Origin of the sequence: Echinicola arenosa (assembly GCF_014841125.1) — a bacterium.
In the GTDB taxonomy this organism is placed as follows: domain Bacteria; phylum Bacteroidota; class Bacteroidia; order Cytophagales; family Cyclobacteriaceae; genus Echinicola; species Echinicola arenosa.
On the sequence record NZ_JACYTQ010000009.1, the window covers coordinates 1 to 115,343 of the forward strand.

At 39.9% G+C, this 115,343-nt stretch carries 79 protein-coding genes (1 of these 79 running past the window's edge); 22 read left to right on the forward strand and 57 right to left on the reverse strand.

All coding sequences use genetic code 11. The annotated features are described in order from the left end of the window. Positions 1-688 precede the first annotated feature (688 nt). On the reverse strand, positions 689-2,071 hold the full coding sequence (locus tag IFO69_RS19130) for a sensor histidine kinase (RefSeq protein WP_192011753.1): 1,383 nt from the start codon (positions 2,069-2,071) through the stop codon (positions 689-691). Continuing rightward, complete coding sequence (locus IFO69_RS19135) at positions 2,068-2,769, reverse strand: response regulator transcription factor (protein WP_192011754.1); 702 nt, start codon at positions 2,767-2,769, stop codon at positions 2,068-2,070. The genes IFO69_RS19130 and IFO69_RS19135 overlap by 4 nt, the downstream gene beginning before the upstream one ends. Before the next feature lie 367 nt (positions 2,770-3,136). On the opposite strand from IFO69_RS19135, the gene IFO69_RS19140 reads away from it, so the two are divergent. Continuing rightward, the gene (locus IFO69_RS19140; RefSeq protein WP_317173489.1) at positions 3,137-3,787 is read left to right on the forward strand and encodes an HPP family protein; all 651 of its coding nucleotides are present in this window, start codon (positions 3,137-3,139) and stop codon (positions 3,785-3,787) included. Between the two features lie 214 nt (positions 3,788-4,001). Here the strand turns inward: IFO69_RS19140 and IFO69_RS19145 are convergent, their stop codons facing one another. From IFO69_RS19145 to IFO69_RS19290, 30 genes are all read right to left on the reverse strand, one after another. After that, positions 4,002-5,639 carry an arylsulfatase gene (locus IFO69_RS19145; protein WP_225444221.1) on the reverse strand — a complete coding sequence of 546 codons (1,638 nt, stop codon included), beginning with the start codon at positions 5,637-5,639 and terminating at the stop codon, positions 4,002-4,004. A gap of 415 nt (positions 5,640-6,054) precedes the next feature. Continuing rightward, positions 6,055-7,575, reverse strand: a complete 1,521-nt coding sequence (locus IFO69_RS19150) for a sulfatase (protein WP_225444222.1) — start codon at positions 7,573-7,575, stop codon at positions 6,055-6,057. Between the two features lie 26 nt (positions 7,576-7,601). Further along, positions 7,602-8,768 carry a family 43 glycosylhydrolase gene (locus tag IFO69_RS19155; RefSeq protein ID WP_225444223.1) on the reverse strand — a complete coding sequence of 389 codons (1,167 nt, stop codon included), beginning with the start codon at positions 8,766-8,768 and terminating at the stop codon, positions 7,602-7,604. Next, on the reverse strand, positions 8,731-10,161 hold the full coding sequence (locus IFO69_RS19160; RefSeq protein WP_192011755.1) for a sulfatase family protein: 1,431 nt from the start codon (positions 10,159-10,161) through the stop codon (positions 8,731-8,733). Before IFO69_RS19160 ends, IFO69_RS19155 begins: the two co-directional genes overlap by 38 nt. Before the next feature lie 283 nt (positions 10,162-10,444). Further along, on the reverse strand, positions 10,445-11,899 hold the full coding sequence (locus tag IFO69_RS19165; RefSeq protein ID WP_225444224.1) for a RagB/SusD family nutrient uptake outer membrane protein: 1,455 nt from the start codon (positions 11,897-11,899) through the stop codon (positions 10,445-10,447). Positions 11,900-11,923: 24 nt separating this feature from the next. Next, complete coding sequence (locus tag IFO69_RS19170) at positions 11,924-13,327, reverse strand: sulfatase (RefSeq protein WP_192011757.1); 1,404 nt, start codon at positions 13,325-13,327, stop codon at positions 11,924-11,926. A gap of 49 nt (positions 13,328-13,376) precedes the next feature. Beyond that, the gene (locus IFO69_RS19175; protein ID WP_192011758.1) at positions 13,377-14,834 is read right to left on the reverse strand and encodes a RagB/SusD family nutrient uptake outer membrane protein; all 1,458 of its coding nucleotides are present in this window, start codon (positions 14,832-14,834) and stop codon (positions 13,377-13,379) included. A gap of 12 nt (positions 14,835-14,846) precedes the next feature. Continuing rightward, positions 14,847-18,233, reverse strand: coding sequence for a SusC/RagA family TonB-linked outer membrane protein (locus IFO69_RS19180; protein WP_192011759.1), 3,387 nt, complete (start codon positions 18,231-18,233; stop codon positions 14,847-14,849). Positions 18,234-18,388: 155 nt separating this feature from the next. Then, a complete protein-coding gene (locus tag IFO69_RS19185) occupies positions 18,389-19,450 on the reverse strand; it encodes a FecR family protein (protein WP_192011760.1) in 1,062 nt (353 codons plus the stop codon). 9 nt (positions 19,451-19,459) lie between these two features. Beyond that, a complete protein-coding gene (locus IFO69_RS19190; protein ID WP_192011761.1) occupies positions 19,460-20,080 on the reverse strand; it encodes an RNA polymerase sigma factor in 621 nt (206 codons plus the stop codon). Between the two features lie 359 nt (positions 20,081-20,439). After that, the gene (locus tag IFO69_RS19195; protein ID WP_192011762.1) at positions 20,440-22,134 is read right to left on the reverse strand and encodes a capsule assembly Wzi family protein; all 1,695 of its coding nucleotides are present in this window, start codon (positions 22,132-22,134) and stop codon (positions 20,440-20,442) included. A gap of 29 nt (positions 22,135-22,163) precedes the next feature. After that, positions 22,164-22,826, reverse strand: coding sequence for a hypothetical protein (locus IFO69_RS19200; protein WP_192011763.1), 663 nt, complete (start codon positions 22,824-22,826; stop codon positions 22,164-22,166). A gap of 195 nt (positions 22,827-23,021) precedes the next feature. After that, positions 23,022-24,527 carry a DUF4301 family protein gene (locus IFO69_RS19205; protein WP_192011764.1) on the reverse strand — a complete coding sequence of 502 codons (1,506 nt, stop codon included), beginning with the start codon at positions 24,525-24,527 and terminating at the stop codon, positions 23,022-23,024. A gap of 160 nt (positions 24,528-24,687) precedes the next feature. Continuing rightward, positions 24,688-26,085: a nucleotide sugar dehydrogenase gene (locus tag IFO69_RS19210; RefSeq protein ID WP_192011765.1), complete on the reverse strand. Its 1,398-nt coding sequence runs from the start codon at positions 26,083-26,085 to the stop codon at positions 24,688-24,690. A 139-nt stretch (positions 26,086-26,224) separates the two neighbouring features. Beyond that, positions 26,225-27,883 (reverse strand): heparinase II/III domain-containing protein, encoded by a 1,659-nt coding sequence (locus IFO69_RS19215; protein WP_192011766.1) that lies wholly within the window; start codon positions 27,881-27,883, stop codon positions 26,225-26,227. Between the two features lie 243 nt (positions 27,884-28,126). After that, positions 28,127-29,014 carry a hypothetical protein gene (locus tag IFO69_RS19220; RefSeq protein WP_192011767.1) on the reverse strand — a complete coding sequence of 296 codons (888 nt, stop codon included), beginning with the start codon at positions 29,012-29,014 and terminating at the stop codon, positions 28,127-28,129. Between the two features lie 6 nt (positions 29,015-29,020). Continuing rightward, positions 29,021-30,463, reverse strand: coding sequence for an MBOAT family O-acyltransferase (locus IFO69_RS19225; protein ID WP_192011768.1), 1,443 nt, complete (start codon positions 30,461-30,463; stop codon positions 29,021-29,023). A gap of 104 nt (positions 30,464-30,567) precedes the next feature. After that, on the reverse strand, positions 30,568-31,329 hold the full coding sequence (locus IFO69_RS19230; RefSeq protein WP_192011769.1) for a WecB/TagA/CpsF family glycosyltransferase: 762 nt from the start codon (positions 31,327-31,329) through the stop codon (positions 30,568-30,570). 1 nt (position 31,330) lies between these two features. Further along, positions 31,331-32,497, reverse strand: coding sequence for a glycosyltransferase (locus tag IFO69_RS19235; RefSeq protein ID WP_192011770.1), 1,167 nt, complete (start codon positions 32,495-32,497; stop codon positions 31,331-31,333). Positions 32,498-32,570: 73 nt separating this feature from the next. Then, positions 32,571-33,698 (reverse strand): polysaccharide pyruvyl transferase family protein, encoded by a 1,128-nt coding sequence (locus IFO69_RS19240; protein ID WP_192011771.1) that lies wholly within the window; start codon positions 33,696-33,698, stop codon positions 32,571-32,573. 20 nt (positions 33,699-33,718) lie between these two features. Continuing rightward, positions 33,719-35,125, reverse strand: coding sequence for an O-antigen ligase family protein (locus IFO69_RS19245; protein ID WP_192011772.1), 1,407 nt, complete (start codon positions 35,123-35,125; stop codon positions 33,719-33,721). Continuing rightward, the gene (locus IFO69_RS19250; protein WP_192011773.1) at positions 35,122-36,384 is read right to left on the reverse strand and encodes a glycosyltransferase; all 1,263 of its coding nucleotides are present in this window, start codon (positions 36,382-36,384) and stop codon (positions 35,122-35,124) included. Before IFO69_RS19250 ends, IFO69_RS19245 begins: the two co-directional genes overlap by 4 nt. Before the next feature lie 4 nt (positions 36,385-36,388). Further along, positions 36,389-37,537, reverse strand: coding sequence for a glycosyltransferase family 4 protein (locus IFO69_RS19255; protein WP_192011774.1), 1,149 nt, complete (start codon positions 37,535-37,537; stop codon positions 36,389-36,391). Next, entirely contained in the window at positions 37,534-38,448 is a 915-nt protein-coding gene (locus IFO69_RS19260) for a polysaccharide pyruvyl transferase family protein (RefSeq protein WP_192011775.1), read from the reverse strand. Before IFO69_RS19260 ends, IFO69_RS19255 begins: the two co-directional genes overlap by 4 nt. A gap of 14 nt (positions 38,449-38,462) precedes the next feature. Beyond that, the gene (locus IFO69_RS19265) at positions 38,463-39,992 is read right to left on the reverse strand and encodes an MATE family efflux transporter (protein ID WP_192011776.1); all 1,530 of its coding nucleotides are present in this window, start codon (positions 39,990-39,992) and stop codon (positions 38,463-38,465) included. A gap of 68 nt (positions 39,993-40,060) precedes the next feature. After that, on the reverse strand, positions 40,061-41,062 hold the full coding sequence (locus tag IFO69_RS19270; RefSeq protein WP_192011777.1) for a mannose-1-phosphate guanylyltransferase: 1,002 nt from the start codon (positions 41,060-41,062) through the stop codon (positions 40,061-40,063). Further along, the gene (locus IFO69_RS19275; RefSeq protein WP_192011778.1) at positions 41,059-42,006 is read right to left on the reverse strand and encodes a UDP-glucuronic acid decarboxylase family protein; all 948 of its coding nucleotides are present in this window, start codon (positions 42,004-42,006) and stop codon (positions 41,059-41,061) included. Before IFO69_RS19275 ends, IFO69_RS19270 begins: the two co-directional genes overlap by 4 nt. Before the next feature lie 508 nt (positions 42,007-42,514). Beyond that, entirely contained in the window at positions 42,515-44,947 is a 2,433-nt protein-coding gene (locus IFO69_RS19280; RefSeq protein ID WP_192011779.1) for a GumC family protein, read from the reverse strand. A 9-nt stretch (positions 44,948-44,956) separates the two neighbouring features. Beyond that, positions 44,957-45,778 carry a polysaccharide biosynthesis/export family protein gene (locus tag IFO69_RS19285; RefSeq protein WP_192011780.1) on the reverse strand — a complete coding sequence of 274 codons (822 nt, stop codon included), beginning with the start codon at positions 45,776-45,778 and terminating at the stop codon, positions 44,957-44,959. 510 nt (positions 45,779-46,288) lie between these two features. Next, positions 46,289-48,859: an ATP-binding protein gene (locus tag IFO69_RS19290; protein WP_192011781.1), complete on the reverse strand. Its 2,571-nt coding sequence runs from the start codon at positions 48,857-48,859 to the stop codon at positions 46,289-46,291. Positions 48,860-49,846: 987 nt separating this feature from the next. Between IFO69_RS19290 and IFO69_RS19295 the strand changes: the two genes are divergently transcribed. After that, positions 49,847-50,563 (forward strand): LytR/AlgR family response regulator transcription factor, encoded by a 717-nt coding sequence (locus IFO69_RS19295; protein ID WP_192011782.1) that lies wholly within the window; start codon positions 49,847-49,849, stop codon positions 50,561-50,563. Positions 50,564-50,621: 58 nt separating this feature from the next. Here the strand turns inward: IFO69_RS19295 and IFO69_RS19300 are convergent, their stop codons facing one another. The 3 genes from IFO69_RS19300 to IFO69_RS19310 form a co-directional block, all read right to left on the reverse strand. Beyond that, entirely contained in the window at positions 50,622-51,695 is a 1,074-nt protein-coding gene (locus IFO69_RS19300; protein ID WP_192011783.1) for an NAD-dependent epimerase, read from the reverse strand. A gap of 169 nt (positions 51,696-51,864) precedes the next feature. Continuing rightward, entirely contained in the window at positions 51,865-52,581 is a 717-nt protein-coding gene (locus tag IFO69_RS19305; RefSeq protein WP_192011784.1) for a sugar transferase, read from the reverse strand. A 328-nt stretch (positions 52,582-52,909) separates the two neighbouring features. After that, entirely contained in the window at positions 52,910-54,634 is a 1,725-nt protein-coding gene (locus tag IFO69_RS19310; protein WP_192011785.1) for a capsule assembly Wzi family protein, read from the reverse strand. Positions 54,635-54,944: 310 nt separating this feature from the next. Between IFO69_RS19310 and IFO69_RS19315 the strand changes: the two genes are divergently transcribed. Beyond that, a complete protein-coding gene (locus IFO69_RS19315) occupies positions 54,945-55,856 on the forward strand; it encodes an NAD(P)/FAD-dependent oxidoreductase (protein WP_192011786.1) in 912 nt (303 codons plus the stop codon). A 110-nt stretch (positions 55,857-55,966) separates the two neighbouring features. Here IFO69_RS19315 and IFO69_RS19320 read toward each other — a convergent pair whose 3' ends face one another. After that, positions 55,967-57,046: a helix-turn-helix domain-containing protein gene (locus IFO69_RS19320; protein ID WP_192011787.1), complete on the reverse strand. Its 1,080-nt coding sequence runs from the start codon at positions 57,044-57,046 to the stop codon at positions 55,967-55,969. A gap of 207 nt (positions 57,047-57,253) precedes the next feature. Between IFO69_RS19320 and IFO69_RS19325 the strand changes: the two genes are divergently transcribed. The 5 genes from IFO69_RS19325 (at position 57,254) to IFO69_RS19345 (ending at position 63,889) form a co-directional block, all read left to right on the forward strand. Further along, positions 57,254-57,733 carry a YchJ family protein gene (locus tag IFO69_RS19325; RefSeq protein WP_192011788.1) on the forward strand — a complete coding sequence of 160 codons (480 nt, stop codon included), beginning with the start codon at positions 57,254-57,256 and terminating at the stop codon, positions 57,731-57,733. Positions 57,734-57,806: 73 nt separating this feature from the next. Next, positions 57,807-60,137, forward strand: a complete 2,331-nt coding sequence (locus IFO69_RS19330) for a type IA DNA topoisomerase (RefSeq protein WP_192011789.1) — start codon at positions 57,807-57,809, stop codon at positions 60,135-60,137. Positions 60,138-60,237: 100 nt separating this feature from the next. Then, positions 60,238-61,335, forward strand: coding sequence for a magnesium/cobalt transporter CorA (corA, locus tag IFO69_RS19335; protein WP_192011790.1), 1,098 nt, complete (start codon positions 60,238-60,240; stop codon positions 61,333-61,335). A 282-nt stretch (positions 61,336-61,617) separates the two neighbouring features. Further along, a complete protein-coding gene (locus IFO69_RS19340; RefSeq protein ID WP_192011791.1) occupies positions 61,618-63,531 on the forward strand; it encodes a PAS domain-containing sensor histidine kinase in 1,914 nt (637 codons plus the stop codon). Continuing rightward, a complete protein-coding gene (locus tag IFO69_RS19345; protein WP_192011792.1) occupies positions 63,497-63,889 on the forward strand; it encodes a response regulator in 393 nt (130 codons plus the stop codon). Before IFO69_RS19340 ends, IFO69_RS19345 begins: the two co-directional genes overlap by 35 nt. A 16-nt stretch (positions 63,890-63,905) precedes the next feature. Here IFO69_RS19345 and IFO69_RS19350 read toward each other — a convergent pair whose 3' ends face one another. Then, positions 63,906-65,519 carry a fibronectin type III domain-containing protein gene (locus tag IFO69_RS19350; protein ID WP_192011793.1) on the reverse strand — a complete coding sequence of 538 codons (1,614 nt, stop codon included), beginning with the start codon at positions 65,517-65,519 and terminating at the stop codon, positions 63,906-63,908. 339 nt (positions 65,520-65,858) lie between these two features. Here IFO69_RS19350 and IFO69_RS19355 point away from each other — a divergent pair, with 339 nt between their 5' ends. Beyond that, positions 65,859-67,010, forward strand: coding sequence for a porin (locus IFO69_RS19355; RefSeq protein WP_192011794.1), 1,152 nt, complete (start codon positions 65,859-65,861; stop codon positions 67,008-67,010). A 20-nt stretch (positions 67,011-67,030) separates the two neighbouring features. Here the strand turns inward: IFO69_RS19355 and IFO69_RS19360 are convergent, their stop codons facing one another. The 12 genes from IFO69_RS19360 to IFO69_RS19415 all read right to left on the reverse strand — a co-directional run bounded on the left by IFO69_RS19360 (position 67,031) and on the right by IFO69_RS19415 (position 85,066). After that, the gene (locus tag IFO69_RS19360; protein WP_192011795.1) at positions 67,031-67,522 is read right to left on the reverse strand and encodes a VOC family protein; all 492 of its coding nucleotides are present in this window, start codon (positions 67,520-67,522) and stop codon (positions 67,031-67,033) included. A gap of 46 nt (positions 67,523-67,568) precedes the next feature. After that, complete coding sequence (locus IFO69_RS19365; protein ID WP_192011796.1) at positions 67,569-67,982, reverse strand: SRPBCC family protein; 414 nt, start codon at positions 67,980-67,982, stop codon at positions 67,569-67,571. A gap of 152 nt (positions 67,983-68,134) precedes the next feature. Continuing rightward, positions 68,135-69,487, reverse strand: a complete 1,353-nt coding sequence (locus IFO69_RS19370) for a TolC family protein (protein WP_192011797.1) — start codon at positions 69,485-69,487, stop codon at positions 68,135-68,137. After that, positions 69,484-70,164, reverse strand: coding sequence for an ABC transporter ATP-binding protein (locus tag IFO69_RS19375; RefSeq protein ID WP_192011798.1), 681 nt, complete (start codon positions 70,162-70,164; stop codon positions 69,484-69,486). The genes IFO69_RS19370 and IFO69_RS19375 overlap by 4 nt, the downstream gene beginning before the upstream one ends. A 47-nt stretch (positions 70,165-70,211) precedes the next feature. Beyond that, on the reverse strand, positions 70,212-70,367 hold the full coding sequence (locus tag IFO69_RS19380; RefSeq protein WP_192011799.1) for a hypothetical protein: 156 nt from the start codon (positions 70,365-70,367) through the stop codon (positions 70,212-70,214). Continuing rightward, positions 70,360-72,765, reverse strand: a complete 2,406-nt coding sequence (locus tag IFO69_RS19385) for an ABC transporter permease (protein ID WP_192011800.1) — start codon at positions 72,763-72,765, stop codon at positions 70,360-70,362. The genes IFO69_RS19380 and IFO69_RS19385 overlap by 8 nt, the downstream gene beginning before the upstream one ends. An 83-nt stretch (positions 72,766-72,848) precedes the next feature. Continuing rightward, entirely contained in the window at positions 72,849-75,332 is a 2,484-nt protein-coding gene (locus IFO69_RS19390; protein WP_192011801.1) for an ABC transporter permease, read from the reverse strand. 125 nt (positions 75,333-75,457) lie between these two features. Next, the gene (locus IFO69_RS19395; RefSeq protein WP_192011802.1) at positions 75,458-77,821 is read right to left on the reverse strand and encodes an ABC transporter permease; all 2,364 of its coding nucleotides are present in this window, start codon (positions 77,819-77,821) and stop codon (positions 75,458-75,460) included. Positions 77,822-77,921: 100 nt separating this feature from the next. Beyond that, positions 77,922-80,360 (reverse strand): ABC transporter permease, encoded by a 2,439-nt coding sequence (locus IFO69_RS19400; protein WP_192011803.1) that lies wholly within the window; start codon positions 80,358-80,360, stop codon positions 77,922-77,924. Positions 80,361-80,438: 78 nt separating this feature from the next. Beyond that, the gene (locus IFO69_RS19405) at positions 80,439-82,802 is read right to left on the reverse strand and encodes an ABC transporter permease (protein WP_192011804.1); all 2,364 of its coding nucleotides are present in this window, start codon (positions 82,800-82,802) and stop codon (positions 80,439-80,441) included. 114 nt (positions 82,803-82,916) lie between these two features. Continuing rightward, positions 82,917-83,615 (reverse strand): ABC transporter ATP-binding protein, encoded by a 699-nt coding sequence (locus IFO69_RS19410; RefSeq protein ID WP_192011805.1) that lies wholly within the window; start codon positions 83,613-83,615, stop codon positions 82,917-82,919. A gap of 200 nt (positions 83,616-83,815) precedes the next feature. After that, positions 83,816-85,066 (reverse strand): efflux RND transporter periplasmic adaptor subunit, encoded by a 1,251-nt coding sequence (locus tag IFO69_RS19415; RefSeq protein ID WP_192011806.1) that lies wholly within the window; start codon positions 85,064-85,066, stop codon positions 83,816-83,818. Positions 85,067-85,398: 332 nt separating this feature from the next. On the opposite strand from IFO69_RS19415, the gene IFO69_RS19420 reads away from it, so the two are divergent. The 3 genes from IFO69_RS19420 (at position 85,399) to IFO69_RS19430 (ending at position 89,490) form a co-directional block, all read left to right on the forward strand. Beyond that, entirely contained in the window at positions 85,399-86,787 is a 1,389-nt protein-coding gene (locus tag IFO69_RS19420) for a sigma-54-dependent transcriptional regulator (RefSeq protein ID WP_192011807.1), read from the forward strand. After that, positions 86,777-88,132 (forward strand): sensor histidine kinase, encoded by a 1,356-nt coding sequence (locus IFO69_RS19425; protein WP_192011808.1) that lies wholly within the window; start codon positions 86,777-86,779, stop codon positions 88,130-88,132. Before IFO69_RS19420 ends, IFO69_RS19425 begins: the two co-directional genes overlap by 11 nt. Positions 88,133-88,410: 278 nt before the next feature. Continuing rightward, entirely contained in the window at positions 88,411-89,490 is a 1,080-nt protein-coding gene (locus IFO69_RS19430; RefSeq protein ID WP_225444225.1) for a phosphatidylinositol-specific phospholipase C1-like protein, read from the forward strand. A 104-nt stretch (positions 89,491-89,594) separates the two neighbouring features. Here the strand turns inward: IFO69_RS19430 and IFO69_RS19435 are convergent, their stop codons facing one another. Both IFO69_RS19435 and IFO69_RS19440 read right to left on the reverse strand, forming a co-directional pair. Then, on the reverse strand, positions 89,595-91,157 hold the full coding sequence (locus tag IFO69_RS19435; RefSeq protein WP_192011809.1) for a sulfatase family protein: 1,563 nt from the start codon (positions 91,155-91,157) through the stop codon (positions 89,595-89,597). Between the two features lie 44 nt (positions 91,158-91,201). Further along, the gene (locus IFO69_RS19440) at positions 91,202-93,265 is read right to left on the reverse strand and encodes a sulfatase-like hydrolase/transferase (protein ID WP_192011810.1); all 2,064 of its coding nucleotides are present in this window, start codon (positions 93,263-93,265) and stop codon (positions 91,202-91,204) included. Between the two features lie 415 nt (positions 93,266-93,680). Here IFO69_RS19440 and IFO69_RS19445 point away from each other — a divergent pair, with 415 nt between their 5' ends. After that, positions 93,681-94,487, forward strand: a complete 807-nt coding sequence (locus IFO69_RS19445) for a 3'-5' exonuclease (protein WP_192011811.1) — start codon at positions 93,681-93,683, stop codon at positions 94,485-94,487. Between the two features lie 37 nt (positions 94,488-94,524). Here the strand turns inward: IFO69_RS19445 and IFO69_RS19450 are convergent, their stop codons facing one another. Both IFO69_RS19450 and IFO69_RS19455 read right to left on the reverse strand, forming a co-directional pair. Beyond that, on the reverse strand, positions 94,525-95,259 hold the full coding sequence (locus tag IFO69_RS19450; protein WP_192011812.1) for an EcsC family protein: 735 nt from the start codon (positions 95,257-95,259) through the stop codon (positions 94,525-94,527). A gap of 60 nt (positions 95,260-95,319) precedes the next feature. Further along, positions 95,320-95,832, reverse strand: a complete 513-nt coding sequence (locus IFO69_RS19455; RefSeq protein WP_192011813.1) for a metallophosphoesterase family protein — start codon at positions 95,830-95,832, stop codon at positions 95,320-95,322. A gap of 156 nt (positions 95,833-95,988) precedes the next feature. On the opposite strand from IFO69_RS19455, the gene IFO69_RS19460 reads away from it, so the two are divergent. From IFO69_RS19460 to IFO69_RS19480, 5 genes are all read left to right on the forward strand, one after another. Then, positions 95,989-96,855 carry a DUF808 domain-containing protein gene (locus IFO69_RS19460; RefSeq protein ID WP_192011814.1) on the forward strand — a complete coding sequence of 289 codons (867 nt, stop codon included), beginning with the start codon at positions 95,989-95,991 and terminating at the stop codon, positions 96,853-96,855. Between the two features lie 107 nt (positions 96,856-96,962). Beyond that, positions 96,963-98,324 carry an NAD-dependent succinate-semialdehyde dehydrogenase gene (locus IFO69_RS19465; RefSeq protein ID WP_192011815.1) on the forward strand — a complete coding sequence of 454 codons (1,362 nt, stop codon included), beginning with the start codon at positions 96,963-96,965 and terminating at the stop codon, positions 98,322-98,324. A gap of 95 nt (positions 98,325-98,419) precedes the next feature. Further along, positions 98,420-99,400: a pyruvate dehydrogenase complex E1 component subunit beta gene (locus tag IFO69_RS19470; protein WP_192011816.1), complete on the forward strand. Its 981-nt coding sequence runs from the start codon at positions 98,420-98,422 to the stop codon at positions 99,398-99,400. Positions 99,401-99,858: 458 nt separating this feature from the next. Then, positions 99,859-102,918, forward strand: a complete 3,060-nt coding sequence (locus IFO69_RS19475; protein WP_192011817.1) for a SusC/RagA family TonB-linked outer membrane protein — start codon at positions 99,859-99,861, stop codon at positions 102,916-102,918. An 18-nt stretch (positions 102,919-102,936) separates the two neighbouring features. Continuing rightward, positions 102,937-104,373: a RagB/SusD family nutrient uptake outer membrane protein gene (locus IFO69_RS19480; RefSeq protein ID WP_192011818.1), complete on the forward strand. Its 1,437-nt coding sequence runs from the start codon at positions 102,937-102,939 to the stop codon at positions 104,371-104,373. A gap of 78 nt (positions 104,374-104,451) precedes the next feature. Here IFO69_RS19480 and IFO69_RS19485 read toward each other — a convergent pair whose 3' ends face one another. Next, positions 104,452-106,938, reverse strand: coding sequence for a TonB-dependent receptor (locus IFO69_RS19485; protein WP_225444226.1), 2,487 nt, complete (start codon positions 106,936-106,938; stop codon positions 104,452-104,454). A 320-nt stretch (positions 106,939-107,258) separates the two neighbouring features. On the opposite strand from IFO69_RS19485, the gene IFO69_RS19490 reads away from it, so the two are divergent. The 3 genes from IFO69_RS19490 (at position 107,259) to IFO69_RS19500 (ending at position 109,646) form a co-directional block, all read left to right on the forward strand. Next, entirely contained in the window at positions 107,259-108,335 is a 1,077-nt protein-coding gene (locus IFO69_RS19490; RefSeq protein ID WP_192011820.1) for a sensor histidine kinase, read from the forward strand. Then, positions 108,332-109,069 (forward strand): LytR/AlgR family response regulator transcription factor, encoded by a 738-nt coding sequence (locus IFO69_RS19495; RefSeq protein ID WP_192011821.1) that lies wholly within the window; start codon positions 108,332-108,334, stop codon positions 109,067-109,069. Before IFO69_RS19490 ends, IFO69_RS19495 begins: the two co-directional genes overlap by 4 nt. A gap of 100 nt (positions 109,070-109,169) precedes the next feature. Continuing rightward, positions 109,170-109,646, forward strand: a complete 477-nt coding sequence (locus IFO69_RS19500; protein WP_192011822.1) for a nucleoside deaminase — start codon at positions 109,170-109,172, stop codon at positions 109,644-109,646. Positions 109,647-109,671: 25 nt separating this feature from the next. Here the strand turns inward: IFO69_RS19500 and IFO69_RS19505 are convergent, their stop codons facing one another. Further along, on the reverse strand, positions 109,672-111,231 hold the full coding sequence (locus tag IFO69_RS19505; protein WP_192011823.1) for a hypothetical protein: 1,560 nt from the start codon (positions 111,229-111,231) through the stop codon (positions 109,672-109,674). Between the two features lie 140 nt (positions 111,232-111,371). On the opposite strand from IFO69_RS19505, the gene IFO69_RS19510 reads away from it, so the two are divergent. Continuing rightward, positions 111,372-112,544: a 2-isopropylmalate synthase gene (locus IFO69_RS19510; protein ID WP_192011824.1), complete on the forward strand. Its 1,173-nt coding sequence runs from the start codon at positions 111,372-111,374 to the stop codon at positions 112,542-112,544. Between the two features lie 85 nt (positions 112,545-112,629). Here the strand turns inward: IFO69_RS19510 and ffh are convergent, their stop codons facing one another. Both ffh and IFO69_RS19520 read right to left on the reverse strand, forming a co-directional pair. Further along, the gene (gene ffh, locus IFO69_RS19515; RefSeq protein WP_192011825.1) at positions 112,630-113,970 is read right to left on the reverse strand and encodes a signal recognition particle protein; all 1,341 of its coding nucleotides are present in this window, start codon (positions 113,968-113,970) and stop codon (positions 112,630-112,632) included. 361 nt (positions 113,971-114,331) lie between these two features. Then, positions 114,332-115,343, reverse strand: the 3' portion of a protein-coding gene (locus tag IFO69_RS19520) for a glycoside hydrolase family 140 protein (RefSeq protein WP_225444227.1). 356 nt of this gene lie beyond the right edge of the window; 1,012 of the gene's 1,368 nt are visible here — the last part of the coding sequence; its start codon lies beyond the right edge, outside the window — the gene reads right to left on this strand; it ends in the stop codon at positions 114,332-114,334.

Genomic DNA, 115,343 nt, shown 5'->3' on the forward strand with positions numbered 1-115,343 from the left:
ATTAATGATAAAACATGGAATGAATTTAGTGTAAGCAACTGATATTAAACCTATTAAAGCTTTAAAAATCAAACAACTACCGACGTAGGAGGTTTTGTTCAACGAGTGGCTAAACGCATTGCGCATACACTATTTATATTTTACTTTCCTTAAAAGGCCTTCTATTTTGGGTTAAGGCCATTTATCCCATTCTTAAATATTTGTAAGCATTTGCAATCGGATATATCTATTAAAATTAAGGAATTCGTTAAAAAATAAAATACCATGATTAAGGTATTTTTTACCTGTTGAAATTTATTTACTTTAATAGGTTTGATTTTAGATTTTGGCTATTCTCTTTTCTGCACCTGACCCCATAACCATAGGCTTTGGCTTATCATATAGCTTTCCTGCTTTTTATTCAGGAACATTTGTCTCTGATGGTCTTTATCTATGCTTCGCATTTCTCCCGCTATCGGGACAGGCTATTGTGAAAAAGTGAGCTTTCCGAGTCAGCGGGAATAGCTCGGTAGATGCGCACCTGTGTGCCGCGGCGTAGCGGCGGGGTTTCCTGCCGACGGCCAGCAGGTTTGATTACTCTTTCTTGTAGAAAAAAGTAAGCCAGTAGGGACTGATTATAAGGGTAAAGTTATTCCAATAAAACCCATTTTGGAGTCCACTATAAATCAAATAGAAACAAGATTAAACCTTACTCTGCTTTGCTGCCGAACACATCCAGGGTGATCTGTACGGTGGTGCCTTCATTTTCGGCGGAGGAAACCAGGAGTTCTCCCTTATGGATTTTAATGATATTCCTCGCCAAGGGCAGGCCGATGCCGTAGCCTTCGTAGTTTTTGGTATTGGAGGCCCGGAAGTAGGGATCATAGATAAACTTCAGCTCGTTTTCCGGAATGCCGATGCCCCGGTCCTTTACGATCATAATGATCTTTTTATTAGCCACGCCAAGTGCCACATTGACGGCTTGGTTATCGGAATACTTGCAGCCATTAAGAACAATATTGGTCAGGGCCAGGTGCATTAGGGCTTCATTGGCATTGATTTTTAGCAATTCTGGGTTTTCCGGCAACAAACTGAAGTCCAGACAAATCTTGCTGCCCGGGTTGATCTTTTCGGCAGTGTCCTTGACATCCAGGATCAGCTGATCGATCCGCAGTTTATTGAATTTCTGCCCCTTGCCATCAAAGCCCGTTTGGGCCAGCAGCAAGAGGGCCTTGGTTTTTTTGTTCAGTTTTTCGGCTTCCTCCAAAATGGTCTGCAGGGAGTTGATGTATTCTTCAGGTTTACGAATCTTGCTTAAGGTCACATCGGCCTCCCCAATAATGGAGGTCAGCGGGGTATTCAGCTCATGGGAGGCATTGCTGATAAAGTTCTTTTGTGTCTCAAAGGAAGTTTCCAGCCTGTTCAGCATATCATTGAAGGTCTGGGTCAGCATGCTTACGGTATCGTCATTTTCCCGGTTGACCGGTAACCTCAGGTGCAGGTTGTCGGAGCTGATCTCTTTTACCTTCTCGATAATATCATTGATAGGCTGGATGATCTTTCTGGAAAACAAAAAGGATACAATAAAGATGATGATCGAAGCAATGGCCAGGGAAGTAAAGAGCAGGTTCCTCAGGTAAAGCACATGGTGGGTGATAAAGTAGTTCTCTGCCGAAATCACTACCAAGTAGGAATCTCCCGTGACGGCCGTATAGACCGTTCCATAGTAAAAGGTCTTTTTGTCATTATAGTTGGCCTTTCCCTCTTCCAGTACCTTCTCCACAAAGCTGGCCTTGTACCTGTACAGCTCACTGTCGGACGGAATCTCCTGGTTGTCCTCCAAAGGAAAAATCCTGATTTCCTCATCCTGCAATTTCTCCAAGTATTCCTGCCTCAGCTCCTGGAGAATATTCCCGTCACTCTCATGGTCGAGCTGGGACTTGGCCGTGGTAATCGCCCTGATCTCCAGCCGCTTGTAAAAGTCCGTAAAGGCATAATTGGAAATGGAATAATAAATAAAAGCGCTGAACAGCAAGGTATAACTGACAAAGATGATGATCAGTACATAGATGATCTTGTTCTGTATTTTCATTCTCCTTCTTTTAAAACGTAGCCCATACCGATCACCGTTTGGATCAAACGGCTGCCCCCATATTTTTCAAGTTTTTTCCGGAGGTAATTGATATAAACATCCACCACATTGGTGCCCATATCAAAGTCTATCCCCCACACTTCTTCCAAAATATCCACCCGGGAAAGCACCTTTCTTTGGTTTTTGACCAGCATCAGGAGCAAGCGGTATTCGGTGGACGTCAGGGAAATGTCAAAGCCAGCCCGGGTCACGGTCTTGGTATCGTCATTGATCAACAAATCAGAAAATTTAAAAATCTCTTCTCCTTCCGTGTCTTCTCCTGCGTCATTTTTCAGGCCGGACCTTCTCAGCAAAGTCCTTACCCTGGCCTGCAACTCCATAAATTTAAAAGGCTTGGCCAGGTAATCATCAGCTCCCGAGTCCAGGCCCAGCACGACATTTTCGGTGCTGCCCAGCGCAGTCAAAAATAAGATGGGCGTATCAATCACATTGGTCCTGATTTCCTTGCAGACATCCAGCCCATTCTTAGAAGGCAGCATGATGTCCAAGATGATCAGGTTAAAGCTCTTGGAAAGCGCCAAGTCCAGGCCCACACTGCCATCCATGGCCACGGTCACATCATAACCGGACTCTGTCAAGCCCTTATTGATAAAGGCACTGACATTGGTATCATCTTCTACTAATAGTATTTTTTTCAAAGTCTAAATGGGTTAGGCTATTTATTCCAAAAATCGTCATTATGATTTATAAGTAAAAATAGACGGTAAAGGTTTCTAAATGGTTATTTTTTTGATGAATTGTCCGGTGGTTAGTTGGAATTTGGGAGTATGTAGTATTGAGTTTTGGAGATAGGTTCTTCTGGGCGCTACGCCTTACGGGACAAAACAGGAGTTTAAGCATTATTATTTTGATCGAGCCACAGGGTCGGTATTAGTTTTCCCGCAGTGCAACTGTCGGGACAACTTAAACCTGTCTCAATACTCCCCACTCTATACTAGCTCCTATGGTATATATTAATTATTCCCTACAAAACCAGTAGACTTTTCAAAAGGCTTTCTTACTTTTGTGGCTCAAACCAAAAGACCAAAATTGGAAAAGCTGAGCAGAGGATACCGGAAAGCCAAATATGTGGTTTACAAACAAACCATACTAGACCCCATTGATCACCTTTGGACTTTTATTGGAGGCTTTCTGGGCATTGGGATGATTGCCTTTGTCCAATCGGAACTGCATCATCTTTCCCAGTTGGAAAATGTTTTTCTGATCGGCTCTTTTGGCGCCTCTGCCGTGTTGGTCTATGGTGCCACCAACAGCCCTTTGGCTCAGCCCAGAAACCTGATCCTGGGCCATACTGTTAGCGCCTTTGTGGGAGTCAGTGTTTTAAAAACCATAGGCCATTTGGATATTTTTTGGCTTACCTGTGCTTTGGCCGTTTCCCTGTCCATCATCGTGATGCAAATCTTAAAGGCCCTCCATCCTCCGGGAGGAGCCACCGCCCTGATTGCCGTGATTGGCACTTCAAAAATCAAAGCATTGGGCTATCTCTATGTTTTTAGCCCAGTCTTCACAGGAGCACTGATCCTGCTCTTGATCGCCCTGCTGATCAACAATATCCCCCAAGAACGTCACTATCCCTACAACCCAAAAGTTACCCCCTATATGAGCCGCCGGAAAAAGTATTGGCTGAATCTTCAAAGGACATTGGGAGTGAAGTAGTTTGAAGTCTTGAGTCGTGGGTCAGGAGTAATGAGTTTTAGATAGAGGCTCCCTACCGAGGGCTGTTCCCCCGTTGGATTAAAACTACGCCTTTGGCTCAATGAAGGACAATTGAGCCAAAGGCGTAGTTTTAGAAGCCTCGTAGTACAACTGCTGGGACAATACGAGATAACGATTTCCTCCCGACTCAATACTTGCTACTGTTTTCCTCTTACTAATTTTTATGCTTCAATACAGCCTGCACCTTATCCCAAGGTTCTACCTGATGACTCTTCGCCCAGTTTTCCCATAAAGTAGTCATTTCCAAAACCTTTTCTGGCATCTCGACAGCCAAATCATGGAGCTCTGTCCGGTCCTTTTCCATATCGTAGAGTTCCCACTTTTGGGGGGCATTATTGTTCCATTTCATGACCAACTTGTACTTTCCATCCCGAACGGCCTTATTGCCTTCATGCTCCCAAAACAGTGGCTTCTGGCGGCTCATCTCTTGGTTTCCACTGATCAGGGGCAACAGGCTTTCCCCGACAAGCTCAGGCAATGCCTGTCCGTTTTTCTCAGAAGGATAATTGGCTCCAGTCAAGTCCACCAAAGTGCTCATGATATCCGGCAAGTAACCATACTGGTTCACCAAACTTCCTTTATGGCCTTCTTCCATCCCGTCCGGCCAATGGACAATCAAAGGGGAGGAAATTCCTCCCTCATGGATCCAGTGCTTGTATTCTTTAAAAGGCGTATTGGAGGCATTCGCCCAGGATTGGCCATAGGTTAGAAAATAACCTTCCTTGGTTTCCAGTTGCTCCGCAGGACCTCCTCCCATAGGACCTCCTTCCGCACAGGCGCCATTGTCATCCATAAAAAGGATCAAAGTATTGTCCAGTTCTCCCTTGGATTCCAGATAATCCACCAATTTGCCGATGTTCTGATCCATACGATCCACTTGGGCTGCATAAATCGCCATTCTGAGGGCCATCTCCTCTTTTTTCTCTTCACTTAGACTCTCCCAATCTTTAGAGTCCTGAGGGGACAAGGGCCACTCCTCATTGATCAAACCCAGCGCTTTCATATTGGCATAGCGCTCTGCCCGCAAGGCTCCCCAACCATTTTTGTAGCGATCTCTGTATTTGTCAATATCCTCCTTCGGAGCCTGAATGGGCCAATGGGGTGAATTATAGGCCAAATACAGAAAAAATGGGGCTTCTTCATCTCCTTCTGTATCGCCAATAAATTGTATCGCTTGATCAGTAAAGGCATCTGTCGTGTAATAGTCTGGGTCGGTAATCGAAATAGTATCGTTTTGGGCCGTAATTCCGCGGGGGTATTCCGGTTTAAAATAATTGCTTGCTCCTGCCAGGATCCCATAATATTGGTCAAAGCCTCTTTGTAAAGGCCACATGTTTTCCTCACTCATCCCCAAATGCCACTTCCCTGCCATTAAGGTGCGGTAGCCTGCCGACTTAAGCAGTTCTGCAAGTGTCATGGTATTTTGACTTAAAAATCCCCTATAGCCTGGCATGTCATAATCATGGTGGTCACTCAAAGGTGGATTGGTCATATGGCCAATGCCTGTCTGATGCGGATGAAGCCCGGTCATCAGGGAGGCACGGGTCGGACAACACCTGGCTGTATTATAAAACTGGGTAAACCGAAGGCCGTTCTTGGCCAATTTATCGAGATTGGGCGTTTGGATCTCTCCGCCATAACAGCCCAAATCAGAATAGCCCATATCATCCGACATGATCAGGACGATATTGGGCTTTTTCTCTTGAATAGTTTCTTCGGTTTTACTTTCCCCACAACTAAAGTGTAGTACCATCAAGCCTAATAGGCAATAACTTATCCTGTTTTTTTTCATGGTGGTTATCATAGACTATTAATATGACCTCTTTTGCTATTTGTAAATTTTGACAGAGTCTATTGTTTTGAAACAGTATTTTAAATATTGGCTATTGGAAATGGTTTTTCTAGTAGTTAAACTTATTTCCAAGGCTTTACTCTTCATTTCTTTTCCTTAGATGAAAAGAAACGAAGCAAAGAAAAATCAAGACACAGCTAAAGCTTCTTCCCACAAGGCCACCGCCGCCCCGCAGCTGTGTCGACCTCCCTGCAATAATACCCTTTAAAGTTGAATGACTTTAACTTACCAGCACAAAGCGGTAATAACGGTCTATTCTCATATTGTTCTCAAAGATTTTCGCTGATGGAATTGGTAGCAAAACGACTTCTGCAATCATCAGAGCTATCTGCGGAAAATTTCATGAATTCATCATTTAAGGTAGTCCAATCGCTTTTGGATATTGATCGAGTTTGGCTTCCAATTCTTTGACAATGGCTGCTTGATCTGCTGCAATATTCCTGGTTTCCTGAGGGTCATCCAGATAATCATACAACTCATATTCCACCGCTTTATTTTTATCCCTCATATGGGTCCATCTCACCATCCTATACCGATCGGTTCGGATGGCTTCCCCTAAATACCCTCCTCTGTTAAAGGCGTGGTATGCATGGTCCTTGATGATTTTCCCTCCATCTTTTAAACTCGGTACCAGGTTGGTTCCATCTATGGGTTGTGGTACATCTGGTCTATCCAAACCTGCCAGTGCTGCCAAAGTCGGGAAGATATCCACCGTTTCAGCAAACTGTTTGGTGCTGCCATTAGGGGAAGTTACTCCTGGAGCCCTGAAAATGATAGGAATTCTATTGGCCTGTTCGTAGTTGGTATGCTTGGTCCAGATGCCATGATCTCCTAAATGCCAACCATGATCTCCCCAAAGCACTACAATCGTATTTTCATCCAATTCTAACCTTTCCAATTCCCTGAGCACCTTTCCTACCTGTGCATCCATATAACTTAGACTGGCATAATAGCCATGAACCAACTTCCGCTGCAAATCCTTTTCAAACAATTGCTGCTGGGTGGGAATGGGAAAAAACTGGTTGATCTCCCCACCATGTTTCATGGCAAACTCTGGCGCATTTTCAGGACTTTTTTCGTAGTCCGCCAATGGCAAGGTTTCAGGATCATACAGGTCCCAGTATTTTTTGGGCACACTGAAAGGAAGGTGTGGACGGGCAAAACCAACGGCCATAAAGAATGGTTGGTCATCATGGCTCTTGTGGTAACGCAAACGGTCTATGGCGTGGCGCGCTACCCGGCCATCTGCATAGGCCTCATCAGTGACATCAGGACTTTCCCAAGCAGCTCCTCTTGGCAATTCATGATTAGGGGGAGTATCTTTGATATACATCGGGGTATTTTCAAAATATGCCTCTTCCCTGGTCAACTGGCCTTGAGTACTTTCTGGATCCACATATTCGATCACTTTTTCCTTCCAATGTGGAATGCTCCAAGAAGCTTCATCATTGGTGTTGCCATGACCTATATGGAATACCTTCCCCATGGATTCTGCCGTATAACCTGCAGATCTAAAGTACTGGGGCATGGTCACGGCATCAGGTATCACATCCCTAAATTCCTTTCCAAAATTATACAGCCCAGTGCTGGTAGACCTCGATCCCAAAATCAAATTGTACCTAGAAGACACGCAAACCGCTTGGTTACAATAAGCTTGGTCAAAACGCATTCCGCTATTCGCCAATTCATCGATATTGGGACTGATAGCATGTTCATCACCATAAACACCCAAATTGGGTTTAAGGTCATCCACCAGGATTAAAAGGATATTCGGTTTTTCCTGTTGGGCTTGTACTGGACTAGCTACAAAGCACAGCAAGGCCAGCATTGTCCAACAAGCCAAGAAAGTTACATTCCTGTTTTTAGTACTTTTCATTCTATTTACTCAATATGGTTTTTAAATTATTTCTTCTCAAAAGACTGTGCTTCATCAGGCCCCGGCATGGCATAGTCTGGGTCAAGGGCACGGATATAAATCTCTCCATTACCCATCACTTTCACCTCCAAAGGCACAATGGTTGTCCCCTGCTCATTGATGGTCTGGGCGGTTTCTCCCAAATCATGCTGCTGAATTCCTTCATGGTCTACTGGAGGGACATTTCCATTATAAAAAGCCGTGCACCACCATCTCCCTTCTTTGTCCTGAAAAGGAGTACCATGTCCTAAAAACCGACCAACAAACTTTCTTGGCCCATAAGGCCCAGTGATATCGTCTGAAGTACAGTAGTAGAGATTATAGGAACCTTTCCGCATTCTATCAGTAGACCAGGCCGTGCCAAAATGCACATATTTGTCACCTATTTTCCTTAGGGTAGCACCTTCATGGCCAATCACCCTGTTGGCAGGATCAATGCGTTTGGGTTCGGCCGCCAATCCTTTAAAACCAGGTTTGATCGGTGCAATAAACGTATTTCCCCATAGCAAATACCATGTACCGTCATCATCTCTGAACAAACTTGGATCATGTTTATTCCGCATATCATCTCCCATAGGAAAGGTAAAAGGCCCGGACATCTCATCCCCTTTGGAAATGGCCAAATTGGCTCCACCTTGAACGGGATCTGGAGAGGTGTGAACATAGATCCATTTGCCGTCAACATGGTACAGTTCCGGAGCCCACAAACGCCAATCGCTAGCAGGCTTTTCATTCAATTTATCCGGCATTTTTTTCGCCCAATACCCTTCGGCCAAATCAAATGGCTCTCCTAGGTATTCCCAGTCAAAAAGATCCTTGCTTCTCCAAACCCTGACTTTATGCCCCACAATACTGGGCGTGCCAAAGAGTTCCATATTTTGGGCATCCAAACCCGTATTATAAGGCTCTGTGGTTTCTCTGGGATCATTGGGTAAAGGAGTGGTTCCAGTCAAATAATAATAACCATCTTTATCCAGTAGGATATAAGGGTCCCGAATCCAACCATCTTTGAGGTAAATCGCCTGATCATGTGCTTTAAAGGCAGCCTTTTTATCCTGCTGTCCAAAAACAGGCACTGTCATCAAATAGCTTATCAAGGCCAAAAGTATATTTTTCTTACTGACCATTTTTTCTTTTGTCAATTGTGCTGGCATTAGGTTTAGGCCCATTAGCCGGGTAAGGTTTAAGGTAGACTTTTTCCTGGTCCCCTTGCTCCTCCATCCAGCTTTTCAATTGGCTTTCCATCTTACCAATTATAGCTTGGTACTTGGCATCATCAGCAAGATTGTACTGTTCATTGGGGTCATTGGCCAGGTCATAAAACTCCATTTCCGGCCGGACAAAATACCTTTGAACAATGGCCGCTGCCAGTGGATTGTGGGCAGCCTCTTCATCCCAACTGTCCCAATAAGCGCCAGCTCCGTCTTTCCTCAAAATATCGGAATGATTGGTATGCAGGGCATCCGGAACCAGGTTAATGATCAACTTATAGCGCTTGTCCCGAATGCTTCTGATGGGATAAACATTGAAGTTACCATCTCCGCTGTGCGTGGTATAAATAAAATCCCTGAATTGGTGAGTATTGCCCTTCAGCACTTCTGTAAATGGTTTTCCGTCCAAGTCATTTGGGATGTCAGAACCTGAAATATCCAGCATGGTCGGCAGGATATCTACCCAACTGACCATGGCATCTGTTTCGCTTCCCGGCTCAACCACTCCCGGCCATTTCACGATCAAAGGCGTTCGGATTCCGGCATCATAGAGGTTCCACTTTGCAAATGGCCACTGGGCCCCGTGATCACTGGTAAAAAGGGTGAAGATATTCTCCCCAAGCATCTTATCCAGGTATTCCAAGACCTGTCCCATTTCATTATCCATTCCACTTACATCGGTATAGTACCTAGCCCGATGTTCCCGGGTTGCTTTGGTATCAATAAAATAAGGAGGTAAATCCACTTCATTTGGGGAATAATCCATTTCCTCTGTCCACCAAACATGCGGTCGCCTGTCTCCCACAAAAACACAAACCGGCCCCTCCACTTGGGTAGAGTCAAAATACTGACTGATGTTTTGGTAAAGGTTAACCTGCTCGTCATGGTGAAAATCAAAACCACATTTTTCATTTCCCCCGTAATGGGCCACTTTTCCAAAAGCAAATATCGAATACCCATTGGATTTCAATTGTCCGATCAAATAAGGGATATCCGGGTTGGGAAAAGCATGGTTCACTTCAGCGCCATTTCTTGCAGGCATCAAACCTGTGAGCAAAGCTGCCCGACTGGGAGCGCAGGAAGGTGATGCCACAAAAGCGTTGTTAAAGGTCATTCCTTCTTTACTCAGCTTCTCCAATACAGGTGTCTTGACCACTTCGGCACCATAGACTGATACATCAAGGTAGCCCAGGTCATCCGATAAGTACACAATCATATTGGGTTTTTCTTGAGCCTTGAGTTCTAAAGTAAAGGTCAATCTGAAAAAAAGTAAGAGCATTGCCATCATCTGGGCACGGAAATAAACAAGCCTGCTTTGGTTGGTTTTTATGGTCATTTAGGGTTACGGTTTTATAAATTCAAGATGGGGAACTCTGTAAAAACTTCCTGTTTTCTATCTTTTCGAAGTTCGAAAAACTATGGTTTACCTAGTACTATTTTAAAAGCACATTTTATAACTTTTCCGTCAAATATGTTCCGATAGTCAGTTAGTAACCTTTTGAAGAAGTCGAATCCACGGCACCCTTCAATTTCGGCACCATGGATTCAAATCTCCTCACTTAGATTTCAAGCACCTTGATATGCAATTCTTGATACTGTAATCTAGCTACTTTTACTTCCTAATATCCCTCATTTTGAATCAAATTCGGATTGGCATCCAAAGCTGCCTGAGGAATGGGAAAAAGCACATGGGTGGCCTTGGCATTGCTGACGCCCCGCTCTTGAGCGGAGGAAACAAAAGTACCCAGCCTGATCTGGTCTTCCCTCCTTTTGCCTTCTGTATAAAATTCCCATGCCCGCTCATTGAGCAAATGATTTCTTAAGGCCTCCGTTGTACCAAAATCTATCAGGTTCAGAGGGGCCACATCTGCCCTTTCCCTGACCATATTGATCAAGTCAATAGATTCTTGGTTGGGGCCGTTCAGCTCATTCAGTGCTTCTGCCCTGCTCAGCAGGATATCAGCATAGCGTACCCCCGGCACGTCATTTCCATGCTCATTGCCCAAACCATTAGGATCTGGCCAATACTTAAATGATCGGGTGTTGTTATTGTTCAACAAGGAAACTGTATTTCCCTGACCGTTGACATAACTATCGATGATCAGGTCCATTCTCTTGTCTCCTGCTTCGAAAGAATTGTAAAAACGATCATAGAGCCTGTACTGGGCAGCCCAGTTTCTCCATGAATTCTGAAAGGTCAACCCTGTTTCAGGGTCACTGGCAAAGCCATCAGGGAAAGCGCCATTGATGTAATTATTGCCAGGCACCTGAGGGGTCTGGGGATAGGCTAGAATAAACTCATTATTCCTTTCATTCTGTACCCTAAAAAGCATGGCATAATCAGGATAAAGGCTGTAATTCCCCATATCCATAACTTCCTGTGCCATGTCTGCTGCCTTTTGCCACTGTTTGGTATTCAAATAAAACTTAGTCAAAAGTGCTCTGGCACCACCATTGGTCACCCGGCCATAGGCCTGTTCTTCCCCTGGATCAGGCAAATTTGGAATTACCGCCAGCAATTCTGATTCGACAAACTGCCGAATTTCTTCTTCTGAAGGTCTCGCCAAGTATAATTCATCCTCAGAACTTTGCCTTATGGGTACTGGACCAAACCAAGAATGTAAGTAATAATAACTCAAAGCCCGAATGAACCTGGCCTCCGACGCATATGTACGCTTTAAATCTTCACTGATATCCGCAGCATCCACATTCTCCAACACCACATTGGCATTTCGGATGGCCCGATAAGGCTTGAGCCACATATCACCATACATCCATCCTACAGAAGCATCCCATGTAAAGTCAATCATCAACACAGCGGTCCGGTTTTCACCGCCACCAGTTTCCCATTCGATATCTGTGCACCATTCTTCGATGTTACGTACACTATGGTGCGAATAACCATTGAGGTACCCTTCTGCGTAGGCCGCATCCAAGGTAGATTTGATTCCCTCTTGGGTGGTCAGAAAATTTTCCGGGGCCATTTGGGAGAAAAGTTCCTCGTCCAGCATACCCGAACAGGCACTCATCATTCCCAGACCTACTGCTATCAAATTATATTTTAATATTTTCATAGTTTTCATAGTCTTAAATTTCACTTACTTATTAATGAAATAAGGTTCTCTCATTATTCTAAGCTTCCTGTCTTTAAAAAGCCTACCTGGATCAGAATCCTCAGTATATTGATCATTTACCACAGGCTCTTTAGCATTCACCCTTTCCAGATAATCCTCCATCATATCATCCATTTGTGCTATAATCTCCGGATAGATATAGGAAAGATTTTTCTGCTCACTCAAATCACTTTTCAAGTCGTAAAGTTGAAAAGTTCCAGTTTCATAGAACTTGATCATCTTATAATCACCCCAATAAATTGAGGTTGCTGGATGACTTGCTTTCTGTAATTGGTAGTGAGGAAAATGAAAGACCAGAAAATCATTAGGCCTTTCTACGGATTTCGATTTACCGTTCAGCAAATTGGCCAAACTTCCCCCGTCGTACCCTTCAGGGAGTTCATGAATACCCAGCCATTCACAAATCGTAGGGAACAAATCATAACCAACCACTTGCTGCTCCAGTCGTCCAGCTGAAATACCAGGACCATCGATCATAAATGGAACCCGTGTTCCTCCTTCCCATAAGGACGCTTTCCATCCATGAAGTGGCCCATTGATATTACTGGGATTTGAAGTTGGATAAGTACCATTATCGCTGGTATATATGATATAGGTATTCTCTCTAATCCCCAATTCGTTGACTGTATTCAGCAAATCCCCTAAAGCGTTATCAAAATCCAAGGTCATGGCCGCAAACTTCGAGTGATTATGCCTTTCGCCTTTTTCCCAGGTACTGACTGTTTCTTCGGCCTTTGGCGATGCATCCATGGAAAGATGAACAGCATAGTGGGAAATCTGAAGATAAAATGGCTTACCATCCTTTACTTGCTGCTCCATCCATCTTTTAGCCTTATCGGTCGTACTGTATATCCGCTTTGGGTCTGAAGGCGGATTATTGTCACCTTCAGCATTGGAAGTAGGTCCGTCCCCTGTATCAAATCCGTGTTGTGAAGGGCCTCCATTTCCCAAATGCCACTTTCCAAAATGGGCAGCACGGTATTCAGGTTTGAATTTTTTTATCCATTCTGCTATCGTATAGTCCTTACTGGATATTTCGTTCACGTGCTGTGGAGGTATGAGGTAATTCCCTTCATACAATGGTCCAGTATTCCGTTCAATGATATCTGTCATATTCAATCTGGCAGGACTCTTTCCCGTGAGAAGACTTGCCCTTGATGGAGAGCAGTTGGGATGAGCGGAATATCCTTGTGAAAACACCACACTACTTTTGGCCAATCTTTCCAAGTTTGGCGTTTTGAAATAGTCACTTTTGGAGTCTTCTATTTCCGGGTCCATTTGAATAGATGTGGTTCCCCAACCTTGGTCATCTGCCAATATTAAAATAATATTAGGCGAGCCAGACTGCGCCTGGAGGTCATTCATCATAATCATCGATAGAACCACCCAAATTCCTATTCGAAATAAATTCGTTTGATCAGTAACCATCGTTTTGAACTAATTTTGGATTAGAATCCATCGCAGCTTGTGGAATAGGGAATAAGGCATGGGTTGGTTTTGCTACACTAACTCCCCTATTGTTCGCATCTTGGATCAGCAACCCCATGCGTTTTAGATCCTCTCTGCGCTTTCGTTCGGAATAAAATTCCCATGCCCTTTCATCGAGGATCTGTAACCTAAGACTTTCCTGTGAAGGAAAGTCAGCAAGTTCTAGGCCCTCAAGGCCAGCCCGTTCTCTAATTTCATTTATTAGATCCACAGATACTTGATTAGGCCCATTGACTTCATTCAATGCCTCTGCTTTGGATAGTAAAATATCGGCATAACGAACCTCTGGTATATCGTTGCCGTGCGAATTCCCGAGCCCGTTTGGATCTGGCCAGTATTTAAAAGATCGGGTATTATTATTTCCCAAAAGAGAAACCATTTTACCATTGAAATCAATATATTCTGTCAAAATCAAATCCCTCCGCTTATCATCAGGTTCGAACGAATCATAAAATCCATCCAACAAGCGATCTTGGCGCGCCCAATTTCGCCATGAGTTGATAAATTTCAACCCGGACTTGGGATCTTCAGCAAAATTAATCGGGAAAGTCCCATTCATATGTTCATTGCCAGGGCCATTCGGAATAGCTGCGTTCACAAAGATAAATTCACGATTCTTTTCATTACGAACCTTAAATAGCTCCTCAAAGCTTGGATGCAATTCGTAATCTCCCATGTCCATCAACTCATCCGCTACCGTGACACATTCCTGCCACTTCTTGGTATTGAGATAAAATTTGCACAATATCGCCCTTGCGCTTCCCTTGGTGGCCCTGCCATAGCTTTCTTCTTCACCAGGGTCAGGCAGCCCTGCAATACTTGATACTAACTCTGAAATGACAAACTGCTCTACTTCTTCTTGACTAGCTCTAGCAAGTTCCAACTCATCCTCTGTGCCCCTCCGAAGAGGTACAGGTCCAAACCAAGTATAAAGTCTTGCATAGCACATTGCCCGAATGAACATCGCGTCCGCTGTCAATGTTGCTTTCATATCATCTGGAATTTCAGCATTTTCTACATTTTCCAATACGATATTAGCATTCCTAATGGCTACATATTGGGAAGACCACATATTCATAAAAAGATCAACTGATGGATCCCAAGTATAATTAATAAACAAAGAGGCTGTTCGGTTAGCGCCCCCGCCAGTTTCCCACTCTGTATCTGTACACCACTCCTCTGCATGAAGAATAAAATTACCCCTATTGCCAATTATTGATTGATCGGCATAAGCTGAAAACAACACTGATTTTAAGCCTTCCTCAGTCACCAGAAAGTTATCCGGAGCCATTTGCGAGAACATTTCTTCTTCCAATAAACTTGAACATGACACGAGTGTCATGCAGAATGTTACTGCATATGCACTAATGATCTTTGTAGCTTTCATGTCCCTTTCATTTTAAAATCCAAGTTTTACGCCCATTAAAAACGATGTCGCTGTGGGATAGGCGTTGTAATCAATCCTGATGTTTGCATTGCCATTGGGATTGACTGCAGGGTCCACGCCGTCATAATTAGTAATAGTCCATAAATTGGTTCCCGTAACATACACCTGTGCTGAGCGGAAGGTATTGCTCTGCAACATAGGGATTGTGTAGTTTAAGGTCACCGTGTTCAAACGCAGGTAAGAGGCATCCTGAATCGTATAAGAGTTGACCTCTTTTTGTCCCTGGGCAGTAGGATTAACAAAAGATGGATAAACCGTAGAAGGATTTTCAGGGGTCCATCGGTTCAGGTAAGGCTCTGCAAACTTGTTTCTCCTGAAATTGATAGGGAAATAGGTGTCCACCAAGTTGTTGTTCAACATGCTGATTCCATGCACCCCTTCGAAGAAAACATATAAGCTGAAACCTTTGTATTCGAAGGTATTGGCAAAGGAATAGGTGAAGTCCGGGAAGGAATTACCCAGCACCTCCCTGTCATCTGCATTGACGGTTTGGTCTCCATTGATATCACGGAACTTCAGATCTCCGGGCGCCACATTGTCGGTCGTTTGATCAAAGTCATCACCTTCCTGCCAAACACCATCTACTTGGTAGCCATAGAAGGAATACATAGGTAAACCTTCTTTGATGATCCAAATCTGATTGGCAAAACCGGCTCCTCCACCGATGATCTGATCTACTCCTCCCAGGCTGGTCACCTCATTTTTTACAGTGGCTAAATTAAGGGTGGTAGTCCAAGTAAATTCCCCGTCAAAGTTTACGGAGGTAATGGCCGCTTCAATACCTGAATTTTTCACACTTCCAATATTTGTGATCCTATTGGAATATCCTGTAGAAGTAGGAATAGGTAAATATAGGAGCATATCAAAAGTATTTTTCCTAAAATAGTCTAAGCTACCAAAAACCCGATCTCTAAACAGACCAAAGTCCAATCCAATATCCCACTGCTCTGTGGTTTCCCACTTCAGGTCAGCATTGGGAATACGGGCAGGCTGGGTGGTGGAAACTTTTTGATCATTGAAAACGGCGTCCGGACCCGGCACAAACGTACTGATCGATAGGTAGTTACCAATTTCCTGATTACCGGTCTGTCCCCAGCTAGCGCGGAATTTCAAGGTACTCATAGCTTCAAAATCCTGCATAAAAGGCTCTTCGTTCACTTTCCAGGCAAATGCCCCGGAAGGGAAATAACCAAACTTGTTGTTCTCCCCAAATCTGGATGAACCATCTATTCGCAATGTTCCTGTAAACAGGTATTTATCCATCAAGGTATAGTTCACCCTACCTAAATAAGAGAGTAAGCGGTTGGTTGCCCGGAAGCTATTGATATTAAACTGGGTAGGGTCACCCAAGCCAATATTATCAGTTCCTGTAGCATCAGATGGAAAGCTTTTACCATGGCTGGTTGTATTGGCGGTAGAGAATTTCTGCGTAGTCACCCCTGCCACTGCTGAAATGTGATGATCATCAATAGTCTTGTCATAGGTGGTCGTCAGCTCCATCAAGTAATTGGATTGACGCTCCTGCAAAATCGTGGCAATTCCCCCATTGGCAAGACCATCTTTTGTTGAACGGTCAATATAAACATCTCTTCGCTGGTTGGTCACATCTGTACCGAAATTCACTTTTACAGACCACTCCGGAAGTATTTTATAATTGGCATAAGCCACCGCCATATTTCGATAACGTTCGATCATGGCATTTTTCCCATAAGCTATGGCCAAAGGATTATCAATAGAGATATAAGGCGAAATCCTGTAGCGCCCATCATCCCCATAAACACTCAATGTAGGATCAAAGTTGTAAGCAGCATAGAGGGAACCATTGTTTTCATTCACGCCAAAAGACTGTGCCGGTACTTGATCATTTTCACTAAAAGAAGTATTCATATTCATCCCTACTGTCACACGGTCAGAAAATTTGGTCTCCAGGTTCAAACGAGCACTGTACCGTTCAAAGGCCGAACTTTTTACCACTCCTTGCTGATTGAAATAATTGAGGGCTGCGAAATAATTGGTTTTCTCATTACCTCCAGAAAAGGATAGGTTTTGGTTGGTCACCGGTGCACTGGAACGAAATAGTTCATCTTGCCAATCGGTCCCTCCATCCTCGATAACATCCACCATTTGGTCCGCTATTCCTCCACCGTCGGCAATGATGCCATTCATAACCATTTGGTATTGTTCTGCATTGAGGACATCTAATCTTCTAGCCACATTTTGCACCCCTACATAGCCATCATAATTGATTCTCATCTGTCCTGACTTGCCCCTCTTGGTGGTTACCATGATCACTCCATTTGCACCACGGGCACCATAGATTGCAGTAGCAGAAGCATCCTTTAATATTTCAATGGACTCAATATCGTTAGGATTGATCGCCGCCAAAGGGTTCGTAGGCGTACGAACATCCGGATAATTGCTACCTCCACCGGTCGTCATGGCGCTATTGTCAATAGGCAAACCGTCAATAACGTAAAGCGGGCCTGTTCCGGCATTAACAGAGCTGGCCCCTCGAATACTGATGGAAATCCCACCACCTGGCTCAGAACTGTTTTGTACCACATTCACCCCTGCAGCCTTTCCTTTCAGCAACTGGTCCACAGAGGTATTGACCCCTTGGTTTTGCTCATCGGACTTTAGGGAAACCACAGAGCCAGTCAAGTCACTCTTCTTGACGGTACCATAACCGACCACCACTACCTCCTCCAAGGCTTGGGTATCCTCTTGCATTTCAATGTCAATGGTACTTTGATTGCCTACTTCAACCCGCTGGGTCATAAAGCCGATAAAAGAATAGATTAATACATCTCCTTCTTCCACCGTAATTTCATAATGGCCATCCATGTCAGTGACAGTTCCCCTACCCGTACTTTCCACTTTCACGGTCACGCCTGGCATAGGCTGTCCGGTGTCATCCACCACATTTCCGCTGATGGTGACTTCGGCCAGTTCTTTGATTTCTACTTGCTTACTTTTGGTATTTTGGTTGACATGGATATTGTCATTGATCTGGGTAAAGCTCAAACCTGTCTGCTTGGATAAGGTAACCAACAGGTCATAAACGGTCCCACTATGGATGTCAGCCTCCACACGCTGAGAGGTATTGATTCCATTTTCGTTTAGTGTAAACCTAAAATCTGTTTTGCGCTCTACTTCTTTGAACACCGCATCCAAAGTCCTGTTTTGCAAACGGATGTCTAATGTCACATCCTCAATGGTTTTCCTCTGGGCCTTACTCGTATTGGCTAGCAGTACGGTGCAAAAGACCAGTTGAATGAGAAACCCATATAATATTCTCATAGACATCACTATTAGTTGTCTCAGTATTTTTTTTTGCATAGTTTTAAATGTTTAAGTGATAACTGCTTAAGCTTCCTGTCTGCACCGACCAAAGTTCAGGACAGGAACATTTGCGGCAGGTAGCATTCTCCCCAGAATCCTATCTGCCTCTTTGCTAGCTCGAATTGGGATTTTTCATGTTAGTTAGGGTTAGGTTATTTTTGGATTAAATCAACTTTTTTACCGTTGATGTTATAGTCTATATTGAGGGTTCTCTTGATACCTTTGAGGACATTTTCCAAGGATTCATTATGGTATTCGCCACTGTAGGCCCAATTGTCCTTGATCTTTGGGTCACACTGCACCTCCACCCCATACCAGTCACTGATCTTTTGGATAATCTCTGTTTTGTTACTGTTTTTGAACAGCAGAATTTTATCTTTCCACCCGATTATTTCTGTGGTATCAAAACTGGTAAGGGATACTTCTCCTTTTTCATTGATCTTGAGCATCTCCATAGGTTTGAGGATTACTTGATTGCCCAATTCATCTTTGACTTTCACCTTACCTGAAACCAATGCCACCGACAGCTTTCCTTCTTGCCGTTTTTCTACGTTGAAGGTTGTTCCCATGACTTCTACCTGAGTTTTGCCCAAATCCACCAAAAAAGGTCTACCATCCTTTTGCACATCAAAAAAAGCTTCTCCTTCCAACTTGACAAGCCTAAGACTATCTGGGAATTTTTCTAAAAATGTGAGCTTACTGTTGGAATTGAGGTTGACCACCGTGCCATCTCCCATTTTAATCGTTGACTTAATCCCAGCAGGATTCTCCCTTACTTCCCACTTTTGGGGGGCTAATTCTACAGGTTCTTTCACTACATAGGTATCTAAGATAATCCAAGCGCAAAAAATAAGTAAGATGGCCGCTGCTATCTTATGAAAGCCAAAAATTGTCCCCCATATTGAAGTAGGATGAGAGGACTTTTCATTCCCCTTCCCTTCAGAAACTGGTTCTGATTTGAGCACATTTTCAAAAATCTCCACATAGGCCTTGTTGGATAGTTCGGGCTTATTCTTGTAAGTCATGGACCTTATGATAGTGGCCGCCTGCATGACGGTTTCGCTTTTGTCTACATTCTCTGTTATCCACCTTTCCCAAAAATGATTACTGTTGCCATTGGGGTTTTTCACCCAGGAAATGAAGTATCCATCACCCAAAAAGTCTTCCAACTCGTAGTCCTTATACTTCAATATGTATTTTTGTTTGTTATCCATGGGACTGCATTATGATGGATTAATGACCTCTTTTAAACTTGCCAAAGCCCTATACACCAATTTTCTGGCTGACTTGACTTCACTAAAGCCCATTATATCGGCAATTTCACTATAACTCATTTCCTCTTCATAAAGTAAAATAAGTGCCTGTCGCTGTCTGCTTGTAAGTTGGTCTAGTGCCTGATTGATCATCATTCGTTTCTGCTCTTGGGACTCTGACTCAATCATGATGGTTTCGGGAGAAAGCGCGATGCTAAATGCCTTCTTGTACTGGTATTCATTTGTATCCACCAATACGCCTCTTTCTTTGAGTCTCTTGATAATTTCATATTGAATACACTTGAACAAATAAGATTTGATACTTTTTACTTGCCCAAGATTTTCCCTTTTTTTGCGCAGGTAGATAAATACATTCTGCATACAATCTTCTACCAAATGGGAATCACCACAAAACTGAAATCCGTAAGAAAAAAGATCTGAAGCGAAGTTTTTATAGATATAGCTAAAAGTTGCTTCGTTCCCTAAACAAAAAGATTCCCATACCGACTCATCTGGCATGTCTTGATATTCCTTTTCGGAATACCTCCTTTGGGAGGCAGCGGTTATTTTAGGTGACTTTAAGGGCTTCATGTCAATGATAATTCGGCAGTTTTGCCAATTTGTAGTATAAAGAGATAGAATTTAAGCAAAATGACCCCATGAATTTTATAAAAAATAGCTGACACTAAAATTTTTACATTGTTTAAATCTATTTCTTATATAATTTAACGATTTAGCAATAATAAAAACCTATCATTAGCAGAAATGCAACAAATTATTCACTTGAATTTTTTGACATAAAAAAAGGAAGCACAATAGGCTTCCTTTAATCATTATTCCATCTTTCGTCTATCTAAATTGAATTCACAGTAAAGTTTTAAACTTTACAAATGAATGGAATAATTATTTTTATAAAATATTGGAAAAGCTGTAGTATTTTTTGACGATAGTTATTTCAATAAATAAACTAAACTGAAACTCCCTACAAAGGTGTTCTTGTCCAAGCCCGGTACCCAATATTGATCTGGATCATTTTCCAAATACCATTTATAATTATAGGTCTTGACATATTGGGCTTTCGTGGAAATAAGAAATCTATACCATTTAAAATCGGCGGCCAAAGCCGGGGCATAGTCCACATATTTTCTCCTCCAATCTTTGATCTCTTCAAATCGCTTGTAATAAAAATCATTATTATAAACGATTCGCTCAATTTGCAAACCGAATTTTGTAAAATTCTTAACCCAACTTAACTCCGCAAAAATCACATTGCTGCCTGGTCCATTCCCAGCTCCCAAAACTTGCCCCATATGGGTATATCCATGTCTCACATACGGATGTGTATACCAGCTGTTTTTTGACAAGATGGTTTCGTGTACTGTCTGGCCTGTTTGGGTAATTTCAAAGTTTACACCCAAAAAAGTATCTTCTTGTTTTAATGGAATGTAATTGCTAAATCCTAAAGTATAAGCACGATTTTCATCAGGATAAACCAAAAAGTCCATCAGTTTTTTACTATTTCCGTTTGAGCCGTATTCTCCATAAAATTCAAACAATCCACCATGGCTCATCCATCTAAAATACCCTGAATTGAGCTGGTTTCTTTGGTTGGCTTCTGGATCCACGACTCCTTTATCTCTTTTTTTTCCATTGAAAATAGGAAGATAGTCATCAAAGCTGTCCATGTCATTGTGATACATCTGAGATACACTACTATAACCTACCGATAGACCTGGCAACCATTTGGGTTGATAGCTGATGGTGATTCCGGCCAAATATCGCCAATCCATGTCTCTTTTAGGGATATAAAGGGGTGTTTGTCTGTAAACATAATCTGCGCCTGGTGGTGGATAGCCAGAGTTTTTTAATTTTCCTACAATAATTTGCCCTTCAAAATACCCCAAGTTAGTTTTTACAGCTTTTCTGGTTTCAAAACTGGCATGAAGAAAACCGGGTGCATTATTGCTCATTAAAAGGGAGTTCCTTCTTCCTGGCCCCCACCAAATATTTTCGGTGGAAAGTCCTAATGAAAATGAACGGTAATTGTATTTCAGGTGGGACTGGCCCAATAAAAATTCCACATAGGCATAGTCTCCATACCTTTCCACAATATCAGAGAAGTTGAGCCATTCATAATATTCATCCCAAGTACTTCCCCAATGCTCCATGGGAAATCCCTGAAAAGGTAGATTTTGGGCGGTGACCATTTCAGGCTGGAACTGCAAGCTCCATCTGCCATATTTCACATAGATTCCCGCACTTAGTAGAACCTGTAACCCCGTATTAGGAATCAATGCACCATTATTGGCACCAAAGGCATAATCAGAATTGTACTGGCTCTTGAACATCTCAGGAAGCATCTTAAAACTCCCCTTACTTTTGGCAAAATACTGGTTTCCTTCTTCTCCGTAAAGCTCCTTATAGAGACTGGAACTTTCACCTTCTTCATCCTTCAAATCTTCCATACTAGGTGTCAAAGGTCTAATATTAAAAGAATAATTGGGATTAAATTTACCGATCAGTTGCTGCCGTCTTAAATAGTCATGCAAAAAGGGAGCGTTCAAATTGGTGGTCTGTGCAAATACATCAACTTTGACAAAGATGCAAAAAAGAGATAATACCAAGATTTTTTTAAAAACAAACATAATGGTTGGTTTGGTCTTGATCAATTGCTTTACTCTACTATGCTGATGGATATCCTTGATATGGACCAACTTTCATCACATCGCTGACTGGTTTCCAGATAGTTTTGTACAGTTTGATCTCCACAAACTAAAATCGCACTACCCCCTTTGTGTCTGATGATTTTTGAAATGCTATATCGGGAAGTCCATCCCAGAGAATCTGCATACTTGCACAGTCCCGGTAATTCGACCTCATCTGCTCCTGTCCTGGGGTCAGTATGTCTGCCATAAGCCTCAGGGTAGGATTGGCTCAAGCAATAGGTGGAAACACAGGGTTGGTTGGAAAAAGTAGCATGAAGTGCTGTTTGATTATCCAAATTAAAATACCAAATATCAGGTCCACTTATTATATCAGCATTGCCGTCCCAGGAGTCATGCAAAAGAAGTTCTATATCAACCTTAAGGCTTTTATGAGCCGGAAGATCGTTCAGGGTCAACATTATTTCCTCATTATTATAATTTCCAAGTACCATTTTATCATTAAATTCCCTCAGCCTTCCATTTCTAATATTTTTTAGGTTCTCCTGAGAAAAATCATTTTCATAAATCAATACTTCTCCAAGACCTTCATCTTGCTGGCAGGCATGTAATATAGCCCCCACCAGTGTCAAGGCAATAAATTTCAATAAAGACTTTGCGTCCAAAATAAACATATGATTTTGTTACTTAAATAATGTTGTATAAGTCTTAGTAGGCTTGTACGTGGAAGTAAGGCAACCTCACCTGACCAACTACAAACAGGTGAGGGTAGCATTTTACAGACTCCACCACATATTGATAAAATGCCATAATTACGCCTTATCCATGAACTTTTTAGGATTAACTCTTGAGTGGACATGTGTCTTTCCCTAAAGGTTTTGGTGTTGTTCCCTCAAAAGATCATTGATAATCTTCACTGGATTAAAGGTTTCCAGTGGAACTTCTACAAAAAGCGTATTCCAATCTGACATGGCCCCATTCCATAGCCCTGGGAGCTCCAAAGCCTTCAGTGATTTTCCACTTTTTGACTTCTCACTGATGAGACCTGTTTCTGGGTCAGAAAAATCAGCCAATTGATAGTTCTTTCCATTTGGTTTTTTAATGGAACAGACCAAGTCCACAGGGTTAAAGTGCGTGCTTTCGGTCAGCAATGCCTTTTGATGCAATGGATTGATCTGTGCTTTTTCCACAATCTGAAGCGAAACAGATCCATCCTTATCTTTTGCCCAAAATGGTCCGCCACCTGGTTCGCCCGTGTTCCTCACCATGCCACATACCCTAATAGGTCTCTCCAACTTTAGTGTCAAGAATCTTTCTTTTTCTAATTCAGAAAGGTGGTCATAAGTCTCAGGAAAACTGATCCCCAGTTTATTTTTAAGAAATAACTCCACCTCTTTCTTGATTCCTTCTTGACCTGCCTTGAGACGATATATCAGATCAAAAATTTCTGACTGCGTCTGAAGCAAGAGCCCGCCCATGGCCATTTTGTATTTTTTGGTCATTTCTACAGACTTTGCCCCTCCTACATTATCTATGTTTTTGATAAAAATCAGGTCAGCATCCATTTCTTCAAGATTATCTAACAGAGCTCCATGCCCACCCGGACGAAACAATACACTTCCATCATTATCCAAAAAAGGCTGATTGTCCATGTCAACCGCCAAGGTATCTGTCGAAGATTTCTGTTGGGAAAAAGTAACTTCAAACTTTACCTTAAACTTACTTTCCAGAACTTCACTTACTTTTCCAGTTTCCAAGATAAAGCCCTCTAAATGTTCTTCTGAAACCGTAAAATGAAGTCGCACTATACCTTCCTTTCCTATGCCATATTTAATACCCTCTATAAAGTGTTCATGGACTGGTGTACGCTCATGGTCTTCATATCTGTGAAACTTTAAAAGCCCTTTCGGCAATTGCCCATAGTCCAGTCCTTCTGGATGAAGCACATGCGATATGATCAACTTAAAATCCTTTTCCTGTAAGGCCAGGTCAACAAAACTTCCTACTTTTCTTAGGCTGATATCCAAATCACTATAAAACGGAAACTTCTTGATGTTTTGGATAAATTCCTCCGCTATCGGATAAGAAAACAGGTAGCCATTGCTTTCCAAAAACTCATATAGCTTTTTAAACATTCGGGAGGCAGCCCCACTGGCAGGCACAAACTTCGCCACCTTCAGTGCCTCTTTGGAGTGGCAGTACAGTCTTGAAAATTCATCAAGTTCCTTTTCATTAAGCTTCAGTATTCCATCATTGACTTGCGCAGGGCGCACGATCGGTAAAAAAGGAAAACCTTTCTCGAATCGGCTTAATTGTTCATTTACTTCACCCATGGATTTCCCTTGAAAAGAAATCTTTTCCTCTAATTTCTCCATAGTCAAATTTTATGTGTCGTTAGTTTATTTATGCGTTTCTCTGGACTTAAAAAATACATTCTGTGTTTGGTCCATCAAAAAACAAGCTTATCGAGGAGAATCAGTATTTTCCCTTTTGATTCTCCTCTGATATTGCAGTCTAGAGAGTTTATCAAAACAATCATGCAGTTCCAATGGTATAAACTCTAAAACCAATATCTTTTAGTTTCTCTTTATCTAAAATACTTCTCCCATCAAATACTTGAGCTGGTTTAAGCATATTATCATAGATTTTCTGCCAATCATAATCCACAAACTCATCCCACTCTGTCAAAACAGCGATAGCATGTGCTCCCTTACACGCTTCATAGGGACAGGGTTCCGATTTCATTAGTTTTCTGTTGTCCACCTTATTTCTGGTGTTCAAATAGTCAATATCCGCATACATCTGTTCCTCTCTAACCTTAGGGTCAAAAACAGTAATTTTGGCATCCTCACTCAATAAATGGTCCGCCACATAAATGGCAGCAGATTCACGGGTATCATTGGTATCCTTCTTAAAGGCCCAACCCAAAAAGGCTATTTTCTTCCCACTTACCGTGTTGTAAAGTGATTTGATAATGTTTTTTGCAAAACGCCCTTTCTGGTGGTCATTCATTTTGATAACCTGCTCCCAATAATCAGCCACATCTTTCAATCCATAAGTTCTGCAGATATATACCAGGTTAAGGATATCCTTTTGGAAACAAGAACCACCAAAGCCCACCGATGCCTTCAGGAATTTGTTACCGATTCGACTGTCCGTACCGATGGCCCTGGAGACTTCATTGATATTGGCTTCTGTATTTTCACAGAGCTCAGACAAGGCATTAATGGAGGAAACCCTTTGGGCCAAAAAGGCATTTGCCGTAAGTTTGGAAAGTTCTGATGACCAAACATTGGTCGTCAGGATTTTCTCCCGAGGCACCCATGAATTATAGATCTCCACCAATGCTTCCATGGCCTCCAAGCCTTCCTCCGTGGACGTATCACCTCCAATCAATACGCGGTCAGGAGCCATCAAATCTTCTATGGCTGTTCCCTCAGCCAAGAACTCTGGATTGGACAAAATCTGAAACTTTGTTCCATTCCCGGTATTCTCTAAAATATCTCGGATGGCCTCGGCTGTCCTTACGGGTAAGGTTGACTTTTCCACCACGATCTTATCGGACTCAGCTGCAGCAGCGATTTGTCTAGCACAAAGCTCTATCCACTTTAGATCAGCGGCTTGTCCTTTTCCTTCCCCATAGGTTTTTGTCGGGGTATTGACAGAAATAAAGATCATATCAGCCTCTTGGATAGCTCCCTCTACATTCGTGCAAAAACGCAAGTTTCTCCCCCTTGCTTCCGCAACGACCTTATCCAGCCCTGGCTCATATACCGGAAGATTGTTCAGATCTTCATCATTCCAGGCTTTGATTCTCGTTTCATTAATATCCACCACCGTCACGTAGACATCGGGACATTTTTGGGCAATAACTGCCATGGTGGGGCCACCTACGTATCCCGCACCAATACAACAGATTTTCTTGATTTTCATGTGATTACATTAAATTGTTGGTTTAAAACTTTTCTTAAACAATAGCGCTATAAAAACTGCAGGAAATTTCCAGAGGTATCTGGGTTAAAGTATATAAAGGTTAATCGATTTCAATTTTGGATGGAGAAAGCAATGTAGTTTATTGGTCAGGAAGGGTATTTTTGCCCCAGTTTTCCAAAGAAATTGGAATGGCTTGCAAACAATGATGCTCTTTTAACGGCTGCAAATTTACTTGAATAGATGCTGCCTTATTGGCAGGAACTTCCATTTCAATTTCGATCATGCTAATCCCCTTATTTGGAGCATCGTATTTGTTTTTTGATAGAGCCGGTCTGACTTTAATTGTATTTTTCTCTGAAGCCATCAAGACCAATTCTAGGCGTTTCCCCTTGTGGAAAAGCGTGATTCTCTTCCCTTTAATCTGGGCTTTAGCTGGTGTAATCATTCTCCATGTCACATGAACCGGTTTAGAAGATGCAGCTATTTCATCTCGAATCACTGCTTGCTCTTTTTTTATGATGGCCACTCCTCTGTAAATCTGGCGATCCTTTCGCAAATACGCTTCAGTTAAATCCCCGATCGCATATTGGAAACTTTCATGCTCACCGGTGCGTATCAACTTTGCTTGGCCATTTACATCCTGTAGAGAATCGTCCAAAGTCAAAGTACCATGACCATAGTTATTATTCCTAAATACCTGCCAACGTCCTCCCTGCTGACTACTATTCCACAAGTCCACCTTTTGTGAAGAAAGTGAATAATAGGTTTGCATCCCTAAGTCCATTGACCAACGAACCCCCTCGGCTTCCATTACAAAAGCGCCCATGTCCATATGGGCATGATGTTCTCTGGCATTACCCAATTTCAATCCCACAAAAATAGCATTGCTGTCCTCCCAAGAACTTCGCATGGCTACCACAGCATTATTTCCTTTACTTGCCCAAAATTTCTTTTGAGGAGGTGCTGTGTCATTTAAAGAAATGTCCGCGCCCAATAAAATAATAGCGGGAAGAAGCCTGGATTTTTTTAAATTTTTCAATTGTCCCTTTTCAAAAAACTTGATTTGATTCCAAATCAATGTAGGATCCTTCTGCACTTTGGCCAACCAAAATATGGCTGGATTTGGATATTGTAATTCCAACGCATCACTCCAATTATAGGCCTTTCCAGTATTTGAGGTCATGTGCAAAAAGAAATTTCCCGATTGCAAAAAGCTTTTGGAAAAATATGTTGAAATATCATTTTCCATTAGGTTTTTGATGGATTCCAGCATCAGCACATGGAAGGAAGTACCATATGTCCAGTACATAACTCCTTCTGGGAAAACCCCGTTTTGACCATACTTTTCCATGGGTAATTGAGAAGATTCCAGTGCACGGGAAATTATTTTTTCAGCCATCTCAGGGGCTTGCTCATATACCGCCACTGCCCCCCATACCATAGCTGCATTGCAGACCTGATTCCAATTATTATCCAATTTTAGAAAAGTATTGTAGGTGGTGTCAAAAGAAGGTTCCAAGCCCTTTTCCCAAATGGCTTTTGAAATTAACTGTTTCTCTGAATCCGTCATGGCGTCATTGAGCCAATCGTAGCCTATAGCCATTGCCATGGTTAATTCAGCAAGATCCAAAAATACCTGCGGATTCCAATTCTTCAGTGCACTTACACAGCTGAGCTCCTCAATAGCCCTTTTAGCAAACTGCTTTTCTCCAGAAAAATGATAGGCATAACTTAAGAAAAACACTTTCCGAAAAACTTCTCGTGCTGGCTTGAGCATCGTTTTTCCGCGTAGTTTCATTTGAGTAACTGGCTGGTGTATAATTGTTTCCGCTTCCTCTAAAACCATGTCATGCAATTCTTTCCATGGACCTGAATTAAGGTTTGTTAAAACATCCTTTTTTAAGCCAGATAATAAAATTCGTGGATGAGCAGGTATACTATCTTCTGCTTTATAGTTTTGGGCATTCACATGGTATGTAAAAATCAAAAAAAGCCCAAAAACACAATAAGACCTTATCATCAAAACCCAGAAAGTAGCGATCTACTCTTTTGAAGCCCTAAAATTTAACACATCATTTTCGATCATATTGGCAAACAGCTTTCCGCCTTCAAGGTTGAGATGATCTTCGTCTGAGAAGAGATCATTTCTTTCCATAAATATCTTTTGAAAATCGAGTATCCTACAGCCGTAGGCTTTCATCACACTATCCGATCCAAAATTGGATGAATTCATGGCCCGTAAATACGCTGATGTCAATGGGTATTTGATACCAAAAACTTTAACCCCCTTGGCTTCACACATTTCGATCATATCGGATAAATCTTGTGATAGCACTTCAGATTTTCTCAAATTATCAAAATGTAATCTAACCCTTTTTTCCCCTCTTGCTATTTTATCCTCTTTCTCTTCCCAACTTTTCCGAACGAGGTTCTTCTTCAGGAATGATTTTAACCTTGCTAAAAAGATATCCCTATTTTTTGGGCTAATGACCGAACAGTATCTCTTGATATACTTCAAGTATAAATATCCTGTCAGGCTATAATCTGAAAATTCAGGATCTACATAATTGATAGAAGCCTCAACATTATTCAGGTTTTCCCTGTAATTGGATAGCAGATGATTGTCTGCCGAAATGATCACATAATCCAGATCATGATGTTTCAGATAAAATTGCAGTTTATTGTTCATATCTTCATAGGAGTCACTCCCCCATGAAATGTTCACAATACCCTTATCGCTAAGATTCTGCTTTAATGGTAACCCATGAGAATCGGCCATAATAATTCCTTTGATATCTTGCCCCTTCGATTCCCTCATCATTTTGGTGTAGGGTTCATAATAGAGCCCGTCCACGACAAAAGTCACTAAAATATTGATGGCCATTACACCCAGTAAAAAAGAAGAAAGTTTTTGGAAATACTTTTTCATAATGCTTTAAAATTGGAAGTAGATAAATTCAATTTCATCTGAGAAATTACCCGCAAAATAGATCAGCATAAAAACGCCATAATACACACCGTATCGAAAAGGTCTACGCCATTTTATCCCCAAACTTTGGATTGCAAAATCACTTTCTCGTCCAAGCCATTCTATCATGATAAACAAACCCACTAAGGCAATTATCTCTATAGGAAACACTTGTGGTTTTGATAAAATGGATATAGAAAACATAGAGCTGATATAATCAAAAGCCATTGTTACGCTTTCTGCTCTAAAAAACACCCACGCCAAGCAAGTAAGACTGAACGTAATCAGTAGCTGACCTGCCTCCTTAAAGGATGGTAATAACCTCCCCTCCGCAATTTGATTTAAATTGTTTCTATTTTTTCCTGCCAATAACAAGGGGAGAAAGTAGAGTGCATTGAGCGCCCCCCAAATGACGAAAGTCCAATTGGCTCCATGCCAAAATCCACTCACCAAAAAAATTATAAATGTATTTCGGATTTTTATTCCCAACCCTCCTTTGCTTCCTCCCAATGGGATATATAAATAATCCCTAAACCATGTGGAAAGGGAAATATGCCATCTCCTCCAAAACTCTGCTATATCTCTGGAGAAATACGGGAAGGCAAAATTTTTCATCAGGTCAAAGCCAAAAAGCCTGGAAAGTCCAATAGCTATATCCGAATATCCTGAAAAGTCCCCATAGATCTGAAAAGCAAAAAGCACTGCTCCCAGAGCCAAGGTACTGGCAGAATAGTTTTCATAATTCTGAAAAATTATATTCACATACTCTGCGCAATTATCTGCAATGACCACTTTCTTAAAAAAACCCCAAAGCATTTGTTTGCTCCCATCAGCAGCCAAAGCATAATCAAACTTTCTTTTCTTATAAAACTGCGGTAACAAATGTGTGGCCCGCTCAATAGGACCTGCTACGAGTTGTGGAAAAAAACTTACAAAGGTGGCGAAGCTGATAAAATCACGAGCAGGCTCCAATTTCCTTTTGTATACGTCTATAGAATAACTTAATGTCTGGAAGGTATAAAAACTAATCCCCACCGGCAGGACAATACTCAAAGCCCTTGGGTGTATCGGCTGTCCCATAAATGTAAATACTTGAACAAAGCTATCCGCAAAGAAATTATAGTATTTGAAAAAACCCAGAAATCCCAAATTCACAACTACACTTGTTGCCAAAAGCCACTTTCTATCGGATTCATTTTGACTATTTCCCATTCTTTTCCCCAACATATAATCCAAGATGGTACTGAACAGAATCAAGGAAAGAAACCTCCAGTCCCACCAACCATAAAAAACATAGCTGGAAATAAGCAACATTACATTTTGTTGCTTGATATTTTTAGGAAAAACAAACCAATAGATAAGAAACACCAGCGGCAAGAAAACCGCAAAGTCCAAGGAATTAAATAGCATGATGATTAAATTAAGAGGGGAGAAATAAGTCTAATCTATTTGGGAAGAATCAATGTCAGAAAAATATAAATCCAAGGGAATCTATTGGATACTCATAAGAAGTGTTAGGCTCTTGCTCGGGCTTTTCTCAAGTCATCGGCTGCTAACCTAAAAATATACCAGGGTTCTATCAAATACCTGAACCAAAATCTATTTGGATTCTCTTGCAGCCTATACAGCCATTCCAGACCAGTTCTGCCCATCCACCTTGGTGGTGTACTGACCGTCCCGGCCACATATTCTATAGCAGCACCACAGGTCATGATTACATAGGCATTCAAGGAGTCCTTATTATCCACTATCCAATGTTCCTGTCTGGGCATCCCCATACCGACAATCAATAAATCAGGCTTATATGCATTGATCTGAGCGATTACTTCTTTGTTTTCGGCCGCATCTTTTTTCTGATCAAAAAAACCATTTCTATAATTTATCTGTAGACCTTGAAATTTTTCTTTTAGAACATGTACCCCTTTGGATACACTGGCTTCATCTGCCCCTAGATAATATACTTTCAGCCCTTCGTCCCGAACTCTTTTCATCAAGGGATCCATCAGGTCCACCCAAGTCAACCGATTTTCTTTTTCCAACGGATACCCCAAAGCCTTGCCCAACCATACGATAGGCATACCGTCAATTCGCTTTTTGGCAATGGCGTACAAGCTTTTTAGCTCTGCCGAATTTTTCTTGTGATAGGTATAAATACCATGAAGATTCTGGCTGATTATGATATTTCTTTCCTCAGTCCTCACAGATTTCACCACAAAATCAAGTAGGGAATTTAAATTAAAGTCATCTACTTCTGTCCCTAGTAGTTTGTAAGCCATATCAATTCAGGTTTTTAGTTTCTTTTAGAATATATTCTATCCGGGATTTCCAGCTATGTGAATCTTCCACATGCTTTCGAATCTTTTTAGCATCAAATTTCCCTTGCTGAAAAAGCGTATAAGCTGCTCTTATTTTTTCTATCAGGTCATCCACGTCACCAGATTGAAAGCAAAAGCCATTTTCACCATTTTGTATCATCTTGGTGGCATCCTGAAATTTTGCTGCAATTACCGGCTTGCCCATCGATAGGTATTCGTAGATTTTTAAAGGGGAATGATACATTTTACCAGAATGTGTCGCTACCTGACCGGAATAGCATACATCAAACCCTCCAATATATGCGGGTACTTGATCCCACGATTTCCTACCTACAAATTTGATTGTCTCTTCCAAACCTGATTGGATGCAATCTTCCTCCCATTGCTGCTTGGCCAAACCGTCTCCCACCACCGTAACCTTAATCGGTATTTCTTTTTGAAGGATCTTCACCGCCTTGATAAGCACATCCACCCCACACCAAGCAATCACAGAGCCTACAAAACCCACTGTAAATTCATCATGCTCACGAATAGCTGTCACCTTATTTGGATTGAAGCGATTGGTATCGACACCATTGGGAACCACCAAAATCTTGGCAGGATCAATATCAAAGTGATCTATTATCATCCCTTTCAACTCATCCGTAACGCAGATCAAGTAATCACATGATTGGTAAGCCTTCGCTTCCATCTTTCTACAAACATCGGCCAGGATTATACTCTTTCTATCATTTTTTGCCTCTTCGTAAAGCACGCTATTGGTTTCCAAAATCCATGGAACACCTTTTTTTCTGAACTTCAAACCCATCAATTGAAAAGCCCCCAAACGTTCATATACACAATCTATATCCTTATGTTTCTTGAAGGAAAGTTGGTTATTGTACATCCCATAAGTAATGCGGATGATGTCCGCTAAAAAACGTTTAAAATAGCTCTTAGAAAGGCTTTTCTGAAAATCGGTTTTATGTCCGCTTTTCATAATCCTGTCCCCTACAATGTACTCGGATACATCCCAATTAAGGTCTTTAAAACCATTGATCACTCCCATAATATGGGCCCTGGCTCCACCTGCATCAGCTTTCAATTGGGTGGATACCCGGGGAGCTCCGGATAAATAAAGTAATTTCATATGAGTGGATTTGGTGTAGTTTGCATCAATTAGTCTAAAAAGTAAAAGCAATTTTATTGCTTCAGAGGAGTGATCATTTCATCATGATCTTCTTCAGACTTTCTGTGCTGTATGAATGGTATTGCTTTTCAATATCATCCAACTTTTTAATGATTGATTCACGCTTTAAAAGCAACAAATTGATCTTTTCCATCAGCGCTTCATTGCTTAAGCTGGCATCTATAAGTAACTCCTCCAAGCCTGCATCAACATAGATCCCTTTGATTTTCAAATGCTTGTCCACATCCGTCAGCACAATGGGCAAAACATCATATTTGGCAGCCAATAGCGCTCCGTGAAGTCTATTGGTAATGATGGCCACCCCATCTTTATACGCCTCTCCAGCATTTTCCAATGTAATCTGCTCTTCTACAAAACTTACAGGATATCCTCTTTTCGAGAGATTGTCAAACAGTGCTTTACAGAATGCATAATCCTGAAGTACCTGATAAGTAATTTTAATCCTAAAGCGATCTTTTAGATGATCCATTAGGTAAATGAGACTATTTATGAGCTTATCCTGATAAGTGTCTCCAGAGTCATCTTTATAAATGGAATCCCTAAAGCTGAAGATGATTTCATTTTTATTGGCCAGGGAAAGATCCACGCCATTGGCCGAATACATCCAGGCCAAATCTGGAAAATACTGAGCTTTATTGATCCCTATCCGGTGAGCCAATTGAAGAGAAATAGAATCTCTCACCAGATAATGATCCGTAAACCATGACCTGATCCGCTCACTGAGCGCTTGCTGTTGTCCAACGGGGCCCATTGAAAAACCAAGCCTGATGATCTTAACCCCCATGATTTTAAGCAAAAACAGGAAAACACTGTATTCAAGGTTCTTCTTGATTTTCTTTTTAGAGTTTCCAAAAATGTGACCTGGAGGCCCTGCAACCATCATCACTTTATGTCCCTTTCGGAAAATACTATTGAACGCATTGCCAAAAAGCTGTTGATAGAATCCCCCTTTCCCATTGGTGCTGAACTCTTCCTTTTTCAGTTTCAAGGCAGCTTTATAATAATCCGGTAGCTTTTGATCATTGACCACAATATTGCCATATGATCTAAAAATCTCCAAAAGTGATTTATTGATCAAAACATCTCCTGTATTCTCAAACTGGGTATTGCCTTGAAAGTAGATGGTAAGCTTCTTTGTCATAAATTTCAGTAGTAAATTCTTTAGATGGCCTTGAGCTGAGAGGCTTCAAAACGTGGCTCTTGACGAAAATTATATGCTTTAAATACGTGTACTTGTGCCACCAAAAAGGTTAATGTAATCATTTCCCGTTTCAGGGGAGCCCAGCCAAAAAAGCCATAGATGAAAATTGAAATCAATAAACCAATGGTCGCGAGGCTGAAAATATTAACTGCTATGTTTTCGGTTTTTAATGACTTCGTATGGCGGGAAATTTTACTCCCAAAAAAGAATAACCAAATGCACATACCCAATAATCCAGTTTCTGCCAAAATGATCAAATGGATATTATGAATAGGGTTGGTGGTAATAAAATCTACCACGGCCAAATCCTGGGTGATCCTGATGAAATGTCCCATGAAATAGACATGTGAGTTGATACCTACTCCTAACAGCTTTGAACGTTCCCATATTTCATAACCTAAAAACCAGCTCGAAAACCTTACCTCAATCTGATTTTCAAAATCACTAGCCAAAAACAATTCACTTAATGGCGTAAGAAATAGAATACCAATAAACATCGCAAAACCTCCGGCTGCTAAAGCCATATTTTTAAGGGAGAAAAAACTCTTTTTGGATTTATATGAGATCAACACGATGCCAATAATGATGGCGCTAGTGACATAAGTTGTCCTCGAAAAAGTAAGTAGTATAATGAATATATTTGCTAAAAAGCAGCCTAAAGAGATTCTTCTCTTAAAATCATTCAAATATGCGGAGAGAAAGAAAATGGCGGTAATCAAAGAAAACAGCGCCAATGTTCCGGGGTGTCCAAATATTCCAACTGCCGAAGAATAACCTTCACGTTTTAGGGCATAATCGATCATATCTTCTCCTTTGAAAAACGTTAATGCAGCTTCAATCCCTAAAATAGGATACATGATCACGAGCATCGTTTGTAGCACAGTTACTACCATAAGCCCATTATGGATACCTTTCAATACTGCTCCTTGTGTGAAATTGGCCTTGATGTAATTGACTGAAAAGAACACTTGCAAAGCATAACATAAAAATACCAGAATGCTTTTTGGATAGGGATTCATGGGATTAAAAAAGGAAAGCAAACACATCACCAATACTATAAATTCCCATTTGTAGTTTTTTAGGGTAATTCTAGGAAATTGCTGATAACCGAAGAAAATACCAATAGGAATAACTAATGTACTTAGAGAAATCCAGAGCGAGTTGCCAAACACCCCCAATCGATCCACCATGGTGCCTTCATAATTGGTTTTTGTTAAAAAAGAATGAAAAGATGTCCCGAAATCAAATGCAACCATTAGCACAAAAAAACTGATGAACATATGATTGGATCTTTTTCCTTGCCAATTAAGGTAAACAAATCCTCCAATGGAATAGATGAAAATGGCAATAAATACAATTTTATTCATTTGTGAATGGTGCTGTATTGATCAACGGGTGCACTTTCAGCTTCTTTAATTCCTGCTAAGGATTTAGCAAACGCTTGATAGTTTGTGTTGGCATTATAATGACTGTTGAAAAATCGTCTGATTTCCTCAGCCTGTAGTTTTCTCTTTATTACATCTGAAAACGCTTTCACAACTTCTTCCAAAGTGGGATTTGCTGATAACAATTTTCCATTGACTTCACTTACTATTTCTCCTGTTCCACCCACTTTTGTGACCACGATGGGAATGCCAAATGAAATGGCTTCCATAATAGAAACAGGAATACCTTCTGATGAACTCAAGTTTATGAATAGGTCTACGCTATGTTGTTCGTAAAATCCGTAAACTTCATCATTTTTGACATGCCCTTTAAAATCCATCACAAGGTTCTCTGGTATATCAGATGTTTGGTTCAATTCCTCCATGCCTGGACCGTCCCCAAAATGAGTCCACACGATCTTATTATTAGGATGCTCAAAAGCATATTGAAGCACTGCCTGTCTGATAAAATCAACACGTTTCATAGGAGCAATCCGTGAAACAGAAACGATTTGAATTATTCCAAGAGAAGACCTTCTGGCCATTTTTTGACGATCATGCACCCCCAAACGTGCAATTTCTATCTCTTTTTGCACCTTATACCTTTTTTCTAAATAATGCTTGCCATCCTCAGAAATGGAATAAAGTCGGTCTATATTTTCCAAACAAAAACGTCGATAGGGCCAAAATGAACGGGTAGTTGTAAGTTGTTCATAAATATCAAAGCGATGTGCTCTAGAAATAATATTGACAGCTAAACCATATTGTAACTTTAGATTGAGAAGGGCGTAAGTAGCTTCATTGAACCAATAAGTATAAATTAATGCCTCCTTGTTAATCACTTCTAATTGTTGCTCGAAAAAACAATAATAAGCCCTTGCGTTTGACACAAATTTCAACAGCATATTCAGATCTTTTGGGCCCTTCAAATGAGAAAAATGGTCCGCAACTGCTTTTCTGAATTCTCTCGAAACCAAGGTTTGGATGGCCCTGGATTTTTTGCGCTGGTAAACCCTAGAGAAGGTTGTATCTACCACCACATTTTCAGGCACTTGTCTACAATAGTTTCCTATTTCATAGGGGAAAATTCTAATCGTATCAAAATGCTCTGCCAAAATATCTATCTCACTTTCTAAAAAAGCTTCCGTTTTAAAAAATGGAAAGCGCTTGGTTAACAGTATTAGCTCTTTATTTTTGGCCATTGTCCTAATAGGTTTCTTGATAAAATTTGATCAGCTTGTCCACATTGTAGGGAGGAAGTATTTCCGGACTCAAAGTAATTTTCTCACCAGATTTTTTTCTATCCAAAAGCTGTTTTATGGCCTTTAAAAGACCATCTTCTTTATTTCTATCATAGACTATTCCATTACCATTGATGATAGTTTCGGGTAAACCTCCCACATTAGAAACGATTATTTCTTTTCGGAGCCCCAAAGCTGTCATGACGACTCCACTTTGCGTGGCATCTTTATAGGGACAAATCACACCTTTACTTTTTCGTATCAGCCCGGCTACTTCTTCATTTTCCAAGAATCGATCAATAATGATCACTTGGTCACTGATAACATCTTCTTCCACTGAAAAATTGGACTTCCATTTTCCTGCAATAACCAATTTTATTTTTGGGTACTCCTTTGATATTATTTTAAAAGCTTCTAACAAATCACTCACTCCCTTATAAGCTGACACCCTACCTATAAAAAGTAAATATTCCCCTTCAATAAGCTGTTCAGTAGCTAATTCTTTATATCGGTCGTAAAATGTGTAAGGGACTAGGGAAAGGTTATTAACAGGCTTTGAAATGCCATAAATAGACTCGAAGGTTCTTTTCGAATGAGCAGAATAGGTAAGAAACTTTTTTGCCCTTGGGTACATCAATGTCCGGATCATTTTACGTCTCCAATCAGCTTCTCCAGAGTGTGGTTTAGGGTCATGAACATCAATCACCCAATTTTTTACCTTTAAGAAAAATGGCATGGCAAACAATAAAATGGAAATGTCATCAAAGTGCACAACATCAGGCCGTATTCCGTTGATCAATTTTGCAAATTGCCTGTTTTTTTGAAGTCCTTTCATCCCCACTCTCTTTTTAGGGAAAAATACTAAATCAAACCTCTTGCAATCCTTCAAATAGGATTCAAAGTAATTGGCATCTTTGAGCATCCCTTTGATTTCTTCGAATGGATGGCTTACTTTTTCACGCTCAGGAAGCCCATCTATCTTGAAGATAGTTCCAGAAAGTTTATCTTCCGAGGTCAGCACATAAACATGTAGCTCCACTCGCTTACTGAGTTCTTTGATGTACTCAATGGAAAAATCCAAAAAGAAAGGATAAGTAATATAAACTACTTTCATCCTACCAAGGCCTTTTGCAAATCCCTATTGAGTTTTTCCGCTTGCATTGCCATTGAATCAAAAACTTCCTGAATCCGATTTTCAGGGGACAAACTGTAAGCCACTCGCTTATCTGAAAGCGCAGCATAAATATTGTCCTTCACCTTTTTCTTCAAAAAAACATTGGCTTCTATACTTCCTCCACTAACTTGTTTGATAAGTGAATTGAAACGGCCTTTTTTAAATAAAGGCACATAGATGGGATTATGCTGAAAAATATCCACAGAATTCATCCAGTCAGCCCACTTGAATTCCGAAATTCTTTCCCCTTCTGTAAAGGGAGTGGTTAGTATAAATCGTTTCCAAGGAATTCTAAAAACATCAGCTAATATCGCCCCATGCATCGCCTCGGAGATAATACACTTGGAAGCAGCTATTTCCCTCAAAGTAAAATCTACTCCTTTATCAGTATGGGTTGTAATATAGTGTATTCCCAAATCCTTACATATTGCTTTCCAATCATAATAGCTTTCAGATTTAAAATAAGGAATAAAACTCACCTCGTATTTTTTCGGAATATTCATCAATTCCTCGTATTCAGGTAGTATTTTAAGAGCGTAGGCCGCATCTGAAATGTAATCAAACTTACGATCAAATTGATTGGCTGATAAAGGACCTCTAAGAAACCTGATATCCCACGTATTATCCAAAGAAAAAGCTCGATGAACTGGCCTTACACCTGTTCCAAAAACAATCTTACTCTTCTCTGCTATACGCGCTAGATTTCTATTGTCCTCATATAAAATGGTACCTATTCCTAAAAAAGCAAGATCATCAGAGAGGTCTTCTTTGCCAAAAATTCTGGGCCACATCCAACCATTAAGGTCGTCTCCAAAATTACCCTTTTTGTCTTTATAGTAAATATATTCCATGTGTTGCTTATTGATTAACTGTAAGAAATTTTTAGTCTGATTTTCTGAAAGACTCCTGATAAAATCTGCCTTTCATCATCACAAAGTCCCCATTTGAAAATGGCAGCTGAAGTACTTATTGCCGATAAAATAATGGTTACCAAAAACCGGAATTCAAAAGCCATCATGGTGATGGACAGCATACAAGTAATAAGCAAAACCACAAAAGGTAAAAGTTCTTTGTTGATTACCCGATCCAAATATTCTTTGACAGAAAGTCCAGCTATTTTATTTAAGAAATAAACCCTTAGACAAACGGCGGTAAGCTCAATAAAAACATAGCCAACCAAAACTGAATATGCCTCAAAGCCCCATTTTAGCAGAATATAGGCCAAAGGCAGGTTAAGGATCAAAACCCCACCCACAGTAGCTTGGTATGCTTTTATTCTACCAGTGGCCTGGGCGGCGGACTGAAGCCCTATCGTTAGTTGATTGATGATCGCTGCCACCAAAACCATTCTACAAAATGCAACGGAAAAATCAGGCACTTCTTTTAACCATACATGAAGTATATTATCCATCTCAAAAATAAATGGTACTGCTATTATACTAAGCAAAAAGAACCCAAACTTACTGGCAATCATAGAAAGCCTTAGCATTCTTTTCCGGTCGCCATTCCCTTCACTTTTCATGATCTGCGGATTGATGGATTTAAGCATGGTCGTAGAGAGAAACATAAGCTGTCCACCAACCTGATTGGCTATGGCATAAGCCGAATTAATAATCGCCCCAAAAAATAAGTTGAGAATAACGGCCAAGCCTTGAGTTCTCCCCAAACTGCAAACAGATCCAAACAAGTTCCATCCGGCATAAGCCCCCAATTCTCTCATAAGATATTTATCCACACCTCTCCAGTGGTTTAATTTACATTCTGAATACGTCCTGATACAATAAATAGCATAAAACACGAAGCTAATGCTGCTAATTCCTGCCATCAGAATCCCATAGGAAATCAATTTATCTTTAGAAGTAGAATAGAGTGAAAGGGCGATAGCCAACTTGAGTAGTACTTCTATAATATTGACGATGGCCACAAAAAGCATGTTCTCATGGGCCACCAAAGATCCATTAAAGGGCACAGAAATGATCAGAAAAAATACATTTACCCCCATGAAATGATAGACCAGATAAGCTTCATCCAGCCGATCAGAAGGAATATTCAAGAAACCATCAAAAAGGAACAACCCAGCAACTTCCAGCACTCCCATGATGAAAATCCCCAAAATCAAATGAAAGAGCAAACTGTTCCAAAAAACTTTAGATTGCATCTTCTCATCCTTTTTCCCCTGATAAAATGACAAATACCTTTGAGTCGATGTAGCCATGGCATTTTTCAAGAATGCAAGCATCACAATAACTCCTGCAATTAGATTGAAAATCCCATAATCTACAGCACCCAAAGCATCGAGCACAATTCTTGTCGTGAATAAGGATATCCCCACCGTAACGATAATCCTACCGTATAAAATACCGGTATTGAAAATAACTCTATTCGCTGCGCTCATAATCTAAAGAAAAACCTATATGGTGTTTAAGGATGATGATTGGGTTTATGGTTAATCGCTCCATTTCACTACATGACCAATTCTGGCTTATCATTCTCCAGACGTTGAAAAATTTCTTTTACCTCTTGGGAGTTTTCTTTTTTAAGGACCAAAACGGCATCTATGGTGGAGATTAATATGGTTTCTTCCAGTCCTGTAAATTCCGTATGAGCCTCCATGCCAATGGCCATATTCCCACATGCATCTATCTTATGGCCTTTTTCCTTAAAATAGTCATAGATAGATTCAAATGATCCCATGTCAGACCATACAAAATCGGATGGAACAACCTTGATCTTTTCAGAACGCTCCATGACAGCATAATCCACCGAAACTGAAGGGATTTTCATGCTTTCTTTGGACGGAAGAAAAACGCCTTTTCTCAGCATGTAAGCGGCATAGGCTTGCTCAAATATTTCTGGTTCATACTTTCTGAGCTCATTCAAATAGGTACCTGACTTAAAACAGAACATGCCGGAATTCCATAAAAAACTGCCTTTTTCCACAAAATACTTTGCCTTTTTATAATCAGGCTTTTCATGGAAAGCTTTAACTTCTTCTCCATTGGTTTCGATATAACCATATCCAGTTTCTGGCTTGGTAGGCTGAAGACCAAAGGTGACAATATTTCCAAGTGCTGCCAGTTCAATAGCCCTTCCGACGGACGATGAATAAGCTTCGCCCGTTTTTATCAAGTGATCTGAAGGAGTAACAAACAGGATATCTTCTTCCGCTGCATGAAAAGCTGAAAAAGCAATGGCCGCTGCCGTATTTCTCGGACTGGCCTCTACCAACTGGTCATATTGCTTTATTTTCAATCCCTCCATATCCTGATCTGACAATTTATAATTATCCTTATTGCCCACGATCATTATTTCATCACAGAAAGAAGCATTTCGCATGACTGTTTTTTGGAATAAGGTTTCGCCCTCAAAAATGGGAAGATACTGTTTTGGCCTGCTCTTGCGAGAAAGTGGCCATAATCTACTGCCCACTCCTCCAGAAAGGATTACATTGAGGACTTTGCTCATACTGTTGTCATGTTTAGAAGTTTATCAAAATAGTAAATGGTTTCGGACAAGCCATCTCTAAGTCTAACCCTAGGCTCCCAATCCAATTCTTTTTTGGCCATATTAATGATAGGTTGCCGCTGCATTGGATCATCCTGGGGAAGTGGCATAAATTTCAACTTACTTTTGCTTCCCACAAGGTCTAAAATAATTTCCGCTAGTTCGATCATGGTAAACTCGCCTGGGTTGCCAATGTTTACTGGTCCAGTAAATCCATCTCTTGAATTCATCAATCGATACATGCCTTCAATCAAGTCGTCTACATAGCAAAAACTTCTGGTCTGATTACCTTCTCCAAAAATGGTGATGTCTTCACCTTTCAGTGCTTGCACAATGAAGTTGCTGACCACCCGTCCATCATTAGGGTGCATTCGAGGGCCATAAGTATTAAAAATTCTCATTACCTTAATGTCCACACCATGCTGTCGGTGGTAATCAAAAAATAAAGTTTCTGCACATCTTTTTCCCTCATCGTAGCACGCCCTTATCCCAGTCGTATTGACACTTCCCTTATAGCTTTCCGGTTGGGGATGCAATTCAGGATCACCATAAACCTCAGAAGTACTGGCCTGTAGAATTTTTGCCTTCAGACGCTTGGCGAGACCCAACATATTGATGGCTCCAATAACCGAGGTCTTGGCTGTCTGGACTGGGTCAAATTGATAGTGAACCGGGCTCGCAGGACAAGCTAGATTGTAAACCTCATCCACTTCTACATAAAGGGGAAAGGTGATGTCATGACGAAGGAACTCAAAGTTTTTTTCATCCAATAGGTGATGGATATTTGACTTTCTACCAGTAAAGAGGTTGTCTACACAAAGCACTTCATTTCCTTCTTTCAATAGCCTGTCGCAGAGATGGGAGCCCAAAAAGCCCGAACCTCCAGTTACTAAAATTCTTTTCATCTTTTGCTTCAATAATGATTAACTATAAGCTTCAACTGATCTTTTAAAATGATCCTAAAAAGGATAGTTGACTGTTCAGACTTAGAATTTCCAAAAACATTGATTTGACTTTTCTGAATTCATTGTTTTTACTGTCAACTTATAAAAATGGAACTGACCAGAAACCTGCTTGGCTGGATACAGCTTCGCCCGGTCAGTCCCATCTTTTGGATACTTAATCAAACACTTGTAATAAAAATATTTTAATTAATTATAGTATTAATTTAATCAATTAAAATAAGATATTTCATATCAAATCACTGTTTATTAATGAAAAGTATGAAATTGATAATTAAATGATTTTAACCAATAACAAGAAATAAAAACTTAAAAACCCGTACTTTATTCCTGCATAATTCAACGTAAATCATTGGGTTATTTTGAGAAAATTGTATCAATCACTGTAGAAAATGGTTGGTATTTACCCCAAGGAATTTGAACACATCCATTGCCATTAGGCCAAATTCATTTACTTCTTCCCTGCCAGTTTGCCTAGCCAACTGGCTTCCTTTTTGACCTCTTCATGGTAACCATATCCATTGCCGTTATAGCCGTAGCCATAAGAATATCCATAGTCCCCTATATCCAAATGGACATCATTGAACAAAGAATATATCTTCTGCACACCTCCTTTTTCTATCAATCCATTTAGAATTTTGATATTGGCTTTTGGAGAATAATTTTGCCTGAAGACAAAAATGTTGATGTCCGCCAACTGGAATAATTCTTTAGTTTCTGAAACCAACCCTACAGGCGCACAATCAAGAATAATCACATCATAGCTGGACTTGATGTCCTTGATCATTTCCTTAAATTGGGCTTGTGCCAAAAGTTCAGCAGGATTTGGAGGAACAGGACCTGATAATATAATATCCAGGTTCGCAAAGCCCGAAGGCTTTACCACGTCTTCCCATGGTTTTCCAACACTGAGACAGGTGCTGATTCCACGGTCGTTGATCAGTCCAAATTCCTCAGCAATTTTTGGTTTTCGGAGATCAAGCCCAATAAGAACTGTCTTTTTGCCCATCAGGGCATAGACAGATGCCATGTTGATGGAACAAAAAGTCTTTCCTTCTCCTGAAATAGATGAGGTAAATAATATGGTCAGCTTATCCGTTCCAGGACTTAAAAACGTCATGTCTGCTCGCAAACTTCTGAAGCTTTCGGAAATAGTAGACTTAGGTTTATTCATCACCGTCAATGCTCCCGCTTCCTTAATAGGGTTTCTTCCCACCAGACTGATGAGAGGCACATTTAGTTGATCTTCCAGTTCTTTCGGGTCTTCAATCTTGTTGTTTAGGAACCCTCTTACGAAGATGACTCCGATTGGCAAAAACAATCCTAAAAATAAGCCTATGACCAGGTTGATCTTCGTTTTGGGTGCCACAGGTTTCTCTGCAGCCCTGGCCAAATCCAAAATGGAATTCTTTGGCGTATTGGAAGCCAACACAATTTGGGACTCTGCTCTTTTCTGCAACAGATAGAGATAAATATTTTCATTGACAGAGAACTTCCGCTGAATCCCCAGTAGATTTCTTTCTGTTTCAGGAAGAGAGTTGATTTCCCACTCCACTTTATCAATTCTACTTTGAATTTCTTCCAACGAATTCTCCGTATTATGAATGGCAGACTTGGTGTTTTCCAGAACAGATTTTTGAGTGCTCTCTATTTGGTTTTTGATCTGCTGAATAGCGGGAGTATCTTTAGAATAGCTGGCTTCCAATCGAATCCTTTCCGTCTGCAATTCTGAGAGTTTGATCACCAAAGAATTCAATAGCGGGTCGGTGTTCCCAACAATAGAAGGAGCCACTAGTCCTTCAGGATTATCGCCCAATAGGTATTCCCTTAAAGTTTCATAATAATTGAGCTGAAGTTCGATTTCACTGCGCTTCTTCTCATAATCTTGAAGCCGCTCAAAAATCATCACCCCTTCTTCACTTAGATTAAAGACCTGATTTTGGCTCCTATATTCCTGAAGTCTGTTTTCAAAATAGGTCAAAGAATCAGTGATGCCATTCAGCTGATTGTCAATAAATGTAAGGGTGTTTGCGGTGGCCTTATTTTTTTCTTTCAGCTCTCGTTGAAGATACAGTTCCATCAACTTGTTGATATAATCCTCTCCCAACTTTCTTACGGGAGTTTCCATGTTGATCAGTAAAATGCTGGCCATCTTATTGGCCGGCGCCACATCTATGTTTTTTTGGAATTTCAGGACTTGGGAATGCGTGTCAGCAAATTTAAAATACATCTGATCACCTTCCTCTGCGGCTATATTATTGACTTTGAAGTCAAAATACGGCCCACTAATTTCTTCCCCGAACTGATGTACTCCCACTATACCTAAAAGTTCTTCCTCCACCTCTGATTTAAAATATGGGTCTTCAGGATTGAAAATTAAAAACCCATCGTCATCGATACTGAGCTCAAATTCTTTGTTACTGATTACCTCAATTTTGAACATTCCACCAACCAATTGCTGAGTATCCCAATCAGCAGTAATTTCAAAAGGGATCTTTCCATATTTGGGAATTTTACGAATTACACCATCTTCATAATAAGCCGTGTTAAGCTTTAAATCCTCCACAACTTGCTCAGTCAATGCATAGGAAGTCAGAATCCCTATTTCATTTTCAATGTTACTTTTGGGTTGTAAAATTCCTGCGCTTTCGAAAATATCCGTCCCTAATGAATTTGACTCATCAGCCACCAGGACTGAACCCGAAATTTTATACACCGGCAACATCATCTTACTGAATAAATAAGCAATGATCAAAGCGGAAAGCACACAGGCAGCAATCACTTTCCAATGACGAAAATAATTGAAGAGCATTGTTTTCACATCTACTTCTTCTTCCTGTGTAAGTTCTGGCAGTTGGTTTAAGGCCGTATTTTTCGCTTTCATAATCGCTTATTAATTAAAAAGATTAAGTACTAAAGCTAAGGCTGTAATAGAGGTCGTGATCAAGGTCAATGTTTGGGTAGCATTCACTCCAGATCCCAATTCACGTACTTTCATCGGTTCAGCATACAGCTGATCATTTGGCTGAATAAAATAGAATGGTGATTCGATTAAATGTCTATCCGTAAGGTTGATGCGATGCAGTTTGCTACCCTCAGGATATTGCCTGATGAGAAGAATCTCGTCCCTTTTGGCAACAGTACTTAAGTCCCCTGCCTGTGCAACAGCTTCCAGAATGGTCATTCTATCCTGAAGCACCACATATTTCCCTGGATGCCTAAATTCTCCTAGAGCCGAAAAGCGAATCCCTCCTAACTTAACGCGGACATAAAACTCTCCTGATAAATAATCCTGTAATTTGACTTCAAGTTTTTTCCTGACATCCTCTACGGTCAGGTTCATGACATTTATTTCTCCAATAATGGGAATTCTGACATTTCCTGATACATCTACCGAATAGCCAGACATATAGTAAATATCTCCACCTGAAGAGGCAATTTGTCCCATCATCATACTGCTTTGAGAACTCGATGAACTGTTGTTAAATCCTGATTCTATGATATCATCTGAAGTCATTACTTGAATATCTATGATATCATTGTACTGAAGTCTATACTCTGGTTGCTCGTAGCGGATCATTGATTCTTCAGGAATGGCTTCATGGTCCTCCAAATTCTGTAGGTAAATTAATTTCTTGTTAGGCACGCAAGAGAATGCTCCTAAACAAAAAATCAATACTGATAGGACAGTATAAAATCTAAAGGTTTTGTTCATGGTAGTTGGTAGACTATTAGTTTGATAAAGTTTGAGTCATGGCTATTCTCATAATCACTTTGCCGATGGTGAGGAATTGTGGTAAAATCTCACATGGTGAAATCGTCAAAGAAATTGTCAATTGGTGATGATTATGGGCTTATTGAGAAAGGAAATTGGAACTAAAGATTCAAAAAGTGAAATTTTAAAAAGCATATGATTTATTTTGTAAATCAAAGGTATTTGAGCTTACAACTTGTTTTTTTAATAATCCTAGGAATATCTGAAACGCAAAAAAAAGGGCTTAAAACCCCTATTTTAAACTTAATACATTTTAAAAAGCACTTTCTTTTGAAAAACAGGGTTGAAAAATTATACTTTATTTACAAAAACAATCAACAAAAAAATGATCGCACAATAATGAAGTGCAATTTTTAAGTATTCGCCACTAATAGAGGTGGAAAATTATCAAAATAAAAATAAAGGATACCAATTATTGACATCCCATTATTTAGAAGAACAATCTTCCTATTAATTTAATGATCTCAATTTATTTTCTTCGCCTAATTTCAAGGCATTTCCATAAGGAAGATCTACTGTAAACAAAGTCCCGTCCTTTTCACAACTCGTAAAGCTGATCTCCCCCCCTAATCGATCCACAAACTCCTTGACGATGTTCAATCCTAATCCCGCCCCCCTGATATTGGAAGCGTTTTTCGCCCTAAAAAATGAACCAAAAATGTACTTCTGGTCTTCCAAGGGAATGCCGATCCCAAAATCTCGAACCTGAATCTTAAAAGTATCTTCTTCGTAATGCAGACTAAGAACAGGGTCTTCTTCGGTATTTTTGGAATATTTTATGGCATTTTCCAATATATTCCTAACGATATAATCCAACCAAACCGGATCTGAGTAAACTTCCCTATCTTCATTGGGAAACTCAAGAACGATGTGGATTTTATTGTCATCACTCCTGCAGAGATTATCTACGAGTCCCTTTAAATAGCTTTTGATCAATAGGGTTTCTTTATTGATTTGATCTTTTCCAGCAGTATTTTTCTCCAAAATCAAAATATCGTTAATCACCTTGATCAACCTATTGATCTGATTGCTCATTTTCTGGGTATGATTCTGCATACGGTGCTTGATAGGCTGGTCATTCTCGAATCCATCAATCATCACCCCCAAAAGCTCAGCACTGCTCAAAAGCGTAGTCAATGGAGTTCTTAATTCGTGTGAAGTCATTCGAATAAAACGGGATTTAAGTTGACTCAACTCCCTTTCTTTGTTCAGGTTTTTTCGGAGAGACATCAAAGCGGTTTCCCTTTCAGTGACATTTCTAAAGGCCCCTAAAAACCCTACCATGGTACCGGCATATCCCATGTCTTTAAGTGTAAACTCAAGGATCACAGTCCTTCTGCCATCTTTATGTTTAACTTTCAGCACTTTCTCCACCCCTACTTCTTGGAATGTATCTTTTTCAAAATCAAAGAACTCCCAAAGCATAGATCCCACAATATCATCGGGTTGATATCCTATAACCTTCTCTACAGAAGGAGATACATATGTTACCTTCAAATCAGGAGAACAGAGCATCAAAATATCACCAGTATTTTCAGAAAGGATTTCATACATCGTTTCTGATTCTTCCCTAAGCAAATCCGATTTATACTTTTGCCGCGTGTACCTTATCGCTTTAATAAAACTTCCATATCCTTCTATAATGGGTCGGAGGAAATTTACATCCTCCATGTCATAAGGCTCCTTTCGGTTGGCAAAGCCCATCAAACCAACCATCTCCCCATCTTTATATACAGGAATACCCAGAAATCTATTCATATATATATGTCCCATAGGAATTCCGCCACTTCTAGGGTCTTTCTTCACCTCATTGGCCATCACCAATTCACCCGTTTTAAGACATTCTCCAAAAAGTGTGTCCAGATTCCTAAAATCTAAACCCTTGTGGTATTTGTTCCCAAAACGTTTAAGCATTTCATTAGACCATGCGATTTCTGACACGACATGCGTCTTCAAATATGGATCGCCATTTTCATCCTTAAAAACCTCTCCAATAAAGCCGTATTCACTTCCAGTGATCTTAACGATCGCATCAAGTAGTTTTCTTAAAGTGTTGTGAAAATTATCCTTTACAAAAAAACTGATTTGGGTTTCATTGACTGCTTTTAATAATTGGTTCAGCTTTATCGCTCTTTTTTCCACATCTTTGCGCTTTTGAATATCATGAACAGTAACGGCTACTCCCTTTTCTCCCAAAATATCCAATTTACCAGCATACAGGCTACACCATCTAAATCTACCATGTTGTTCATTCCAAACTTTTGCCTCCAAATTTTTTACTTGGTCTTGCTGACCGATCAAATCATAAAAGCTTAGCCCCTTGTCCGGAAGATGTATGAGTTCATCGATCGGTTTTTTCTGAGAGCCATCCAAAGTATAAGCTTCCAGAAAGCCTTTATTTGCATAAACTACCTGTTTGTTTTCCAGAGAAACCCAAAATGAAGGAGAAGGAAAACCATTGAGCAAATCCTCTCCATTCTTTGCAGGACAAAGATCATCTGATGACTGATTAGCGGTGGTGCAAGTGGCATCTCTGCCCATAAATAAATCCTTTCTGCTACTTAATGTACTCAGTAAAACCTGTAGAGCGACTACTTCTTCCTTGTGAAACCCTCCATTTCTCTCCTCTTTTCCAAGCAATAGGATCCATTTTTTTCCTTCTACTGAGAAAGGTAAAATCAGCAAAAATTGCAACGGCGGATGGCTCTGAACTGAATCTCCGAGGATGGAGTTTATATTCTCAATTTCTGAATTCACATAACGTCCTTGGTCTGCTAAAGCCTCCAAAGCGTTAAAATCAATCAACTTCTCTTCTGTTCGCTTTGGATCCTTGAAATATGAAATTGCATTTCCTCTCTCAGATTCTTTATGGATCACCTGTTGGACCAAAAAAACCTGATCTGTCACTTCATTGACGATAAGATGCGCAAAAACATCACTGAGTTGAATTTTATCACTGGACTGATATAATTGCCTTATGATCTCTGAAACTATTTCGAAAATTCCTCTACTATTCTTCACAGATTAATTGATTTTAATTTCAATATGATGAAAAGAGATCCCAACTTTTGTGATGCAACACTGAATCGAAAAATCTATCATTTAAATATTATCAATAAATTTATTCAGGTCTCTACTTTATATGTACCAACATATATTATTTTAATGAATGATCAAAGCCACTTTATTGTTCTAAACGCCATTTTTCTTTGGATTTCATTAGCTTATCTCTTCTACTAAAAGCCAAACTTTTTATTTTCCGCTCAAAATCAATCAATTAAAACAAGAACCCTTCTCCTTTGAATCACTAAAATAGGTATTCCATGCCAATTTTCTGGCATTCATATTTTTTACATCATCGGTAATTGAAAAAAGCATGAATTAAGGGTACAAATTTTGCAGTTCATTTATAAAATCGAACTATTTAACGACAATAAAACATAAAATACACCCATTAATTGCCAATCACTTAACACAAAAAATAAAGCGCAGTCACTGATACAATTAATTTACATTTAGCCACATAATATTTACGAATAATCACATTTTCAAATATTTAAACTTTATTTTATAATAATAATTAAGTGACACTTAATAATTGATTTAAACTAAACCACACTATGAACACTAAAACCAACTCCATTGATCCATTATTTAAGCCACATCTTTTAACAAAAAGTCATTTTATTTCTTTACCTAAAAATTGCTAGCAAGCATCCTCAATTTGTGGAACACTTACCCACTTTGAGGATTAATACACACTCTCAGCTTTTTCAGTCATTTTAAAATAGAATGAGCTATTATTTTAAAGTTAAGCTACCAATTCACCCAAGCAAATAACCTGATTGATTAATCGGTACATCTCTCCGATGTAAACTTTGTACCAACTATAAGATTCAACTGATTCGTTGATGCTGCATAAGCTATTTGTCTATTGCAAATGTTCTTTTACAGCCTTATCGATGCACTGAATTCATCTAACCACACTATAAAGACCACACCATCATTATGAAGAAAATTTTAATTGTTGAAGACGAATTGGACTTAGCCGAAAACCTGGAAGAGATTCTTTCGGTTATTGGATACAAGGTGTCCGCCATTATATCTGATGGAGACATGGTTTTGGACTATCTTAAACGCTCTCAGCCTGATCTTATCCTTATGGATATTCTGATTGATGGAGAAATGGATGGTATTGACTTGGCAAAAAAGATCAAGGAAACTTCACCTATTCCCATAATATTTTTAACGGCCTATTCTGATAAAATGATCCTTGACAGGATATCAAAAGTTATTTATGAGGGGTATTTATTGAAACCATTTCATATTGAAACCCTAAAAACCTGCCTTTATCTTGCATTCAAAAATATTGAAACACCAAACTTTAAACCAAAGCAGCATACACTAAAAATCAGGGACAAAGGTTTTATGGTACCAGTACCTGTAGAGGAAATCACTTTTTTGGAAGCTGATGGTCTTTACACCAAAGTGCACACCTTGTCCAAGCCCTACACCATCAGAGATATATTAAAAGATGTCACGGAAAAGCTTCCTCATGACTCCTTTTTGAGAATTCACAAATCATTCACGATCAACATCAACCATATTCATTCTTTCAATGCTAAAGAATTAACCGTGGGACAACATATCATCCCCATGAGAAGAGGATTTTTGAAAAAATTAAAAGGAATTCTAGAAGACCGAAAAATACTCTCCGTAAATTGAATAAAAAGGGGGCCATAAAGTAAAATTTATGCCCCCTTTTTATTCAATTTTATGCTACCTAATTGTTATCAGCAATTACATTTTCCATCTTATAATACATCTTGTACCACTCCACAAACTTTTCTACACCGGCTTTCAGAGGGGTGTTAGGAAAATAACCTGTATCCTGTGATAAATCTGAAACATCCGCATAGGTCGACACTACATCACCAGCTTGCATGGGCATCATGATCTTTTCGGCATCTTTACCCATTGCCTTTTCAAGTTCTGTAATATAATCCAATAGTTTCACTGGCTTGGAATTTCCTATATTGTACACCTTGTAAGGAACGTAAGAGCTGCTGGTCTTGGGATCACTATTCCAATTTGGATCGGCAGTAGCTGGACGATCAGTCACCCGCAGCACTCCCTCTACAATATCATCGATATAAGTAAAGTCCCGTTCCATCTGACCATGATTAAATACCTTAACAGGCTTCCCATTCCTGATGGCCTCTGCAAAAAGAAACATGGCCATATCAGGTCTACCCCATGGACCGTAAACTGTAAAAAACCGCAATCCAGTGGTAGGAATATTGAACAGATGACTATAAGTATGCGCCATCAGTTCATTGGATTTTTTTGTGGCAGCATAAAGGCTTACAGGATGATCCACTGCATGTTCCGTAGAAAAAGGCATGTTCTTGTTTGCCCCATATACTGAGCTGGAAGAAGCATAAACCAAATGCTTCACAGGATGATGCCTGCAAATTTCAAGTATATTCAAAAATCCCTGAATATTTGCTTGGATGTAGGCATCTGGACATTCCAAAGAAAACCTTACCCCCGCCTGCGCAGCCAAATGAATGACCACATCCACGGATGACTCAGCCATCAGGTTCATCAAAGCATCTTTGTCCGATAAATCCAACTTTATAAAAGTATAAGCGGCAAATGCACTGGACTGAACCAATTTATTCCATTCAATTTCTTCTTTGTTGATCCCTGATACTTTGAGACGTTCATACTTTAGATTAACGTCATAATAATCATTAACTGAATCTACACCCACTACCTCATCCCCTCTTTCCAATAATTTTTTGGCCACATGAAACCCGATAAAACCAGCTGTTCCTGTTACTAGATATTTCATTAATGTTTTTTCTGATTGATCAAATTTTATTCATTACTCCCTTTCTTTTTCATTAAAAACTCATCGAAAATTAGACATTTATCTTTGCGGGAGTACAAGTTTTTACAAAAAAAGTCCTTCATAACTGAAGGACCCAAATCAAATCAACAATCCTCTTGACTTTATAGATTTAATAAGCATTTTCTCTGTGAAACAATATGCCAATAAATGTCATCCACATAATCTTGTAATCAAGAAACGGATTCCATTTTTTTAAATAAAATATATCCATCCTATACCTAGCATACATTTGGAAAAATTCTGCTGTTTCCCCCCTATATCCTTTTGCTTGAGCTAAGCCGGTCAAACCAGGTTTGGAAAGGTGCCTGGTCATAAAACCATCAATCTGGTTCGAAAACTGCTCGTTTAATGGCACCGGATGCGGACGAGGACCTACTATAGACATTTCTCCTTTTAGTACATTGATCAACTGAGGAAGCTCATCGATACTTGTTTTTCGAATAAATTTTCCTACCCTGGTTACTCTTGAATCATTCTTAGTTGCCTGCTTGGTATCAGCTTCATTATTAACGATCATGCTCCGAAACTTATAGCAGTAAAACAGCTTGTTATTTTTACCATGCCTTCTTTGTTTAAAAAAAACAGGTCCTTCAGAGTCCAACTTAATCAATAGCGCCATAATTGGAAATAGCCAAATTCCTACAAATAGCATAAACAATAAGACCACCAAAATATCCGATGCCCTTTTCAAGATCAAATTGGTCTTTGTAAAACCATTAGAAATTCTGGAATCTTTTGAGGTCCCTAAAATAACCACAGGGCGAGGGCTATCCATTATTCCAATGTTGCGCTCGCTTTCTTTTAAATGTAAAATTGAACCATTCATAAAACATATTTTTTTGTGAAAAACTGAAGTAATTACTGAATAATCAGAACCTGAGATCCTGCTTACTTAAAAGGTTATTAAGGGTTCCTAAAACGTGCAAAGAGACTAGACTCTCGACTCATTCCCTTACTATCAATTACAATGTTAAGATAAATATTATATTACTTTTTATATTATTTAAATAACTATATGTAAATAAAATGGCTATTAATTTAAATTAAATGTAAAAAAATATCAATTATAAAATAAAACTATAAATTGTAAAACAAACGGTATTTTCCTGTATCGAACGCCTTTTGATTCAATAATTGAAGAGTTGCTTCCCTATTTAAAATATGTATGCGACCTTAATGTTACTATTAAAGTTAGATACCGATTTTCCAACATTCCTATCCAACTTCTCATTAAAGTCAGGAGCATAGAAATTATAATTAAAGCTTTTGACATACCTCAAATGGCCTTGAAATAATAGGTTACCTAGTCGATTTTCTAACTTAAATCCTGTAGCAAAGTCTATCCAAGGGGCGACTTCCTCTCCATTGCTGTTGGCATATTGGTAAAAGTTTTGATCCCTTGCATAGCGTTCCAGCTGGACGGCAACTTTACTTAAGCCTTCCACCCAGCTTAACTCCAGTATTTGTATATTTCCACTAGTGCCTAAACCTGCCCCTAATACCTGACCTCGGTTTGTCAATCCGTGCAAAACCTGGTAATTATCATACAAGCCTCTTCCTCGATTGGGCTCCCCTCTCCACCTAATGATATTATTGATGGAATTTTGGGTTTGTGTCATTTCCAAACTGATTCCCAAAAAAGTTTCTCCTCCCATTGGCATATATTTGCTTGCTCCTATTACATAGCCTCTAGAATGTTCTGGATTCAGCATTACATCACGCCAATTAAAAGCATGATCAGCCCTCATAAACTCAAAATAAACTTCACTATGTGCTTTAGGAACTGCCCATCTGAAATATACTTCCAATCCCTGATCCTCCCTTTTGTATACATTTTCTAGCACACCCTCTCCATCCTTTGGTAAAGGAGAAAACAATGGAACCCAAGATCGTAAACCCGTACCCATATCATTTCTATAAATCTGAAATGTTCTACTTCCACCTACTGAAAGTCCTGGCAGCCATTTGGGAGAATAGGAAATGGTAATACCAGTCAAATATCTCCAGTCATCTTCATCGATATCATCTATTATGTTCGAATAGGCACCATCACTAAACTTACCAAACCCAGACCCATCCAACCTTCCTATAAAATATTGACCCTCAAAAGACCCCAAAAATGTTTTGACAGGCCTGGTGCTGTGAATGGTAGCATGTGCAAAGCCCTGAGCATTGTCTCCGATAAGCAGCGCATTGTTTTTTGCCGGACCCCACCAGATATTCTCTGTGGAAACTCCAGCGGCAAAACTTCCAAACATAATTTTGACATGAGAATTTCCTGACAAAAACTTACTGATAGGATCATCTCCATAACGTACTGGCAAGTCGATTCCATCTGCAGACCTTTCCAATCTTCTAAAAAAAGACTCTGGAGCATCTTCTGGATACTCTTCAAATGGCAAATTCTGGGTATAATGAAGCTGAGGATATAATTGAATGCTCATCGGGCCGACTTTCATCCTAACTCCTGCACTTAACAAAAACTCTTGACCCTTTCCCGATATCCCAGCTCCATTTCCCCAGCCATAGGGAAAGTTGGAATTGAATAAATGAGTCAATTGTAAAGGCATAATATGGTAAGTAAAGGACTTACGCTCCTTGGGCTGATAAAAATCCTCTGGAAGCATTAAGGACTTGTACTTTCCTTCTTCAATTTTATCCAGATAGAATGGTCTAATGTTAAAGCTCAGCTCACTATTTGTAGTATCCAAAATCTGCTGTCTTCTGAGATAGTCCTGATAAACAGGCATGTTTAAAGGTAAATTCTGCCCAAATGCTTCTATTGCTCCTCCCAAGAATAGGCTGGCAATAATAGCCCATACAGCTTGCCTCCCCAAGAAAAATTCAGCAAAATAGCGATTGAATATATCCACTAACATTTTCTAAACCATTAAAAAAAAACCAAACATTCATGCGAATTATTGCCAAAAGTTAATCACTTCGACTTTCCTGCAAATGAGACTGTAATTAATAGTAAATAAAAAGCAATTACTCTCTTAAGGCCTCTCATATAAACTTTACTTTTGTAAACAAAAAGAATGTTCAGAGCAGAAATATTTCATTTTCGCGGTTTGATCTACTGAATTTCACGAACATTTTCAGACTTATTTATTCTTCATCATCAGGGAACCTTTAAAAAAGCAACAATGTTGCATTATTTTAACAGAAAATTATTTAACCTATACGTAGATGAAGAATAACAACCATTATGACGTCATTATAATTGGCGGAAGCTTTGCAGGTCTTTCTGCGGCCATGGCCCTAGGGAGGTCATTAAGAGATGTTTTGATCATTGATGGCAACCAACCATGCAATCGGCAGACTCCCCAATCCCACAATTTTATCACACATGACGGGACTCCTCCACTCGAAATTTTAGAAAAAGCCAAAAAGCAAGTATTCCAATACCCTACTATCCATTACCAAAAAGGCCTGGCAGTAGATGCTAAAAAGAATACGACTGGCTTTGCCGTAAGTACAGAAAGTGGAGATCAATACACTGCTAAAAAACTCCTCATTGCCACTGGAGTGAAAGATATCATGCCTGACATTAAAGGCTTTTCTGACTGCTGGGGCATTTCAGTTTTGCATTGTCCATATTGTCATGGTTATGAGTACAAGCACCAGCCCACTGCAGTCATGGCTGACGGTGATTTAGCTTTTCACTTTGCTTTGATGGTCCAAAACCTAACCCAGCAACTCAGCCTTCTCACCAATGGCCAGTCTACATTGAGCACTGAGCAGAAAAGTGTTTTGGCGAGCAGAAATATTACATTGATAGAGCATCCCATTCATGAACTCACCCACCAGTCAGGTCATATTGAAAAAGTAGAATTTGAAAATGGTGAATCTTTGGAAGTTTCTACGCTATATGCCAAGATTCCCTTCACCCAAACAAGCCACTTAGCTGAAAAGCTAGGCTGTAACATCAATGAACACGGATACCTCCAAATTAATGAAAAACAACAGACCAGTGTACCAGGAATCTATGCTGCTGGAGATAATACAAGCCCAGAGAGGGCTCTTTCTATTGCCATTGCAGCTGGAACCAGATCTGGAGCTGCTTTAAACATGGAATTGGTCATGGAAAGCATTGCTTAGTCTTAAACCTTACTCAAAATCGGTTGCTAGATCACAACCGATTTTGAGTAATCAATTCTTTGTCAGCTAAAACTGTAAACCCAAACCCTCCCCATTATAGTGTAAGCCCATCAAACAGATTTTTCTCTTTTCATTAATTCTGCTTTAAACTCTCTTGGGCTTTTATTGTAATGTAATTTAAAGTACTTATAAAAAGTAGCCTTGGATTTAAAACCACTTTTATAAAACACATCTGTTATACTTTGCTCTGGGTCTTTCTCAAAAAGATTGATAAAAGTCTTGATCTTATAGCTATTTAATAGGTCATAAAAATTCGTTTTCAAGCCAGTAGAAATCGCTTCCGTTACTTGATGTCTTGAAAAATCCACATGGGCCGCAAGTTGATTGATGGTCAAATCCTCATTGAGGTGCAATTTGTCCTTGTCAAAGCCATCTTGTATAGCATGGACAATTTGGGCCATCTCCTCTACTGACATGGTGGAAGAACTGTATTTCTCCTTATTTGTATTAATGGAAATAGAAGATTTGTCTTTCTCACTCTTTTTGGCCAATCCTTTCAAATATATCACTAAGATTAAGGCGAACTGAACTAAAAAAAATAGAGAATAGATTTGATTAATCAATAATTTGTAATTTCTCGAAAACTCCGTGAAGACCATATAAACCGACAACATGGTTCCCACTGTAAAAAGCAAAAAGCCTAGTAGATACCTTGTGTATTTGATCAAATCACTCTTATCCTCTTTATATTCAAAAAACAAAATCCATGTACAGAATAAAATATAGCCAAGCCAATAATAAGGATAGATTTGATGCAAAATACTATAGGTATCATTGATCCACAGACTTTCCATCCCCAAAAACAGCATAACCAGAATGGATATATTAAGCGCAAAAGTGATAAAAAACGGAGTTGCATGAAGCAAGATCTCCTTTTTTGATCTCTTAATGGTGATGAATGCATAAAGCAAGGGTCCTTTTAAAAACCGAAAACTACTGGGTAAATCCTCCAAAGAAGATAATTGGGCATCCCAAAATTGGTTAATGAATAATTCATGTATAAAATCAAATGAGATCACCAAAAGATACAAAAGCAGAAAAACCACCCTCTGATTTTTGTTTTTACCATTGTAAATCAGAAAGACAGAAATTAGGCATTGGATAATTATGGTAATAAGGACATTCGACATGCAAGGATCTTAAGATTCGACTGTAAATTTACCCCTTTCATATGGCTATCTCCAGTAATTAATCATAGCATAATGATTAATTAACATAAGCTAAATCATTCCCTTAGCTCATTCCTCTTCCTTTCAGGAGGATTTTACACGTGAAACTGCTATATATCCTCACCTCAATGGATATCTTTGTACTGATTTAAAAATAAGCCAAACTTTATGAGCAAATGTCCTTGCGGATCGGGTAGTGACCTATCGAACTGCTGTGAGCCTATCATTATGAACTTTACTGCCACCACTGCTGAAAAGTTGATGAGATCACGCTATACAGCTTATAGCTTGGGAAATGCCGAATATATTTTCCAAACCACGCATCCGTCAGTAAGAAATCAACTCGACCTTCGTGATATTAAAGAATGGTCAACATCCAACCAATGGAGCAAGTTGGAAATTATGTCTACCCAAAAGGGGCTGGAAAGTGATATTGAAGGCGTGGTAGAATTCAAAGCTCACTACACTGATACGTTATCAAAGCCACATATCCATCATGAAATATCCTCCTTTTCCAAAAAGGACGGACAATGGTTTTACGTCATTGGGAGCTTTCCTGAGCCATTGCCAGCACCAGCCTTGAAAACTTCCCGAAATTCTCCTTGTCCATGTGGCAGTGGGAAGAAGTTTAAGAAATGTTGTGGTTAATATTATTACATCCCTATTTTTAATAATATAAATGAGGTGTACCATTTCTATCACCTCAGATTAAATTGTCTATATGAAAGTTTGTATTGCGGAGAAACCAAGCGTTGCAAAAGAAATAGCCCAAGTAATCGGTGCCACCAGTAGAAAAGATGGATATTTTGAAGGCAATGGTTATCAAGTGACCTGGACATTCGGACATTTTTGTACCCTTTTTCCTCCAGAAGACTATGAGTCCAGCTGGAAAAGATGGGACTTGTACACCCTTCCTATGCTACCTAAGAGATTTGAAACCAAAATCATTCAGGACAGCGGGGTCAAAAAGCAATTCAAAATCATTGAGCAACTCTTCAAATCGGCCGATCTGGTCATTAACTGTGGTGATGCTGGCCAAGAAGGTGAACTGATTCAACGCTGGGTACTCAAGCAAGCCAACTATCAAGGAAAAGTGCAGCGGTTATGGATTTCTTCACTTACCACGGAGGCCATACAAGCGGGGTTTGAAAGCCTAAAACCTGCCGAAGATTTTGATAATTTGTATTATGCAGGTAGCTCAAGAGCCATTGGTGATTGGTTGTTGGGAATGAATGCCACGAGATTATATACACTTAAGTACGGTGGGTATAAACAAGTTCTGTCCATTGGTAGGGTCCAGACCCCTACCCTGGCCATGTTGGTCAATCGACACCATGAGATTGAAAATTTCACCCCCCAACCTTATTGGGAATTGCAGACCCTATATCGTGAAACCAAGTTCAACAGTACAGAGGGTAAATTTTTCACCAAAGAAGACGGGGAAAAGTTACTTGCGCAAGTTACCGGAAAGGACCTTTTCATCACTGAGATTGAAAAAAAAGAAGGAAAAGAATATGCTCCCAAGCTCTTTGACCTGACCAGTTTGCAAGTTTATTGTAACAACAAATTCAGTTTTACCGCCGACACTACTTTGAAAATCGTGCAGCGCCTTTATGAGATGAAAGCAGTCACCTATCCAAGGGTAGACACCACCTTTCTACCCAATGACATGTACCCCAAGGTTCCCGGTATACTTAAAGGACTGAGCAATTATGCTGAATTTACCACACCATTGTTAAATAAAAAGCTCAGAAAATCCCCTAAAGTATTCAATGACAAAAAAGTAACCGACCACCATGCCATCATTCCAACTGGAGAACAAAAACCATTAGACAATGCACAGCAAAAAGTATATGATATCATTGTAAGACGATTTTTGGCCGTTTTTTATCCTGACTGTAAAGTGGCCAAAACTCAGGTAAGCGCAGAAGTGGAAAAAGTGAGCTTCCAAGCAAAAGGTAAAGAAATCCTTGATGAAGGTTGGAGGATATTATTTCCAAAGGACAACAAAAGGAACAATGATGAAGAGAATAAGGAAGAAGAGGAAGAAGGTATTTTACCTTCCTTCGAGAAAGGAGAACATGGACCTCATGAACCTGCATTCACTGAAAAAACCACCAAACCGCCAAAGAATTACACTGAAGCTTCACTACTTCGTGCCATGGAAACTGCAGGCAAGCAGGTGGAAGATGAAGAACTCCGAGACCTCATGAAAGCCAATGGTATCGGAAGGCCATCCACCAGGGCCAGCATCATTGAGACCTTGTTTCGGAGAAAATATATCGAAAGAAGGAAAAAGCTGGTAGTTCCCACTGATATGGGCATCCAGCTAATCGGAACCATTCAAAATGAACTGCTGAAATCCGCCGAGCTTACTGGTCAGTGGGAGAAGCATTTGAAGGAAATTGAAGAAGGTGAATTCAGTGCTGTCCAATTTATCGTGGAAATGAAAAAGATGGTCGCTGAATTGGTACATGAGGTACGTCAGGAAACTGGAAAGCCAAAACTTACTGTGCCAGAGCCCAAAAATGCCCTTAAAGACATACCAAAAAAAGACAGCTCCGCTTCTAAGAAAGCTACCAAAAGTTTAGAGGAAGTTACCTGTCCTAAATGTGGCCAAGGAAAAATCATCAAAGGTAAATCAGCTTATGGCTGTAGTCATTGGAAGACAGGATGTAAGTTTCGAATTGGGTTTACCTTTATGGAAAAGAAATTAACTGACAAACAAGTACAACGCTTGATTGAAAAGAAAGCTACCACCAAGCTAAAAGGCTTTAAGCAAGCAGGAGAAAAAATCGAAGGAATACTAAAACTAAATGAAAACAATGAAGTTATTTTTGAACAAGGCACTGCTGCTCCTTCAACAACAAAAAGCAAAATGCCAGCATGTCCCAAGTGCAAAAAAGGGACTCTAATCAAGGGAAAAACAGCCTATGGGTGTAGCGAGTGGAAAGGCGGCTGTGATTTTAGGTTTGCTTTTCAGGAAATAAAAAACAGGGCCAAGGGTAAGCCTTTGACCAAGGAATTGGTACTGGAAATTATTAATGGATGATCATCCTAAAAAAACAGCCCAACATTTATGTATTGGAGAATAACGTAAAGAAACTTTATATTGTACCGAACATTTGACTCTTCAAAACGCATTTTTAAAAATGAAAACTCCCAAAATATCTTTACCACACAACCCTTTTAACTTTATTAAAAAGCAAAAACAGGAAATTGGGATGTCTCCTGACGCCTTATACTTTAGAGGAGTTCGAAAATCCGAAAACATCCTTCTCAACATCATTGACTTTGACAGCGAGGCATTAGAGGAAAAAAGTCTCCAAAACATTGCGGAAGCTTTTCCTTATTCCAAAAAAGAAACAGTTACTTGGCTCAATGTAGATGGGCTTCACGATGCAGACCTGATGAAAAATATTTCAGATGGTTTTGAGTTGGAGCAACTGATACTTTCCACCGTCATGGATACACAGGCCCGACCTACCGTACAAGAATTTGATAACTGTGTTCTGGTCTCAATTAAAATGCTGCAGCAAGACCCTGACACCAACAGAATCTCTGTAGAAAACCTAAGCCTTATTTTGACCGAAAGTATGTTGATTTCTTTTCAAGAGAAAAAAGGAGATGTCTTTGATCCCGTCAGGGAACGTATCCGAAAAAACAGAAAGCGAATTAGGAGTTCAGGCACCGACTACTTAGCTTTTGCACTTTTGGATATTGTTATTGATAATTATATCTATATTCTGGGCATTTTAGGGGAAAAAATAGAGGCTTTAGAAGAAAGCTTATTAGTGAATCCCAAAAAGGATGTCATTGAAGAGATCAATACATACAAGCGAGAATTGAATTTTATCAGGAAAAACATCAAGCCTGCCAGAGAGATGATTTTGTCTTTAACAAAGCTAGACTCTGAGCTTATCGATGATGACAATGAAATCCACTTTCGGGAATTACAGGATAATATCAACCAAGCCAATGATACCTCAGACAGTTATAGAGAGATGCTATCTGATCAGTTGAATATTTATCATACCACCATCAGTTCAAAGCTGAATGATATCATGAAATTCTTGACCATTTTTTCAGTCATTTTCATCCCTCTCACTTTTATTGCCGGCATTTATGGAACTAACTTCGATGTAGTCCCTGAATTACATTATGAATACAGTTATTATATCATGTGGGGTGTTATGATTATAGTAGCTGTTGGAATGTTAATTTATTTCAAAAAGAAGGACTGGTTTTAAAAGATTATCTCCTGATTTTATTTTTAAAATCGGTAGTTTCTCCAACTATTTTGAAAATTATATAAAGCAAAGCATCTCTTAAAGCAACAAAATTGTATATTGTAATACTATAATTAACCCTTAAATTAGGTACAAAACCCTATTTAAGCTTTAGTCAAAGGAATAAAAATTGAGTTTGACCGATTAATTTTTAGACATTAAACGGACTATAATAGTTTGAATTGTTTTCAGTTTTTCATCTTCAGGTGAAGTATTGAAAATACAAAAACCACAATTATATAAATGAATTATTTGCATAAGGAACTTTATAATTTACTTATATCCGACCATCATATTTTTGATTTTATTCGAGAATCGGCTCTGGACGGGCTATGGTATTGGGACGTGGAAAACCCTGAAAACGAATGGATGGACGGTAAGTTTTGGACGACCCTGGGATACGATCCTGAACAAATGCCTCATAAATCTTCTGCCTGGCAAGACATCATCCACCAAGATGACCTCAAAGTAGCACTCGAAAACTTCAAAAAGCACTGCGAAGACCCCAATCATCCTTATGATCAAATTGTAAGATACAAGCATAAAAATGGCCATACCATATGGGTCAGGTGCCGCGGCATGGCGATAAGGGACCATAATGGCAAAGCCATAAGATTATTAGGGGCGCACAATGAGGTATCCGCTCTTAAAAAACATGAAGAGATCCTCAAGAGATGCAATTCAGCTGCTTCCATAGGCTATTGGGAAATAGATTTTATTTCAGAAAAAGTATTGTGGAGTACATTGACCAAAGAGATTCTTGAGGTGGAGAGAGATTTTACTCCCACCATAAACGAAACCCTTGCTTTTTTCTCAGAAGGAAAAAGTAAGACAAGCCTGCTTAATGCCTATCAAAACGCCATCTCAAAAGGGGAATCCTATGAATTGGAATTGCCCATCTCCATTTCAAAAGAGAAAACCAAATGGGTGAAAATTGTGGGAATACCTCAAATCACAGCAAACAAGTGTACCCAAATTTATGGAACAGTTCAGGATATTGATTTGAGAAAAACCAATGAGCTCAAGCTACGTGAAGAAAGGGAAAAGCTGAGAATCAGTGAAGAGTCATTCCGGGCCAATTTTGAACATGCCGCTATTGGCATGGCCATACTCAACGAAAAGGGCCAATGGCTAAAAGTGAATAATAAACTTTGTGAAATAGTAGGGTATTCGCAAGAAGAGCTTAGACAATTGACCTTTCAGGACATCACTTTTCCTGCAGATTTGGATGCAGACCTGGTGCTTTTTCAGGAATTGATGGATGGGAAAAGGGATCATTATCAAATGGAAAAGAGGTATTTCCACAAGGATGGCCATATCATATACATCATTTTGGCGGTTTCCATTGTAAGGAATAACGAAGGAAAAATTCTATATGTGGTTTCCCAGATTATTGATATTTCTGAATTAAAAGAAGCAAAAAATAAAATCCATTCCTTACTAAAAACCAGCCAAGAACAAAATAACAGGCTCAAGAATTTTGCCCATATCGTTTCCCATAACCTAAGGTCCCACTCCAGCAATATAGGTTTTATGATTGACCTACTGACTAATGAAAATGAGAAATTAACCGAAAAAGAAGAATATAAACTATTAAAAACAGCATCTAATAACTTGGCCCAAACCATTCAGCACTTGAATGAAGTGGCCATGATACAGACTACGCTTGAAGAAAACCTCCAAGCCATTTCATTATCTAATTCCATAAAGTCGGCGATTGAAAATGTAGCTGCAATCGCGGATGCTGCTCAAGTTAAAATTATCAATGAAATAAAGCCTGACGAAGTAATTCTAGGCCTACCTGCCTATATTGACAGCATCGTTCTTAATCTGCTGACCAATGGTATCAAGTACCGATCGGAAAATGTAGACAGTTATATTAAAATATCCTCTTTCCATTCCATGCAATACAAAGTAATTTTATTCGAAGATAATGGGAAGGGAATAGATCTTGAACAATATGGTTCCCAACTATTTGGGATGTACAAAACATTTCACAGACATCCTGAGGCACGTGGTATTGGATTATTCATTACCAAAAGTCAAATCGAAGCTTTAGGCGGACGGATAGAAGTTGAAAGTGAAGTAAATAAAGGCTCAAAATTCAAAATTTACTTAAAAAATGAAAAAGACAAAAAGCCTATGTATCATCGATGATGATCCCATTTACACATTTGGGCTAAAAAAAATCATCGAATTTGGAAAGTTCGATGTTGAGACCATTTTTTATGAAAATGGCAAAGAAGCTTATGAAAACTTGTCCCAAGTCATTTCCGATGGCGAAAGCCTACCTGATTTGATCTTATTGGACATTAATATGCCCATTTGGAATGGATGGAAGTTTCTGGATGAATTCACCAAACTTCTGTCTGAGCCATCAGTAGTGGTTTATATCATTTCAAGTTCCATAGACCCAAAAGACAGGGAGAAAGCGACCGAATACCAAATCATCAATAGTTTTATTGTTAAACCTGTTTCAATTGACAAAATTCGAGAAATCCTCCAATCCAATTAATATTTAGATTCATCATTTACTTTTCTTCACCAACAACTTTAAACGAAGCTGCTTCTGACCAATCACTCCAATTTAGATTCTGGTCCCTATACCTCACTCGCCAGTAATATTCTTGCCCTTTGTTAAGCAACTTATAAACTGTCTCATCAGTTAAGTCGTCGTCTTTTTGCTGGTTTTCATTATAATACCAATTCTCAAACTGCTTCCAACTGTCCAATACCAAAGTCTTAAAATCTGATGAGGTACTGATCTGCCAATTTGAAGCTGCATGAAAAGCTCCTTTTCTATCGCTTGCAAACTCTCCCGCTTTCAGTTTAACCCTTCTAGGGTCTACTTCCTCCTTTACAGGCCCTATGGGTTTTGGCTTTTTGGGATTTCTATCATATTTCCAAACTGTTATGGAGTCGGTCTGTTCATTTTCCCTAAACTTGTACTGATTTCCTCTACTGATTCTTTTTACCACAAATTTAGGGTCTGATGGATTGGCATCCACTTCCACCATCACAAATCCATATTCATCTTGGGTCACTGTAAATTCATCATAATCCCTACCTTCAAACTCTCCCCAATTGTCCAGTGCTCCACCAGCACTGGCTACATTGATCCATAGGTGTTTATGATCTTTGGACTGGCCTCTAGAATAACCGTGGGTGTGTCCAAAAAAATGTATACTTGGCTTACCAGTATCTTCCGTAAACTTTTCCAATCGCTTCACTACTTCTCCTGCAAAATCAGACTCTCCTGGAATCCATAATTCAGATTTGTGGGGATGGTGCATTTGAGCAAAGACAAAATCTATCTCCTCCAATCCAGCTGTTTCTTCCAGCACTTTATCCAACCATTGTAATTGATAGTCTGACCCTCCTATTCCATCTTCAACATTGGAATTCAACCCAAGGATTCGGGTATTACCATAATCCTTGTACCACCAATTTTCAGCATACTCTGGACTTCCGTTTTCAGGAAGACTAAAATACTTAAAGTAATAGACTGACTGATTTTCGTGGTTCCCCAAAACTGGATATACAGGAACTTCCGAAAAAAGCTTTTCTGCAGGATTAAAAAAATGCTCTTGCCATTGGTGATATTTAGCGCCATTCTGAACTAGGTCACCTGGAATGAGCACCATAGCCAAGTTTTCCGGAACATTTCCTTCAAACTCTTGATCCATATATGCCAAAATACCCTCATTGACTATCTCCCCAAACTTATCAGGCTCATTGCTATCTATCTGCATATCACTCATGGCTACTAAGCTGAATGATTTTTGGTCACTTGCAAAAGGAGGCGTCTTGAACTGATAGACATCTGAAACAGCCTTTCCTGTTTTGACTCGGTAAAAATATCCCGTAAACCTTTCCAAGTCTGAAACTGTCACCTCATGAAGTCTTACCTCGCTGAAATTCACATCAAAAGCCTCTCCTTCTGTTTTATTGCCAAGCTCAGGAGTCTTACCCCACTCTACAACACTTTCCTCACCAAAGTCTGTCTGCCACATGATGGTCATTTCATGGGGAGCAGCATTTTGAAGATATGGGTTGATTTGAATTTTTTGCGCTACCAGCTCGAAAGCATTAAAAACAAAGAAACAGGTAATCAAAAGTGTCATTACATATATTCTAGCACTCATTTTTTTACGAGGATTTAGTTAAGACAAAAATAAACCTTTAGATCAACTAAAATGAAAACTTAATGTTAACATTATATCAACCTCATTTTCCCTCTTTCTCCAAATCAAAATGAATCAAAGAAGATGGACTATAGAAATAAAAAAGCTAAATTGATATACCAAAATTTATGAAAACCAGCTCGAAAATACACACGTGATTTTATTGTGAGAATTAGCCAAGCAACTGACTTAGAGAATTTAACACCAGAATGAGTCAATTCTAAAAATAAAGAAAACCATTCGTTTAAAGATACTTCGTCTATCAAAATCTAATTCCCTTACCAGATAAACATTGGAATAATGAAGATCAAATTAGTTTTTATTTTTCTAATTCTTTGCTCTGGCTTTAATCTAGGTGCTCAAACCAGAAATGATTCGCTCACCCTATCATTCAAGCCTTATAGCAGCTTTAGAGGTCATTTTTCTCTTTTTAATGGAGAATTGGAAATCCAACAAAACGCCTCTAGAATTGGCTTTGAAATTGCTTTATCAAAAGAAAACTCAACCTTCTTTGCTGGGTCAGAACTCTCATTAAACATGTTTCGAGGAGACCAGCAATTTAATTTAGATGCCTCCACCAGTGGTGGATTTATTGACATCGACAGTTATCAGGTCAATCAAGTCTTTGGTACCCGACTGGGGTATTTGGGAGTGAAATTTAAGCGAGGAGGAACTATCATGGTGGGTAAGCAATGGAGCGTTTACTATGATGTGACTGGATATACGGACAAGTTCAATGTATTTGGTGGTGGTGGAACCGCCACTTATACCTCTGGGACAGATGGAGGCACAACGGGAACTGGTCGTGCCGATCAAGCCATCACCTACAGAAATCAATTTGGCAAACTTCACCTAGGCCTTCAATTACAAGCAGAAAACGCTAATAATAACCACATTATAGATGGATACGGTATATCTGGTCAACTTGAATTAATCAAAGGATTAAAAATTGGCGGAACCTACTATAGAGTATTGATCCAAGATACCCTAAGGAAAAATACCATAGGATTTGACAAGAATCCTGAATACATGGCATTTGGAATTAATTATGTCAACAATAAATGGGATTTGGGGTTGGTTTATTCTGATCAATCCAATGGAGACTTAAGGAGAAATTATATTGGTAATGATATTGCAGCCATTGTATTTGACGCATCAGGTATAGAATTCTATTCAAAATATACTTTCCAAGAATTCAGCATCATAGCAGGTTTTAACCAATACAAGCCCAAAATATTGAACCTTCCTCTCAGCAATGGATTCAAAACAGACTATTACATATTAGGCTTTGAATATAAACCCTTGAAACATGCCTATTTCTATAGTGAGTTTAGGATCAATTCAAACAATAATCGAGACCATTTAGGAGAGAAAAGTGTAAATGTTTACACCGCTGGATTAAGAATAGATTTAGAAAGATCTTTTAACCGAATCATTATGACATCAAAATAACTTTTATTTGATTGGAATCACTATTTATTGAAAGCAGCTTCCAATTCAGCCACCTTCAACTTTTTCATCTGCATCATAACTTCCATCATCTGCTGTACCCGTCGGTGATTTTGAGATTCCATCATTTCCACAAGAGCTTCGGGAATGATCTGCCATGACATTCCAAACTTATCCTTCAGCCAACCGCATTGGGACTCTTTACCGCCATTGGCCGCAAGTTTGTCCCAGTAATGGTCTATTTCATCTTGATCCTTACACTTGACAAATAAAGAAACAGATTCATTGAATTTGAATGCAGGACCCGCGTCAAAGGCATAAACCTGCAAACCATCAATGGTAAAACTACTCATCTGAATGGTCCCTGCGGGAAATGGAGCTCCTTCAGGCCACCTTTTTATGAAATTGATTTCGGAATTTGGAAATAGATTGGTGTATAGTTTTATCGCCTCTTCCGCATCCTTATCATACCAAAGAAATGGAATGATATTTTGACTTTTTTGAACAATACTCATGGTGTAATTGGGTTATTTGATTGGAACATAACTTTAAAAATGACAGTCAAATTTTTGACTCAACGTACTTTTTGAAATTGTCCAAAATAGCCTGCCAGCCCCCTTTTTGCATTTCCACTGGATTTGTTTGCTCTGGATCAAATGTTTCCTTCACCAAAGTACTATTTCCCTCTGGTGTAAAAATCACCTCCACTTCTCTCCCATCTTCCATGGCGTAAGACAAAAGAGCTCCTTCCTCCACTTTATTATAAGTTCCTGAAAAATCAAAGCCCATGCTACCATCCTTTGACTCCATTCGAGAAGTAAATACGCCTCCTTCTCTAAGATCATTGCTTGCATGTGGAGTATGCCAATCATCGGAAGCGGCATTCCATTTGGTAATATGTTCGGGACTCGTCCAATAAGCCCATACCGTATCTACTGGTGCATTTACTTTAGTTGTTACCGTGATCTTTTCCATTGTTTTGGTTTTTAGGTTAAACATTAATCCCATACCTACAAATATCGATCCTATCTATCACAAAATAACGGTGCATTAACGACACCTTAAATGGGCAATCACGCCAAGAAATCCTTCCCTAGCAGTGTGTCACTTTTCATAAAAACTTAAGTTTACATCTTTCTAAGATTACCTGTCTCCAAGACCCCAACAGCATACATTAATAAAATATCCTGAAAGTACTGGGTATATCTAGCCTGAGCCATATCAGACTGAGCTTGCACCAGTTGACGGTTGGCAGTAGCCAAATCCACAAAGTTGTTCAGTCCTAGCTTAAACCTTTCTCCAATGACCAGCGCAGCTTCTTCAGCAGCATTCAACTGTACTTTAGTGGTCTCTGTTTTCTTGAGGGCTGCTTGGTAATTGGCATGGGCCAATCGTACTTGCTGATAGACTTTTTTCACAAGGGCCTCTTGAACGATCTGCTGGTTTTTAACGGCCATTTTGCTCCGGGTCAAACTGGCTTTGTTATTGAAATTAGAAAAAACAGGAATGTTCAAGCTTATGCCAATCACACTGCTTGGGTTGAATTCAAAAAACTGATCATTGAATGTTCTATCCACAATGGATGTGCTAAAGGAGCTGTATCCATAGTATGCGTCTATGCTCGGGTAAAAACCTGCATTGGCAGCTTTGGCTTCCTTACCAAAAGCACTGTAAAGCAGTTCTTCCCTCTTAATTCCCGGATGCTGACTCATCGCCACATCCAGCAATTGATCCAATCGCTGATTACCATAGCTCACTGCAGAAAGGCTTTGCTGAATAGGTTGAACATCTGGCACCTCCCCTTTCTCCATTTGGAGTGTTTCCGCCAAAGTAAACACATCATTCATCAGCTGTATTTCTGCATCATACCTGACCGCTTCAAGTCTGGCCACCTCAGATTGTTGGTTGTATTGGTCAGAAAGGGTTCTAAGCCCCACGTCCACATAGCCTTCGATTTGTCGTAGTAGCTCTTGTTGGTTTTCGAGATTTTCGTCAGCTATTTTCAGCAGCTCCTGGCTGAGCAAAACCTGCAAATATTGATTGGCCACTTGGAAGACCACATCCTGCTCAGATCGATCCAAATCCCTAACTCCAGCCTCTTCCCTAAGTTTCTCTGCTTTATAGGTATTTATTCTACGGAACATATTGAAAATAGGCATGCTGGCATCTACACTCGCTGAAGTGGAATAGTTGGTGAAATTATCCACCACAAATCCATCATCTACCTGCTGGGTCTGTTGTCCTGTTACCCTTCTTGAATTCAAGCCCACTCCTATAGCTGGAAAGTTACTGTAAAATGCACGTTTTCTAAAGGCCTCTTGGGTTTCTTGGTTATTAAGCTTAGTATTATATTCAACATTTTTCTTTAATGCCAACTGAATCGCCTCCCCAAAATTCAGCTTTAATGTATCCTGGGCTTTAAGGGCATTGCCCACTAGGAGTAGCCCCACCATCAAACCAATTGCTTTTCTTATTTTCATTTTATTAAAATCTTATCTTCTTCTATTTTTCCGTCCACAATCTCCAATAAGCGATTGCCATAGGCTGCATTTTCTTCCGCATGGGTGGCCTGAATAATGGTCGTTCCTTCCCTGTTCAACTCTGCAAACACTTCCATGATCTGTTTGGCTTGATTACTATGAAGGTTCCCCGTTGGCTCATCTGCCAAAAGGACCCGGGGCTTGCCTGCAATCGCCCGGGCAATCCCTACCAACTGCTGCTGGCCCCCACTGAGCTGGGCAGGAAACAAATCTTTTTTAGCCACCATGTTAAACCGATCCAACAATTCCGCAACGATACTTTTTCTTTCACTGCTACTGACGCTTCTATACAAAAGAGGAGTTTCGATATTTTCATAAACTGTCAGTTCATCAATCAAATGATAAGCTTGAAAAATATTGCCAAATTCCTTTTTGTGAAGGGCATGCCGCTGTTTTTCCTTCATTTTATTGACCATTTCCCCTTCAAACTCATAATCTCCTACATAGTCATCATCCAAAAGGCCAATGATATTCAAGAGGGTAGATTTTCCTGCTCCACTGGGGCCCATCAAGGTTACAAATTCCCCTTGCTCAATTTCCAAGTCTATTCCTTTTAAAATAAATACCCTTTGGAACTTCGAGTCGACATACTTATCAATGTTGCTTAGTTTGATCATTTTATTCTTATTAATTTTTATGTATATCCCAATTTTACCAGTAAAGATTAAAAGCGAGTAGAAACTACCCTTTCGGTTAAAGTATCAGCTGCTTCAGACTTCAGGTCTACCTGGAAGTTAGACAGGCTTCCGACCACTTGAGCAAAGGATGTATGGTTACTGGCATCATAGCGGATAATCAGATTAATTTTAATGCTATTCACTTTTCAATACTTCTGATGGATTTCTATTGATGGTCCTCAAGGAATGTAATCCCACGATTACTACACAGAGTAAAAAGGCCAAGAAGCCCGCCAATAAGTAAAGGCTTATGGGCATGGGAGTACGGTAGGCAAACTGCTTGAGCCATTCTTCCAACAGTAACCAAGTGGGCACTACCGCTAGCACAAAGGCTATGAGGATCAATACCATGTATTCCCTAGAAATCAAAACCAATATTTGACTTGCAGATGCACCCAAAACCTTTCTGATACTTATTTCCTTGGTTCGTTGGGCAATGGTAAAAGCTGAAAGGCCGAATAGCCCCATTCCGCTAATCAAAATGGCCAAGACGGTGGCAAAGCTTAGAACCTCTTGTAGTTTTTGCTCGGATTGATAAAAATTGGCCACAAGCTCATCGAAAAACCTAAATCCACTATCCTCTTCAGGATAGAGCTCCTTCATTTCTTTATCCAATAAACTTTTTGCTTCCTGTAAGTTTGTGTTGGCTTGAAGTTTAACATTGATTTTAGTAAAGTATTCTGGTTCATAAAATATGACCAATGGCCTGATCTGCTCATACAAAGACCGGGAATTAAAATCCTTTACCACCCCGACCACTTCCACATTTCTTTCTCCATACAATACCAATTGTTCTCCTATCGCATCAGCTGGAAAATCATACCCGAGATCTTTCATAAAAGTTTCATTGATCAAAATCTCAGTGGAATCATTCTCGATTCTTTTACCTACCAAAAGAGGTACCTCGTAAGTATCAACAAATAGGCTGTCCCCGTTTTTTGCCTGAATACCCAACTCTTCTATTTCCTCTCCTTTATGTCTTTCTATCGTGGTCGTAAACAAAGACCTTGAGGCTAAAATATCCCCACTGAGGCTGACAGACTTTACAAAAGACAATCGCTCCAAACTTTCTTTTAGTTGGTCATTTCGCCCTGATTCATCCAAAAATGGTGTATCGGCATAAAGAACCAATTCTTTATTAAAGCCCATGGATTCATTGGCCAGATATTTCAACTGGTGAGAAATCACCAAAACCCCAATGATAAAGCCTATTGACAGGGTAAACTGGAGCACAGTCAGGTTCTTCCGAACGAAATACCCCCACCTGTTTTGGTGAATGTCCTTTAGCTGATTCTTTATGGCTTTGACAGGATTATAGCCTGTCAACATAAGTGCAGGATAAATGGCTGACAGCAAAGTAACCAAAACTACCAGGCCCAAAAGGAACAAAATATTTCCGGTGGACAAGTAATTGATTTCCATGTCTGCAGGAATCATTTCAGCGAAATAATGTACTGAAAACTCTGTCAGCAAAAGGGCCAGCATCAAGGCCAAAAGAGCAATCACCAAGGTTTCACTAAAAAACTGTAACATTAATTGGAACCGGCTACTCCCTAAAGTTTTTCTGATTCCAATTTCCTTTGCCCTGACAATGGCTTGGGCAGTTTCCAAATTGATAAAGTTCATACAGGCAATCATCAAGATAAAGACTGCCATAATGCTCAAGCCCATTAGGGTAAACTTATTGGCAGTATGGTTTGGATTGACCGTAAAATGAAGATCGGACAAGGGCTCTATGAAAAATTCTGTAGACCAGCCTTCCTCATTATTTAGGTATTTGTCAATGATCTGGTCCAAACTGGTTTCGTAACTTGAAAGCTGTTGGGGATGACTGAGCTGCACATAAAGCTGGGAAGCAGAATTTACATTATCCCAATTCTCCGCATTGATAAACTTTCTGGCAGATGTGGAGCTGGTCAAGGTGCTCAGCGAAATATAATCCGTGTAGATAAGGTCATTGTTCTCCTTAATGTCTTCAATGATTCCAGTGACCTGCACTGAAATGCTGTCATTATAGATCAATTCTTTACCTAAAGCCTCCTGAACTGAAATTTCTCCAAAGTACTTATTCACAGAACTTTGGGTCAACACAACGGTATTTGGACGATTTAGCGCCTTTTCCGGATTACCTCCTAGCCATTTAGCAGGAAAAATATCGAAATACTTATCTTCGGTATACACCACATGCCGTTGTCGCCCAAAAGCCGTTGGCCTTTCCGCTAAGCCTACCATTGCATTAGCGTTATCAAATATCCTTGCCAAGGATTCTACCCCACCAACTTCATCTTTGACCGCATCCCCCATAGGAAAGGGCACGCCAACATTTGGCCAGCGATCCTCGCCATGGGAGGTCACTGTGGTGATACGAAAAATCTTATCGTAGCCAGGTACATCCCGATTGAAGCCATACTCATAGGAAAGCATGTTGTAGATCACGAAGCATGCAGCTATGCCTATTGCCAATCCAAGTATATGGATGGCCGCCCTGAGCTTATTTCTCAACAGGTTTCTCCAGGCAATTATTAGATAGTTTCTTAACATGGCTTTTTATAATCTATAGTAATGATCCTGCCTTGTCGGCAGACAGGTATTGAGACTTCGCTCTTTGTTCCACTGACTTTATTTCATTCATATCGTAAAGATTTTATAGGATTGGAAAGTGCCGTTTTCAAGCTTATGGCCATCACTGTTACAATTGTAATCACAAGCATCAGGATTAAAGGCATCACCAAAATATCCCAGCCCAAATCAATTCTATACTTGAAATTTTGCAACCATTTCTTACTTACAAAGTATATAATGGGCCCACCCAAGAGGTAAGACAGCAGTAATAGCTTGACGAAATTGCTGGTAAAAATAACCAGTATATCCGATGCTGAAGCTCCCAGTACTTTTCTTATGCCTACTTCCTTAGTGTGCTGCTCAACTGTAAAAATGGCCAATCCTAATAGACCCAAAGCAGCTACAATGATGGCAAAAACGGTAAATATTCTAAATACAGCTCCAAAAGTCTTATCTGCCCTATATTGCTGATCAAAATATTCATTGAGGAAAAAATAATCAAATGGGTTTCCGGAAAATGATTGATCATATACCTTTTGAATAGCCTCCATGGTTTGCTCAACCGCAAGTATATTCATGTTCACTGAGGCAAACGTAAAACTTCCGGGAGGCGTGAAATAATACAATACAGGGTCAATATCTTCTTTCAGTGAAAGCTGATGGTAGTTTTTCAGTACACCTATGATTTCACCAGTTATAAATTCAGGTCCCATCTTAAAATATACTTTTTTTGCAATGGCTTCCTCTGAAGTTAGATAACCTAGCTGTTCCACGAGTCTTTCATTTATCAGCAAGGGTGCTGGATTATCAAAATCCTCTGTTCCATCCAAGTACAACGGCTTATCTCGATCACCCAGTCCTCTGCCTGCTACCAGTTCGAGATCGTAGGTTGAGACAAAATTCTCATCTATACCAAGTTGATAGACCACAATTCCACCCCCTTGCTCCTGATTTATTCTCCTCACCTGGTTTCTACCTTTAATTTGCTCTCCCGGAATATCAGTCGAATAGGTCACCGCATTGATCGCAGATAGTCTTTCTACTTCTTCCCTGAAATATAAAGAGCTATTTTGGTAATCGTCACTGCTTACAACAGGCCTATTCACCACAAGAATCTCATCTTTGTTATAGCCCAGATCCTGGTTTTGCATGTACCGGAGCTGTTGGAAAATAACCATGCTTCCTCCCACCAATACAATGGTCAGCACATACTGAAAAGTCACCAATGACTTTCTAAGCGTGGCACCAAACTTAGACTTGATGAATTTGCCCCTTAATACCAAAGAAGGATTATAAGAAGAAAGCAGCATGGCAGGATAAGCGCCCAAAAAGATCACCCCCAATAAAAACATCATGATCAAATATCCCCACTGTGTAAAGCTGGCAGTTCCGGAGGAAGAGAATATAAAAGCAGTCATGTCGACCTCCACCAATCTTTCAAAAGGTCCCCAAGCGATAATGACCAGTATAATCGCTATTCCAATAGCAAGCATATTGACCAACATAACATCCACAAAAAACTGAGCAATAAGCTGACTTCGAGCTGCTCCAGCTACCTTTCTGACACCCACCTCTTTTGATCTTTCCATCGCTTTTGCGGTAGAGAGATTCAAATAATTGATCCAAGCCATCAGTAAAATAAACAGGGCCAACAAAGACAGAAAGTAAACAGTCCGATCACTTCCATTGGCACTCTGCTCCAGCAACAAATGGGATTTAAGATGAATGTCAGCCAAAGGTTGAAGCGTAAAATGAGACTGGAAATTATTTTGCCTTTGAACCTCCCCTAGGTATTTCTCTGTAAATGCAGGAAACTGCTTTTCGACTGCAGATGGGTCTGCTCCAGATCGCAACAAAATATAATTGTAAAACTCTGGCCAAATCCAAGTATCATATCCCCATTGCTCTCCCAGAGTCGCAAATGAAATCAATGCGTCAAATTGCAGGTGGGAGTTTTGCGGAAGATCCTTTAAAACGCCCGTTACAGTCAAATCCAACTCTTTATTTAAGCTCAGCACCTTTCCAACTGCAGGTTCATCTCCAAAATATTTCTTTGCTAGTTTTTCAGTAATCACTATCGTCTCAGGTTCTTTTAATGCCCTTGATACATCGCCTTCTACCAATGGGAAGCTGAACACATCCAAAAGAGAAGCATCGGCCAAAAAGAGTTTTTCTACATTAAAGGTGACTGGGTTATTTTCATCTGTAAAATCTGACAATTGGCTTCCCCCGATAAACAAGGTAGCCCTGACCATCCTTGCAAAGTCCTCCACCTCAGCAAAGTCACTTTTCATGGCAGGACCCAACGCCGGATGATTAGCTGCTGTGGGAGGCACTGAAGCGAAGCTGCCAGTATACGAAATGGGAACCCTATAAATCCTTTCGCTCTTTTCGTGAAACTCATCAAAGCTCCGCTCATACCTCACGTACTGGTAAATCAAAAAGCATGTCGCAAGGCCTAATGACAGGCCTAATATATTGATCAGTGAGAACACCTTATTTTTCAACAGGTTTCTCCAGGCAATTTTTAGATAGTTTCTTAACATGGCTTTCTATAGTCTTTAGTCATGAATCTGCCTTGTCGGCAGACAGGTATTGAGTATTGGAACTTCTTTCTTCCTTCTTATTTTTAAATCTTATTTCTAGCGTCTAATATCTAGTGCTACTTTCATCACTCGTTTCGCAGTGAGTTTACCGGGTTCATTAATGCCGTTTTGATGGCTTGTGAGCTGACCGTCAAAACAGCGATCAACACCGCTCCAATACCCGCCAAAGCAAAAAGCCACCAGTCCAAGTTGATGCGATAGGCATAGGACTTTAAAAACTGACTCATCGCCCACCAAGCAACCGGAAAAGCAATCGCACAGGAGATCACTACCAATAGCACAAAATCCCTAGAAAGTAAAGAAGTCAATGATCCCACTGATGCTCCCAATACTTTTCGAATACCAATTTCTTTGGTACGGGTCTCTGCGATATAAGCTGACAGACCAAACAATCCCAGGCAAGAAATGAAGATGGTCAAAAAGGCAAAACTTGCCGCCAGCTTAGCTGACTTCTGAGAGCTTTCAAATTTCTGTGCATATGCTTCATCTACAAAGGTGTATTCAAAAGGAAAATCCGGATTATACTTGGCCAAAACTTCCTTGGTATTTGCTAGCGCATTAGCTGTACTTAGACTGGGATTAAACTTGATATGGGCTACATTGGTCCAATTGCCACTTCTGATCCCTGCCAGTATTAATGGTTCTATAGGCTCAAAGGGGTTGGTCATGATAAAATCCTTTACCACACCGACCACATGATAATCCGTATCGCTATCATTTACCAGTTGCCCCAAAGGCTCTTCAAAACCCATAGCCTTCACCGCACTTTCATTTAAGAGCATGGCCAAAGAATCACTTGGAAATCTATCCAAATCCAAGTCACGGCCACTTAATAAGGTCAATCCGGCCGTCCTGACAATATCTTCATCTATATTAAAACGGTTAAACACCGTTTTATCATCGGGATCCTTTCCCTCCCAATCAATCCCCCAAGTGTTGCTCCATATTTCTGTTAATGGAGAAAGGGTACGTGTCATCGATTCTGCCGTTCCTCCATTGATCAGCTCCTGCTTGATCACCCCATAATGCTTTTTGACATCATCCGTAAGTGGGATATAAATCAGGTTTTTTCTGTCGTATCCATTTTCCCTGTCCTTGCCGTGTCGAATTTGTTTTTGAATCACCAAAGTACTTATCATCAATATGATAGCAATGGTAAACTGTAACACCACTAAAATTTTTCGGGGATTCACCTTGGAATTGACCTTTCTAAAAGTCCCTTTAAGGACTTTCGTTGGCATAAAAGATGATAAAAAGAAGGCTGGATAACTCCCTGCCAATACCCCTGTCAGCAAAACAAAACCCAAAAGCCCCGTCCAAAACCACACACTGGTAAAATTAATGAACAAATCTTTATCGATCAGTTGGTTGAAGTAAGGCAAAATCAACTGAACAATTCCCAAGGCAATCACCCCGGCCAAGGCTGAAATTATTATGGATTCGATCAAGAACTGATAAACCAAGGCCATTTTACCTGCACCTACCACTTTTCTAATGCCTACTTCCTTGGCACGTTTTTCACTTCTAGCAGTGGTGAGGTTCATAAAATTGATACAAGCGATCAAAAGTATAAATCCAGCAATGACACCGAAAAGTCTGATCATTTCAATTCTTCCTCCAGCAATCTCCCCATTTTCAAATCTTGAATATAACCTCCAATCGGGCATGGCATGTAGAATAACCTCTGTTTCCTCTGTATTACTATGTCGTTTGGTAATATCTTTGATCTTTTCACCCACCACCTGTGGATCTGACTGATCATTTAGTTCCACATAAGTATCTACTGAGTTATTCCCCCAGTAATCATCTGACCAGCCCAACTTTTCCATGTAAGACCAAGGCACGAGATAATCAAATGAAAATTGGGTGTTTGATGGAAGGTCCTCCAATATTCCTGTTATCGTAAAAGTCTCCTGATTATTGACCAAAACCGTTTTGCCCAATGCATCAGCTGAACCAAATAATCGCGAAGCAAAATCCTGGGTAATCACAATGTCTGTAGGTTGTTTGAAAACCACTTGCTTGTCCCCTTCCAATAGTGGAAAATCAAACATATCCAAGAAGCTAATGTCAACAAAGGCTCCATCAGAAGAAATCTTTTGTTCCCCCACTGTAAAGAGTAAATTATCCATGGTGGAAAACCTTGAAAAAGCCGAAATGGCTGGATATTCCTCTTTGAGTGCAGGTCCAAGTGGTTTTGGGGTACTTCCCCAAACATGGATTTCTCCATTAAACTCTGCCCGGTTCATGACCCGGAAGATCTGGTCCTTTTTGTGATGGAACCTGTCCATGCTCCATTCATGTTGCACCAAAAGCAGGATCAAGAGGGCACTGGCCATACCTACTGCTAATCCGCCAATATTGATGAATGCAAAGCCTTTTTTATTCAAAAGGTTTCTCCAAGCAATTTTTATATAGTTCTTCCACATGGCTTTTTTATTGTATTGAGTAGTGAGACTTCAACTCTCATCTTTCTTTCATCTTATATCTTAAGTCTAGTGTCTATAATCTTGATACTAGAACCTCCATTCACTCGCTTCGCAGCGAGTTTACCGGATTCATCAGTGCTGCCTTGACTGCTTGTGAGCTAACCGTTAGCAAAGCAATAACAATAGCTGCCATACCAGCACCAACAAACATCCACCATTTCAGCTCTATCTGGTAGGCATAATTCTGAAGCCACCTGTTCATAACATACCAAGCAATGGGTGAAGCAATAAGTATTGCCAGCAAAATCAATCGTACAAATTCTTTGGACAATAAAGCAACAATACCACTTACAGAAGCTCCAAGGACCTTACGAACACCTATTTCCTTGGTCCGTTGCCTAGTTGTATAAGTAGCCAGTCCAAGTAAACCTAGACAGGCAATGAAGATGGCCAGAGAAGTGAATACCACAAAAAGCCTTGCAAACCTATGGTCATTCTTGTACAGCTGGTCAAACTGCTCATCCACGAAAGCATATTGGAATGGATTTCCGGGAAAATGCTGCTTATAAAGGGCTTCTATCGCAGAAATTGTTTCTGGCAGGTTTTCTGTCCCCAGTTTGATAGAAATATAAGGATTGTTTGGAGACAGGTAGAAAATGGTATTCTCCCGAGCATGATGTGCTGAGGACCAGTTGAAATCCTTCAAAACCCCGATTACCAGACCATGGGATAGCTCTTCGCCCAAGGCATCCTTCGGCTTATCAAAGCCTAATGAGTAGGCAGCTGTTTCGTTGATCAGGATGTGAGAAGGTTCTCCCTCTGGCACCAGGTATGACCTGTTCTTTATATCACCTGCCACCAACTCCAGTCCATAAAGATTGATAAAACTAGTATCGATTGAAGTGCCTGATGCAGCTATTTCTTCTGACTGATCTGCTGAAGCCTTCCTGAATCCATTTGTACCAAAAGCAAATCCTTTGCCCGGTATCGATCCAGAAGTGGCAATTTCCCCAACAGGTGAAAGACTGGACAATCTTTGGGTGAATGTTTCCACTGCATTTGTTCTATCTACTCCATCAGGTATCAGCTTTGGGCCAGGTACGGTCATCACCTGTTCCAAATTCATCCCCAGATCCATATGCTGCATATAGTTGACTTGTTTGTAAACCACTATAGTTCCAACAAGCAGTACAATGGATATGGCAAACTGAAATACGATTAGCCCCTCTCGCATTCTGCTCCCCCCCTTGAATGTACCTTTATTTCCTTTCAATACATCCATGGAACGAAACGATGAAAGCATCAATGCCGGATACAATCCAGAAATAAGAATGATAACAAAAAAGAGGAATGGAAATACGAACCAAAAACCTGAACTTTTCCAAAGCCAAAAAGTCAAACCCACATCTGCCAAGCTATTCACCGTAGTCAAGACGAATCCTGCAATAGCAAAACCTAAGACAGTTGAGATAAAAACTGTAAGGGCAGATTCACTAATAAACTGGAAAATCAACTGGAATTTCTGTGCTCCGACCGCCTTACGAACGCCTACTTCTCTTGCCCTGCCGAGTGCTCCTGCAATGGACAAATTAATGTAATTGAAAAGGGCTATCAACAATGTAATCAAACCGATTATGATAAAAAAATATACTGCTCTGGAGCTTCCTTTTGCAAAAGAATAAAGAGCTAAATCTTCATTAAGATAAACATCACGAAAGGGACTTGTAGTAACATATGCCCTGACATTACTTCTTTGGAAGTTCTCTTGCCTATGACGCATATAAATCTCTGTAAACTTCCTGTCAACCTCCACAGGATCTGTATCAGGTCGAAGCTGGACATAGGTGATAAAATTATTCCATCCCCAGCCCGTAGAAGGATCATTGTATTCACTCTGTTGAAAAAGACCTGACATTGGAACTAGAAATTCGAACTGAAGCTGCGAGTTGGTCGGTACATCTTTGAATACTCCATTTACCACTCCATGATAATGGAATTCCCCACCAAACCATCCTGTAACATCAAGGGAATGACCAATCGGGTCTTCTTCTCCAAAGTATTTTTTTGCAGCAGATTGGGACAACACAAGTGTCCCAGGTTCAAGTACTCGACTGGCATCTCCATACACCAGAGGAAAAGTGAATAGCTGAAAGAATGTAGAATCAACATAATAGACTTTCTCTTCTTCGAATGTTTTGACAGGATGGTCAGAATTGGAAACAACCGCACTGCCATATTCTGGGTGAATTCTTACATAGCGGCGAACATCCGGTGTCTCTTCAGCAAGTGCTGGCCCAACCTGCCATCCAGTCGCAGTATTGACACTGGGCTCTCCTTCATTTTGTACCCGACTCCAAGAAACATGATAAATATCCGAAGCATTTTCATGAAACTCATCGAAGCTAAATTCAAAAGCGACATATTGGAAGATCAATAAACAGCAAGCTATACCTATCCCAAGTCCCCCAATATTGATCATGGAATATATAGGGTTCTTCCAAAGGTTTCTCCAAGCAATTTTTATATAGTTCTTCCACATGGCTTTTTATAGTATTGAGTATTAAGTAATGAGAATTCCTTCATCTTACTTCAAGCTTCGTTCTTCCCTCTTCGTTCTTCATTCATCTCTCAATGAATTCACTGGATTTACATTGGCGGCCCGGAAAGCTTGGGTGCCCACCGTAAGCATGGCAATCAGCATAATCAACAAACCCGCTATCACAAAAACCCACCAGTCCAGTGAAGTACGATAGGCAAAACCTGACAACCACCTACTGCTTGCAAACCAAGAAAAGGGAACAGCAATGGCAATGGCTACCAAAATCAATCGGGCAAACTCCCCTGTTATCAATTTCACTATGGACCCGATTGAGGCTCCCAATACCTTGCGCACACCGATCTCCTTTTTGCGTTTCTCCGTACTGAATACTGCCAAGCCAAAGAGTCCTAGGCAGGAAATCAAAATGGCCAACGCCCCAAAATACATGGCCAAGGCCTCCACCCTTTGCTCAGCCTCATATTGGGATTGATAGTTTTCATCCAAAAATTTATACTCAAAGACATCTCCTGGACTTATCTCATGGTAAAGGCTTTCAATGCCTTTTAAAGTAGCTTGGGTATTTTTTGGGCTGATACGCACCATAATGTGCTGGGCAGTTTCTGGTTTGTATTTTAGGAAAGCTGGTTTCACATTTTCCCTAAGAGATTCGAAGTTAAAATCCTTGACCACACCAATGATTTCCTTGTCTGCTCCCCACAAGTTGACTGTCTTTCCAATAGGATCATCCATGCCCATGGCTTTGATCGCTGCTTCATTAAGAATTATTTTCGTATCCTCAGCTGCAAATTTCTTTGAAAAGGACCTCCCCTCGATCAAAGTCATATTTAAAGTTTCTATAAGGTCATATCCCACAGAAATATTTTCAAACTTCACATTGGTATTCGGATCCTTCCCAGGCCAAGTCAAACCTATAGTGGAGCTGCCAGCGCCAGCCATGGAATGAAAAATCCCAGAGGCCTGCTCCACTCCTGAAACAGCTTTTACTCGCTCAATAAAAGTCTCATAACGTTGTCCTGACAAGCCATATGGAGTTATGTTTAGGATGTTATTTTTTTGATAGCCTAGGTTTTGTTGCTTTACGTGTGAGATTTGCTTCGCCACAACAATGATCGAGATAATCATCGTCAAAGAAACGGCAAACTGAAAAATCACCAATCCCCTTCTGGCCATTACCTCTCCAAAACTTCCACGTTGAACCCCTTTCAATACACTGGAAGGTTTAAACCCAGAAAGGTATAAGGCAGGATAAATGCCGGACAAGATTGCTGTAAATAATCCAATCCCTACAATAAATGCCCACTGCTGAACAGTCAGAAACAAACTGAGGTGCTTGTGAGTGATTTGATTGAATTGAGGCAATAAGAAGTAAACCAGCACCAAGGCCAGGATTAAAGCTGTAGCCGTAAGTAATAATACTTCCACCAAAAACTGATCAATCAATTGTTTTCTATCAGCACCAATGGCTTTCTTTATGCCCACTTCTTTACTTCTGCTGATGGCTTTGGCCGTGGTAAGGTTGACAAAATTCACGCAGGCAATGGCCAGAACCAACAAGGCTATGATACTGAACAAGTAGACATATTGAATCCTCCCGCCTGCCACTTTTCCATTTTCGTAATTTCCGTGCAAATAGGTATCACCAAAGTTTTGTACCATTGGGCGAACATTGGAATCCGCAAGTTTTGATTTTATAAATCCATCGATTTTTTGGTTAAAAAAATCAACATCTGTTTCTTTTTTCAGCAAAACATAACTCATGGTATTGTGGTTGTCCCAGTGAATTCCTTCACCCAGCATCTGTTTGAAATAATCGAAGGCCATCAAAAAAGCTGGCCTTAAGGTAGAGTTTTGAGGAAAGTCTTGATACACACCGCTGACAGTAACTTCATTCGAAAAATCAAAGACCTGCCATTCCAAACTTTTCCCAACCGCCTCTTTTGGATCATCAAAAAGCTTTCTGGCCATACTTTCAGAAAGCGCCACACTATTGATATCGCTGAGAAGAGTGGATAGATTTCCATAAAGAACAGGAATCGTAAACATAGAAAACAAATCCTGATCTGCGAATAGACCATCCACTCCTATTTTTTCCATCCCACTGGCAAATGAGACATCTTCAATAAAGGGAGAAGTCGCTGCTGCACTTACAACTTCAGGCAATTCCTCTTCCATGGCATCTGCCAAAAGTCCCGGGCCGTATCCATGTGTTACTATCCCTTCCTCATTATCATGATTGGTCAGTACTTGATATAAATCATCTTTCTTATCATTAAACTGATTCATATTTCTCTCATCCTGAATCCACAAATAGATCAAGACTACACAGGCCAATCCGAAAGAAAGTCCTATCAGGTTGATCAGAAAGGTGGTCTTTTGCTTTCTGAAATTTCTAAAGACCAGGGTAAAATAATGTTTCAGCATGACGTTTTTTTTGATATTTAGTTATTTAGTGTTTCGTACTTCTGAATGACTACTTAGAAGACCTACTCTGCTCTATTTTTTCCTTTAGGTTTATATCCAGCGGCTAGCCTGCTACTAAATATGGAATTGCTCTCTAATATTCTCCGTCACCACCTTGCCATCAAACAGATTGATCACGCGGTGGGCATAATTCGCGTCATGTGGTGAGTGGGTAACCATCACAATGGTAGTTCCTTCATTGTTCAATTCTTCCAAAAGCCTCATTACTTCTTCACCATTGGCGGAATCCAAATTACCGGTAGGTTCATCGGCAAGGATAATGGCTGGCTTGGTGATAATGGCCCTTGCAATGGCCACCCGCTGTTGCTGACCTCCAGAAAGCTGCTGCGGAAAGTGATTCCTCCTGTGCATGATATTCATCCGTTCGAGCACATGTTCCACTTTTTGTTTTCGCTCACTGGCAGGCACCTTCAAATAAAGCAGTGCGAGTTCCACATTTTCGAAAACAGTCAGTTCATCAATCAGGTTGAAGCTCTGAAAGACAAATCCAATATTGCCCTTTCTCAACTGGGAACGTTTTCTTTCCGAGAACTTGGCCACCTCATGGTCTAGGAAATGGTATTCTCCTTCATCCGGATTATCTAAAAGTCCCAGGATATTCAGCAAGGTAGATTTCCCACATCCCGAAGGGCCCATAATGGCCACAAACTCCCCTTGCTTGATTTCGATATCAATGCTTTCCAAAGCCGTGGTCTCTATTTCCTCAGTGGCATAGAGCTTTTTCAGGGCGGTTGTTTTAATGACGTTTTGCATATCGTTGTCAGATGTCCGATGTCCTAAGTTTGAGTCAGAAACATCGTAGATTATATTTTATTATTTGTTGTTCAATTTTTGACCAAAAGGATGATGGCATATTCATTAGATTAGATAAAATCCTTCTCCCAATGCTTTTTCAAATTCTTAACTATTCGGCCCCTATTACTTCGTCCTTCATACTTCCCTCTTCAACTTTCCTACTTCAACAGCAGCACCTCATTGTCTCCGAAATTTTCGTAACCTGACACAACCACTTTATCACCCTCATTTAGGCCTTCCAGCACTTCGAAATGATCCGGGTTTTTTCTTCCAAGTCGTATGTTTCTCTTTTGGGCTTTATCGCCAGACTTGTTCAAAACAAAAACCCAGTTCCCGCCTGTATCCTTGTAGAAGCCTCCGGTAGGCAATAACAACAACCTCTCACTGTTCCCCAACTCCAGCTTGATACGAACAGACTGCCCCCTTCTCACTCCAGGAGGCGTCCCTTCAAGAAACAGCATGTCCACTTCAAACCTCCCCTCAGAAATGCTCGGGTAGATTTTTGAAATTTCAACTGCATAATTATCTCCTGAAAAAGAAAAGCTTCCCCTAAGACCTTTTCTCACTCTCGGCAAATACAGCTCATCTATCTGAACCCTTACCTTAAATTCATTCAAGATATCGATCTGTCCATATCTTTCACCAGATTGAATGGACTGGCCTATTTCTATCTTTTCTGTAGCCAACTGCCCAGTAATTGGTGCAGTGATGATCAGGTTATCCAAGATATGGCCTACACCTTCCAGGGACTTTTGCATTCTGGCCTCTGAAGCTTTTAACTGTTGCAGCTGGATGGACCGTGCGATGGAGTCATTCTTGTAAGACTCATAGGTCAGTTGCCTTCTCTTGATATTGTATTCATATTCTTCTTTTACCTCCTCTAGCTCTCGGTCAGATGCCAACTTCCTCTCATGCAACTCTTTGAACCGTTTATACTGAGGCTTCAACAAACTGATTTGATAATCAATTTCAGCTAGCTGTCCTTGTTGGTTAAGATCATTCTGATCCAATAACAATCTCGTTTGTCGAAGATTATTGATCTGTTCGTACAACATGGTTTCCCTTTGCATTACATCCAACTGCAAATTGGAATTGGTCAAAGTCAAAATGGTATCTCCAACTTCAACAAAGGCTCCAGACTCCCTGACCACTTCTTGTATTATCCCTCCTTCTATCGCATCCAAATAAAAGGTCTCTGCCGGTTGCATGGTGCCAGATACGGTGATATAATCCTTGTATTCTCCCTCGCTTACAGTAGCTATGGATAATCTTTCTTTTTCTACATATAGCGAACTTCTATTATCAGCAAATAGCAACTGGTAAACTATTAAGGACAATACGGCTACTCCAATAATAATCATGGCGATAAACTTTGGCGTCCAGGTCTTCTTTTCAATTTTTCTATCCATGTGCAAAAACTAGTTTCCCTTTAATGGGCAATAGGTCTTTGCCAATTTACATGCCAGTGAAAAACGGTCTAAAATGCCTCAACAAGGACTTTTTATAAATTAGTGCTGTTTCTCTTCGAACATTTTCGTTCGCTGGCGGACGAAAAAATCAAAAGCTTGAAAACTGATGAGAATAGCTTCCCTTCACCTCAAAAAATAAAAACTACTTATATTGTCCGGAAACGACTATATTCAAAATATTAATCGTTCTTTTTGGCTTTCGGTATGCCGTTTGGAATAATTGGCTCGACAGGTTGGCTGTCACCTTATCCTGATACAATTAGATATTTAAAATGCGAACACCAAAAACAGGGAACTTATTGATCATTGATGACAATGAGGATTTGCTCAAAGCCGCCAAGATTTTTTTAAAGAGGCACTTTGTGAAAGTGGACACGGAGACCAACCCTGACCTGCTGCCCATATTGCTCCATAATGAGCAATATGATGTGATCATGCTGGATATGAACTTTACCAAAGACGTCAGTAGCGGGCAAGAAGGGTTTCAACATCTGGACAGGATTTTATCCATTGACCCTTCTGCAGTAGTTGTATTGATCACTGCATATGGAGATATTAATTTGGCAGTGAAAGCCATCAAGGAAGGTGCTACGGATTTTGTTCTGAAACCTTGGGATAATGATAAACTGTTGGCCACCTTACATTCGGCACTTAAGCTGCGTCAATCCAAACTTGAGGTAGCAGACCTTAAAAACCAGCAACAATTGATATACGCCGATATAGACCGTAAATTCAAGGATATTATCGGTCAGAGCCAAGCCATGCAAAAGGTTTTTGACACGATAGAAAAAGTAGCTGCCACAGATGCCAATGTAATGATCTTGGGAGAAAACGGAACCGGAAAGGAACTAATTGCCAGGGCCATTCACCGCCACTCCAAGAGGTCCAGAGAAGCATTTGTGGGAGTGGATTTAGGTGCTATCACCCCTTCACTTTTTGAAAGTGAACTATTTGGACACAAAAAAGGGGCATTTACCGATGCCCGCGAAGATAGGATTGGGCGTTTTGAGCAAGCGGATAAAGGCACCTTATTTTTGGATGAAATCGGCAATATCCCCATGGCCTCCCAATCCAAGCTTTTGGCAGTTTTACAAAACCGGACGGTCACCAAAGTAGGCAGCAACCAGCAAAAAGAAATCAATATCCGGCTTATTTCCGCGACCAATATGCCATTGGCAGACATGATCAGAGAGAATACTTTCAGGCAGGATTTACTTTACCGACTCAATACCATTGAAATCAATTTACCTTCCCTTAGAGATCGTACAGAGGATATTCCTCTACTTACTGACCATTTTATCGCATTCTACTCAAAAAAATACAGCAAGGATATCCGTAAAGCCAGTGATTCCCTGCTCAAACGCATGCAGAAATACCAATGGCCAGGTAACATCAGGGAACTTCAACACGGTATCGAAAGGGCAGTTATCATGAGCAATAAGCATGTCCTCCAGCCTGAGGACCTCTTTTTTCAAAACCCGGGAGATGTAGACAGGTCTAGCGAGACCGTCAGTTTGGATCATTTAAATATTGAAGATGTCGAGAGAATATTGATCCGAAAGGCATTGCAAAAGCACAATGGGCATATTACTAAAGCAGCGCAAGAATTGGGGCTTACCAGGTCTTCACTGTATCGTAGACTCGAAAAATATGGCTTATAAGTCGGCTATAGGTCATATTATCACCAGGGTATTGTTAATCCTCCTGACTATTCTATCGGGGGCTTACCTCCTCTTTAAACTAAATATAATTTTTGGTCCGGTATTGCTTTTAGGTATCCTGATACTTCAAGTTTTTGAGTTGATTAAGTACAACCAAAGAACTAATGAAAAAATCACCCGATTCCTCGAATCTATCCAATATGCTGATTTCACCTCTTCCTTTAGCCATGATAGTCAACTGGGAGGTTCTTACAGACAATTGAACCAGGCTTTTAACAAGGTGATGGATGAGTTCAAAAAAACTCGGGCAGAAAAAGAAGAACAAGTACTTTTTCTGCGAATTATCATCCAACATATCAATATTGGTATCATCTCTTATAATACCACAGGAAAAATTGGTTTGGTCAACAATGCTGCCAAACACCTTTTGCAAATCACCCAGTTTAAAGATATCCATGACCTAAAAAAAATCTCCCCTGAATTTTTGGAGCAAATCCTTTCCCTCAAGACCGGTGAGGACCTCTCCACCAAAATCAACGGTTCACTGCATCTCAATGTACGCTGTACTGAATTGAAAATGGGTGGAAAACAATGGTTCTTACTTTCCTTTCAGGATATCAGCGCAGCCCTAAAGCAACAGGAGCTGGACGCTTGGCAAAACCTGACCAAAGTACTCCGCCATGAAATCATGAATTCCATCACTCCTATTGCCACTTTGGTCAATTCCCTTCAGACCATTTTGGAGGAAGATGTCTATATAGAAGGTGGTAAACATATCATTTTGGATGACGGTTTTGAAGACCTTCAAGAAGGTTTGCAGACCATTTCAGGAAGGAGCCGAGGCTTGGTGGGGTTTGTCAATGCCTACCGGGATTATACAAGTATTCCCAAACCAGAAAAATCGTATTTCAGTGTACAAGCTCTTTTTGAAGACATCAGCACCTTACTAAAAGAAAGTTTGGAGCAGAATCAAATTCAATTGATAAGTGAGGTTATTCCCCAAGAGCTGTGCATCCATGCAGATCGTGAGCAAGTTTTGATGATCCTGATCAACTTGGTCAAAAATGCCAGAGAAGCATTGGAAAAATCTAACAATAAAGTAGTTCAGCTTAAAGCAGGCAAAACCATGTCCAACCATCCTTTTATCCAAGTGGTCGACTTCGGCCCGGGTATCCAGCCAGCCTCTTTAGAGAATATTTTTGTGCCATTTTTTACTACCAAAAATCAAGGAAGCGGTATTGGTCTGGCCATTTCAAGACAGATTATGAACATGCACCGCGGAAACCTAGAGGTACAATCTCTGCCCAACAAAGAAACTGTTTTCACTTTGCGATTTGAATCATAAGCGTTTAGGAAAATTACTATTCAATATTATTTGCTTCGGTCTTCCGACTCTTAGCTCCTGATCATTTTAACAAAGTTTTAAGGTTACTGGTATCAATTCGGCTAATAAGAACCCTGAATATTATGACTTGACTTCTAATTTAAAGCTTAAAGCATTTTTTAAAATAGTTTATGTGCCTTCCACAAATCATAACATTTTGTTTACTTAAAGGTCAAGCTAACCTAAATAAACCTTAGCAAATTAGCGGAGCAATTTTAAACCAATCGGAAAAGATCAAAATGAAAAAATTCTCCATTTTAGGAACGCTAACACTTGCAATACTTTTACTGTCCTGCGAGCAATCCCATACTGACCAAAAGGAACTTCAAAAAATGAATGAGCTGCAGGTCATCGGGAGTCACAACAGCTATAAAATAGGCATTGAACAGCCAGTTTTAGACTTTATCGCTAAAAAAGATTCTATGACAGCGCTATCCTTGGCATATGAACATATCCCTCTTTCTGACCAACTCGACTTAGGACTTCGAAACCTAGAAATGGATGTTTTCCATGATCCACAAGGAGGGAGGTACAAACACCCAAAAGCCATCGCTATGCTTAATGCTAGAGGCATTTCCACACTCCCTTTTGATGAGGCCAATAAGCTTAATGAACCAGGGTTAAAGATGTTCCATGTTCAGGATATCGACTTCCGTAGTCACCATTTGCTTTTTAAAGACGGCTTAAAAGAGCTTTTAAGTTGGAGCAAGCAAAACCCTAAACACAGCCCGATTATTATTCTTATCAATGCCAAAGATGACAACTCACCTGAGGTCACCCCTGCTTTGCCCTTTACTGCCGCAGCTTTGGATAGTATCGATCTGGAAATTCGCGCTGTCATGCCCGCTGAAAAGCTAATCACCCCTGATTTGGTTCGTGGAGACCACATCTCTTTGGAGGAAGCTGTCACTACAAACGGATGGCCTGCTTTGGATGAGGTAAGAGGCCGTTTTCTTTTTGTCTTGGATGAAAAGGAAGTCAAGATCAATCGCTACCTAGAAATGCACCCCAACCTCCAAAATGCAGCGTTGTTTGTCAATATTAAGGAAGGAAATCCTAATGCAGGTTTTAGAATCATCAATGATCCTGTTAAAAACCATGATCATATCAAAGATCTGGTAAGCAAGGGGTATATGATCAGAACCCGCGCAGATGCAGGAACCCTAGAAGCCAGGCATAACGATTATAATCGATTTGAGCAAGCAAAAAGCTCTGGAGCCCAAGTAATTTCAACAGACTATTATGTACCTAGCAAATTGTTTGAATCTGAATTTCAAGTCCGCTTTGAAGATGGCAGTTTTGAACGGGAAAGACCTTAAGTAAAAATAAGTAAGCTGCCAAAAATTACTTCACAATCTATATTGATTAAAACAGTAAGAGGCCTCTTAAAATCAGGCCTCTTACTGTTAAATTTTAAATACCACTACTTCAATTCCAGCGCTTCAGTTTCTGTATTTTCCGCACCTCTGATTTCTTGGAATTTGGCTTTCATTTCTTCCAATTTTTCCGGATTACTTGCTGCTAAGTTATTTTGCTGGCCAATATCTTCTTTCAGATTGTAAAGTTGATATTCATCAGAATTCCCTATTTCGATATTTACAGATTTAATTACTGCTGGGCCATCATAAGGAGGAATCATAATCCAATCTCCTTGTCTCAGGGCTGTACGGGAAGTGGCTTCTAAGACTAATTGATCTCTTCCATCTTCAGAATTCCCCATAAATGCCTCCAACAAATTTTCACTATCCTGACCTTTATGGTCACTTCCAACCAAGTCAGCCAATGAAGTCAACAAATCCACCTGACAAACCAGTGCATCAGACACCTTAGGTTCAATTTTACCTTTCCAATATACCATAAATGGCACTCGGGTTCCCGCTTCAAAAAGGCTGTATTTACCTCCTCTTAGTGGGCCTGCAGGTGTATGGTCTCCCAACTTTTCTACTGCATCATCATAATACCCGTCATTCAACACAGGGCCATTGTCGCTGGAGAAAACAATCAAGGTATTCTCCATCAGTCCTTCTTCTTCCAAGGTTTTCAAAAACTCTCCAACACACCAGTCTGCTTCTATGATCACATCCCCTCTTGGTCCCAAACCGGAAGTACCTTCAAATCTTGGATGTGGTGTACGCGGTACATGGGGTTGTTGCAAAGCATAGTACAAGAAAAACGGTTCATCTTTATGTTGCTTCACATAGTCTTGGGCCTTGGCCAAAAAATGGTCTGCCATATCTACATCGCTCCATTTAGCTGCTTCACCACCTTTCATAAAACCGATTCTAGGAACTCCATTGACAATGCTGTTATTATGGCCATGGTGCCATTTCATCGTCAGCATTTCTGGATTATCTTTTCCGGTAGGTTCACCTTCAAAATTCTTTTGATAGCTAACTTCAATAGGATCATTGGGATCCAAATTAACCACATGCCCATTTTCAATATAAACGGTTGGAACCCGATCCTGCGTAGCGGCCAAAATATGGCTATAATCAAAACCTACTTCATTAGGGCTTGGGCTGATTTTTTCATTCCAGTTCACATCGCCACTGCCCAATCCAAGGTGCCATTTACCCACAATGCCCGTGAAATAACCTTGTTCCTTCAGCATCTTAGGTAAGGTAAGCTGCTCGGTACCGATCAAAAGCGGAGCCGTTCCTGGAAGTATTTTGGCATTTTTATTTCTCCATGGATACATACCTGTTAGTAAAGCATAGCGGCTTGGTGTACAGGTGGCAGATGTAGCGTAACCATTTGTAAAACGCACACCACCATTGGCCAATTTATCCATATTGGGTGTGCTTAATTCAGTGGCACCATAAGCACTGACATCACCATAGCCTAAATCATCCATATAGATAACGACTATATTTGGTTTTTTGTCGGCACTTGGTTCTTCTACTGTTTTAGACTCTTGCTTGCAGGCCCAAGAGCTTCCTAAGATAAAAACTGCAAGTGTAAAAATTTTAAGATTTTTAATATTCATATTTAAAATTAATTAACTGATTATAAACAGTTTAAAGAAATACTTTACCTAAAGAAAGCGCTATTAGGTACCTCCTGATCACTTTGATTGGCTCTGCTCCAGTTTAGTTTGACTGAAGCGGATTTTTTGCCTTCCTTATTTAAATAATAAAACTTAATTGGGTGCAGCCCTTTTTCCAAAAATACTTTTCCTTCAGGTTGGTCTTGATTGTGGTAATTTCCATCCAATACACCAATGTCATGAATTCTCATGTACACTTTTTGTTCAGTTTTACTGGTTGAAAATCTATATTCTCCGCTTTCTGGCACTTCTATGTATCCTTCAAAAACGGCCAGATTACCTTTGTCAGACAATCCTGAATCAGAAATAGAAACCACTTTTTCACTGGCTTTTGTCTTTCCAACCACTTGTGGGATGTAATCCGTATTCACCAAGTAAGTATTTAGCAATAAACCTGACCTTACTTTCATTACCTCCAAAGCTGGCACCAAAGCTTCATCATAAGGTCTCTTGGCCTCCGGGTCTGCTATTCTTCTTCTAAGTACCATTTGCTTAAATTCAGCTTGCATTGCGCTTTGAGAAGCTGCTATATTTTGTGCTTGCTGAGGGTCAGCGGTCACATCATAAATTTCAAAATCATCCGTTTGATCAGTAATATTGTATCGGACACCAACCATATTGCCTTTTCTGATCATCTGCATCTGTCCCCGTTTCTTACCTTGGTGTTCTTCGGTAAATTCAGCATATCGTGGTACATTCCCATTTTGAAAATATTCCACATATATTTGGCTCTCTTTCTGTTTCCCTTTTCCTGTCAAGGAAGGTAATAAAGAAACCCCATCTGATCTCACCGGTGCAGCTGTACCTGCGGCATCTGCAAAAGTAGGCAACCAATCATAGGAAATGCTAGGTTCATCTACTACCGTATTTTCTTTGATGCTTCCAGGCCAATGAACGATTGTGGCCGTGCGAAGTCCTCCTTCATAAACATCTCTCTTTATACCATCAAATTCGGCGAAATTATTGAAGAATTCAGGAGTATAATCCACATACTCTTTCGGAAGGTACGATTCCCTTGAAGGTCCATTATCTGAGGTAAACACAACCAAGGTATTTTCATCGATTTCTAAATCTTTCAAAAGTTGCAAAATATCCCCTACTTGGTCATCTATCCTTCTATTGACCGATGCGTAGCGTTTATAAGTATCTGGCCAAGGTTTCTCTGGAGTAGTTTCATCTTTATCATCATCATAAGTAGCCGAAGCAAATTCTGGATAAATAAAGGAATCCACTTCTCCTGATGCCGTGTTGATCATGTTTCCTGGAGTTCCTATCCATTGCATGCCACCTTTTAGGCCACCACCTGCTGGATAATCCTGAGTGGGTAATTCAAGCACAGCATGAGGTGTATCATAAGACAGGAACATAAAAAATGGTTGGTCACCTCTGCGCTCTTGGTGGTCAACAATGTATTTTTTAGCCTTTGCAGTGAACAAGTCTCCTGTATAACATTTGTCCAAGCCTTGGACAATTTTATAATCTTCATAGACCTCCTTGGCACCTCTATACACTCCTTCTACAGGATAATGCTCATGCCCGTCCCTATGTCTGATATATCCAAAATAATGATCAAAGCCTTTTTTTAGTGGATGTGATGGCCAATCAGGACCTTCTCCCCCACCTTGAAGCCCCCACTTACCAATTGCAACGGTTTCATAACCAACCGATTTCAGCACCTCAGCTACTGTGTAATTGTCTCCCAAATACTTATCAAATTGATTGTCGCGTACATGGGCATGGCCTTGGTTTACGCCCATTAAGATAGAAGCCCTAGATGGTGCACACACTGGGGCAGCAGTATAGTGGTTGGTCAGCATCGCTCCTTCTGCAGCCATTCTGTCCAACTCAGGGGTTAATATCCACGGTTCGCTTCTATCTCCCTTGTCCTTTCTGGAATTTTGAAAAAAAACACCAAGATCTCCATATCCAAGATCATCCGTAAGAATAAAAATAATGTTGGGTTGCTTTTGCTCCTGTGCTACAGATACTTTAGGTCCAGTCAATAGAACCATAAAAGCCGCAGCAACTAGCTTATTCAGTTTAGTCATAACTATAATTTGGGTTAATATTTGTTCTGTACAAAACACTTTGACAGCTGGCTATTACCACCAAGATTTTCTCTACTTTTAACCGTCCAATTTATTAAAAAAAAACTGCTTTGTCATCGCTTCCATACTAACCTAATGAAAATATTATCTTTTAAATCCTTATGTTTGATTATTTGGTAGCTATCTGGTTTGAACGGTAATTCCTTTTCGGGCGAATTGCTAAACTTCATATTTTCGGCTTTTATCTAATCATTTCAAAAGCCAAGCTTAATATTATCACTCCTCTATTCATTATAATTTTAAAACCTTATCCTTATCTTTGGAAGTAAATAAATTTCGCTCTTAAAAGCTAAGAATGATGGGTTTCTCCTTAATGTAAAGGAAGTCATGCAATCCATCGATAAACATTTAAAAAATGAATTTAAACTTAAAATCACCAGTTGCATTTTTTGATCTTGAGGCCACAGGGATCAATATTTCTACGGATAGGATTGTAGAAATATCCATTATAAAAGTTCATCCAAACGGAAAAGAGGAAATCAGGACTGAAAAGGTAAATCCAACTATCCCCATTCCAAAAGAGGTTTCTTTGATTCATGGCATCTACGACGAAGACATTAAGGACGCTCCCACGTTTAAGGATATTGCGAAGGAAATGCACCAGTTTTTGGAAGGTGCCGATTTGGCTGGTTTTAATGTACTCAAATTTGACATCCCCCTTTTGGTAGAAGAATTTTTAAGAGCAGGAATTGACTTTGACATTGAAAAAAGAAATTTGCTGGATGCTCAGAAAATCTTCCATATGATGGAAAAAAGGAATCTGTCGGCAGCCTATAAATTTTACTGCGGAAAAACCTTAGAAAATGCCCACAGTGCAGAGGCGGACACGATCGCTACTTACGAGGTTTTCAAGGCACAGGTGGAACGATATGAAAATGAAGAAGCCATAGACCTGCAAGGCAATAAACTTGGCATCATACAAAATGACATGAAAAAGATCCATGCCCTGATCAATGAAAAAATGGTGGATCTAGCTGGAAGGTTCATTTTCAACGATGAAGGTGTGGAATGCTTTAACTTCGGCAAGCATAAAGGCAAACCGGTTGAAAAAGTATTGCAGGAAGAACCAAATTACTATGACTGGATGATGAAAGGAGATTTCCCTCTAGATACCAAAAGGAAATTTACCCAAATTAAATTGAGAAGTTTCAATAACCGATAGAATCAAAAGGCTGCCATTTGGCAGTCTTTTTTCTATTTTATTCAATGGCACCTTTCTGTTCAAAATACCTCATGCGGTAACATTGCATGGCTGTTTTTCCCAAATGGTCTGACAATTGCCAATTGGCAATCGCTCCTACACCCGCACCAATTACAGGAATCAGCTGGGCCAATTTGGCCAAATCCATATAATCCCTGTACTCTATCTGAAAACTCCTCCAATCAAAAGAGTCCCCCTGATCCGGCAAGGTCGCTTTGTGGCTTGACCAATTCTCCAATACTTTTATCACTTCCAGTCTTTTCTGTTGACTACAAAATGCCAGTTGGAAAACATGAAGAATAAATAAGCGCTCTTTAAAGTCTTTGACATCATGACCATACATTGATGCAACTTCAAACAGCATTTTCATTTTAATGGCCAAAAAAGCAGGAAAATCCACAAAGCCCATTAAAATCCCCCCTGCTCCAGTCACCGCTCCTTCCACAGAAGCCGTTCGTTGATACCACTTTATTTTATGCTTTATTTTAGCTTCCCGTTTTCCAAAAGCCACTTCTCCTGAAATGGTAGTGTTGATGTAGGTGGAACCAAAAAGAACTCCTTTCACCATCTTTTCGATGGCAAAAGTAATGGCTTGATGGATTTTGTCTGGAATTATATCATTAATCTTATGCTGGATGCCTTTGGTCATCCGATTAAAAATAGATGGATGCTTTTTGACTTTCCTGAGCCAAGCATTCATTTCATAAAAGGCTATTTCTTCATATAGCAGCATGCGGTTATGTCTTGATGGATATCATTTATTTTTATGCAAATTTAGTTCCAAAGAACCGTCTTATGGGTGGTTTAAACTCCCCCTTTTCCCTAATTCAACGACTCGAAGATTTTTTGGTTGGCCTGCTACCAATTCAAACTTAAGCATGGTTTTTACTTGGTGAAAGCCATGATTGCCAATTGCACCGGGATTCATATAGAGACAGTTCAACTCTTTATCAAACTCCACCTTACAGATGTGAGAATGACCACAGATAAAAATCGTCGGCCTTATTTCCTTGATCCTCTTTTTGACTCCCGTTGCATACCTCGGAGGTTTGCCTCCAATATGGATCATCATAACACGAGCATTTTCTACCTCAAAAACCAATTCTTCGGGAAATTTTTCCTGAATGCTGGCATCATCAATATTACCAAATACAGCTCTTACCTTTTTTCCTTTGGGCAAAGCTTCCATTACTCTTTCGGAACCAATATCTCCTGCATGCCATATTTCATCCACATCCTCCAAGTGAGCAAGGGTTTTATCATCTATAAAACTGTGGGAATCTGAAATCAAGCCTACTTTTACCATAATTTTTTACTGCTTTATTCAAGACAATAATGTATTCTGCCTAACAAAGAAATAGAAATAAATCGCCCCATAAAAGTGAAATCAACAATTAACAGAAGGCAGTTCTTTTCTTAGAAGTATTTGCTATTTTTGGTTTTTTAAAAACAATAAGACTTTATGGCATCAGGTTTTTTTGCAATTTTAGACGACATCGCCACACTGATGGACGATGTGGCTTCCATGACCAAAATAGCAACTAAAAAAACAGCAGGAATCTTGGGAGATGATTTGGCAGTAAATGCTGAAAAAGCCTCTGGTTTTGCTTCCTCAAGGGAAATTCCTGTTCTTTGGGCTATTACCAAAGGTTCCTTGGTCAATAAGCTCATCATCTTACCGATAGCATTTTTACTGAGTTCTTTTTTACCCTCAGCCATCACGATAATCCTGATCATTGGAGGCATTTATTTGGCTTTTGAAGGAGCAGAAAAAGTTTACCACCTCTTTGTGCCTCACGATCAGTCCAAGAAAGAGGCCATCAAAGAAACCCGTACCAAAGAAGAAATCCTCGCTTTGGAAAAAGAGCGCATCAAGTCAGCCATAGTCACTGATTTTATCCTCTCCGTGGAAATTGTCATCATTGCCTTGGGAGCTGTAGTGGGAGAACCGCTTATCAACCAAATTATCATTGTCACTTTTATTGCCATTTTGGCCACTGTTGGGGTCTATGGTATTGTTGCACTGATTGTTAGAATGGACGAAGCGGGCTATAAGCTCATGGCCAGGAGCCAAAAGAAATCAGGTTTTATTTTTGGACTTGGAAAAGTATTGGTAAGTGCACTTCCTTTGGTCATCAAAGCTTTGGGGATTATCGGCACCTTGGCTTTGCTATTGGTTGCTGGAGGAATTTTCACTCACAATATTGAATTTCTCCACCATTTCGCCCCTAGTATCCCCGCTTTCATCAAAGATTTTGTAACAGGACTTGTCATAGGTTTTATTGCGCTAATGGCTTATAAGCTGATCAAAAAAATCATTGGCAAATAAAGTTGACCAAAAATGGCCAACAAATCCTTCCCAAAAGCTCTTAGGAACGGTTTATGCTTGTATTACCGTGTGAATTTTTGACTTCATTTAATATAAACTGACAACATATGAAATCGATCAATCCTTACACGGGTACGCTTTTAAAAGAATTTCAAGAACATACAGACCAGGAAGTTGAAAAAGCCATCCAGCAAGGACAACAGGCCTACCTCAAATGGAGAAATATTCCCCTCTCTGAACGCTGCGAACTGATGAAAAAGGCAGGAAAGGTCCTGAGAAATAATCAAGATAAGTACGCTAAAATCATTAGCTTGGAAATGGGAAAGGTCATTACTGAGTCCAAAGCTGAAGTAGAAAAATGTGCATGGGTTTGTGAATACTACGCTGAAAAGGCTGATGAATTCCTGTCTGATGAGCCTATTGATCTTCCAGACCAGAAAAAGGCCAAAGTTGTCTATAACCCTTTGGGTGTAATTTTAGCCGTCATGCCTTGGAACTTCCCCTTTTGGCAGGTGTTCAGATTTGCGGCTCCTAATCTTACTGCTGGAAATACAGGCCTCTTAAAACACGCTTCCAATGTGCCCCAATGTGCCCTGGCCATTGAAGAAGTATTTACTGAAGCAGGTTTTCCTAAAAGTGTTTTTCAGACCTTATTGATCGGTTCTGATAAAGTAGAAAACGTCATTGACCATCCACATGTCAAAGCAGTCACCTTGACAGGAAGTGAAAAAGCTGGGCAAAAAATAGCTTCTCAAGCTGGAAAGCACATCAAGAAAACTGTATTGGAGCTTGGTGGTAGTGACCCTTTTATAGTACTCAAGGATGCTGATATTGAGGAAGCTGCCAAGGTGGCCGCCAAAGGGAGAATGATCAACTTTGGCCAAAGCTGTATTGCAGCCAAACGATTTATCATAGAAGGGCCTGTGTATGATGCGTTTATTGAAGCCTTTAAATCTCATATTGCATCCTACTCCCAGGGAGATCCTTTGGACGAAAATGCTGGATATGCCTGCATGGCTAGACCAGATTTAGCGGAAGAACTTTATAAACAAGTAAAGTCCTCCATTGATAAAGGAGCAGAAGTTATTTTAGAAGGTATGGAACCGGAGGAAGGAAAGGCTTTCTTCAAACCTTACATTCTTGGTAATTTAACTCCTGAAATGCCAGCCTACAAAGAGGAACTTTTTGGCCCAGTAGCTTCTGTGTTTAAGGTCAAAGATGAAAACGAAGCCATTTCTTTGGCAAACGATTCTGATTTTGGGCTTGGTTCCGCCCTTTGGACAAAAGACCCAGAAAAAGCGGATCGGCTTTCTAGGCAAATTGAATCTGGAGCAGTATTTATCAACTCCATGGTGGCTTCAAACCCACATTTACCATTTGGTGGGATAAAAAATTCCGGTTATGGCCGTGAGTTGGCAGAAAACGGTATCAAAGAATTCATGAATATCAAAACTGTCTACGTGGGATAAGAATGAATCTTTTCTAAATATCGGTTAATTCTTTAATGGACTTGGTAATTGAAGGATTACTTTCTATTTTTACGAGCGAAAATTTTGGCTAAAAAATGAGAATAATACAATTTAGAGAAGCATTAAGAGAGGCCATGTCTGAAGAAATGAGACGCGATAAGAACGTGTTTCTCATGGGAGAGGAAGTGGCTGAATACAATGGAGCCTACAAAGTAACCCAAGGCATGTTAGATGAATTTGGACCAGAAAGGGTTTATGACACCCCTATCTCAGAACTTGGCTTTGCCGGTTTGGGAGTTGGTGCCGGAATGAACGGTTTGAGACCGATCATTGAATTCATGACTTTCAATTTTTCTTTGGTGGCTATTGACCAAATCATCAATTCTGCTGCAAAGATGTATGCCATGTCGGGTGGTCAATACAATGTCCCTGTAGTCTTTAGAGGTCCAACTGGTAATGCAGGTCAACTGGGCGCTACCCACTCTTCTAACTTCGAAAATTGGTTTGCCAACACTCCTGGCCTTAAAGTAGTGGTTCCTAGCAACCCTTACGATGCCAAAGGACTTTTAAAAGCTGCGATCAGAGATGATGATCCAGTCATTTTTATGGAGTCTGAATTGATGTATTCTGACAAAGGAGAAGTTCCTGAAGGAGAATATTTACTTCCAATTGGAGTAGCAGACATCAAGAGAAAAGGCAGTGATGTAACCATCGTTTCTTTTGGTAAAATCATGAAAGTAGCTCTAGAAGCTGCTGAAGAATTGGCCAAAGATGGTATCGAAGCGGAAGTTATTGATTTGAGAACAGTAAGGCCAATTGATTATGCTACTGTATATGAGTCTGTGAAAAAGACCAATAGATGCGTGGTAGTAGAAGAAGCAAATCCAATTTCTTCTTTGGCTACTGATATCGCCTTCAATGTTCAGAAAAACATGTTTGATCATTTGGATGCTCCAGTATTAAGAGTAAACTCCATGGATATTCCTTTGAGCTACTCTCCTACTTATATCGAAGCAACCCTTCCAAACGTAAAAAGAACTATAGAAGCTGTAAAGCAAGTTACTTATACTAAATAAAACATAAGTTTTATAAAATGCATGAAGCGGGCGATGTTAGTACATCGTCCGCTTTTTTTTGATCAATTTTTCACCAGGCTCCCCCCCGTTCTACCTCCTACAATATTTTATTCAAAAAGGTAAACAAAAAATAATACAAAAGAATAATAAAGGGATTCAAAATCAACACCATATAATAAATCAATAAACGAAAGTTTAAAATTTTTATTTAATTTCTTTTGGTCAATTGACCTAGTTGTTATATATTAGTAGAAACATCACTAAAAATCAAAATAACCCCACAGAAGGTGTGCTTCTCCATAATCAATAAAATATTATGGAACAGGATGATTGTGTAACAGAACAATCACTTTATCAATATGGCAAGACCCCTAATGCCAATAACCCAAACTATTGATAAGTAAACACTTCCTTCCCAAGAATTGGAACTATTTAAACAGATCAATAAACAAACGCTTATGAAAAAACTATTTACACTCATTGCGTTCTTTGTGGTCAGCATTACATTCGCACAAAATGTAACGATCACAGGGACCGTAACTGATGGAGAATCAGGTGAGCCGTTACCAGGGGCAAATATTCTGGTAAAAGGACGAGCTTCAGGTACCATTACAGACATGGATGGAAAATACTCACTATCTGTATCTGAGGGTGCCACTTTGGTATTCAGCTTTATTGGATATACTTCACAAGAAGTAGCTGTGGGTAGCAAGAATGTAATAGATGTTGCATTAACAGGTTCCTCTTTGGATGAGGTTATCGTGGTAGGTTACGGTACCCAAAAGAAGAAAAATTTAACTGGCGCTGTAGGAACACTATCCAGTGAGGATATTGGTAGCCAAAGTGTTACCAGTGCAGCTAATGCCCTATCAGGTCGTGTTTCCGGGGTACAGCTGATCCAAGGGTCAGCTCAACCAGGTAATGATGCCCCTACCATCCAAATTAGAGGTATTGGTACTGTAAGAACTTCTGTAGATGGGCAGAATAGTGATTCAGCACCTTTGGTTTTGGTAGATGGAGTGCAATCTACGCTGAATGACGTTCATCCAAATGATATCGAAAGTTTTTCCGTATTGAAAGATGCTGCATCTGCGGCTATCTATGGTGCAAGAGCAGCAAACGGTGTGATCCTGGTAACAACCAAAAGAGGTAAATCTGGAAAACCAAAAGTATCGATCAATTCATACATTGCTTTCCAAAATGCCACCACTACACCTAGTATGCTGAGTTCATATGACTTTGCCCGTTTGAAAAACGAGGCACAGACCAATACTGGTAGACCAGAAGTATATACGCAAGAAGAACTAGACCTTTTCCTTAATGGAGGTGACACAAGATATTCAAGAACTGGTTTCTTTGATGAAGGGTATAGAACTGGTGCTCCATTACAAAACCACTATTTCTCAGTAACTGGCGGTACAGAATATGTCAAATATATGTTCTCTGCTGGATACCAAGACCAAGAAGGTGTGGTAATTGAAACCAACTCTAAAAGATACAATTTCAGGTCCAATGTGGATGTGAAGGTTTCTGATATGGTAAGAACTGGTTTCAATATTTCAGGTAGTTTGACAGATAGCAATGAACCGAATTACGGAGGACTCGGTGTAACTCAGTTTATCCGTGATATGATCAGAAAAGCACCACTTAACCCACTTCGATATGACAATGGTTATATTTCATCTGGCAATGTAGTATTAGCAGGAAGAACTGACGGTGCAATCCATCCAATTGGTTTAGCAACAGAAGGTGGTAATGACAACACCAAATATTATAGAGCTACGCCTAACCTTTATTTTGAGTTAGAGCCAGTGAAAGACATGGTTTTCCGCGCTAATGGCTCCGTGTACGTACAAGACAGAAAACAAAGCTTCTTTAGAAGCAAAATGACTGTATCCGATGGAGAAGGTATAACAACAGCAAACGGACTTGGTGAATACCGTGAAACAGACTTATTAAGTACTACATCAACTTTTGAGCTTACTGGCAGATATAACAAAACCCTTGGCAAGTCAACTTTAGGCGGAATGTTAGGATACACCAGTCAAGCCTACAGACAGGATTTTCTTTCTGCTTCTAACGAAGGTTACAATAATAGTTTGATTACAGAATTGGAAGGAGCTTCTTTGAATCCAAGTGTTACAGGAAACGCTAGTGAATGGGCATTGGAATCATTCTTTGGTCGTGTAAATTATGACTATGAAGGTAAATATTTGGCTGAATTCAATGTACGTTACGATGGTTCTTCTAGATTTGGAGAGAACAACCGATTCGGTACTTTCCCATCATTCTCTGTAGGCTGGAACATGGCCAAGGAAGACTTTATGTCAAGCCTAAAGGATGTTAACGAATTGAAATTGAGAGCCAGTTGGGGACAATTAGGAAACCAGAACATTGGTAACTATCCTAGTATCGCTACCATTAACCTAGACCAGCCTTACGTATTTGGGAATTCATTGGTAGGTGGAGCTGCAGCTAGGGCTTTGGCCAATCCAAATGTAAAATGGGAGACCACTCAAACTTCTGATATTGGTTTGGATGCCACTTTATTTAATTACAAACTTTCCCTTACTGCCGACTACTATGTAAGAAAGTCGCTTGATGTCTTGTTAAGCCCTCCAGTGGTAGCCACTTTGGGCAACCTTACTCCTCCTGTTCAAAACCAAGGAGAAGTAGAGAACCGTGGTTATGAATTTTCCTTGAACTATTATGGAAACATAGGCAGTGAATTCCAGTACTCTGTTTCTGGAAACTGGTCTCATAATGATAACAAAGTATTAAAACTAGACGAAGAATTCCTTTCAGCCAATAAAGTATTGACTAAAGAGGGGTACCCTATCAACTCATTCTATGGGCATGTGATTACTGGTATTTTCCAATCTGATGCTGAAGCTCAGGATGCAGAAACATTTGGAGCCCAGCCAGGAGGATCTTTAGTAAGTGCGGGTGACTATATCTATGAAGACACCAACGGTGATGGCGTGGTTAATTCTGATGACCGAGTAATCATAGGTAACCCTAATATCAGGAATACATTCGGTATGACCTTGACTGCTGATTATAAAGGCTTCAATTTCCGTGTATTGTTCCAAGGTGTATTGGGCAGGGATGTAGAAAATGGTGTTTATGGTACTGATGGCTTAAGAGACTATAGCAACCTAACTACTGCATTCTTGGACAGGTGGACGCCTGAAAACACAGACACGGACATTCCAAGAGTTGCCACTGGTTACAAATATAATAACTCGCTATTTGTTGGACCTGCCATTAGCTCTGCCATTGTAGATGCTTCTTACTTGAGAATGAAACATATTGAATTGGGTTATACTATACCAGTAGAAACTATTTCTAAGCTTGGCCTTTCCAATGCAAGGGTTTATGTATCCGGACAAAACCTTTTGACCTTCACCAAGTTTGTGGAGGGGTACGATCCTGAAGATGCGATGACTTTCAACAATGTCAATGACAGTTATCCGCAAGCTAAGTCCTTTACCATGGGTGTTAATCTTTCTTTCTAAATCTCAAAAGTGAAAATCATGAAAAAATATATTGCATTTATTCTGACTGCGCTTTGCTTGGGATGTGCTGATTTAGAACGTTATCCTCTTAATTCAATCGGTGCTCCCGAATTCTGGGCAACAAGTGATGATGCCACTTTAGGTATCAACGGTGTTTATAATGTCCTTGCTCATAATCATATGTACAGGGATTTTATGAGGCACTCTGACGCTTTGGCTGACAACGCCTACTCACAATATTCCTTCAACTATTACCTTGAAATCAGTGAAGGCAGAGGATTTGACGCTTCCAGTGTTTGGCCATGGAATTTTTGGAAGAAATCTTACGAAGGTATTGTAAGAGCCAATGAAGTGCTTCTTAATGTCCCTGAAATTACTATGGCCGAAAATACCAAAAACAGAATTTTAGGAGAAGCTAGCTTCTTAAGAGCATTATTTTACTTCCACTTGACCAATCTCTATGGAGATGTACCTTTGATCCTTAGCAAGCAAACTGTGGAGGAATCATTGGTTCCTAGAAACCCAAAAGCTGAGGTAGTGGCTCAAATCATTGCTGATCTTGATTTTGCGATCAATAACTTGCCACCATCTTATGGACCTTCTGACCTTGGTAGGGCGACAAAAGGAGCTGCTACTGCTTTGAAATCAAGAGTGTACCTATATAATAAACAGTATAGTGAAGCAATCCAAGCTGCCAATCAAGTCAAAGCTTTAGGATATGACCTATTACCTTCAGGAAGCTATAAAGATATGTTCTTGCCAGCTTTGGAAAACAATAGCACAGAATCCATCTTTGAAGTACAGTTTTTAGGTAAAACTGGTACTGGAGGAGTGGGAAGTGCATTCAATGCAAGTTCTGGAGCCATCCAGGCTTTTGGTGATGTACCTTACTCTCCCCTTCAGGAATTGGTAGATGTGTATGAGACAGGGGATATCAGAAAGGACATTACTGTTCTTCAGCCTGGACAAAGTTTTGCTGGAGAAGAATTTAACCCTATTAGATCTCAAACTGGATTTGCCTTGATCAAAGGTGTTATAGAAGATCCAACCATTACAGATGATGGTGACGCCAATTTCGTAGTAATCCGATATGCAGAGGTTCTATTGAATTTGGCAGAGGCTGAAAACGAATTGAATGGTCCTACTACCATTGCTTATGATGCCGTCAACCAAATCCGAAACAGGGCTGGATTGGATGATCTTCCTACCGGTTTGACTAAGGATCAATTGAGAACTGCCATCAAAAAAGAAAGAAGATTGGAACTTGCTTTTGAAGGCCACTACTATTTTGACATCCTAAGATACGGAGCATCTGACCTCCAAGCATCGATGGAAAATGTCACTAGTGTGACGGGGCATGAGAGAGTTTACGACCCTAAACTTTTGATGTGGCCAGTTCCACAAAATGAAATCAATATTGATGAAAACTTACTGCCTCAAAACACTGGCTGGTAAGCATCAAAAACTTTACAATAGAAAAAGCACATCGGAATCCAATGTGCTTTTTCTATTTAATTAACCCACATGATAATTTTATTGGGCTCCCATCATATTTCCTCCACCGCTATCACCTCCTTTGAGGTCCTCATTTTCAATGGATTTCTTTTTACGACGAGGTGCCACGCTCATTTTTCCAATTCTATAACTAAAATTGATTTTGAAATTCATATTACGCATGATGTTGGTGCTGTGCTGTGTAATGGTAGGTGAGATGATTTCACTTTTCATCTTAAATTCAGGAGTAAAGAAATTCTCCGCACCTAGACCAATACTTCCTCTTTTTTCTGCAAACTGCTTGTTGATATTCAAGCCATATATTCCAAAACCACTGTCATAACCTTGTAAATTGACTCTTCTCCCCCTTGCAAAAGTAAAAGCCTGTAAGACCCAGCTGTCGGTGATGTTGTAATTACCGAACATTCTTCCACTCACGACAAATCCTTCATTGGAAGCATTATAAAGTGGGTTTCCCACATTATTATCTATCATGGTATAGTAGGTATCTACTCCTCCATTGAACGACAGTTTATTGGATATATTAATATTGGCAAACAAGTTTAAACCTATTGACCTCTCACTACCTATATTCTCATAAGTGGTATAAATTACCCCATCATCTTGCACAGTTCTCAAAGGTTGGATAGAGCCATTGGTATTTCTAAAGAAAGATGAAATATTGATACTGGCTTCGTTTAGATAAGTACTATAGGACAATTCGTAATTGTCGGTATATTCTGGATCCAACAATGGATTACCTTGCGAAATCTGGGTTGGGTTTGAACTTTGAATATTTGGGTTCAAAAACTGAAGGGATGGTCTTTGAATTCTTCGGTTATAGGCCGCTTTAATCATATTTCCATTTTCAAGTTTTCGGCTCAAGTTCACGCTAGGTACCAAAACACCGTAGTTGGGTATATCACCGTCTACTTCCCCATTCTGAAAATCCGCATTGATGGTAGTGTATTCATACCTTGCCCCTGCCTTAATGGTATAATGCTTTAAGAAACCTTGTGTGAAAGACAAATACCCTGCAGTCACGTTTTGGTCATAATCAAAAACGTTGTTGTATTGGGCATTATCACTTTCCTGATATGCACCATCGGCTCCTTCAGCAGTGAAATAAGCATAATCACTGTTTACTCTTCTTAGAATATTTTTGGCACCATATTCCAGTATTTGGTTTTCACCGTCTCCCAATGGAGTCACGTAATCCACCTGAACGGTAAACTCTTGATTATTGCTTGCATTTTCATTCCTAATCCTAGACTCCACAGCCTCAAAATCCCCGTCCAACAGGGCTTGTACAAAGTCATTTGTTCGGTTATTTCGACTATAAAGGGTCATGATGCTGAACTCCTTTTGAGGCTTTTCAAAAGTCTTGGTATAGTTTAAGCTGATGTCCACCGTATTGGAAAGATCTTCTGTATTTACCCTTCTCATTAAAGCGCTCACCAATTCGTCATCCAAATAATTTTCTGTTAGTAAATTGTCCTGTTTGGCTTTTCGGTTAAACATCCCAAAGTTCACTGATGCTGCTAACCAATTGTACTTATCTATCTCATAATCGGCCCCGAAATTATACCTACCCATCAACATGTTGTTTCGGGTATCAGAACTTTGGGTAATATTGGAAATCGTGCCATCAGGATTGGTTACCACTTGGTTGTTCTCAAAACCTCCTTTGATATTGTAGCCTGTTCGTCCAAACCCTCCTAGGTTAAATCCCCATTTGCCTTTTCTGGCACTGGCATTCAAACCAAGGTTAGAACCTCTCATTCCCGCACTGGTGTTGATACTCAGCGAAGTTCCTTGTAGGTTGTTTTTCTTGGTCACAATATTGATCACCCCCCCAGAACCTTCTGCATCATACTTAGCAGATGGAGAAGTAATGACTTCTACAGACTTGATTTCATCGGCTGGAATTTGCTTTAAAGCATCCGCAATGCTGCTTGCAGACATTGTTGAAGGCTTGTTATCAATCAAGACCACCAAATTATTACTTCCTCTCATTGACACATTTCCATCCAAATCAACTGAAAGCATAGGTACTCTTCTCAATACATCTGTTGCATCACCACCTACTGTAGTTTTATCATTTTCGGCATTATAAATGGTTCTATCAACCTTTTCCGTAATCAGTTCCCTTTGTCCCTGAACGGTAACTTCCTCCAGAGAAACCGATTCCTCTTCCATGGTTAATTTCCCTAAATCCAACATCTTTTGGCCTTCCTTAACTGAAATTCCAGATTTGATATAAGGAGCAAAGCCCACAAAATTGATTTGTAACTTATAGGTTCCAGGAGTAAAGCCTGTAAGGTAGAATTTGCCTTCACCATCAGCAGCCGCCCCCACAATTTGCTTGTCTGTGGAAGCTTCCAGCAATTGAACTGTAGCGTAAGATACTGGTGTAGTAGCATCCCCTTCCACCACTGTTCCTACAATTTGGTACGTACTGGCACCTGACCGGGTGTTTTCCTGGGCCATAGCCACTTGACTACCATAAAGTAGCAAAAGGCTCATTGCACTTAAAATTTGAATAAAAGACTTCATTTATCACTTATTAGGTTTGAAAGTTCAATTTTGATTTGTGCACAAGTTGCTTGGACAAAATTCGAAACTAAAGTACCTTTTATATCAAACACTAAAAAAAGAGATAGATGGCTTGCCTTTCTTTATCGACCAATCCTTGATTTCGATAGACCATTTGTTTTTAAGGCTATTGAAATCAAATCCAAGGTCCCTAAGACCGAATCTGTAGGCAAAAACAGTGAATTGGCCGATTATACCTTCTTGTTTTGATAAGTTTGTTTTAAGTTTAGATTGGAAAACAAGCACATTGTATGAACAAGTCCCCATTTCTTCATAAAAACATCTCCATTCTTATCCATATCCTAGTTTGGGCGTTAATGGGTGCTTTTTTGTTTTTACTGGGGCCTTTGTCATGGAAAACCACCTTACCTGAAGAGTTTTGGTGGCGACAAATTATTTTTATGCTCGCTCTGGTTTGCCTGTTTTATTTCAACAAAGATTACCTGGTTCCCAAATTGCTATTCAACAAAAAGCTTAGCTTTTTTATTATCACCAGTGTTGGACTTTGTCTACTGATCATGTTTGTCATTGAATACTTTGAAAACAGTATTCACCTACCAGAATTGATGCACAAGGCATTCCATCCTGATGATGAAAAGCCATTTGTCCAAAAAGATGAATTCATCAATGTTTTCATTCTTTTGGTCTTGTTTCTTGGTTTGGGGATCAGCACAAGTGTGGCTGCTGTTCAAAAATGGCAAACGGATGAGGCACTCAGAAGACAATTGGACCAACAAAGAATTAACTCTGAGCTCTCCTATCTAAAAGCTCAAATCAACCCCCATTTCTTTTTCAACACCTTGAACAACATCTATTCATTAACCAACATAGATGTGGAAAGGGCCCGTATCGCCTTGCATAAGTTGTCAAGGATGATGCGCTACGTGCTTTATGAAACCGAAAAAGACCAAACCCTGCTCAGTAAGGAAATTGGTTTCATAAAGGACTTTATTGAGCTGATGAGACTTCGGATTTCTGATAAAGTACAAGTTCAGTTGGACATCCAAGAAAAAGTGGAAGATCGTGTCATCGCCCCCATGTTGCTTTTGCCATTTGTAGAAAATTGTTTCAAACACGGGATAAGTTCCAAACAGGAAAGTATCATCAATATTGCCATCAAAGTAGTTGAAAACACCCTGATTTTAGAAACCACCAATAAAATCATTCCTACCAATCCAAATAGTCCAGAATCACATCATAAGGGCATCGGCATGACCAATACACAAAGGCGACTATCCTTGCTTTATGCCCAAAGACATACCCTTCAGATCGATAGTGAAAATCCTGAAAAAGAATATCGTGTCATTTTAAAAATCAACCTCGCATGAAAATTAAGTGTATTGCTGTTGATGATGAACCTCTAGCTTTGGAAATGCTCTGTAGCTTTATCGAGCAAACCTCATTCTTATCCCTAGAGGCAAAATTCGAAAATGCCATTGATGCGTTGGCACATATCCACCGAAATGAAGTTGACCTGATCTTCTTGGACATTCAGATGCCCGACCTTTCGGGAATGGAGTTGGCCAGGGTATTGGAAAGTAATAAATACAGTTCGGACACAAGAATAATTTTTACCACAGCATATAACCAATTCGCCATTGAAGGATATAAAGTAGATGCTTTAGACTATCTTCTTAAGCCTTACAGCTATGAAGAATTCTTGAAGGCCAGCACAAAAGCATATCAGTACTTTGAAAAAAAGGCTCACACTATACCTACTTCCACTGAGGAAAAAAGCCAAAGTTATATCTTCCTCAAAGTAGAATACCAATTGGTAAAAGTTATGCTAAAAGACATCATTTATGTCGAAGGCTACAAAGACTATGTTAAGGTACACTTAGTTGGAAAATCTTCCCCTCTCCTTTCACTCACCAGCCTGAAAAACATGGAAGACTTACTACCAGAACAGCACTTTATGCGCATTCACAGATCCTATATCATTTCATTGGACCACATTGAATCCATCACAAGAAATACGGTCAATATGGGCAACACAACCATCGCTGTAAGTGACAATTACAAAGAGACTTTTCTCCAATTTGTCAATAAATGGATTGGCTAATGTTTACCCTATTTAATTGATTTTTGGGATTTCTTTTTTGATGAACTTATTTTAATTTAGTTGACTTTTAAATGGTTGTTTCAAATTCACAAAGTCAATTATGACAGATTTACAGAAGAACTTTATGGAAATGGCTATCAGTCTTTCGAGAAAAGGAATGATATCCGGACAAGGAGGTCCCTTTGGCTGCGTCATCGTAAAAGACGGTGTGGTTATCGGAAAAGGGAACAACCAAGTCCTGAGCACCAATGACCCCACAGCACATGCTGAAGTAGTCGCCATTCGGGGAGCCTGTAAGACCTTAAGAACCTTCCAATTGGAAGGCTGTGAAATTTATACTTCATGTGAACCTTGTCCCATGTGCCTTGGAGCTATCTATTGGGCAAGACCAAAAAAGGTATTTTATGCCAACACTAGAAAAGAAGCCGCTGATGCAGGTTTCGATGATGATTTTATCTATCAAGAGCTCCCAATCCCTCCTGCTGATCGGAAAATCCCCATGTACCATACACCGGAAACAGATGCACTTAAAGTCTTTGAGGAATGGAAAAACAATGAAGACAAAAAGGTGTATTGATGTAGCTTAAGATTCCATCTAGGTTTTACTTTTCCTTCACCATTCTTTGATGGTACTTCTCTTTGATTACCTCTTGAACAGGTCTCCCTTGAATTTTGCTGTCTAACCAAGAGATAATATCCAAGTAAAGAAATGCCCGTTTCTCATAAGGGTGATTTTCATATTGGATCAGGTTATCCCGAAGTTCAATAAATGCAGACTTCAATTGATAGTCATAAATCCTATTCAGGTTACGAATAAAGTTCATCATCTCCTGTTGTACCAAATGTAGGTCCTGCATCTTGATCAAAAAACGGTACACATTTTTTATCTGCTGATCAAGCTTATCATCTAAACCTTCCTCATAACTGGCTATGAGCTTCAAGATATGAGCAAAACATTGTAAATCCTCTCTTAGGCCATCTCCCGTATGATAAATCACTTCATCCAAATGTTTGATCGCATTCAAGTTGTCACCACTTCCAAAGTACAAACAGGCAATTTTATAGTGTAGCACAATCACATGATGTACATCCAATTTCGACCTAAGTGCTTTCATCTCTTTCAATAAGGACGGAATTACAGCATTGACTCCTGCTGTAAAATCACCAATCAAAAAATGGTAGTTGATACTATTGGAATAATAATACAGAAAAGTCAAGATCCTACAATTCTCATCCATCTTAAAGTCATCATTTTCCAGACTCTCCTTAAACTGTTCAAAGACTACCATAAAGCGTTCATACTGCTGCAGGTAAAACAAAGTATCCAACAGGTAATGGTAAGCTTTAAGATAATTTCCTGTGGCCACTTTCTTCATCTGAGGATGCTCCTGATACAAACTCACCCACTTTTGGGCAGCTCGGTAGCAAAGTGGAAAGTCTTGTAGAATATGATAAAACCAAACCTGAGCTTGATAGAGATATAGTTTCTCATAGAAATTCAACTCCTGAAGATCATATTCAGGCATGTTTTTAAGATAATATGCCTCCACCAATTTTCGGTCAAATTCGTCTTTTACATGCCCCACCTTGAGATAAAGCCCATACAGTTGCAAAGAAAGGTTACTCAAAGAATTCTTTTTCGACGCACTACTGATCAAGTGCTTAGCTTCATTGGCCAAAACCTCTGCCCGATCCCGCATACTCCGCGTAATATGCTGTGACTCAATGACCTTTTCCAACTCTACGATTCTCAACATAATGGTATCCAAAAAATACTTCTGTGCAATACCTTTTGCCTTGTCCAACAATTTCAAACTTTGGTTATACAAACCTTTGTTGTACAGTATTCTTGCAAAATCGATCTGCTCATTTAATTGAAGCTCCACATTTTGATCTGCATAAATCACCCTGAGACTGACCAAGATTTGCTTATACAAATGGGCTTTCATATTGGCCAGCTGCTTCTTGCTTACAGGAGCTTTTTTTAACAACATCTGCTCATCATAAGTCTCCATTTTATCCAAGGTATCAAATAGCTTGATGTACTTGGCATTTTCATTAGCTCCAAAGCGTTTTACATAAAGCTTGAACCCCCTCTTCTCAGATGCCGTCAATGACTTGATTAAAATAAATACAATATCTTTTTCACCGTTTGACTTCATACAATTTTTCAATATAATAAACTGATTTTCAATTAATTAAAATAAAAAAAATCGGTTTGAACGTTGGACATATAAAGTTAAGTCAATTTACAATCAAACCATAAGATTTTACTTTAGATTTTAGATAAAACAGAAACATTATGGATAAACGACAAGTACTGATCTTTGACACTACCCTTAGGGACGGAGAGCAAGTCCCTGGCTGTAAGTTGAACACTCCTCAAAAAATTGAGATCGCCAGGCAGCTAGAACTCCTCGGTGTAGATGTTATCGAGGCAGGCTTTCCTATTTCCAGTCCAGGCGACTTCAAATCAGTTGTGGAGATTTCAAAAAGTGTTTCAGAGCCAATCATATGTGGGTTATCCAGGGGCGTGCAGAAGGACATTGAAGTGGCAGCTGAAGCGCTCAAATATGCTAAAAGACCCCGAATACACACAGGTATAGGCACCTCTGCTTCCCATATCAAATATAAATTCAAGAGTACTCCAGATCAAATTCTGGAAAGAGCAGTTGCAGCTGTCAAACATGCTAAATCTTTTGTTGAAGATGTGGAGTTTTATGCTGAAGATGCAGGACGAACTGACAATGAATATTTGGCAAGGGTTTGCGAAGCAGTCATAAAAGCTGGAGCTACTGTACTGAACATTCCAGACACTACCGGTTACTGTTTGCCAGATGAATACGGTGCCAAAATCAAATACTTGATGGACAATGTTAGAGGTATCGAAAATGTTATCATCTCTGCACATTGCCACAACGACCTTGGATTGGCTACCGCAAACTCTATTTCGGCAGTAATGAATGGTGCGAGACAAATCGAATGTACCATTAATGGTATCGGAGAAAGAGCTGGTAATACTTCTCTTGAAGAAGTGGCCATGATCATGAAACAGCATCCTCGCTTAGATGTATACAATAATATCAACTCCAAACTTTTGAACCCAGTGTCCAAATTGGTTTCAGAAAGAATGGGAATGTATGTGCAGCCTAATAAAGCCATTGTGGGATCCAATGCATTTGCTCACTCTTCAGGAATCCACCAAGATGGCGTGATCAAAAACAGAGAAACTTATGAAATCATCGATCCAGCAGAAGTGGGAGTCAATGAATCCCTTATTGTCCTGACTGCAAGAAGTGGAAGGGCGGCGCTTGCTTACAGATCCCATAAGATCGGATATACGTTGACCAAACTTCAGTTAGATGAAGTTTACGAATTATTCTTGGAGTTTGCTGATAGGAAAAAAGAAATCACTGACGAAGATTTACATGAAATCATGAAAGTGGCTAATCTTTCAGGAAAAGTAGAAGCATAAACAATAAAATTGTTATCCATAAAAAAATCCACGGAACTAAGTTCCGTGGATTTTTTTATGTTCTATCTCAAATATTAGTAAAGGCCTATCTTCTTCCTCCTGCCTTAGGCATTAAATTACCCAAAGCGCGTTGTGCCCCACCCATTTTGTTCATTTGCTTCATCAGCTTTCTCATATCAGAAAATTGCTTCATCAGGTTATTCACCTCCTGAATGGTCCTACCGCTACCATTGGCAATACGCTTTCTTCTACTTCCATCGATGACATCAGGATTCTCCCTTTCCAAAGGTGTCATACTTCTAATGATGGCTTCAATAGGTTTAAAGGAATCATCATCAATATCCAAACCTTTGATGGCTTTGCCCATACCAGGAATCATGCCCATCAAGTCTTTCAGGTTACCCATCTTTTTGATTTGCTCCAATTGGGAAAGGAAATCATCAAAGTTGAATTGGTTCTTACGGATCTTGGCATTGATTCTTTTGGCTTCATCCTCATCAAAAGACTGCTGTGCCCTTTCTACCAAAGAAACAACATCTCCCATACCTAGGATACGCTGAGCCATACGGTCTGGATAGAAAACATCAAGGTTTTCCATCTTCTCACCGGTAGATATAAACTTGATCGGTTTATCTACAACGTGACGAATCGAAATGGCAGCACCACCACGGGTATCACCATCCAATTTGGTCAAAACAACACCATCGAAATTCAATCGCTCATCGAAAGTCTTTGCCGTATTCACCGCATCCTGACCCGTCATGGAATCTACCACAAAAAGGGTCTCGGCTGGTTTCAGATTTTCTTTCAATTCAGCGATCTCGTTCATCATCTGCTCATCTACTGCCAGACGTCCAGCTGTATCGACAATGACCGTTTTCTTGCCATTTTTCTTGGCATATTCTATCGCTCTGGAAGCAATCTCCAAAGCATTTTTATTTTCAGGTTCAGCGTAAACCTCCACTCCTATCTGCTCACCCAAAGTCTTCAGCTGCTCAATGGCCGCAGGACGATAGATATCACAAGCTACCAAAAGTACTTGGCGACCTTGCTTCTTAAGATGAGTGGCCAACTTACCAGAGAAAGTCGTCTTACCAGACCCCTGTAGACCTGATATCAACACAATTCCAGGATCACCCTTCAGGTTAATATCTTCTTTGGAGCCTCCCATCAATTTGGTCAGCTCTTCTTGGGTGATTTTCACCAAAAGTTGCCCAGGAGAAACTGAGATCAATACATCCCTTCCCAAAGCTTCTTCCTTGATGGTGTCAGTAACTTCTTTGGCTACTTTATAGTTAACATCCGCATCTATCAGGGCCCTTCTAATCTCCTTGACCGTGGTGGCCACATTGATTTCAGTAATCTTCCCTGTACCTTTCAGGGTCTTAAATGCTCTATCTAGTTTAAAACTAAGATTATCAAACATGTGCTCTTTTCTTCTATTTACTGCAAAAATACAATAAAATAATTTTTATAGAAGGCAACATGTATTTATCTCAAAATTTCTTTTCAATCAATTAACAATAAAAAGTAGAGTCAGTTCCGGGACTTTTAAATCGTTACAGCAGTTCCAAAACAAGGTTTAAAAACAAATTCATCTACCGAAACAAAGCTTTATTCACACCATAAAACCTATAAAATACCGCGATTACGGTATTTTATTTTAAAAAAAATACCCGTACATTAGAATTACTGTTTCACTTTTTCAATCATGAAAGTAAAAATATACTTTACTTTTTATTTTTAATCCTAAGAAGAAGGCCGCTGGATATTACCGGCGGCTTTTTTTAATTCGCCTGCACCACCAATACCCAATCACTTCCTCTTCCAGCTGAGTGAGGTGTAAATAATTCTTCTTGACCAGCCATTAATTCCATGCTATGAATCCGATGCCCATCTCTTGGGTTAAACCAATAAGCCTCAAAACTATCCCCTTTGAGCTTTGAAAAGTCTACCTGAACTGACCTTCCATAGGGCGTGTAGACTACTGCCAGCTTACCATCTTCCCGAATAGCAGCCATTTGGTAGGATGCACCTTCAGGGTTTTCATTGACAATCAAAGATTGGTTTGGCAACAATTGATACCATTTGATCTTTTCAAAAAATGTTTTCATCATCCCCATCTGTATTGCACCAATATGGTGGAGAGCGGTTTGCCAATTGGTCCTCGCCATAGAAATCGGTACTCGACCTTCTTCCCACATTTGCCAAATATTATGATTTCCATAAGTGTGTCCTGCCGCCCCAGATAGCATACTCCAGTATGCTGCCTGTCTAACATCAAAGTCATCAAACCAGCCCAACTCTGCTCCTTTCCAGTTTACTGGGTGATCTTCATACCTAGGCTCTCCGTCTATGGTTGGTTTTAAGTTTTGTAAGGAAAGATTTTTCCTGTTGAACTGATAATTGGCAGCATCTCTAGCCCCATGTCCAGACTGAAAAAGATGAAGATCTATCCATTCGGCATCGGCAAAAAAGTCAGAAGAATTGCTCCAACCTTGAGGGTGATAAGTGATCAACTGTTTTTCTTTGACCACTTGATTGATCCCTTTGGCCATGGCTTCAATTACCTGATAATGTGTTGGATTCTCTGGGTTTCTATCCCCTCCCAATATCCAGATCACTTGATCATCTTTATATCTTTCTGCCAATATTTTTCCAAATCGTAGAGCATTTACCTTGTTGAAAATCTCTGGACCTACCCCCCATTTCTTATTGAACTTATCTCCCCAAGTTGGCAGTAAACCGACAAACATTCCCAAGCTATTGGCTTTCCGGATCACAAAATCTACATGTTCA

Excerpts from the sequence above, each read along its gene's own strand:
- IFO69_RS19425 (WP_192011808.1), top strand. The coding sequence starts at position 86,777 with ATGGCTTATAAGTCGGCTATAGGTCATATTATCACCAGGGTATTGTTA.
- IFO69_RS19265 (WP_192011776.1), bottom strand. The coding sequence starts at position 39,992 with ATGAGCGCAGCGAATAGAGTTATTTTCAATACCGGTATTTTATACGGT.
- IFO69_RS19320 (WP_192011787.1), bottom strand. The coding sequence starts at position 57,046 with ATGTCGAATGTCCTTATTACCATAATTATCCAATGCCTAATTTCTGTC.
- IFO69_RS19460 (WP_192011814.1), top strand. The coding sequence starts at position 95,989 with ATGGCATCAGGTTTTTTTGCAATTTTAGACGACATCGCCACACTGATG.
- IFO69_RS19310 (WP_192011785.1), bottom strand. The coding sequence starts at position 54,634 with ATGTTAGTGGATATATTCAATCGCTATTTTGCTGAATTTTTCTTGGGG.
- IFO69_RS19445 (WP_192011811.1), top strand. The coding sequence starts at position 93,681 with ATGAATTTAAACTTAAAATCACCAGTTGCATTTTTTGATCTTGAGGCC.
- IFO69_RS19350 (WP_192011793.1), bottom strand. The coding sequence starts at position 65,519 with ATGAGTGCTAGAATATATGTAATGACACTTTTGATTACCTGTTTCTTT.
- IFO69_RS19285 (WP_192011780.1), bottom strand. The coding sequence starts at position 45,778 with ATGAACAAAACCTTTAGATTTTATACTGTCCTATCAGTATTGATTTTT.
- IFO69_RS19280 (WP_192011779.1), bottom strand. The coding sequence starts at position 44,947 with ATGAAAGCGAAAAATACGGCCTTAAACCAACTGCCAGAACTTACACAG.
- IFO69_RS19225 (WP_192011768.1), bottom strand. The coding sequence starts at position 30,463 with ATGCTATTTAATTCCTTGGACTTTGCGGTTTTCTTGCCGCTGGTGTTT.
- IFO69_RS19360 (WP_192011795.1), bottom strand. The coding sequence starts at position 67,522 with ATGAGTATTGTTCAAAAAAGTCAAAATATCATTCCATTTCTTTGGTAT.
- IFO69_RS19480 (WP_192011818.1), top strand. The coding sequence starts at position 102,937 with ATGAAAAAATATATTGCATTTATTCTGACTGCGCTTTGCTTGGGATGT.
- IFO69_RS19240 (WP_192011771.1), bottom strand. The coding sequence starts at position 33,698 with ATGACAAAGAAGCTTACCATCTACTTTCAAGGCAATACCCAGTTTGAG.
- IFO69_RS19450 (WP_192011812.1), bottom strand. The coding sequence starts at position 95,259 with ATGCTGCTATATGAAGAAATAGCCTTTTATGAAATGAATGCTTGGCTC.
- IFO69_RS19315 (WP_192011786.1), top strand. The coding sequence starts at position 54,945 with ATGAAGAATAACAACCATTATGACGTCATTATAATTGGCGGAAGCTTT.
- IFO69_RS19205 (WP_192011764.1), bottom strand. The coding sequence starts at position 24,527 with ATGGAGAAATTAGAGGAAAAGATTTCTTTTCAAGGGAAATCCATGGGT.
- IFO69_RS19245 (WP_192011772.1), bottom strand. The coding sequence starts at position 35,125 with ATGAATAAAATTGTATTTATTGCCATTTTCATCTATTCCATTGGAGGA.
- IFO69_RS19430 (WP_225444225.1), top strand. The coding sequence starts at position 88,411 with ATGAAAAAATTCTCCATTTTAGGAACGCTAACACTTGCAATACTTTTA.
- IFO69_RS19465 (WP_192011815.1), top strand. The coding sequence starts at position 96,963 with ATGAAATCGATCAATCCTTACACGGGTACGCTTTTAAAAGAATTTCAA.
- IFO69_RS19170 (WP_192011757.1), bottom strand. The coding sequence starts at position 13,327 with ATGATGAATGACCTCCAGGCGCAGTCTGGCTCGCCTAATATTATTTTA.
- IFO69_RS19375 (WP_192011798.1), bottom strand. The coding sequence starts at position 70,164 with ATGATCAAACTAAGCAACATTGATAAGTATGTCGACTCGAAGTTCCAA.
- IFO69_RS19325 (WP_192011788.1), top strand. The coding sequence starts at position 57,254 with ATGAGCAAATGTCCTTGCGGATCGGGTAGTGACCTATCGAACTGCTGT.
- IFO69_RS19400 (WP_192011803.1), bottom strand. The coding sequence starts at position 80,360 with ATGTGGAAGAACTATATAAAAATTGCTTGGAGAAACCTTTGGAAGAAC.
- corA (WP_192011790.1), top strand. The coding sequence starts at position 60,238 with ATGAAAACTCCCAAAATATCTTTACCACACAACCCTTTTAACTTTATT.
- IFO69_RS19275 (WP_192011778.1), bottom strand. The coding sequence starts at position 42,006 with ATGAAAAGAATTTTAGTAACTGGAGGTTCGGGCTTTTTGGGCTCCCAT.
- IFO69_RS19500 (WP_192011822.1), top strand. The coding sequence starts at position 109,170 with ATGACAGATTTACAGAAGAACTTTATGGAAATGGCTATCAGTCTTTCG.
- IFO69_RS19255 (WP_192011774.1), bottom strand. The coding sequence starts at position 37,537 with ATGAAAGTAGTTTATATTACTTATCCTTTCTTTTTGGATTTTTCCATT.
- IFO69_RS19415 (WP_192011806.1), bottom strand. The coding sequence starts at position 85,066 with ATGGATAGAAAAATTGAAAAGAAGACCTGGACGCCAAAGTTTATCGCC.
- IFO69_RS19175 (WP_192011758.1), bottom strand. The coding sequence starts at position 14,834 with ATGAAAGCTACAAAGATCATTAGTGCATATGCAGTAACATTCTGCATG.
- IFO69_RS19390 (WP_192011801.1), bottom strand. The coding sequence starts at position 75,332 with ATGTTAAGAAACTATCTAAAAATTGCCTGGAGAAACCTGTTGAAAAAT.
- IFO69_RS19155 (WP_225444223.1), bottom strand. The coding sequence starts at position 8,768 with ATGCCAGCACAATTGACAAAAGAAAAAATGGTCAGTAAGAAAAATATA.
- IFO69_RS19405 (WP_192011804.1), bottom strand. The coding sequence starts at position 82,802 with ATGCTGAAACATTATTTTACCCTGGTCTTTAGAAATTTCAGAAAGCAA.
- IFO69_RS19210 (WP_192011765.1), bottom strand. The coding sequence starts at position 26,085 with ATGAAAATCAAGAAAATCTGTTGTATTGGTGCGGGATACGTAGGTGGC.
- IFO69_RS19370 (WP_192011797.1), bottom strand. The coding sequence starts at position 69,487 with ATGAAAATAAGAAAAGCAATTGGTTTGATGGTGGGGCTACTCCTAGTG.
- IFO69_RS19365 (WP_192011796.1), bottom strand. The coding sequence starts at position 67,982 with ATGGAAAAGATCACGGTAACAACTAAAGTAAATGCACCAGTAGATACG.
- IFO69_RS19130 (WP_192011753.1), bottom strand. The coding sequence starts at position 2,071 with ATGAAAATACAGAACAAGATCATCTATGTACTGATCATCATCTTTGTC.
- IFO69_RS19195 (WP_192011762.1), bottom strand. The coding sequence starts at position 22,134 with ATGTTTGTTTTTAAAAAAATCTTGGTATTATCTCTTTTTTGCATCTTT.
- IFO69_RS19145 (WP_225444221.1), bottom strand. The coding sequence starts at position 5,639 with ATGAAAAAAAACAGGATAAGTTATTGCCTATTAGGCTTGATGGTACTA.
- IFO69_RS19505 (WP_192011823.1), bottom strand. The coding sequence starts at position 111,231 with ATGAAGTCAAACGGTGAAAAAGATATTGTATTTATTTTAATCAAGTCA.
- IFO69_RS19220 (WP_192011767.1), bottom strand. The coding sequence starts at position 29,014 with ATGAAAAAGTATTTCCAAAAACTTTCTTCTTTTTTACTGGGTGTAATG.
- IFO69_RS19355 (WP_192011794.1), top strand. The coding sequence starts at position 65,859 with ATGAAGATCAAATTAGTTTTTATTTTTCTAATTCTTTGCTCTGGCTTT.
- IFO69_RS19495 (WP_192011821.1), top strand. The coding sequence starts at position 108,332 with ATGAAAATTAAGTGTATTGCTGTTGATGATGAACCTCTAGCTTTGGAA.
- IFO69_RS19330 (WP_192011789.1), top strand. The coding sequence starts at position 57,807 with ATGAAAGTTTGTATTGCGGAGAAACCAAGCGTTGCAAAAGAAATAGCC.
- IFO69_RS19340 (WP_192011791.1), top strand. The coding sequence starts at position 61,618 with ATGAATTATTTGCATAAGGAACTTTATAATTTACTTATATCCGACCAT.
- IFO69_RS19215 (WP_192011766.1), bottom strand. The coding sequence starts at position 27,883 with ATGAAACTACGCGGAAAAACGATGCTCAAGCCAGCACGAGAAGTTTTT.
- IFO69_RS19490 (WP_192011820.1), top strand. The coding sequence starts at position 107,259 with ATGAACAAGTCCCCATTTCTTCATAAAAACATCTCCATTCTTATCCAT.
- IFO69_RS19270 (WP_192011777.1), bottom strand. The coding sequence starts at position 41,062 with ATGAGCAAAGTCCTCAATGTAATCCTTTCTGGAGGAGTGGGCAGTAGA.
- IFO69_RS19190 (WP_192011761.1), bottom strand. The coding sequence starts at position 20,080 with ATGAAGCCCTTAAAGTCACCTAAAATAACCGCTGCCTCCCAAAGGAGG.
- IFO69_RS19510 (WP_192011824.1), top strand. The coding sequence starts at position 111,372 with ATGGATAAACGACAAGTACTGATCTTTGACACTACCCTTAGGGACGGA.
- IFO69_RS19385 (WP_192011800.1), bottom strand. The coding sequence starts at position 72,765 with ATGTTAAGAAACTATCTAATAATTGCCTGGAGAAACCTGTTGAGAAAT.
- IFO69_RS19235 (WP_192011770.1), bottom strand. The coding sequence starts at position 32,497 with ATGAAATTACTTTATTTATCCGGAGCTCCCCGGGTATCCACCCAATTG.
- IFO69_RS19180 (WP_192011759.1), bottom strand. The coding sequence starts at position 18,233 with ATGCAAAAAAAAATACTGAGACAACTAATAGTGATGTCTATGAGAATA.
- IFO69_RS19200 (WP_192011763.1), bottom strand. The coding sequence starts at position 22,826 with ATGTTTATTTTGGACGCAAAGTCTTTATTGAAATTTATTGCCTTGACA.
- IFO69_RS19250 (WP_192011773.1), bottom strand. The coding sequence starts at position 36,384 with ATGGCCAAAAATAAAGAGCTAATACTGTTAACCAAGCGCTTTCCATTT.
- IFO69_RS19165 (WP_225444224.1), bottom strand. The coding sequence starts at position 11,899 with ATGAAAATATTAAAATATAATTTGATAGCAGTAGGTCTGGGAATGATG.
- IFO69_RS19150 (WP_225444222.1), bottom strand. The coding sequence starts at position 7,575 with ATGAAAAGTACTAAAAACAGGAATGTAACTTTCTTGGCTTGTTGGACA.
- IFO69_RS19260 (WP_192011775.1), bottom strand. The coding sequence starts at position 38,448 with ATGGAATATATTTACTATAAAGACAAAAAGGGTAATTTTGGAGACGAC.
- IFO69_RS19470 (WP_192011816.1), top strand. The coding sequence starts at position 98,420 with ATGAGAATAATACAATTTAGAGAAGCATTAAGAGAGGCCATGTCTGAA.
- IFO69_RS19455 (WP_192011813.1), bottom strand. The coding sequence starts at position 95,832 with ATGGTAAAAGTAGGCTTGATTTCAGATTCCCACAGTTTTATAGATGAT.
- IFO69_RS19295 (WP_192011782.1), top strand. The coding sequence starts at position 49,847 with ATGAAGAAAATTTTAATTGTTGAAGACGAATTGGACTTAGCCGAAAAC.
- IFO69_RS19230 (WP_192011769.1), bottom strand. The coding sequence starts at position 31,329 with ATGGCTTACAAACTACTAGGGACAGAAGTAGATGACTTTAATTTAAAT.
- IFO69_RS19160 (WP_192011755.1), bottom strand. The coding sequence starts at position 10,161 with ATGACCATAAAAACCAACCAAAGCAGGCTTGTTTATTTCCGTGCCCAG.
- IFO69_RS19435 (WP_192011809.1), bottom strand. The coding sequence starts at position 91,157 with ATGAATATTAAAAATCTTAAAATTTTTACACTTGCAGTTTTTATCTTA.
- IFO69_RS19345 (WP_192011792.1), top strand. The coding sequence starts at position 63,497 with ATGAAAAAGACAAAAAGCCTATGTATCATCGATGATGATCCCATTTAC.
- IFO69_RS19395 (WP_192011802.1), bottom strand. The coding sequence starts at position 77,821 with ATGTGGAAGAACTATATAAAAATTGCTTGGAGAAACCTTTTGAATAAA.
- IFO69_RS19410 (WP_192011805.1), bottom strand. The coding sequence starts at position 83,615 with ATGCAAAACGTCATTAAAACAACCGCCCTGAAAAAGCTCTATGCCACT.
- IFO69_RS19440 (WP_192011810.1), bottom strand. The coding sequence starts at position 93,265 with ATGACTAAACTGAATAAGCTAGTTGCTGCGGCTTTTATGGTTCTATTG.
- IFO69_RS19185 (WP_192011760.1), bottom strand. The coding sequence starts at position 19,450 with ATGGATAACAAACAAAAATACATATTGAAGTATAAGGACTACGAGTTG.
- IFO69_RS19475 (WP_192011817.1), top strand. The coding sequence starts at position 99,859 with ATGAAAAAACTATTTACACTCATTGCGTTCTTTGTGGTCAGCATTACA.
- IFO69_RS19300 (WP_192011783.1), bottom strand. The coding sequence starts at position 51,695 with ATGAAATATCTAGTAACAGGAACAGCTGGTTTTATCGGGTTTCATGTG.
- IFO69_RS19485 (WP_225444226.1), bottom strand. The coding sequence starts at position 106,938 with ATGAGCCTTTTGCTACTTTATGGTAGTCAAGTGGCTATGGCCCAGGAA.
- ffh (WP_192011825.1), bottom strand. The coding sequence starts at position 113,970 with ATGTTTGATAATCTTAGTTTTAAACTAGATAGAGCATTTAAGACCCTG.
- IFO69_RS19305 (WP_192011784.1), bottom strand. The coding sequence starts at position 52,581 with ATGAATGGTTCAATTTTACATTTAAAAGAAAGCGAGCGCAACATTGGA.
- IFO69_RS19420 (WP_192011807.1), top strand. The coding sequence starts at position 85,399 with ATGCGAACACCAAAAACAGGGAACTTATTGATCATTGATGACAATGAG.